Source organism: Rhizobium sp. CFBP 13644, from assembly GCF_014842165.1.
In the GTDB taxonomy this organism is placed as follows: Bacteria; Pseudomonadota; Alphaproteobacteria; order Rhizobiales; family Rhizobiaceae; genus Agrobacterium; species Agrobacterium tumefaciens_C.
Map to the genome: position 1 here is coordinate 743,213 of NZ_JACYVF010000001.1, position 113,031 is coordinate 856,243.

Annotated in this window: 115 protein-coding genes and 2 tRNA genes (2 of these 117 only partly in view); 82 read left to right on the forward strand and 35 right to left on the reverse strand. The window is 57.8% G+C overall.

Going from position 1 to position 113,031, the window contains the following annotated elements:
- Positions 1 to 142, reverse strand: the beginning of a protein-coding gene (locus tag IFT53_RS03510) for an ABC transporter ATP-binding protein (RefSeq protein ID WP_192063326.1). The gene continues 905 nt to the left of window position 1, outside the view; only the first 142 of its 1,047 coding nucleotides appear in the window; the start codon lies at positions 140 to 142; the stop codon falls past the left edge of the window.
- 284 nt (positions 143 to 426) lie between these two features.
- Between IFT53_RS03510 and IFT53_RS03515 the strand changes: the two genes are divergently transcribed.
- The 4 genes from IFT53_RS03515 (at position 427) to IFT53_RS03530 (ending at position 5,866) form a co-directional block, all read left to right on the forward strand.
- Positions 427 to 2,130 (forward strand): long-chain fatty acid--CoA ligase, encoded by a 1,704-nt coding sequence (locus IFT53_RS03515; RefSeq protein ID WP_192063835.1) that lies wholly within the window; start codon positions 427 to 429, stop codon positions 2,128 to 2,130.
- A gap of 107 nt (positions 2,131 to 2,237) precedes the next feature.
- Positions 2,238 to 3,869 carry a glucose-6-phosphate isomerase gene (gene pgi, locus IFT53_RS03520; protein ID WP_042617884.1) on the forward strand — a complete coding sequence of 544 codons (1,632 nt, stop codon included), beginning with the start codon at positions 2,238 to 2,240 and terminating at the stop codon, positions 3,867 to 3,869.
- A 366-nt stretch (positions 3,870 to 4,235) separates the two neighbouring features.
- Complete coding sequence (locus IFT53_RS03525; protein WP_197980145.1) at positions 4,236 to 5,600, forward strand: ATP-binding protein; 1,365 nt, start codon at positions 4,236 to 4,238, stop codon at positions 5,598 to 5,600.
- A gap of 189 nt (positions 5,601 to 5,789) precedes the next feature.
- Positions 5,790 to 5,866, forward strand: a tRNA-Arg gene (locus tag IFT53_RS03530).
- A 100-nt stretch (positions 5,867 to 5,966) separates the two neighbouring features.
- Here IFT53_RS03530 and IFT53_RS03535 read toward each other — a convergent pair.
- Positions 5,967 to 6,212 carry a hypothetical protein gene (locus IFT53_RS03535; RefSeq protein WP_192063325.1) on the reverse strand — a complete coding sequence of 82 codons (246 nt, stop codon included), beginning with the start codon at positions 6,210 to 6,212 and terminating at the stop codon, positions 5,967 to 5,969.
- A gap of 231 nt (positions 6,213 to 6,443) precedes the next feature.
- Here IFT53_RS03535 and IFT53_RS03540 point away from each other — a divergent pair, with 231 nt between their 5' ends.
- From IFT53_RS03540 to IFT53_RS03600, 13 genes are all read left to right on the forward strand, one after another.
- Entirely contained in the window at positions 6,444 to 7,454 is a 1,011-nt protein-coding gene (locus IFT53_RS03540) for a hypothetical protein (protein WP_192063324.1), read from the forward strand.
- Positions 7,455 to 7,475: 21 nt separating this feature from the next.
- Entirely contained in the window at positions 7,476 to 8,258 is a 783-nt protein-coding gene (gene rfbF / locus IFT53_RS03545) for a glucose-1-phosphate cytidylyltransferase (RefSeq protein WP_192063323.1), read from the forward strand.
- Positions 8,259 to 8,317: 59 nt separating this feature from the next.
- Positions 8,318 to 9,427, forward strand: a complete 1,110-nt coding sequence (gene rfbG / locus IFT53_RS03550; protein WP_192063322.1) for a CDP-glucose 4,6-dehydratase — start codon at positions 8,318 to 8,320, stop codon at positions 9,425 to 9,427.
- Between the two features lies 1 nt (position 9,428).
- Entirely contained in the window at positions 9,429 to 9,848 is a 420-nt protein-coding gene (locus tag IFT53_RS03555; RefSeq protein WP_192063321.1) for a dTDP-4-dehydrorhamnose 3,5-epimerase, read from the forward strand.
- Entirely contained in the window at positions 9,845 to 10,720 is an 876-nt protein-coding gene (locus tag IFT53_RS03560; protein ID WP_192063320.1) for an SDR family oxidoreductase, read from the forward strand. Before IFT53_RS03555 ends, IFT53_RS03560 begins: the two co-directional genes overlap by 4 nt.
- Positions 10,717 to 12,033: a protoporphyrinogen/coproporphyrinogen oxidase gene (locus tag IFT53_RS03565; RefSeq protein WP_192063319.1), complete on the forward strand. Its 1,317-nt coding sequence runs from the start codon at positions 10,717 to 10,719 to the stop codon at positions 12,031 to 12,033. The genes IFT53_RS03560 and IFT53_RS03565 overlap by 4 nt, the downstream gene beginning before the upstream one ends.
- Before the next feature lie 193 nt (positions 12,034 to 12,226).
- Positions 12,227 to 13,558, forward strand: a complete 1,332-nt coding sequence (locus IFT53_RS03570) for an alpha/beta hydrolase (protein ID WP_192063318.1) — start codon at positions 12,227 to 12,229, stop codon at positions 13,556 to 13,558.
- A 69-nt stretch (positions 13,559 to 13,627) separates the two neighbouring features.
- Positions 13,628 to 14,665 (forward strand): 4-hydroxyproline epimerase, encoded by a 1,038-nt coding sequence (locus IFT53_RS03575; RefSeq protein WP_192063317.1) that lies wholly within the window; start codon positions 13,628 to 13,630, stop codon positions 14,663 to 14,665.
- A gap of 96 nt (positions 14,666 to 14,761) precedes the next feature.
- Positions 14,762 to 15,799: a dihydroorotase gene (pyrC, locus tag IFT53_RS03580; protein ID WP_192063316.1), complete on the forward strand. Its 1,038-nt coding sequence runs from the start codon at positions 14,762 to 14,764 to the stop codon at positions 15,797 to 15,799.
- A 70-nt stretch (positions 15,800 to 15,869) separates the two neighbouring features.
- Positions 15,870 to 16,568: an orotate phosphoribosyltransferase gene (locus tag IFT53_RS03585; protein WP_192063315.1), complete on the forward strand. Its 699-nt coding sequence runs from the start codon at positions 15,870 to 15,872 to the stop codon at positions 16,566 to 16,568.
- A 111-nt stretch (positions 16,569 to 16,679) separates the two neighbouring features.
- On the forward strand, positions 16,680 to 17,606 hold the full coding sequence (locus tag IFT53_RS03590) for a carbohydrate kinase family protein (protein WP_192063314.1): 927 nt from the start codon (positions 16,680 to 16,682) through the stop codon (positions 17,604 to 17,606).
- 113 nt (positions 17,607 to 17,719) lie between these two features.
- Entirely contained in the window at positions 17,720 to 18,292 is a 573-nt protein-coding gene (locus IFT53_RS03595; protein ID WP_192063313.1) for a hypothetical protein, read from the forward strand.
- Positions 18,293 to 18,421: 129 nt separating this feature from the next.
- On the forward strand, positions 18,422 to 18,682 hold the full coding sequence (locus IFT53_RS03600) for a hypothetical protein (protein WP_192063312.1): 261 nt from the start codon (positions 18,422 to 18,424) through the stop codon (positions 18,680 to 18,682).
- 44 nt (positions 18,683 to 18,726) lie between these two features.
- Here the strand turns inward: IFT53_RS03600 and IFT53_RS03605 are convergent, their stop codons facing one another.
- Both IFT53_RS03605 and IFT53_RS03610 read right to left on the reverse strand, forming a co-directional pair.
- Complete coding sequence (locus tag IFT53_RS03605) at positions 18,727 to 18,888, reverse strand: hypothetical protein (protein ID WP_192063311.1); 162 nt, start codon at positions 18,886 to 18,888, stop codon at positions 18,727 to 18,729.
- Positions 18,889 to 18,991: 103 nt separating this feature from the next.
- On the reverse strand, positions 18,992 to 19,654 hold the full coding sequence (locus IFT53_RS03610) for a CatB-related O-acetyltransferase (protein WP_192063310.1): 663 nt from the start codon (positions 19,652 to 19,654) through the stop codon (positions 18,992 to 18,994).
- A gap of 254 nt (positions 19,655 to 19,908) precedes the next feature.
- On the opposite strand from IFT53_RS03610, the gene IFT53_RS03615 reads away from it, so the two are divergent.
- Positions 19,909 to 21,255: a dicarboxylate/amino acid:cation symporter gene (locus IFT53_RS03615; protein WP_192063309.1), complete on the forward strand. Its 1,347-nt coding sequence runs from the start codon at positions 19,909 to 19,911 to the stop codon at positions 21,253 to 21,255.
- A gap of 70 nt (positions 21,256 to 21,325) precedes the next feature.
- Here IFT53_RS03615 and IFT53_RS03620 read toward each other — a convergent pair whose 3' ends face one another.
- Positions 21,326 to 23,353: a methyl-accepting chemotaxis protein gene (locus IFT53_RS03620; protein WP_192063308.1), complete on the reverse strand. Its 2,028-nt coding sequence runs from the start codon at positions 23,351 to 23,353 to the stop codon at positions 21,326 to 21,328.
- 365 nt (positions 23,354 to 23,718) lie between these two features.
- Between IFT53_RS03620 and rpmH the strand changes: the two genes are divergently transcribed.
- The 4 genes from rpmH to yihA are packed head-to-tail and all read left to right on the forward strand — an operon-like array spanning position 23,719 to position 26,741.
- Positions 23,719 to 23,856, forward strand: coding sequence for a 50S ribosomal protein L34 (rpmH, locus tag IFT53_RS03625; protein WP_042616368.1), 138 nt, complete (start codon positions 23,719 to 23,721; stop codon positions 23,854 to 23,856).
- 31 nt (positions 23,857 to 23,887) lie between these two features.
- A complete protein-coding gene (gene rnpA, locus IFT53_RS03630; protein WP_042616367.1) occupies positions 23,888 to 24,271 on the forward strand; it encodes a ribonuclease P protein component in 384 nt (127 codons plus the stop codon).
- Positions 24,271 to 26,076 carry a membrane protein insertase YidC gene (gene yidC / locus IFT53_RS03635; RefSeq protein WP_192063307.1) on the forward strand — a complete coding sequence of 602 codons (1,806 nt, stop codon included), beginning with the start codon at positions 24,271 to 24,273 and terminating at the stop codon, positions 26,074 to 26,076. Before rnpA ends, yidC begins: the two co-directional genes overlap by 1 nt.
- Entirely contained in the window at positions 26,073 to 26,741 is a 669-nt protein-coding gene (gene yihA, locus IFT53_RS03640; protein WP_192063306.1) for a ribosome biogenesis GTP-binding protein YihA/YsxC, read from the forward strand. Before yidC ends, yihA begins: the two co-directional genes overlap by 4 nt.
- A 72-nt stretch (positions 26,742 to 26,813) precedes the next feature.
- On the opposite strand, the gene IFT53_RS03645 is transcribed toward yihA, so the two are convergent.
- Entirely contained in the window at positions 26,814 to 27,179 is a 366-nt protein-coding gene (locus IFT53_RS03645) for a hypothetical protein (RefSeq protein ID WP_192063305.1), read from the reverse strand.
- 241 nt (positions 27,180 to 27,420) lie between these two features.
- Between IFT53_RS03645 and argB the strand changes: the two genes are divergently transcribed.
- Entirely contained in the window at positions 27,421 to 28,305 is an 885-nt protein-coding gene (argB, locus tag IFT53_RS03650) for an acetylglutamate kinase (protein WP_042616363.1), read from the forward strand.
- A 1-nt stretch (position 28,306) separates the two neighbouring features.
- Here argB and IFT53_RS03655 read toward each other — a convergent pair whose 3' ends face one another.
- A complete protein-coding gene (locus IFT53_RS03655) occupies positions 28,307 to 29,209 on the reverse strand; it encodes a DMT family transporter (RefSeq protein WP_192063833.1) in 903 nt (300 codons plus the stop codon).
- Between the two features lie 103 nt (positions 29,210 to 29,312).
- Between IFT53_RS03655 and IFT53_RS03660 the strand changes: the two genes are divergently transcribed.
- From IFT53_RS03660 to IFT53_RS03680, 5 genes are all read left to right on the forward strand, one after another.
- On the forward strand, positions 29,313 to 30,026 hold the full coding sequence (locus IFT53_RS03660) for a pyrimidine 5'-nucleotidase (protein ID WP_192063304.1): 714 nt from the start codon (positions 29,313 to 29,315) through the stop codon (positions 30,024 to 30,026).
- A gap of 107 nt (positions 30,027 to 30,133) precedes the next feature.
- The gene (locus IFT53_RS03665) at positions 30,134 to 30,733 is read left to right on the forward strand and encodes an EF-hand domain-containing protein (RefSeq protein WP_192063303.1); all 600 of its coding nucleotides are present in this window, start codon (positions 30,134 to 30,136) and stop codon (positions 30,731 to 30,733) included.
- Positions 30,734 to 30,853: 120 nt separating this feature from the next.
- On the forward strand, positions 30,854 to 31,471 hold the full coding sequence (locus IFT53_RS03670) for a LysE family transporter (RefSeq protein ID WP_192063302.1): 618 nt from the start codon (positions 30,854 to 30,856) through the stop codon (positions 31,469 to 31,471).
- Between the two features lie 143 nt (positions 31,472 to 31,614).
- A complete protein-coding gene (gene cysK / locus IFT53_RS03675) occupies positions 31,615 to 32,583 on the forward strand; it encodes a cysteine synthase A (RefSeq protein ID WP_192063301.1) in 969 nt (322 codons plus the stop codon).
- A gap of 185 nt (positions 32,584 to 32,768) precedes the next feature.
- Positions 32,769 to 33,035 carry a hypothetical protein gene (locus IFT53_RS03680; RefSeq protein WP_192063300.1) on the forward strand — a complete coding sequence of 89 codons (267 nt, stop codon included), beginning with the start codon at positions 32,769 to 32,771 and terminating at the stop codon, positions 33,033 to 33,035.
- Between the two features lie 672 nt (positions 33,036 to 33,707).
- Here IFT53_RS03680 and IFT53_RS03685 read toward each other — a convergent pair.
- The gene (locus tag IFT53_RS03685; RefSeq protein WP_192063299.1) at positions 33,708 to 35,240 is read right to left on the reverse strand and encodes a YifB family Mg chelatase-like AAA ATPase; all 1,533 of its coding nucleotides are present in this window, start codon (positions 35,238 to 35,240) and stop codon (positions 33,708 to 33,710) included.
- A 151-nt stretch (positions 35,241 to 35,391) separates the two neighbouring features.
- Positions 35,392 to 35,862 (reverse strand): dUTP diphosphatase, encoded by a 471-nt coding sequence (gene dut / locus IFT53_RS03690; protein WP_192063298.1) that lies wholly within the window; start codon positions 35,860 to 35,862, stop codon positions 35,392 to 35,394.
- A 90-nt stretch (positions 35,863 to 35,952) separates the two neighbouring features.
- Between dut and IFT53_RS03695 the strand changes: the two genes are divergently transcribed.
- Positions 35,953 to 37,536, forward strand: coding sequence for a peptide chain release factor 3 (locus tag IFT53_RS03695; RefSeq protein ID WP_192063297.1), 1,584 nt, complete (start codon positions 35,953 to 35,955; stop codon positions 37,534 to 37,536).
- Between the two features lie 53 nt (positions 37,537 to 37,589).
- Here IFT53_RS03695 and gshB read toward each other — a convergent pair whose 3' ends face one another.
- From gshB to rsmI, 8 genes are all read right to left on the reverse strand, one after another.
- The gene (gene gshB, locus IFT53_RS03700) at positions 37,590 to 38,546 is read right to left on the reverse strand and encodes a glutathione synthase (protein ID WP_192063296.1); all 957 of its coding nucleotides are present in this window, start codon (positions 38,544 to 38,546) and stop codon (positions 37,590 to 37,592) included.
- Between the two features lie 103 nt (positions 38,547 to 38,649).
- Positions 38,650 to 39,156: a cupin domain-containing protein gene (locus tag IFT53_RS03705; protein ID WP_192063295.1), complete on the reverse strand. Its 507-nt coding sequence runs from the start codon at positions 39,154 to 39,156 to the stop codon at positions 38,650 to 38,652.
- 101 nt (positions 39,157 to 39,257) lie between these two features.
- Positions 39,258 to 40,361 (reverse strand): sn-glycerol-3-phosphate import ATP-binding protein UgpC, encoded by a 1,104-nt coding sequence (locus IFT53_RS03710; RefSeq protein ID WP_192063294.1) that lies wholly within the window; start codon positions 40,359 to 40,361, stop codon positions 39,258 to 39,260.
- A gap of 11 nt (positions 40,362 to 40,372) precedes the next feature.
- Entirely contained in the window at positions 40,373 to 41,215 is an 843-nt protein-coding gene (gene ugpE / locus IFT53_RS03715; protein ID WP_042616354.1) for a sn-glycerol-3-phosphate ABC transporter permease UgpE, read from the reverse strand.
- 12 nt (positions 41,216 to 41,227) lie between these two features.
- A complete protein-coding gene (locus tag IFT53_RS03720) occupies positions 41,228 to 42,202 on the reverse strand; it encodes an ABC transporter permease subunit (RefSeq protein ID WP_082249798.1) in 975 nt (324 codons plus the stop codon).
- A 258-nt stretch (positions 42,203 to 42,460) separates the two neighbouring features.
- On the reverse strand, positions 42,461 to 43,759 hold the full coding sequence (locus IFT53_RS03725) for an extracellular solute-binding protein (protein ID WP_042616353.1): 1,299 nt from the start codon (positions 43,757 to 43,759) through the stop codon (positions 42,461 to 42,463).
- 146 nt (positions 43,760 to 43,905) lie between these two features.
- Positions 43,906 to 44,268, reverse strand: a complete 363-nt coding sequence (locus tag IFT53_RS03730; protein ID WP_192063293.1) for a YraN family protein — start codon at positions 44,266 to 44,268, stop codon at positions 43,906 to 43,908.
- Positions 44,258 to 45,115 carry a 16S rRNA (cytidine(1402)-2'-O)-methyltransferase gene (gene rsmI / locus IFT53_RS03735; protein ID WP_342365784.1) on the reverse strand — a complete coding sequence of 286 codons (858 nt, stop codon included), beginning with the start codon at positions 45,113 to 45,115 and terminating at the stop codon, positions 44,258 to 44,260. Before rsmI ends, IFT53_RS03730 begins: the two co-directional genes overlap by 11 nt.
- Before the next feature lie 347 nt (positions 45,116 to 45,462).
- On the opposite strand from rsmI, the gene dnaN reads away from it, so the two are divergent.
- The 19 genes from dnaN to guaA all read left to right on the forward strand — a co-directional run bounded on the left by dnaN (position 45,463) and on the right by guaA (position 64,245).
- Positions 45,463 to 46,581, forward strand: a complete 1,119-nt coding sequence (gene dnaN, locus IFT53_RS03740; RefSeq protein WP_042616351.1) for a DNA polymerase III subunit beta — start codon at positions 45,463 to 45,465, stop codon at positions 46,579 to 46,581.
- A gap of 190 nt (positions 46,582 to 46,771) precedes the next feature.
- Positions 46,772 to 47,365: a phospholipid N-methyltransferase PmtA gene (gene pmtA, locus IFT53_RS03745; RefSeq protein WP_192063292.1), complete on the forward strand. Its 594-nt coding sequence runs from the start codon at positions 46,772 to 46,774 to the stop codon at positions 47,363 to 47,365.
- A gap of 14 nt (positions 47,366 to 47,379) precedes the next feature.
- Positions 47,380 to 47,970, forward strand: coding sequence for a histidine phosphatase family protein (locus IFT53_RS03750; RefSeq protein ID WP_192063291.1), 591 nt, complete (start codon positions 47,380 to 47,382; stop codon positions 47,968 to 47,970).
- Positions 47,967 to 48,659, forward strand: a complete 693-nt coding sequence (gene pyrF / locus IFT53_RS03755) for an orotidine-5'-phosphate decarboxylase (protein ID WP_192063290.1) — start codon at positions 47,967 to 47,969, stop codon at positions 48,657 to 48,659. Before IFT53_RS03750 ends, pyrF begins: the two co-directional genes overlap by 4 nt.
- Before the next feature lie 12 nt (positions 48,660 to 48,671).
- Positions 48,672 to 48,959 (forward strand): DUF1330 domain-containing protein, encoded by a 288-nt coding sequence (locus IFT53_RS03760; RefSeq protein WP_192063289.1) that lies wholly within the window; start codon positions 48,672 to 48,674, stop codon positions 48,957 to 48,959.
- 117 nt (positions 48,960 to 49,076) lie between these two features.
- Positions 49,077 to 50,057 (forward strand): complex I NDUFA9 subunit family protein, encoded by a 981-nt coding sequence (locus tag IFT53_RS03765; protein WP_192063288.1) that lies wholly within the window; start codon positions 49,077 to 49,079, stop codon positions 50,055 to 50,057.
- Between the two features lie 655 nt (positions 50,058 to 50,712).
- Positions 50,713 to 51,405 carry a glutathione S-transferase family protein gene (locus IFT53_RS03770; protein WP_042616345.1) on the forward strand — a complete coding sequence of 231 codons (693 nt, stop codon included), beginning with the start codon at positions 50,713 to 50,715 and terminating at the stop codon, positions 51,403 to 51,405.
- A gap of 103 nt (positions 51,406 to 51,508) precedes the next feature.
- Complete coding sequence (gene queG, locus IFT53_RS03775; protein ID WP_192063831.1) at positions 51,509 to 52,624, forward strand: tRNA epoxyqueuosine(34) reductase QueG; 1,116 nt, start codon at positions 51,509 to 51,511, stop codon at positions 52,622 to 52,624.
- Entirely contained in the window at positions 52,625 to 53,503 is an 879-nt protein-coding gene (locus tag IFT53_RS03780; RefSeq protein WP_244656191.1) for an SDR family oxidoreductase, read from the forward strand. It abuts the gene before it with no gap.
- Between the two features lie 394 nt (positions 53,504 to 53,897).
- Positions 53,898 to 54,266 (forward strand): septal ring lytic transglycosylase RlpA family protein, encoded by a 369-nt coding sequence (locus tag IFT53_RS03785; RefSeq protein ID WP_155398731.1) that lies wholly within the window; start codon positions 53,898 to 53,900, stop codon positions 54,264 to 54,266.
- Between the two features lie 86 nt (positions 54,267 to 54,352).
- On the forward strand, positions 54,353 to 55,642 hold the full coding sequence (locus IFT53_RS03790) for an RsmB/NOP family class I SAM-dependent RNA methyltransferase (RefSeq protein WP_042616342.1): 1,290 nt from the start codon (positions 54,353 to 54,355) through the stop codon (positions 55,640 to 55,642).
- Positions 55,643 to 55,789: 147 nt separating this feature from the next.
- Entirely contained in the window at positions 55,790 to 57,067 is a 1,278-nt protein-coding gene (locus IFT53_RS03795; protein WP_192063287.1) for an imelysin family protein, read from the forward strand.
- Between the two features lie 143 nt (positions 57,068 to 57,210).
- Entirely contained in the window at positions 57,211 to 58,710 is a 1,500-nt protein-coding gene (locus IFT53_RS03800; RefSeq protein WP_192063286.1) for a di-heme oxidoreductase family protein, read from the forward strand.
- Entirely contained in the window at positions 58,710 to 59,831 is a 1,122-nt protein-coding gene (locus IFT53_RS03805) for an imelysin family protein (protein WP_192063285.1), read from the forward strand. Before IFT53_RS03800 ends, IFT53_RS03805 begins: the two co-directional genes overlap by 1 nt.
- 3 nt (positions 59,832 to 59,834) lie before the next feature.
- Positions 59,835 to 60,926: a DUF1513 domain-containing protein gene (locus IFT53_RS03810; RefSeq protein WP_192063284.1), complete on the forward strand. Its 1,092-nt coding sequence runs from the start codon at positions 59,835 to 59,837 to the stop codon at positions 60,924 to 60,926.
- 50 nt (positions 60,927 to 60,976) lie between these two features.
- Positions 60,977 to 61,429 carry a TspO/MBR family protein gene (locus IFT53_RS03815; RefSeq protein ID WP_042616413.1) on the forward strand — a complete coding sequence of 151 codons (453 nt, stop codon included), beginning with the start codon at positions 60,977 to 60,979 and terminating at the stop codon, positions 61,427 to 61,429.
- 69 nt (positions 61,430 to 61,498) lie between these two features.
- Positions 61,499 to 61,948: a PaaI family thioesterase gene (locus IFT53_RS03820; RefSeq protein ID WP_192063283.1), complete on the forward strand. Its 450-nt coding sequence runs from the start codon at positions 61,499 to 61,501 to the stop codon at positions 61,946 to 61,948.
- The gene (locus IFT53_RS03825) at positions 61,945 to 62,583 is read left to right on the forward strand and encodes a 5'-methylthioadenosine/S-adenosylhomocysteine nucleosidase (RefSeq protein ID WP_192063282.1); all 639 of its coding nucleotides are present in this window, start codon (positions 61,945 to 61,947) and stop codon (positions 62,581 to 62,583) included. The genes IFT53_RS03820 and IFT53_RS03825 overlap by 4 nt, the downstream gene beginning before the upstream one ends.
- Positions 62,584 to 62,667: 84 nt before the next feature.
- On the forward strand, positions 62,668 to 64,245 hold the full coding sequence (gene guaA, locus IFT53_RS03830; RefSeq protein WP_042616336.1) for a glutamine-hydrolyzing GMP synthase: 1,578 nt from the start codon (positions 62,668 to 62,670) through the stop codon (positions 64,243 to 64,245).
- A 336-nt stretch (positions 64,246 to 64,581) separates the two neighbouring features.
- Here guaA and IFT53_RS03835 read toward each other — a convergent pair whose 3' ends face one another.
- Complete coding sequence (locus IFT53_RS03835; RefSeq protein ID WP_164470680.1) at positions 64,582 to 64,749, reverse strand: hypothetical protein; 168 nt, start codon at positions 64,747 to 64,749, stop codon at positions 64,582 to 64,584.
- A gap of 191 nt (positions 64,750 to 64,940) precedes the next feature.
- Between IFT53_RS03835 and IFT53_RS03840 the strand changes: the two genes are divergently transcribed.
- The 3 genes from IFT53_RS03840 (at position 64,941) to IFT53_RS03850 (ending at position 67,085) form a co-directional block, all read left to right on the forward strand.
- A complete protein-coding gene (locus IFT53_RS03840) occupies positions 64,941 to 65,288 on the forward strand; it encodes an ArsC family reductase (protein ID WP_192063281.1) in 348 nt (115 codons plus the stop codon).
- Positions 65,289 to 65,296: 8 nt separating this feature from the next.
- Positions 65,297 to 65,773 carry a Cys-tRNA(Pro) deacylase gene (gene ybaK / locus IFT53_RS03845; protein WP_192063280.1) on the forward strand — a complete coding sequence of 159 codons (477 nt, stop codon included), beginning with the start codon at positions 65,297 to 65,299 and terminating at the stop codon, positions 65,771 to 65,773.
- A 73-nt stretch (positions 65,774 to 65,846) separates the two neighbouring features.
- Positions 65,847 to 67,085: an aminopeptidase gene (locus IFT53_RS03850; RefSeq protein WP_192063279.1), complete on the forward strand. Its 1,239-nt coding sequence runs from the start codon at positions 65,847 to 65,849 to the stop codon at positions 67,083 to 67,085.
- Between the two features lie 4 nt (positions 67,086 to 67,089).
- On the opposite strand, the gene IFT53_RS03855 is transcribed toward IFT53_RS03850, so the two are convergent.
- Positions 67,090 to 67,953: an EamA family transporter gene (locus IFT53_RS03855; protein ID WP_192063278.1), complete on the reverse strand. Its 864-nt coding sequence runs from the start codon at positions 67,951 to 67,953 to the stop codon at positions 67,090 to 67,092.
- Positions 67,954 to 68,034: 81 nt separating this feature from the next.
- Here IFT53_RS03855 and IFT53_RS03860 point away from each other — a divergent pair, with 81 nt between their 5' ends.
- Positions 68,035 to 68,535, forward strand: coding sequence for a MarR family winged helix-turn-helix transcriptional regulator (locus tag IFT53_RS03860; protein ID WP_192063277.1), 501 nt, complete (start codon positions 68,035 to 68,037; stop codon positions 68,533 to 68,535).
- 50 nt (positions 68,536 to 68,585) lie between these two features.
- Here IFT53_RS03860 and xseA read toward each other — a convergent pair whose 3' ends face one another.
- Complete coding sequence (xseA, locus tag IFT53_RS03865; protein ID WP_192063276.1) at positions 68,586 to 70,184, reverse strand: exodeoxyribonuclease VII large subunit; 1,599 nt, start codon at positions 70,182 to 70,184, stop codon at positions 68,586 to 68,588.
- A 195-nt stretch (positions 70,185 to 70,379) separates the two neighbouring features.
- Between xseA and IFT53_RS03870 the strand changes: the two genes are divergently transcribed.
- Both IFT53_RS03870 and IFT53_RS03875 read left to right on the forward strand, forming a co-directional pair.
- Positions 70,380 to 70,610, forward strand: a complete 231-nt coding sequence (locus IFT53_RS03870) for a hypothetical protein (RefSeq protein ID WP_192063275.1) — start codon at positions 70,380 to 70,382, stop codon at positions 70,608 to 70,610.
- Between the two features lie 67 nt (positions 70,611 to 70,677).
- A complete protein-coding gene (locus IFT53_RS03875) occupies positions 70,678 to 71,043 on the forward strand; it encodes a hypothetical protein (protein WP_192063274.1) in 366 nt (121 codons plus the stop codon).
- Here IFT53_RS03875 and IFT53_RS03880 read toward each other — a convergent pair.
- A complete protein-coding gene (locus IFT53_RS03880) occupies positions 71,040 to 72,026 on the reverse strand; it encodes a Gfo/Idh/MocA family protein (RefSeq protein WP_192063273.1) in 987 nt (328 codons plus the stop codon). The genes IFT53_RS03875 and IFT53_RS03880 overlap by 4 nt on opposite strands.
- 172 nt (positions 72,027 to 72,198) lie before the next feature.
- Between IFT53_RS03880 and IFT53_RS03885 the strand changes: the two genes are divergently transcribed.
- From IFT53_RS03885 to IFT53_RS03900, 4 genes are all read left to right on the forward strand, one after another.
- The gene (locus tag IFT53_RS03885; RefSeq protein WP_192063272.1) at positions 72,199 to 72,759 is read left to right on the forward strand and encodes an isochorismatase family protein; all 561 of its coding nucleotides are present in this window, start codon (positions 72,199 to 72,201) and stop codon (positions 72,757 to 72,759) included.
- Positions 72,756 to 73,748, forward strand: a complete 993-nt coding sequence (locus IFT53_RS03890; RefSeq protein WP_192063271.1) for a GlxA family transcriptional regulator — start codon at positions 72,756 to 72,758, stop codon at positions 73,746 to 73,748. The genes IFT53_RS03885 and IFT53_RS03890 overlap by 4 nt, the downstream gene beginning before the upstream one ends.
- A gap of 111 nt (positions 73,749 to 73,859) precedes the next feature.
- Positions 73,860 to 74,795 carry an aldo/keto reductase gene (locus IFT53_RS03895; protein ID WP_192063270.1) on the forward strand — a complete coding sequence of 312 codons (936 nt, stop codon included), beginning with the start codon at positions 73,860 to 73,862 and terminating at the stop codon, positions 74,793 to 74,795.
- Positions 74,795 to 75,238: a GNAT family N-acetyltransferase gene (locus IFT53_RS03900; protein ID WP_192063829.1), complete on the forward strand. Its 444-nt coding sequence runs from the start codon at positions 74,795 to 74,797 to the stop codon at positions 75,236 to 75,238. The genes IFT53_RS03895 and IFT53_RS03900 overlap by 1 nt, the downstream gene beginning before the upstream one ends.
- On the opposite strand, the gene IFT53_RS03905 is transcribed toward IFT53_RS03900, so the two are convergent.
- The gene (locus IFT53_RS03905; protein WP_192063269.1) at positions 75,228 to 76,118 is read right to left on the reverse strand and encodes a LysR family transcriptional regulator; all 891 of its coding nucleotides are present in this window, start codon (positions 76,116 to 76,118) and stop codon (positions 75,228 to 75,230) included. The two genes, IFT53_RS03900 and IFT53_RS03905, sit on opposite strands and share 11 nt — an antisense overlap.
- Before the next feature lie 117 nt (positions 76,119 to 76,235).
- Here IFT53_RS03905 and IFT53_RS03910 point away from each other — a divergent pair, with 117 nt between their 5' ends.
- Complete coding sequence (locus tag IFT53_RS03910; RefSeq protein ID WP_192063268.1) at positions 76,236 to 77,237, forward strand: aldo/keto reductase; 1,002 nt, start codon at positions 76,236 to 76,238, stop codon at positions 77,235 to 77,237.
- Between the two features lie 59 nt (positions 77,238 to 77,296).
- On the opposite strand, the gene pheT is transcribed toward IFT53_RS03910, so the two are convergent.
- From pheT to infC, 6 genes are all read right to left on the reverse strand, one after another.
- A complete protein-coding gene (gene pheT / locus IFT53_RS03915; protein ID WP_192063267.1) occupies positions 77,297 to 79,720 on the reverse strand; it encodes a phenylalanine--tRNA ligase subunit beta in 2,424 nt (807 codons plus the stop codon).
- Positions 79,721 to 79,732: 12 nt separating this feature from the next.
- Positions 79,733 to 80,815: a phenylalanine--tRNA ligase subunit alpha gene (pheS, locus tag IFT53_RS03920; RefSeq protein WP_042616321.1), complete on the reverse strand. Its 1,083-nt coding sequence runs from the start codon at positions 80,813 to 80,815 to the stop codon at positions 79,733 to 79,735.
- Positions 80,816 to 80,835: 20 nt separating this feature from the next.
- Complete coding sequence (locus IFT53_RS03925) at positions 80,836 to 81,684, reverse strand: serine/threonine protein phosphatase (protein WP_192063266.1); 849 nt, start codon at positions 81,682 to 81,684, stop codon at positions 80,836 to 80,838.
- A gap of 170 nt (positions 81,685 to 81,854) precedes the next feature.
- Complete coding sequence (gene rplT / locus IFT53_RS03930) at positions 81,855 to 82,259, reverse strand: 50S ribosomal protein L20 (protein ID WP_192063265.1); 405 nt, start codon at positions 82,257 to 82,259, stop codon at positions 81,855 to 81,857.
- A 40-nt stretch (positions 82,260 to 82,299) separates the two neighbouring features.
- Positions 82,300 to 82,503, reverse strand: a complete 204-nt coding sequence (gene rpmI, locus IFT53_RS03935; RefSeq protein WP_042616318.1) for a 50S ribosomal protein L35 — start codon at positions 82,501 to 82,503, stop codon at positions 82,300 to 82,302.
- A 262-nt stretch (positions 82,504 to 82,765) separates the two neighbouring features.
- Entirely contained in the window at positions 82,766 to 83,302 is a 537-nt protein-coding gene (infC, locus tag IFT53_RS03940; RefSeq protein WP_342365783.1) for a translation initiation factor IF-3, read from the reverse strand.
- 186 nt (positions 83,303 to 83,488) lie between these two features.
- On the opposite strand from infC, the gene IFT53_RS03945 reads away from it, so the two are divergent.
- Positions 83,489 to 84,298 (forward strand): alpha/beta hydrolase, encoded by an 810-nt coding sequence (locus IFT53_RS03945; protein WP_192063263.1) that lies wholly within the window; start codon positions 83,489 to 83,491, stop codon positions 84,296 to 84,298.
- Between the two features lie 98 nt (positions 84,299 to 84,396).
- The gene (locus IFT53_RS03950; RefSeq protein ID WP_042616317.1) at positions 84,397 to 85,011 is read left to right on the forward strand and encodes a transglutaminase-like cysteine peptidase; all 615 of its coding nucleotides are present in this window, start codon (positions 84,397 to 84,399) and stop codon (positions 85,009 to 85,011) included.
- A 16-nt stretch (positions 85,012 to 85,027) separates the two neighbouring features.
- Here the strand turns inward: IFT53_RS03950 and IFT53_RS03955 are convergent, their stop codons facing one another.
- Positions 85,028 to 85,621, reverse strand: a complete 594-nt coding sequence (locus IFT53_RS03955; protein ID WP_192063262.1) for a TetR/AcrR family transcriptional regulator — start codon at positions 85,619 to 85,621, stop codon at positions 85,028 to 85,030.
- A gap of 200 nt (positions 85,622 to 85,821) precedes the next feature.
- On the opposite strand from IFT53_RS03955, the gene IFT53_RS03960 reads away from it, so the two are divergent.
- Complete coding sequence (locus IFT53_RS03960) at positions 85,822 to 86,220, forward strand: RidA family protein (RefSeq protein ID WP_192063261.1); 399 nt, start codon at positions 85,822 to 85,824, stop codon at positions 86,218 to 86,220.
- Positions 86,221 to 86,265: 45 nt separating this feature from the next.
- Here IFT53_RS03960 and mbfA read toward each other — a convergent pair whose 3' ends face one another.
- Complete coding sequence (gene mbfA / locus IFT53_RS03965; protein ID WP_192063260.1) at positions 86,266 to 87,249, reverse strand: iron exporter MbfA; 984 nt, start codon at positions 87,247 to 87,249, stop codon at positions 86,266 to 86,268.
- Between the two features lie 342 nt (positions 87,250 to 87,591).
- On the opposite strand from mbfA, the gene IFT53_RS03970 reads away from it, so the two are divergent.
- Positions 87,592 to 88,695 (forward strand): TRAP transporter substrate-binding protein, encoded by a 1,104-nt coding sequence (locus tag IFT53_RS03970; RefSeq protein WP_192063259.1) that lies wholly within the window; start codon positions 87,592 to 87,594, stop codon positions 88,693 to 88,695.
- An 18-nt stretch (positions 88,696 to 88,713) separates the two neighbouring features.
- Here the strand turns inward: IFT53_RS03970 and IFT53_RS03975 are convergent, their stop codons facing one another.
- Positions 88,714 to 89,802, reverse strand: coding sequence for a helix-turn-helix domain-containing protein (locus IFT53_RS03975; RefSeq protein ID WP_192063258.1), 1,089 nt, complete (start codon positions 89,800 to 89,802; stop codon positions 88,714 to 88,716).
- A 143-nt stretch (positions 89,803 to 89,945) separates the two neighbouring features.
- On the opposite strand from IFT53_RS03975, the gene IFT53_RS03980 reads away from it, so the two are divergent.
- From IFT53_RS03980 to IFT53_RS03990, 3 genes are all read left to right on the forward strand, one after another.
- Positions 89,946 to 91,013: an alpha/beta hydrolase family protein gene (locus IFT53_RS03980; RefSeq protein ID WP_192063257.1), complete on the forward strand. Its 1,068-nt coding sequence runs from the start codon at positions 89,946 to 89,948 to the stop codon at positions 91,011 to 91,013.
- 176 nt (positions 91,014 to 91,189) lie between these two features.
- Entirely contained in the window at positions 91,190 to 93,706 is a 2,517-nt protein-coding gene (locus IFT53_RS23685; RefSeq protein ID WP_244656189.1) for a methyl-accepting chemotaxis protein, read from the forward strand.
- 223 nt (positions 93,707 to 93,929) lie between these two features.
- Complete coding sequence (locus tag IFT53_RS03990; protein WP_042616310.1) at positions 93,930 to 95,012, forward strand: glycoside hydrolase family 25 protein; 1,083 nt, start codon at positions 93,930 to 93,932, stop codon at positions 95,010 to 95,012.
- A gap of 9 nt (positions 95,013 to 95,021) precedes the next feature.
- Here IFT53_RS03990 and IFT53_RS03995 read toward each other — a convergent pair whose 3' ends face one another.
- The gene (locus IFT53_RS03995; protein ID WP_192063256.1) at positions 95,022 to 95,885 is read right to left on the reverse strand and encodes a DMT family transporter; all 864 of its coding nucleotides are present in this window, start codon (positions 95,883 to 95,885) and stop codon (positions 95,022 to 95,024) included.
- A 106-nt stretch (positions 95,886 to 95,991) separates the two neighbouring features.
- Between IFT53_RS03995 and IFT53_RS04000 the strand changes: the two genes are divergently transcribed.
- Positions 95,992 to 97,419, forward strand: coding sequence for an aminotransferase-like domain-containing protein (locus IFT53_RS04000; protein WP_192063255.1), 1,428 nt, complete (start codon positions 95,992 to 95,994; stop codon positions 97,417 to 97,419).
- 70 nt (positions 97,420 to 97,489) lie between these two features.
- Positions 97,490 to 97,798, forward strand: coding sequence for a hypothetical protein (locus tag IFT53_RS04005; RefSeq protein ID WP_192063254.1), 309 nt, complete (start codon positions 97,490 to 97,492; stop codon positions 97,796 to 97,798).
- 63 nt (positions 97,799 to 97,861) lie between these two features.
- Here the strand turns inward: IFT53_RS04005 and lepA are convergent, their stop codons facing one another.
- Positions 97,862 to 99,700 (reverse strand): translation elongation factor 4, encoded by a 1,839-nt coding sequence (gene lepA / locus IFT53_RS04010; protein WP_042616306.1) that lies wholly within the window; start codon positions 99,698 to 99,700, stop codon positions 97,862 to 97,864.
- Between the two features lie 148 nt (positions 99,701 to 99,848).
- On the opposite strand from lepA, the gene IFT53_RS04015 reads away from it, so the two are divergent.
- The 4 genes from IFT53_RS04015 to IFT53_RS04030 all read left to right on the forward strand — a co-directional run bounded on the left by IFT53_RS04015 (position 99,849) and on the right by IFT53_RS04030 (position 101,581).
- Positions 99,849 to 100,424: a helix-turn-helix domain-containing protein gene (locus tag IFT53_RS04015; RefSeq protein WP_192063253.1), complete on the forward strand. Its 576-nt coding sequence runs from the start codon at positions 99,849 to 99,851 to the stop codon at positions 100,422 to 100,424.
- Between the two features lie 18 nt (positions 100,425 to 100,442).
- Positions 100,443 to 100,961 carry a GNAT family N-acetyltransferase gene (locus IFT53_RS04020; RefSeq protein WP_192063252.1) on the forward strand — a complete coding sequence of 173 codons (519 nt, stop codon included), beginning with the start codon at positions 100,443 to 100,445 and terminating at the stop codon, positions 100,959 to 100,961.
- A gap of 72 nt (positions 100,962 to 101,033) precedes the next feature.
- A complete protein-coding gene (locus tag IFT53_RS04025; RefSeq protein ID WP_192063251.1) occupies positions 101,034 to 101,345 on the forward strand; it encodes a SelT/SelW/SelH family protein in 312 nt (103 codons plus the stop codon).
- A gap of 149 nt (positions 101,346 to 101,494) precedes the next feature.
- Positions 101,495 to 101,581 (forward strand) — tRNA-Leu (locus IFT53_RS04030).
- Positions 101,582 to 101,751: 170 nt separating this feature from the next.
- Here IFT53_RS04030 and IFT53_RS04035 read toward each other — a convergent pair.
- The gene (locus IFT53_RS04035) at positions 101,752 to 102,120 is read right to left on the reverse strand and encodes a pilus assembly protein N-terminal domain-containing protein (RefSeq protein ID WP_244656214.1); all 369 of its coding nucleotides are present in this window, start codon (positions 102,118 to 102,120) and stop codon (positions 101,752 to 101,754) included.
- Between the two features lie 469 nt (positions 102,121 to 102,589).
- Here IFT53_RS04035 and IFT53_RS04040 point away from each other — a divergent pair, with 469 nt between their 5' ends.
- From IFT53_RS04040 to IFT53_RS04080, 9 genes are all read left to right on the forward strand, one after another.
- A complete protein-coding gene (locus IFT53_RS04040; protein WP_192063249.1) occupies positions 102,590 to 102,769 on the forward strand; it encodes a Flp family type IVb pilin in 180 nt (59 codons plus the stop codon).
- Between the two features lie 93 nt (positions 102,770 to 102,862).
- Positions 102,863 to 103,375: an A24 family peptidase gene (locus IFT53_RS04045; RefSeq protein WP_192063248.1), complete on the forward strand. Its 513-nt coding sequence runs from the start codon at positions 102,863 to 102,865 to the stop codon at positions 103,373 to 103,375.
- Between the two features lie 127 nt (positions 103,376 to 103,502).
- Positions 103,503 to 104,312: a Flp pilus assembly protein CpaB gene (gene cpaB / locus IFT53_RS04050; protein WP_192063247.1), complete on the forward strand. Its 810-nt coding sequence runs from the start codon at positions 103,503 to 103,505 to the stop codon at positions 104,310 to 104,312.
- Positions 104,309 to 105,901: a type II and III secretion system protein family protein gene (locus tag IFT53_RS04055; protein WP_192063246.1), complete on the forward strand. Its 1,593-nt coding sequence runs from the start codon at positions 104,309 to 104,311 to the stop codon at positions 105,899 to 105,901. Before cpaB ends, IFT53_RS04055 begins: the two co-directional genes overlap by 4 nt.
- A 14-nt stretch (positions 105,902 to 105,915) precedes the next feature.
- Complete coding sequence (locus IFT53_RS04060; protein WP_192063245.1) at positions 105,916 to 106,596, forward strand: CpaD family pilus assembly protein; 681 nt, start codon at positions 105,916 to 105,918, stop codon at positions 106,594 to 106,596.
- Positions 106,597 to 106,631: 35 nt separating this feature from the next.
- Entirely contained in the window at positions 106,632 to 107,921 is a 1,290-nt protein-coding gene (locus IFT53_RS04065; RefSeq protein ID WP_192063244.1) for an AAA family ATPase, read from the forward strand.
- A 37-nt stretch (positions 107,922 to 107,958) separates the two neighbouring features.
- Positions 107,959 to 109,428, forward strand: coding sequence for a CpaF family protein (locus IFT53_RS04070; RefSeq protein WP_192063243.1), 1,470 nt, complete (start codon positions 107,959 to 107,961; stop codon positions 109,426 to 109,428).
- Positions 109,429 to 109,554: 126 nt separating this feature from the next.
- Positions 109,555 to 110,559, forward strand: coding sequence for a type II secretion system F family protein (locus IFT53_RS04075; protein WP_192063242.1), 1,005 nt, complete (start codon positions 109,555 to 109,557; stop codon positions 110,557 to 110,559).
- Between the two features lie 12 nt (positions 110,560 to 110,571).
- The gene (locus tag IFT53_RS04080) at positions 110,572 to 111,558 is read left to right on the forward strand and encodes a type II secretion system F family protein (RefSeq protein WP_042616294.1); all 987 of its coding nucleotides are present in this window, start codon (positions 110,572 to 110,574) and stop codon (positions 111,556 to 111,558) included.
- A 68-nt stretch (positions 111,559 to 111,626) separates the two neighbouring features.
- On the opposite strand, the gene IFT53_RS04085 is transcribed toward IFT53_RS04080, so the two are convergent.
- On the reverse strand, positions 111,627 to 112,340 hold the full coding sequence (locus IFT53_RS04085; RefSeq protein WP_192063827.1) for a tetratricopeptide repeat protein: 714 nt from the start codon (positions 112,338 to 112,340) through the stop codon (positions 111,627 to 111,629).
- 252 nt (positions 112,341 to 112,592) lie between these two features.
- Here IFT53_RS04085 and IFT53_RS04090 point away from each other — a divergent pair, with 252 nt between their 5' ends.
- On the forward strand, positions 112,593 to 113,031 hold the start of the coding sequence (locus IFT53_RS04090) for a leucyl aminopeptidase family protein (protein WP_192063241.1). The gene runs 959 nt beyond the window's last position; 439 of the gene's 1,398 nt are visible here — the first part of the coding sequence; the start codon lies at positions 112,593 to 112,595; its stop codon lies off the right edge, out of view.

The window sequence follows — 113,031 nt, forward strand, 5'->3', positions numbered from 1 at the left end:
GGGTAGACTTGCCGCAGCCGGAGCGGCCGACCAGACAGATGATCTCGCCCCGCGTCACAGTCAGGCTGATATCATCGAGCACGTCCACATCACTGAAACGCTTTCCGATGGTGCTCAGTTGGAGCGCGGCAATCTCTGGCATGTCATCTCGCATGTCCGGTTACACAGGTCTTCATTGGGTTTTGTTGATTGCGCAAATCAGCATTAAAGTCAAAAGCCAATCACAAAGCGCGGGGCGGTGGAGATCGCAAGCGCCGATAGTTGACGTTTACGTTAGAGTTAATTACGCTGATGTGAGTGGATGGTATTGGAGGCTTCATCTACGATTGCAATCGCTGGTACCCGGTCAGGCTGAGGAGCAGACAGGAGAGACCGCATAGTATAGGTTGCAAGTGCCAGCATGGGGAGGACGGATATATGAGCGACATGAATTTGAGCCGCCTGGAAACGGGCAATTTGCCGCGACCCTGGCTTGCATCCTACCCGCAGGGTGTGCCTGCCGAGCTTCCAGCGCCCGATTACACGTCGCTTGCGGAACTCCTTGTCAAAAGCTGCGAACGCTTCGCTGATCGCAAGGCGTTTTCCAGCATGGGCAAATCGCTGACCTATCGTCAGCTTGAGGATCAGACCCGCCGCATCGGCGCGTGGCTTCAGCAACTGGGCCTGCAAAAGGGCGACCGCGTTGCGGTAATGATGCCGAATATTCTCCAGAACCCGGTTGCGACCTACGCCATTCTTCGCGCCGGTCTGATCGTCGTCAATGTCAATCCTCTCTACACGCCGCGTGAGCTTGAACACCAGTTGAAGGATTCGGGCGCCAAGGCACTTTTCGTGCTGGAAAACTTCGCCCATGTGGTGCAGCAAGCCCTGCCCAAGACCGACGTGAAGCACGTCATCGTCGCCACGATGGGCGATCTGCTTGGCCTGAAAGGCCACATCGTCAATCTGGTGGTGCGCAAGGTCAAGAAAATGGTGCCGGCCTATGCGTTGCCGCAGGCTGTCAGCTACAAGCAGGTTCTTGCGCAATCGCGCCAGATGGACTTGAAGCCCGTCAATCTCGGCCTCGAAGACATCGCCTTTCTGCAATATACCGGCGGCACGACAGGCGTATCCAAGGGCGCTGTCCTGACCAATCGCAATCTCTTGGCCAATAAGAGCCAGATTGCACTGTGGATGGAGCCAGCCTTCGTCAACCGGGCCCGGCCTGAGGTGCTGAACTTCGTCTGCGCCCTGCCGCTCTATCATATTTTTGCCCTGACCGTGAATTCCCTGATGGGCATTGCGCTGGGCGGCCACAATCTTCTGATAGCCAATCCGCGTGATATTCCAGGCTTCGTCAAGGAGCTTTCCGGCTACACGCCGCATGTCTTCCCCGGCATCAACACGCTGTTCAACGCGCTTTTGAACAATGAGGATTTCCGCAAGCTCGACCTGTCATCGCTGGTTCTGGTGATGGGCGGCGGCATGGCCGTACAGCGCCCGGTTGCCGAACGCTGGGCATCCGTCACCGGCACCCATATTTGCGAAGGCTACGGCCTGTCCGAAACCTCGCCCGTTGCCACGGTCAACCCGCTCGGCACATCAGATTTCAGTGGCACAATCGGCCTTCCCATGCCGTCCACCGATATCGATATTCGCGATGATGACGGTAAAAGCCTGCCACTTGGCGAAGTGGGTGAGATCTGCATTCGTGGTCCGCAGGTCATGGCCGGTTACTGGCAGCGTGCGGATGAGACCGCCAAGGTGATGACGGCAGACGGCTTCTTCCGCTCCGGCGATATGGGCTTTGTGGATAACCGTGGCTACACCAAGATCGTGGACCGCAAGAAGGATATGATCCTCGTCTCCGGCTTCAACGTCTATCCCAACGAGATCGAAGAGGTCGCAGCAGCCCATCCCGGTGTGCAGGAATGCGCGGCTGTTGGCGTGACGGACGAACATTCCGGCGAGGCGGTGAAGCTTTACGTGGTCAAGAAAGACCCTGCGCTGACCGTGGAAGAGCTGAAGGCATTTTGCGCCATTAGCCTCACCAACTACAAACGGCCCAAGCATATCGAGTTCATCGCAGAGCTGCCAAAGACCAATGTGGGCAAGATCCTTCGCCGTGAACTTCGAAAGCTGGCTAACTGATTGGTGCGCTTTATAATATTTCAATCGATTTAGTCGAACGCGCCTTGATTTAGCCTCGTGAAAAAGAATAGTTTCCTCATCCTTCCCCGGAGCATGAGGAGCATTCCATGCAGGACATCGTCAAAAGCCTGAAATCCACAGTCGAAAAGACCGGCGCGACCGATCTTCGCGCCGCCTTCGCCGCAGATGCACAACGCTTCGAGCGGTTCAGCGTGCGTTTCGACGACCTGCTGATGGACTATTCCAAATGCGCCGTGAACGACGAGGTCGTCGCCCTTCTTGAAAAGCTGGCCATTGAAGGCGGCGTTGAGACAAAGCGCGACGAGATGTTCTCCGGCAAGGAGATCAATTTCACCGAAGGCCGCGCCGTGCTGCACACCGCCCTGCGCAACCGTTCCAACACACCCGTTCTTGTCGATGGCAAGGATGTGATGCCCGATGTGAACGGCGTTCTGGCTGCCATGGGCAAATTCGCCCATTCCATTCGCACCGGCGTGCTCAAGGGCGCGACTGGCAAGAAGATCAACGATATCGTCAATATCGGCATTGGCGGTTCCGATCTCGGCCCGGTCATGGCGACGCTGGCACTGGCACCCTTCCATGATGGCCCGCGCGCGCATTTCGTGTCCAACATCGATGGCGCCCATATTGCCGATACGCTGAAGCTTGTTGACCCTGAGACGACGCTGTTCATCATCGCCTCCAAGACCTTCACCACCATCGAAACCATGACGAATGCGGCAACAGCCCGCGCCTTCATTGCCGACAAGCTGGGCGAAGATGCCGTCGCATTCCATTTCTGCGCCGTCTCCACAGCGCTCGACAAGGTGGCAAAGTTCGGCATCGACAGCGAACGCGTCTTCGGTTTCTGGGATTGGGTGGGTGGACGTTACTCCATCTGGTCGGCCATTGGCCTGCCGCTGATGATTGCCATCGGACCGGAGAATTTCGGCAAGTTCCTGGATGGTGCGCATGCCATGGATACCCATTTCCGCACAGCCCCCGTGCGGCAGAACCTGCCCATGCTGCTCGGCCTCATCGGTTTTTACCATCGCAACGTGCTGGATTATTCCACCCGCGCCATTCTGCCTTACGACCAGCGCCTGTCGCGCTTCCCGGCCTATCTGCAACAGCTGGACATGGAATCAAACGGCAAGGGCGTCACCATTGATGGCACGCCGGTGGAAGGCCAGTCCGGCCCTGTCGTGTGGGGCGAACCCGGCACCAACGGCCAGCATGCGTTCTACCAGCTCATTCACCAGGGCACGAGCGTCATTCCGGCGGAATTCATGATTGCCGCCAATGGCTTTGAGCCGAAGCTGCGCCATCAGCACCAGTTGCTCATCGCCAACTGCCTTGCCCAGTCGGAAGCCCTGATGAAGGGTCGCACGCTGGCGGAAGCGAAGGAACAGCTGACATCGAAGGGCATGGATGACAGCCACGCCGATTTCATCGCCCCTCACCGCGTCTTCACCGGCAACCGCCCATCCATCACCTTCGTCTACGATACGCTGACACCGTTTGCGCTGGGTCGCCTCATCGCGCTTTATGAGCACCGCGTCTTCGTGGAAGGCGTGCTGTTCCGCATCAACTCGTTTGACCAGTGGGGCGTGGAGCTTGGCAAGGAACTGGCAACCGGCCTCCTGCCCGTGGTCGAGGGCAAGGAAAGTGCCGCCGATCATGACAGCTCGACACAGGGACTGGTGAAAGCCCTGTCAGGTCTGGCAAAAACCGCCTGAGTTTCCACTTGCGAGATGCGCCGCGCCCTTACCGGGCGTGGTTGACAATTGAAACAGCCTGCCGAGATGATCGGCGGGCTGTTTTTCCAGAAGGGCTGTTTTAGCATCATTGCAACACCCACCTCTCTTAGCTGCCTTCCAAACGTGCCATCTGTTTGTAAATCGTGCGGAAAACCCTAATATCGCTTGGAATTGCGGCCGTGCGCCGATAAGTAACCATAGGCCCATACAACAACAGGAACAGGCCTGGTGTTTTCGAACCTCATAAACAGGACCGACCATCTGGACGCGCAGGCGCAAAGCGAAGTGCCCGCCTTGACGCAAGGCCTGTCCGGTCGCCTGCTGTTGCTAACTGTCATCTTCGTGATGATTGCCGAAGTTCTGATCTTCGTTCCCTCCGTTGCCAATATGCGCCTTTCCTGGCTGCGCGACCGCCTGAACACCGCTGCCGCCGCCGGTGTGGTGATCGATGGCTTGCAGACCGAGCTGCCCAGAAGCGTCCAGAACGACACGCTGCTGGCCACAGGCGCCAAGCTGATCGCTCTGCGCAAGGATGGCACCAACACGCTGCTGGCCGCGACAGAGGTGCCGCCCAGCGTCGATGACCAGTATGACCTTTCCGATGTGTCGCAGCTGACGGCGGTGCGGGATGCCTTTTCGGTGCTGCTGTCCAGCGGCAACCGCGTCATCCGGGTGTTCGACGTGATCGGCGACAGCAACATGATCATCGAGATCGTGATTGGCGAGCACAAGCTTCGCGCTGCGATGATCGCCTATGCTGGCAACGTGCTGATGCTGTCGGTGGCGCTCTCGCTGATTACCGCAAGCCTGATCTTTGTCTCCATCAACCGTATTCTCATCCGGCCCATCCGTCGCCTGACGCTGGGCATGCAGGGTTTTTCCGAACAGCCTGACGACCCCTCCCGTGTGTTCAAGCCGGATGAGGGAACAGACGAGCTGGCCGTGGCGGGGCGGCATCTGGCGGATATGCAGGCGCAGCTGCAAAAAACCCTGAAGCAGCAGAAGAACCTAGCCGATCTCGGCCTTGCCGTCTCCAAGATCAACCATGACATGCGCAACATCCTGTCATCGGCGCAGCTGATGTCGGACAGGCTTGTCGATGTCGATGACCCGATGGTGCGCAGCTTCGCGCCAAAGCTTCTGCGCACCATAGACCGCGCCGTGGGCTATACCAGCGAGGTTCTGGCCTATGGGCAGGCCACCGAAGGTGCACCGAAGCGGCGCCTGATCGATCTTGAGGAGTTGGTGCAGGACGTCAGGGATATTCTGGCGGTTGATCCGGCCAGCGGCATCGAATTGGTGGACAGCGTTCCGCCCGGTCTGCGCATCGATGCCGACAGTGAACAGCTGTTCCGCGTTCTCTACAATCTCTGTCGCAACGCCGTGCAGGCGCTCCAGCAAGCAAGGGGCGAGGAATACCCCGACAAACGCCTGACGATTGCCGCACAGCGCAATGGAGACGTCGTCAGCATCGTCATCGACGACAATGGTCCCGGCATGCCGCAGAAGGCACGGGAGAACCTGTTCTCGGCCTTCCGTGGCTCCGCCCGGTCCGGCGGCACCGGACTTGGCCTCGTTATTGCGCGTGAGCTGGTGCTCTCCCACAAGGGGACCATCGCACTGGTGGAAAAATCGCATCACGGCACCCAATTCCGCATCGAAATCCCCGATCGCGCAGCATCCGATCTGCGCGCCACCAACGGCGCCTGATCAGGAAATGCCGCAGCACCTTTTGCGGCTGTTTTTGCCCTTCGATTTATGCATATCATAAATCCAATGATTTCAATACCTTAGAAAATTCATTACATAAAAATGACAATTTCTCAGCAAAACCGCTTGCATTCAAACTGAGGACGTTTTAGAGGATCGCCACGCCAACGGAACATGTTTCTGCGGCACGCACCCGTAGCTCAGCTGGATAGAGCACCAGACTACGAATCTGGGGGTCAGGAGTTCGAATCTCTTCGGGTGCGCCATTTCTCTTCCTTAAATAATAAGCAGTTACATCGTTTTTCACGCTGCTTTTGCGGCTTTGCTGGAACGTTCCGGATTGCTGCTTTTCAGCTTCGATCCCGCTCAGCCCGCTGCCTGTATATGAGCGACTTCGGCGGCATCTCGATCCCGTTTCGCATCCTCACCTCCATCTGCATTCTCAAGGCGAGCCATTGCTTCATGCTGCAAGCAGTCAGCCACGAGCAAGCTATTCATGGCATACGCTGAAGCCGAGATTGATGGACGGCCTGAAGCTTTTTGTTTGTTATAAATCTCTTCAGCTACGCGCGATGTACTGAAGCTTTTGATGAACCGTATCGTGTTGGCCATGGGTGCTCACCCGGTGGCATCGACAACGACCGTGCAACGGGTTTGACGCGCAACCTCAAAGAGCTTGAGAGGAGGCCGTTGTGTAATGTCGCGCGCGTTCTTCTCATCCGGCTCCAATATATTTTGCAAATACTTTACTGCGTCGCCGCACCGAAGAAAGCTGTCGAGATGAATATTGAAGAAAGCGACCTCGTTTCAAATACATGGAGGTTCTCGAGAGAGAGCGGCAATTTGGTTGCTCCAGTCCTGCGCTTTTTGCCGAACGGATTGGTGGGCGGATATATTCACACGTTCGAGCGGTGCTGGAGCCTTGAAGAAAACAGGCTGAGTTTCCGAACTATCTATGGTCAGACGACAACCGTCTTCGAAGACTATATTCGTGACGAAGACGGCCTCCACATTATGAAAGGTCGTTCGCGGGTCGACCCCAACATTGTCCACGTTCTCGAGCGGGCAAAAATGCCATCTGCTGTGGATTTCGGTCAGGCGGCTTCACCGGACGTACCCCTTTTCAAGATTTCGGACTCTGTGGCGACCAAGCGCCGCCGCAATCTGGTCGTGTTGCGCGCGAATGAACAATCCCTGCACAATCAATGGCCTGTGAATATCAACCCGGATGATCGTAACTGGGACCTGTGCATCAGCTGGTATGGACGTAAGATTCCCGAGGATGTCGGCTTCCACGAATATTTCACGCATCAGGCCGATGACCGGAAATTCTCCGCGATCTACAAGCTGTTTCTCAGCGGCAGCCCGCTTCTCGACTATGACAATGTCTACCTGCCGGATGACGACCTGATGATGGCGTGGAGCGACATCAACAAGCTGTTCAATATTTTCCGCATCAACAAGCTCGATCTCGCCCAGCCTTCGCTTGTGCCGACGTCATACGTCACGCACCCCGTTACGGCGCAGAACGCGGATTATTTCCTGCGCTATACGAGTTTCGTGGAATTGATGTGCCCGATCTTCACCCAGGAATTCCTGCAGCTCTGCCTGCCCACATTCGAGGCGTCCTTCAGCGGCTTTGGTCTCGACCACATCTGGTCGATGATGGCAGGTCGGGCGGCTGGCAGTATCGCGGTTATCGATGATGTTGCAGTGGCCCACACCCGGCCCGCCAACAAAAACTACAATGTCATCAATGCGATCCTGGAAGAGCACGCTATTTCGGGTCTGTATAACTCGACAAAGTCTTACGACACATTTGGCGGCATACAGCGTCCATACACGCTCGGATAACGGAACCGGAGTAACCCAACCATGCATTTCAAGCCGAAAGCCGTTATTCTTGCCGGTGGCCTTGGTACCAGACTGGCCGAGGAAACCGCGACAAAGCCCAAGCCGATGGTCGAAATCGGTGGTCGCCCGATCCTGTGGCACATTATGAAAATCTACAGCGCCCACGGCATCAATGATTTCATCGTGTGCCTTGGCTATAAGGGATATGTGATCAAGGAGTATTTCTCGAATTACTTCCTTCACATGTCGGATGTCACCATCGATCTTGCCCGCAACAGCATCGAGACGCATTCAGCGAAGGCTGAGCCTTGGCGCATCACGCTGGTCGATACTGGTGAGTTGACGATGACCGGCGGGCGCATGAAGCGCATTCTGCCCTATGTCGAAAACGATCCCTATTTCTGCATGACCTATGGTGATGGCGTTGGTGACGTTGACGTTACAAAGCTCATCGCGTTCCACGAAGGCCACGGCTTGCAGGCCACCGTCACCGGCACACAGCCTCCAGGCCGCTTCGGTGCCATCAAGATCGAGGACGACAAGGTTGTTTCCTTCATGGAAAAGCCTGACGGTGATGGCAACTGGATCAATGGCGGTTACTTCGTTCTGGCTCCCGATGTTCTGTCGAGGATCAACGGCGACGAGACCACATGGGAGCAGGAGCCTCTCGAAACTCTTGCGCAGGATGGGCAGCTGGGGATTTACCGGCATGCAGGCTTCTGGCAGCCGATGGACAGTTTGCGCGACAAGACCCAGCTTGAAAAACACTGGGAAAGCGGCAAGGCACCCTGGAAGATCTGGTAGGGCGGACGCCGCTCAACCGGAAAACGATAGCAACGCAACAGCAGCAGGCAGAGATCACCTTGAGCTTCAATAATGTCTATTCCGGCGCACGTGTTCTCATTACCGGCCATACCGGCTTCAAGGGTTCATGGCTCAGCGCCTGGCTAATCAATCTCGGCGCCACCGTCTGCGGATATTCCAAGGATGTTCCAACGACGCCGTCCATGTTCGGTCTTGCAGGCCTTGCCAGTGAGGTAGAACACCATACTGGCGATATCCGCGATCTGACACAGTTGCGGGATGCCGTTCGCAGCTTTCGTCCCGATTTCATCTTTCATCTTGCCGCTCAGGCAATCGTCTCGACATCCTACAAGGATCCGCTCGATACGATTACCAGCAATGTCACCGGCACAGCCAATGTGCTGGAAGTGGCGCGCGAGATCGACTGGCCCTGTACGGCAATCATCATCACCTCGGACAAGTGCTACGATAATGTCGAGTGGGTCTGGGGATATCGTGAAACGGACGCTGTTGGCGGCAAGGACATCTATTCCGGCTCCAAGGGTGCCGCAGAACTCATCTTCCGGTCCTATTATCATTCCTTCTTTCACGGCAAGAACCATCCGGTACGCCTGGCGACCGCAAGAGCCGGCAACGTCATCGGTGGTGGCGACTGGGCAGCAGACCGCATCGTTGCCGATTGCATCAGGGCATGGGGCGAAAAGCGCACCGTCGAAATCCGCTCGCCCTCGGCAACACGCCCCTGGCAACATGTTATGGAACCCTTGAGCGGTTATCTGACACTGGCGGCAAAGCTTGCCGGTTCCGACGCATATGACGGTCAATCCTACAATTTCGGCCCACGTGCAGAGCAGAACCGCACAGTGGTCGATCTGATCGGTGACCTCGGCGATATCTGGGGGCTTCAGTCGCAGAGCGAAGCCTACACCGTGACAGGCAACATACCATTTCACGAAGCCAGCCTGCTCAAGCTCAACTGCGACAAGGCATTGCTGCATCTGAACTGGGAAGCAAACCTGCGATATGACGAGTGCGTCGATATGACGGGTTCATGGTACAGGCGGGTTCTCAAAGACGGCAGCAATGCGCTGGCGGTCACGCTGGAGCAGATTGCCGGTTTCGAGGCAATCGCCAGGGATCGCGGCAGGGGTTGGTCCGTTGCAGGCTGAGATGAGCGACATTATCATCACGCCCCTGAAGCGCATTTCGACGCCCAAGGGCGATGTTATGCACGCTATAAAGGCCAGCGACCCCGGCTATGCCGGTTTCGGCGAAGCCTATTTCTCGATGGTGAACCATGGCGAGATCAAGGGTTGGAAGCGCCATTTTCGCATGACGCTCAATCTCGTCTGCGCGTCGGGTCTGATACGCGTCGTTGTCCGCACTGAAACCGGAGAGCTTGTGGTCGACACGCAGCTTTCTCCGGATCAACCAGAACTTTACAATCGCCTGACCGTGCCTCCGGGATATTTCGTGGCATTTCAGGGGCTTGCTGCTGGTGCATCGACCCTCCTGAATATCGCCTCGATACCGCATGATCCCAATGAGGCCGAAACCCGGCCGGTTGATTTTTTCGAATGGGACGCATGATGGCTGGACCTGTGCTGTTGATCGGTCATTCCGGCATGCTAGGCAGCCGCTTCGCGGGCGATCTCAATGCCGATCAGGTCGTGATTTTGCCGCGTGAGGCGCTGGATGTCACCCGCCCTCGGCATCTCATCGATAGCGTTGTCGGCACATCGGCATCGGTCATCATCAACTGTGCGGCACACACGAATGTGGAAGAAGCGGAAAGCGATCGGCCCGCCGCCTTTTCCACCAATGCCATCCTGCCGGGATTGCTGGGGCAGGCAGCGCGGGAAAGCAATGCGCTTCTGGTCCATTTCTCGTCCACCGGCTGTTACGGGCGAAATGGCGCTGATGGTCTTGCGCCGCATTCTGATTTTGCGGGCCTGAACCCCACGACCGTTCACCACAAAAGCAAGGCGGCTGGCGAAGTCGCGGTGCGGGAGGCTGGATGCAGGTATCTGATCCTTCGCCTGGGCTGGCTTTACGGCGGCAGCGCCGCACACCGAAAGAACTTCGTCTGGGCACGCATTACCGAGGCGCGAAACAAGACAGAAATGGCGTCTGACCCTTATCAGTACGGGTCACCCACAAACGTTGATGATGTGGTGAAACAGACGATGGCGCTGATCGAGGCCGGCATGACCGGGACCTTCAATTGCGTCGCGTCCGGTGCGGTTTCGCGTTTCGATTACGTCCATCATATCCTGAAATCCGCTCAGCTTTTCCCTCGCCTCTTGCCTCAGCGCTTCCAGAGAAAGGCTCCGGTATCGCCCAATGAAGCGGCGATCAACGAGAAGCTTGACTTACTCGGCCTCAATAGGATGCCGTCCTGGGACGTGGCCCTTTCGGCCTATGTGGCGTCGCTGCTGGCCGAAGAGGGGCAAGGTCGATGACCCATGAAACTGTTCTGATTCTTGGCGGCGGCATTGCTGGCCTTTCCGCCGCATACCGTCTTCGCGACCACAACATCCATGTTCCGGTCTATGAGGCCAGCGAGCGGCCCGGTGGGCTTCTGGACAGCTTTACACTCGAGACGACCGAGGGCACCTGGACATTCGACAATGCCGTGCATTTGTCTTTCGCGACGGAGCCGGAAGTGCGCGCGGTTTTTGATCGCACACCCTACCTCAACCATGAGGCCCGGTCTCTGAACCGAGATGGTGAGTATTGGTTACCTCACCCCGTACAGAACAACATGTATCCGCTTCCAGCCGAGGAAAAGACCGATCTCATCATCGATCTTGCCAATCACCTGACTGAGGCATCCTCGGAACTGCTCCCGGCAAATTACCGCGACTGGCTCCTGCAACAATATGGCGAAAAGATCGCCGAGCGTTGGCCACTGCGCTACACGCTAAAATACTGGACCATCGACTCTGCCGAATTGGGCACGCAGTGGATCGGAAATCGCATGCGTCGCGCCGATTTGCGCGAGGTCGTTTTAGGCGCAGTCAGCGATAATCCGCCCAATACCTACTATATCTCAACGATGCGATATCCCGAACGGGGTGGATATCGCGCCTTTCTGCAACCTCTTCTTGATACGGCAGACGTTAAATGCGGTTTTCGGGCCAGCGCCATCGATAACCGCCGCAGACAGGTCTCCTTTGCCAATGGCGAGGTCAGGTCATACGAGCAAATGATCTCCAGCATTCCCCTGCCCGTTTTGATCGAGTTGATGACAGACGTGCCCGATGATATCCGGGGCCTGGCGGCCAGCCTTTTCGCCACCTCCATCGATATTGTTTCTCTGGGCTTCAGAAAAGAAAAGGTATCGCCGAGCCTTTGGTTCTATATCTACGATGAAGATATTCTGGCTGCGCGGGTCTACTCCCCCAGCATCAAGTCTCCCAACAATGCGCCAGAGGGACATTCTTCCCTTCAATTCGAGATCTATTCATCCCGCGCCAAGCCCCAGACACTCCAGCCCTCCGAACTGATCGAAAACTGTATCGGCTCTCTGGAGAAAATGGGTCTGGCATCCCGCGATGATATCGTTCTGACCCATCACAAGCATCTGCCTTTCGGAAACGTCGTGTTTGACCTCGACATGGAAAGCAGACGTAACCGCGTCCGTGATTGGGTCAGCGAGCAAGGAATTGCCCTCGCCGGACGTTTCGGAGAGTGGGATTACCTCTGGTCCAATCAGGCCTTCATGTCAGGAAGAAACGCGGCTGATCGCGTTCAGGCAAATAGAGAACACTAAAAACAATAATCGGGTCTTGGCCCGAGGTGCGATTTGAGGCGTTCGCGACACACCGTCCGCGAATAGCAATCGTCAAGTCCGGCTTGCGGCTGGCCTATGTCGGGCTGTTCTGCAATAAGGGAAACGATAAAGGCCAAGGCTCCAGATCGTCATTGTGGCGAGAGAGCCTTTGCCCTGTTCCTGGAGTATCGGAATGGTCGCAAGGCTTGTCACTTTCGTCACCCTGCTTGCCTTTCTTGCCGGTTGCGGCGGTCGGCCCATTGGCGTCATGACGCCGACGGGTGAGCGGGTGCAGGGCACCTCTGCGGTCAATCTGCTGGTGGCAACAACCCGGGCACCGTCTGATGATAAAGCTATTCTCTTTGGAGGCGAGCGCGGAACGGGGCTGAAGGTCGATGCCATCTCCGTTTCCATTCCGCCCGAAGCCAACCGCACGGTCGGTCAGGTGCAGTGGCCAAAGAAGCTTCCCGCTGATCCGTTGAAGAACTTCACCACTGTTTCGGTTGAACCGGTGAAGAATGATCGGGACACCCAGAGCTGGATCAAGCGCAACAGCCTGAAGAACAAGCGTGTTCTGGTCTTCGTCCATGGCTTCAACAATCGCTATGAGGAATCGGTCTACCGCTTTGCGCAGATCGTCCATGATTCCGGGTCCGACGTGATGCCTGTTGTCTTCACCTGGCCGTCCCGCGCCAGCGTATTCGATTATAATTACGACAAGGAAAGCACCAATTATTCCCGCGATGCGCTGGAAGAAATGCTGACACGGCTGGCGAAAGACAATGCCGTCAGCGACGTGACGATCATGGCCCATTCCATGGGAACGTGGCTTGCGGTGGAGTCCCTGCGGCAGATGGCTATCCGCCATGGCCGTGTCTATCCCAAGATCAACAATGTCATTCTGGCTGCACCGGATCTCGATGTCGATGTGTTTGCCCGCCAATATGCAAGCCTTGGCGCGGACAAGCCGAAGTTCACCCTGTTCGTCTCTCAGGATGACAGGGCGCTCAGCCTGTCGCGCCGCATCTCCGGCAATGTCGACCGCCTCGGCCAGATCGACCCTGCCGCTGAACCCTATCGCAGCCAGCTGGAAAGTGCTGGCATTACCGTTCTCGATCTCACCAAGCTGAAATCCGGCGATCGCCTCAACCATGGCAAATTTGCCGAAAGCCCAGAAGTGGTGCGCCTTATCGGCGGGCGGTTGATCGACGGGCAGACGGTGACGGATTCCGATGTCGGGCTGGGCGAGGCTATCGGCGCTGTCGGCATTGGCGCTGCCCAGACGGTCGGCACGGCGGCCAGCGTCGTCGTCAGCGCGCCCATTGCCGTCTTCGATCCGCGAACCCGCGAGAATTATGGCCGTCAGGTCGAGCGCCTCGGTCGCTCCGTCGGCAACACCGTAGGCTCCGTGGGAGACACCGCAACGAGCGTCATCGATCCGCGAGGGCTGAACACCGGCACGCGCCGGTCTGGTGATTGCAGCCTGCCCGTTAATCGCGGAAATTCGGAATGCCGGGATCGCTGAGCGCATAATATACAAACAGTATTTTATGCGCTATGAGCGTGCATCTCAATTCCTGCCGGAGTGATCGCCATGCGCTTCAAACGTACCCTTCAGCTTCTCGATGTTCATTGTGAAGGTGAAATCGGGCGCGTTGCGACAGGCGGCGTTCCGAAAATTCCCGGCAACACGGTGGCCGAGCAGCTTCATTGGCTCAACACCGATCCGAAGGGCGAAGAACTCCGGCGCTTCCTGACGCTGGAGCCGCGCGGTGCCCCCATCGGCTCCGTCAACCTTCTGCTGCCGCCAAAGCACCCGGATGCGGATGCCGCTTTCGTCATTCTCCAGCCGGATCAGGCGCATGCAAGCTCCGGCTCCAACTCCATCTGCGCCACCACGGCCCTGCTGGAAAGCGGCATGGTGGAGATGAAGGAGCCGGAAACCATCGTCATGCTGGAAACGGCGGCTGGTCTGGTCAAGGCAACCGCCACTTGCCGCGATGGGCGCTGCGAAAAGGTGACGCTGACCATGGTGCCATCCTTCGTGCATGAACTGGATGTTGAGATCGACACGCCGGACTGGGGCCGCATCCGCATGGATATCGCCTATGGCGGCATTTTTTACGCACTCGTTGACGTGGGCCAGATCGGGCTGACCATAGACAAGGCGAATGCGGCAAAGCTCGTGGCCGCAGGCATGGTGCTGAAAGACATCGTCAACCGCGACCTGCCCGTCGTGCACCCGGAAATTCCCGCCATTTCAGGCGTCGCCTATGTGATGTTCCGTGATACCGAGGCCGATGGCACCATCCGTACCTGCACCACCATGTGGCCGGGCCGTGCGGATCGCTCGCCCTGCGGCACCGGCAACTCGGCCAATCTCGCGACGCTGCATGCGCGCGGCATGGTCAAGGTTGGCGATACCTACACCTCGCGCTCCATCATCGGCACGCAGTTCGAGGTGGGCTTGTCAGCCGTTACCGAGGTGGCTGGCAAGCCAGCGGTCATTCCCACCATTGCCGGGCGCGGCTTTACCTTCGGCATGCACCAGGTCTGGCTTGATCCCAATGATCCGCTGGCGGATGGCTTTGCCATGACCGATGTCTGGGGTCCGCAGGCGGGCGCGATTTAAGCCGTTGCGGGTTGGAAAAACTCGTCCTGGACGTTGTTTTCTTCCATGGAATGGTGCTAAACGGGCGTAATTCCAGCATGATCCAGAGGTTTTACGATGAAGTCGATCACCCTTCGCCGCCCTGATGACTGGCACCTGCATTTGCGCGATGGTGCAATGCTGGAAGGCGTGATTGCCGATACCAGCCGCCATTTCGCCCGCGCCATCATCATGCCCAACCTCGTGCCGCCTGTCGTCACGACAGCAGATGCCATCGCCTATAAGGAGCGCATCACCAGGGCCATTCCATCAGGTGACCGCTTCCAGCCGCTGATGACGCTGTACCTGACGGAACACACCAACCCCAACGATGTGGAACAGGGCAAGACGAGCGGCCTCATCCATGCGGTCAAGCTTTACCCCGCCGGTGCCACCACCAATTCCCATGGCGGCGTCAGGGATATGGAAAAGGCCATGCCGGTGCTGGAGCGCATGGCGAAGATCGGCCTGCCCCTCTGCGTTCACGGCGAAGTCACCACTCCAGAAGTTGATATTTTCGACCGCGAGAAGGTCTTCATCGAAACGGTTCTGGAGCCGCTGCGAAAGCGCCTGCCCGAGTTGAAGGTGACGATGGAGCATGTGACGACACAGGACGGCGTTGACTATATCAAGTCATCCAAGGCCAATCTCGCAGGCACCATCACCACCCATCACCTCATCATCAACCGCAACGCCATTCTGGTCGGCGGTATCAAGCCGCATTATTACTGCCTGCCGGTTGCCAAGCGTGAAGAACATCGTCTCGCGCTGCGCGCTGCCGCCACCTCCGGCGACAACCGCTTCTTCCTCGGCACGGATTCCGCCCCCCATGTGGACCCGTTGAAGGAATGCGCCTGTGGCTGTGCGGGCATCTACACCTCCATCAACACAATGAGCTGCCTTGCGCACGTGTTTGAGCAGGACAATGCGCTGGACAAGCTGGAAGCCTTCACCTCGCTCAGCGGCCCCGCCTGGTACGGCCTTGCGCCGAACGAGGAGACCATCACCCTCACCAAGCGCGATGAGCCGGTCAGCTTCCCGGAAAAGATCGAGACGGGCGCTGGCCCGGTGACCGTATTTGACCCCATGTTCCCGTTGCATTGGGATGTCGCCTAAGTTTTTCAATTCACTGCCGGTTCGTCCGGCAGTTTTTCTATGTAGCACCTGATCAAAGAGGAAACGCCCGATGTCCACATTCACATTCACGGATCGCGCCCTGGTGGCAGAACTTGTCGCGAAGATGCTGTGGGAGATCAAGGCGGTTCATTTCAACTCCGAGAACCCGTACACATTCGCATCGGGCATGAAGAGCCCCGTCTATATCGACATGCGCAAGCTGATTTCCTATCCGCGCATTCGCTCCACCGTCATGGATTTTGCCGCCGCAGAAATCGTCGCTGATGCCGGTTTTGAAAAGTTCGATTGCGTGGCCGGTGGCGAAACCGCAGGCATCCCGTTCGCCGCCTTCCTGGCAGAACGCCTTGGCCTGCCAATGATCTATTGCCGCAAGAAGCCCAAGGGCCATGGCCGCAATGCGCAGATCGAAGGCCATATGCCCGAAGGCGCCCGCGTGCTGGTCATCGAGGATCTGACGACCGCTGGCGGCTCCATGTTCACCTTCATCGAAGCCATCCGCGCCGCCGGTGGCATTGTCGATCACGGCATCGCCCTGTTCTATTATGGCATCTTCCAGGAAGCCGAGGCGCGCTTTGCCAACGGAAATGTGAAGCTGCATTACCTCAGCACATGGCGCGATGTTCTGGCTGTCGCGCGCTCTGAGAAGCTCTTCGATGACAAGACCCTGTCGGAAGTCGAAGCCTTCCTCGATAACCCTCTGCCATGGTCAGCCGCCCGTGGTGGCGTCAGCGAATTGCCGCAATCCTGATCATGGTTGGCCTGATCTTGGTTGGGCATAGAAATTTCGATTGGTAGACATCTGGCCAATTCAGGCGAAGTTGTTTAAATCGATTTAGTTTTTGGTACGGAGGAAAACCGGATGATCCTGTGTTGTGGTGAAGCCCTGATCGACATGCTGCCGCGTGAAACCACGAAGGGCGAAGCCGGTTTTGCGCCCTATGCGGGCGGCGCGGTCTTCAACACGGCCATCGCGCTGGGTCGTCTCGGTGTTCCCTCTGCCTTCTTCTGCGGCATCGCCGATGACATGATGGGCGAGATCCTGAAAGACACGCTGAAGGCCAGCAATGTCGATTACAGCCTCTGCGCCTTCTCCAACCGCCCCTCCACCATCGCTTTCGTCAAGCTGGTGGATGGCCACGCGACATACGCCTTTTACGATGAAGGCACGGCGTTGCGGATGCTGTCTGAAAGCGATCTGCCCAATATCGGACCCGATTGCGAAGCCATGCATTTCGGCGCCATCAGCCTCATTCCAGAACCCTGCGGCGGCACCTATGAGGCGCTTCTGATGCGCGAACACGAAAAGCGCGTTATCTCGCTCGACCCCAACATCCGCCCCGGCTTCATCAAGGACAAGCAGAAACACTTAGACCGCATCAACCGGATGGCCGCCAAATCTGACATCGTCAAGTTCTCGGATGAGGATCTGGCATGGTTCGGTCTGGAAGGCGACGAAGACACGCTCGCCCGCCACTGGCTGCACCACGGCGCCAAGCTCGTGGTCGTGACGCGCGGCGCAGAAGGCGCGGTCGGCTATACATCCAACCTTCGCGTGGAAGTGCCAAGCGAGCGCGTCGATGTCGTCGACACCGTCGGCGCAGGTGACACCTTCGACGCCGGCATCCTCGCCTCGCTGAAACTCCAAGGCCTGCTCACCAAGCCACAAGTGGCCTCCTTGACGGAAGACCAGATCACCAAGGCACTCGCACTCGGCGCAAATGCTGCTGCTGTGACGGTATCACGCGCAGGCGCCAACCCACCTTGGGCTGAGGAAATTGGGTTGTGAGCGTTAGAAAGTCGTTCAGGCGATTTATAAGCCTCGGAACAACCTGTGAAGTTCAGTATCAAGTCAGAAGATTGACTGGAGATAAGTCGGAACGATTCAGGAAAATTCCGAGTGTGCGTGATGCCGCGCTGGGTTGCCCTAGTTCTGTTTTTTCATGGCAGATAACACCGGTGGAAGCCCTGCTGGCCTATTTGCAGAATGATTTTAAAGGAATGATGGAAAGAGAGCACCTCGCTCCGCATAAGCGAACCGTCATAAATACGGTTTATCTGACAGAACATCATCACGAATTCGATGTGGATACCACCGAAGAAACTCTGTCTACGCAGTTTCTGGACGCCCGTAAACGTCATGACGCAATGTGCTTTCGAACAAAACGCATGATGACTGATGATGAGCCGACGCTATTCGTCCTAGCCAAATCAAAGGCCTCTGCCGACCAGCAGGCGGAAATCGAATCAAGGTTGCGTCACTTCAACCCTGCCAAAGACTTTCGTGTCCTCACCCTTGAAACACCTGATGTTGAAGGCGATTGGCGTGGAAGTGACGAAAGTTGGAATGCAGCATTTTCTGATGTGACTTTTGACAGGAACTTGAAGCCCGCAGAAAAAGCATGGGCGGTTTATGTCAATGCGAAGTGCCAGGTGGTCCGTTTTGCTGAACACGTTAAGAAAGGCCGTTTCTGACAAAGTCTTTCTCACCCCGGCTGGTCATTTGAAACCAAGGTTGCGACTCCCACGCACCATAGACAAAACGTCGTGACGAAATCCTGGATCTGCCTTTCTTCGGCCAAAACACTCTCCCTATAAGCGACGATGGAAAATCTCGAGGCTTATATCCCTGAAGACGTCGGCTCCATGCTGGTCATGGCTGTTTTTGCGGTCATCGCCATCTGGCTGGTGATGTTTGTCGTGCGCAAGCTCATCGGAATTGCGCTGCTCGCCGCCGTCGTCATCGGCGGCGTGATGGTCTGGCAAAACCCGGCAGTGCTGGGAACCGCGCAAGATACCGCCATGCGCTATTATGACCAGTGGCATGATGGCGGAAGGTCGGATGACGGCCAGCGGCGGTGGTAACGCCCGGAGTGCAAGCGACGGGTCAAACCTAAAGGCGAACGGAGCTACGGCTTATCGATGAGCTTTTGCCCAGCGTAAGTTCCAACAAAAGCCCCAACAAAGGCTGCTATCCCTGTCAGCAAAAAAGAAGCACCTAGGCGCTGCGCGCCCCATACTGCTGCAGCAGCGAAAACACCTCCGAGGAGATTGGCTAGAAGCGCTTTCATCTGGACCTCCACTGTTTGTGCCATGATAATAGGCCGTCTTTCAGACATCGGCAATTGAAGCTCGGGTACCCGGCCTTGCAAAGTCATTTGGGGGGCAGCTCCACTAACCTTTTAACGGGTCTGTCCCGGTTTCCGCCATCGCTCCGAGCTTGGAAACGTCCCCGCTGGTCAAGGCTTCAAGATTGGCTTCGATCTTGTCGAGAGGCCAGTCCCACCAGGCAAGGTGTAGAAGCTCTTCGATCATCTCTTCTGAATACCGCATGCGGATGACCCTTGCCGGGTTTCCACCGACAACGGCATAGGGCGGCACGTTGCGCGTCACCACCGAGGCTGCTGCAACAATGGCGCCGCTGCCAATGTGGACGCCCGGCATGATGGCCGCGTTCTGGCCAATCCACACATCGTGGTCGACAATGGTGTCCTTGATGGGCAAATCCTTGTAGCCGAATGTCTCTGGCTTGAAGATGCGGAATGGGTAGGTCGTGAACCCCGTCATGGGGTGGTTGGCAGAGCTGGTGATGAAATAGCTGCCTCTGGCAATCTGCACGAATTTGCCGATGACAAGCCGTTCACGGACCCCATGACCGAGAAAAGGCGCAAGGATCGCAGCCGTGTCCTCCAGCTTTCCAGAATGCGTGTAGTAGCTGAAATCACCGATTTCCATGCGCGGATGATCGATGACGTTGTTGAGATAGATCGTCTCTGTGAACACGGTGCCATCCGGCAAGGTAATGGGATGAACAGCCTTGGCGTTGAGAAGAGCCATGTGAGCCTCCCTTCTGATTAATGGGGACAGCCTACTGGCCGTGGCCGCGCCTATCCATCCTCAGCGGCATATGGCTTCGATGAATAAATGTGATGGCAGAATTTGGGATGCGGCAGGCATGGAAAACTAAGAATTCCACCTCCCGCGCAATCTCATTCGTTGATATCGTGTCGAATACGCGGAAAATGGGATCATCCCTCCCCTTTATGCGTTAAGCCGCTGCTGCGGTCGTCGCGCTATTATGGAATGCAAACATGTCCTCTTCTTCCTCAACGGCTCAAAGGCCGTTTTATACGTCTTTCGGCTTTCAGGTTTTTGCCGCCATGGTCGTCGGTCTGGTGCTGGGTTATATTGCCCGCCAGATGGGCGCGACCGAGGCAGGGCCGAACTGGCTGGTGCAGACGCTGGCTACTATCGGAACGATTTTCGTGCAGCTTTTGCGGGCCTTGGTGCCGCTATTGATCTTCACTGCGATTGTCGCCTCCATTGCCAATTTGCGTGAGCTGAACAATGCAGCCCGCCTCGTCTGGCAGACGCTGTTGTGGTTTGCGATCACAGCGCTGATTGCGGTTCTGATCGGCATCACGCTGGGTCTCGTCATCCAGCCCGGCATCAATTCGGGCGTAGCGGTCACCGCCGCTGCGGTTCCGTCCAGCACGGGTTCGTGGCTTGATTTCCTCAAAGGGCTTATCCCTGCCAACCTGCTTGGCCTTCAGGCATCCACCAAGATTACACAGGGCGGCGCCACCACCGCACTCAACTTCAACGTCCTGCAAATTCTGGTGATTTCGATCGCGGTCGGTATCGCTGCCTTGCAGGTGGGTGAAAAGGCAGAGCCGTTTCTCGCCTTCAACCGCTCGCTGCTGGCCATCACCCGAAAGATCCTGTGGTGGGTCATCCGCCTCACACCCATCGGCACCATCGGCCTGCTGGGCAACGCGGTTGCGGTCTATGGTTGGGAGGCTCTCGCCTCGCTCGGCTGGTACTCGGCGGCCATCTATATCGGCCTCGCCCTCGTGCTGTTTGTGGTCTACCCGGTGATCCTCACCCTGAATGGCCTCAACCCGGTACGGTTCTTTGCAGGCGCATGGCCAGCCATTCAGCTCGCCTTCGTGTCCCGCTCCTCCATCGGCACGCTGCCTGTGACTGAGCAGGTCACCGAGCGCAATCTCGGTGTGCCGCGTGAATATGCAGCCTTCGCCGTGCCGCTCGGCGCAACCACCAAGATGGATGGATGTGCTGCGATCTATCCGGCGATCTCGGCAATCTTCGTCGCCCAGTTCTACGGCGTCCCACTTGGCATTCAGGAATATGTTCTGATCGCCTTTGTCTCCGTGCTGGGATCGGCAGCAACAGCGGGGCTGACTGGCGCCACCGTCATGTTGACGCTGACACTCTCCACGCTCGGTCTGCCATTGCAGGGTGTCGGCTTGTTGCTGGCAGTCGATCCGATCCTTGATATGGGACGCACCGCCGTCAATGTTGCGGGTCAGGCGTTGATCCCAACCATTGTGGCAAAGCGTCAGGGCATTCTGGATCAGGCAGCCTATGACCGTCAGGAAGGCATTGACGGTCTGGACCCTGCGCAAGCCGCAGCGTAAACCACCTTCAAACACAAAACCCGCCGGTTGCCCGGCGGGTTTTTGAATTTTACGGAGTTGGTAGCCGCTCTTAGAATTCCTGCCATTCGTCGCGGGATTGCGCCACCGCCGTATTGCCGCTGAAGGCGCGGGCAACATTGCCCATCATCTTGCGAACGGGCGATGCAACAGGTGCGGAACGTGGCGTAGCAGCCGCAGGGCGGGAAGGCTGAGCCGAGTAGGATGCCATCTGGCCGCCCTCGTCACCCAGGCGGAAACGTCCGACCAGCGACACAAGGCTTTCCGCCTCGCTGCTGAGCTTATGGGTCGCCGCAGAAGTTTCTTCCACCATCGCAGCATTGCGCTGCGTAACCTGATCCATCTGGTTTATGGCAAGGTTGACTTCGTTGAGGCCAGTCGACTGCTCTTTCGCGGAAGCGGCGATGGAGTGGATGTGGTCGTTGATGCTGAGAACGCGGGTCTCGATTTCGCTAAGCACTTCGCCCGTGCGCTGAACAAGCGTCACGCCCTTGCCCACTTCCTCGCCAGACTTCGTAATCAGAGCCTTGATGTCTTTGGCTGCGTTGGCAGAACGCTGAGCAAGCTCACGCACTTCCTGCGCCACAACCGCAAAGCCCTTGCCCGCTTCGCCTGCACGCGCGGCTTCAACACCGGCATTCAGGGCCAGAAGGTTGGTCTGGAAAGCAATCTCATCGATGACATTGATGATCTGGCTAATTTCTTTCGACGCCTGCTCGATGCGTCCCATCGCAGACACCGCCTCACCCACGACCTTGGCAGACTGCGCTGTCTTTTCCTTGGTCTCGGTCACCATGGAGCTGGCTTCCTGCGCGCGGTCGGTCGAGTTGCGAACAACGGCGGTAATCTGGTCCAGCGCGGCGGAGGTTTCCTCCAGAGCTGCAGCCTGCTGCTCGGTGCGCTTGGACAGATCATTGGCGGCAGAGCGCAATTCATTGGCATTGCCGTTGATGCTGCCCGTGCTGCCGCGAACTTCGGACATCGTGTCCTTCAGCTTGTCAAATGTCTCGTTGACATTGGCCTGGAGCTTCGCAAACACGCCATGGAAGTTGCCGTTCATGGTCTGGGTCAGGTCGCCATTGGCCAGGCTTTCGATCACGCGGCCGGTTTCCGTCACGCCGCGATCGACGCTCTCCATCAGCGCGTTGATGTTCTGCGCGAAGCGGTTGAGAGCCTCGTCGCCATAGTCCTTGTTGATGCGCGACGTGAAGTCTCCAGCCGCTGCGGCGCTGACGATATCAGCCATGCTGGCCTGCAACTCGTCGCTGTTGGCGCGCATGGACATTTCCTGCGAAGACTTGCGGCGCGCTTCTTGCCCGTTGCGCTTGAACACCTCAACCGCAGCCGCCATTTCGCCAATCTCATCCTTGCGGTCGAGATAAGGGACTGCCGTGTTCAGGTCGCCTTCGGCAACGGCGTTCATCACATTGGATACTTTGAGAATAGGGCCGCTGAGTTCCTTGGATGCAATATAGACACCGAAGGCAGCGCCAGCCGCTACTCCGGCCACCGTCACAAAGGCAACGACGAGGAAGATGAACTGGCTGAAGGCCTCGATCTCAGCCTTGACAGCATCCAGAGACTTGAGGTCATCCTTGACCACGGCGTCGATCTCGGCCTGGTAGGCCTTGCGGTTTTCGCGGTTCGCTTCATTGTTGCCCTGGGTATTGGCATCCTGCGGGCTGACTTCGCGGCCAAGTCGCGCCGTTTCCGTGCGGAAGGTGCGGAATTCGGCAAAGCGTTTTTCGAGGTTGGCGAATTGTGCGGCCTGCTCTGCGGGCACCTGTGGCTTCCAGGCGTCGAGCAATTTGCTCATATCATCAAGATTTTTCACGATGCCATCGGCAAACTTTGAAGCGGCGGCAATGTCCTTGGCGCCATAGACGCCGCGAGATTCCATAACAACCGCTGTGACCAGACGGTTCAATTTCTCACCATGAAGTGCGCGGTCAGCAACAGCATCCAATGCGATTGTCTGCGTGTGATATTCTCTAACTGCATAAATCGCCAGGCCGCCGATGGTGCAAGCAACAAGGCTTAACAGCCCGACCAGAAGATTGATCTTACCGCGTATTTTCACTTTCTACTCCCTTTTCAGACCCCACCCCCCAAAAAGCCAAGAAACGCCCCCGCGAAGATAGTTCAGCATGACAACGTTTAATCAGTTTCCATTAAAAAAGGATTTCCAATACTATACGCGAAATCACCCATAGGTTGCCGTTGGTAACGACCGCACCCAAACAAGCGACGCTGGCTCCTCTCCTGACGCCCTACACGCTCCGGGAAGGATGCCGTTCAGCAATTGACTTTATGGCGCTTAAGCCCTTATAAGCCCGCACGTCTGGGCGTTTGCCGCTTGTGCAATCATTCCTGGGCGAAAAACGAAACGCTCTTGTCCCATAAGGGGCAAAGTCAAGAAGGGCCGCACCCCGCGGTATTAAATAAATGTCTAAGCGTACTTTCCAGCCATCCAAGCTTGTTCGCAAGCGTCGTCATGGTTTCCGTTCCCGCATGGCAACTGCCGGCGGTCGCAAGGTTCTGGCCGCTCGCCGCACACGCGGCCGCGCCCGTCTCTCGGCCTAAACCGGCCACAGCCCGATGAAAGTCGTGGCACATGACGCATGAGAAAAAAATACCCGGTCGGTTGAAAAACCGACCGGAGTTTCTTGCTGTTCAGGCAGGGGAAAAGAGGCGAGGCAGCACATTTCTTCTGGAAGTGCTGGATCGCAAACAGCCGGAAACCGAGCCCAGGGTCGGTTTTACGGTCACAAAACGCCAAGGCAATGCGGTTGAACGCAATCGTATGCGCCGTCGCTTGAGAGAAGCCGTCAGGCACTCCGCAGGGTTTGCAATGAAACCCGGACATGACTATGTGATTGTCGCCCGAAGGGACGTACTGAAAACCGAATTCGCCGTACTGGAACACTTGCTCACAGAGCGGATCGAAGGACGAGCGAAATCCGGACGCCCCCGGGAGACCCGCTCCAGGAAAGAATGATGGAAAAAAACCGCAACTACTTTATCGCGATAGGCCTTTCGGTTGTCATCGTGCTTGCCTGGCAGTTCCTCTACATGAACCCGCGCATAGAGCAGCAGCGCCGCGCCGAAGAGGCTCGACAGGCGCAGCAGGCCACGCAGCAGACAACAACGACCAATGCAGCACCCGGCACGGACGCCGCTCCAGCAGGCACATTGCCCGGCGCAACCGGCCAGCAGGCAGCCACGGTTTCTCGCGAGGAATCGCTGACGAAATCGCAGCGCGTCGAAATCGACACCAACGCCGTTCAGGGCTCCATCAGCCTCACTGGCGCGCGTCTGGACGATATCCGCCTCAAGGAATACCATGAGACCGTGGATGACTCGAGCCCGCTGATCACGCTGTTTTCTCCGTCCGACACCCGTGACGGCTATTTCACAGAGCTTGGTTATATCGCGGGTGAAGCCACCGCAGGTTCCGCTCCCGGTCCTTCCACGGTCTGGACTGCACCTCAAGGCGCAAAGCTGACCGAGACGACGCCTGTTACGCTGACCTTCACCAATGATGTCGGCGTTGTCTTTACGCGCACGCTCGCGATTGACGATCACTACATGATCACCGTCACAGACAAGATCGAGAACCCTGGCCAGGCGCCAGTGTCATTCTCGACCTATGGCCGCATCACCCGTAACAACAAGCCGACAACGCCTGCCGTCTTCGTTATTCACGAAGGCTTCCTGGGCGTGGCTGGTACAGAAGCGGGCCTGACGGAAGACACCTACAAGAACATCGAGGAAAAGCCCGTTACGCTGCCTAAGGCTATGGGCGGCTGGCTTGGCATCACCGATAAGTACTGGGCCGCAGCCATCGTCCCCCCGCAGAATGTTGCGGTTGAAACGCGCTACTCGCACTTCACAGACGGTCAGCCGCGCTATCAGGCCGACTACCGCAGCGATGCCATGACTGTGGCACCGGGTCAGTCCATCGAGCTGAAGAACCTCGTCTTTGCAGGCGCCAAGGAAGTTCCGCTGGTTGACCGCTATGAGACGCAGTACAGCATTCCGAAGTTCGACCGCCTTATCGACTGGGGCTGGTTCTACTTCATCACCAAGCCGATGTTCAAACTGATGGATTTCTTCTTCCGTTACTTTGGCAACTTCGGCGTCGCCATTCTCATGACCACCATCGTCGTGAAGCTTCTGTTCTTCCCGCTGGCCAGCAAGCAATACGCTTCCATGGCCAACATGAAGCGCATGCAGCCGAAGATGGAAGAGCTCAAAGCCAAGCATGGCGATGACCGCATGGCCATGCAGCAGGCGATGATGGCGCTCTACAAGGAAGAGAAGATCAACCCGGTGGCCGGTTGCTGGCCGATGCTGTTGCAGATCCCGGTCTTCTTCGCGCTCTACAAGGTCATTTACGTCACCATCGAAATGCGGCATGCGCCGTTCTTCGGCTGGATCCATGACCTGTCTGCGCCGGACCCGACCTCGCTGTTCAACCTGTTCGGCCTCCTGCCTTACGATGTTCCGCACTTCCTCATGATCGGCGTCTGGCCAATCATTATGGGCATCACCATGTTCATGCAGATGCGTATGAACCCGACGCCTCCAGATCCGACACAGGCGATGATCTTCACCTGGATGCCGCTGATCTTCACCTTCATGCTGGCGTCGTTCCCTGCCGGTCTCGTCATCTACTGGGCCTGGAACAACACGCTCTCCATCTCCCAGCAGGCCCTCATCATGAAGCGCCACGGCGCCAAGATTGAGTTGTTTGACAACCTCAAGAGCCTGTTCAAACGAAAGCCGGTGGAAACCAAATGACCAGCGAAATCAAAGGCGGCCAACCGGCAACGGAAAAGCCGCTCTTCGGACGGCCCTGGATTTTCATTCGTGGCGTTCCCGCCATGAAGTTCCTGCCGCCTGAAGGTCCGCCTGAAATCGCCTTTGCCGGACGTTCCAACGTTGGCAAGTCTTCGCTCATCAACGCGCTCGTCGGCCATAAGGGGCTGGCGCGCACGTCCAACACGCCGGGCCGCACGCAGGAACTGAACTACTTCGTTCCTGAGGGCTTTTCCGGCGAGCCGGGCGATATGCCTCCCATGGCGCTTGTCGACATGCCGGGTTACGGTTATGCGCAGGCTCCCAAGGACCATGTGGATGCCTGGACCAAACTGGTGTTCGATTATCTGCGTGGTCGCGCCACATTGAAGCGCGTTTACCTGCTGATCGACTCGCGCCACGGCATCAAGGCCAATGACGAGGACGTTCTGAAGATCCTCGACAAGGCCGCGATCTCCTACCAGATCGTGTTGACCAAGACCGACAAGATCAAGGATGTAGGCGTTCCACGCGTCATCAATGAAACGTTGGAAAAAATCCGCAAGCGTCCAGCGGCTTATCCGGAAGTTCTGGCGACATCGTCGGAGAAAACCTCCGGGCTAGATGACGTCCGTGCAGAAATCTGCAAGACCGTCGGCATCAAGTAAGATCGCAAGCAATTAAGATCCAAAAGAGGTGCGCCAGTCGCACCTCTTTTTTTATGTTTGCTTAGGCTGCGTTCAAGCCAGTAAATATGACACCCACACGAGTGACGCCACCGCCAGCAGCCGCCAGAAGCTGACTGAGCCCCAAAGGCCTGCGAATAGCCTTAGGATGCCCGACAGGCCGTTATGCCGCCGCTGTGTTCGCCTTACCCCATCGCGCCCGGCAATGGCGCCATAGGCCGAATAAGCGCGCTGGTCATTATGCTGGGTCTGGGAAAGATTGTCCTGCCAGCGGCGCACGGTCGCGGCAAACTGGCGGTCTGTCTTTATGCGTTTGGCAAGTTCGGCATTCGCGGCCTCACTCAATGCGCCGAGCACATATTCGCCCGCCAGCACCTCGTCATTCAAACCGCTTTGTTTCTCCCGATCTGGCAAGGTCATTCGCCAAACAACTCCCGGCTGTCATGCAAAATCGATATCATGGCAATGCATCGGCTCTCTCCACCCGACGCATCCATGGCCTCCATCTGTTAAGCTGTGCCGATTGGTGGTTGTTGTCAATCGGATTGGCTTGCCTTGATGTGACAGGGTTTGAATTTTCTGCAAGCGATGGGCTCTGCGTTGTTTCATCTGTCAAAAACTTGGGCTAAAAGCGCGACAATCAACGACGAGGATCTTTCCCATGGCGTCTTCCGAAAGCGAAATGCAGGCCCGGCTTCTGGCGCAGGCCCTGCCCTTCATGCAGAAATACGAAAACAAGACCATCGTGGTGAAATATGGCGGGCATGCCATGGGCGATTCAAGCCTGGGCAAGGCCTTTGCCGAGGATATCGCCCTTCTCAAGCAGTCCGGCATCAACCCCATCGTCGTCCATGGCGGCGGACCGCAGATCGGCGCGATGCTGAGCAAGATGGGCATCGAATCAAAGTTCGAAGGCGGCTTGCGCGTCACCGATGCCAAGACCGTCGAAATCGTTGAAATGGTTCTGGCAGGCTCGATCAACAAGGAGATCGTCGCCCTCATCAACCAGACTGGCGAATGGGCCATCGGCCTGTGCGGCAAGGATGGCAACATGGTCTTTGCCGAAAAGGCGAAGAAGACCGTCATCGATCCCGACAGCAATATCGAGCGCGTTCTCGATCTTGGCTTCGTGGGTGAAGTGGTTGAAGTCGACCGCACGTTGCTCGACCTTCTGGCAAAGTCCGAAATGATCCCCGTGATTGCGCCGGTTGCTCCGGGCCGCGATGGCGCGACCTACAACATCAACGCCGATACGTTTGCTGGTGCCATTGCCGGTGCGCTGCATGCCACCCGCCTGCTGTTCCTGACGGATGTTGAGGGCGTTCTCGACAAGAACAAGGAACTCATCAAGGAACTTACGGTTTCGCAGGCGCGGGCGCTCATCAAGGACGGCACGATTTCCGGTGGCATGATCCCCAAGGTCGAGACCTGCATCGAGGCCATCAAGGCGGGTGTTCAGGGCGTTGTCATTCTCAATGGCAAGACCGCCCACTCGGTTCTGTTGGAAATCTTCACCGAAGGTGCCGGCACCCTCATCGTTCCCTGATTCAAGAGAACAGCAATCCCAGGATGCCGCTGACAATCAGCAGGCATCCTGCAAGCTCCATGGCGTTGACCCGTTCCCGAAACAGGAACCACGACGCCATGAAGGTAAAGATCAGTTCGATCTGGCCAAGCGCGCGGACATAGGCCACCTGTTGCAGCGTCATGGCGGTGAACCAGCAGGCAGAGCCGATCACCCCGGCAATACCAACCAGCGCCGAAGACCGCCACGTCACCAGCACCTGCACGATCTCAGACCTGTCCTTCCACGCCATCCACACCAGCATGTATACGGTCTGAAACATGGTGACGCATGCGAGCGTCACGGCCGCAGACATGATCGGCCCGGCCCCTTCAAGAGACAGCGATGCGCTGCGGTAAGCCACGGCTGAAACGCCGAACATGCCGCCTGATGCAATTCCGATCAACGCCGTGCGGCTGGTCATCGCCGTCAAAGTGTTTCGCCAGGATAATGGCATCCGCGCCACGGAAATCGTCATCACACCAAGGACGCCGACCAAAATGGCGCCGATGGCACCGGCATTGAGCTTTTCGCCCAAAATGACAAAGCCGAACAAGGCTGCCTGCACCGGCTCCGTTTTGGAATAGGCCGTGCCGACTGCGAAATTACGCAGCGAAAACAGGTGCACCAGCATCATCGTCGCATAGATTTGTGCCAAGCCACCGACGACAGCCCACAGGAAAAAGCCTGTCGTGAAGCTCGGCAAGACCTCGCCCATTCCCAGATGCAGAAAGAGCACATAGGCAACCGCAATCGGAAAGCCGTATCCGAACCGAACGAAGCTTGCGCCGCGGGTGCCGAGCGACCCCTGCAATTGCTTTTGCAATGCGGAGCGCAGGTTCTGCATGAAGGCGGCGGCGATGGTGATGGGTATCCAGAGTTCCATGCCTTTGGTTATCACGCCCGCACTGACGCTCCAAAGCCCGGAAAATGGCGTAAGTGTCGCCTTTTCGATTTTCTTTGGGCTGGCGACAGGGCATAACAGGCCCATGAGCACGAAACCGAAGAACGCACCGAACCCCGCCGAATTTTCCCATGTGACCGAGTGGGTCTTCGATCTCGACAACACGCTTTATCCGCATGAGATAAACCTGTTTTCGCAGATCGACAAAAACATGACGGCTTACGTGGCCGAGCTTTTGCAGCTGGAGCCCGACGAGGCGCGCAAGCTTCAAAAGCAGTATTATCATGAGCATGGCACTACGCTTCAGGGCCTGATGATCCATTATGGCATCGATCCGGATGCGTTTCTGGAGCGCGCCCACGCGATCGACTATTCCGCCCTGCTGCCAAACCCGGAACTGGGCGAAGCGATCAAAGCCTTGCCGGGGCGCAAGTTCATTCTGACCAATGGCAGCGTGCCGCATGCGCAGGCGGCTGCCGGGGCGCTGGGCATTCTCGACCATTTCGAGGACATCTTCGACATTGTTGCCGCCGATTACCTGCCAAAGCCAGCCAGCGCGACCTATGAGAAATTCGCCGCCCTTGCCAAGCTTGACACGACCAAGGCTGCCATGTTCGAGGACCTGCCGCGCAATCTGACGGCGCCCAAAGCTCTGGGCATGAAGACGGTGCTTCTGGTGCCGCGCAATCTCGAAGGCATTGTCATGGAGCGCTGGGAAATTCCTGCGACCAGCGACGACCACATTGATTTCGTGACCGATGATCTGACCGGCTTTCTGAAAGCGCTGCCCGGCACGTGACATCAGGAGGTTACCGATTTGTCATGCACATTACTGATGTTTAAGTAGCGAAAGTGGCATGAGATGACTACCTTTCAACCAGGGACAGCATTTGAAAGGTATAGACCATGACAATCAGAAAATTCGCTTTTACGGCGCTTGGCGCGGCTTTGGTCCTGAGCACCACAGCCCCGATGTCCATGGCAGCACCGCGTGGCCCTGGCAAGGATGGCCCGCCCATGCGCCCTGAACTGGCCTATGTCTATCTGCTGAAAACAGCCGATACGAACAAGGACGGCAAGATTTCCAAAGAGGAGTTTGCCGCACGTCAGGACGCGTTGTTCACACAGATCGACGCGGACAAGGACGGCACGGTGACGCCGAAGGAAATGCGGGACTTCCGCAAAGCCCGGATGGATGAGTTCCGTGCCGCCAACCCACGCCCGGAGCGTGCGAAGATGGAAGGCAGTGAAGGCAAGAAGGCTGGACCTGAGCATGCCGAGCGCGACGGCAAGGGCCATGAAGGCCGCAAGCACGAGGGCCGCGAAGGTGGCAAGCGTCCCGGTGGCCGGATGAATGCGATGTTCGCCATGGTCGATACTGATGGCAACGGCCAGATCAGCAAGGCTGAATATACAGCGGCCGGTGAAAAGATGTTTACCCGTCTGGACAAGAACACCGACGGCGTCATCAGCATCGACGACATGCCGGACCGTCCGTTCATGTAATTTTCTAAACATCTGAGAAGCAAAGCCCGCCTCGTGCGGGCTTTGTGCATTCTGGTATTTGCGCTTCTCACAAGCGGGCTTCGTGCTATATCAGGACATGATTATCTGAAGGATATGTTCGTGAGCGCCGCCACCCTCCTTGCCTATGCCACCGCCCTCTTCATCGCCGCCGCCATACCGGGGCCGGGCATGACGGCGATTGTGGCGCGGGCGCTGGGCTCCGGCTTTCGCGAAACCTTCTTCATGGGGCTTGGGCTGGTGCTGGGCGACATGGTCTATCTGACCGCCGTTATTCTCGGCCTCGCCTTCGTTGCGCAGACCTTTCAGGAAGCCTTCATGGTTCTGAAAATCGCAGGTGCTGCCTACCTTCTTTACATTGCTTGGAAGCTCTGGACGGCGGGCCTTCTGCCGCAGGATCTTCAGGCAAAGAAAAGCACCAGCATCGGCATGTCCTTCCTGTCAGGCCTGCTGATCACACTTGGCAACCCCAAGACCATGCTGTTTTACGTGGCGCTGGTGCCGACGCTGATCGACATCCGCATGATCGGCAGCACAGAGTATGTCACCCTGCTGGCGGTGACGTTTGTTGTGCTGATGGCGGTGCTCATTCCCTATATTCTGCTGGCTTCCAAAGCCCGGGCGCTGTTGAAGCGACCCAGTGCACTTCAAATCCTCAACCGCACGGCTGCCGGAATTCTGGCTGCGACAGCCGCCATGATCGCAACCCGGGCGACTTGAGGCAATCATTCTACAAGTACCAGAAATTGTAGAATGCCATGCTGGACACAAGCCAATATAAGCACTCCCATTCTCTAGCGTCGCCAGATCAATTTCCCTATTCTGTGCTAAATTCTTGACCATTTGCACTTTGGGAGCATGCCATGTCTGAAGCCAGAAAACCCGGACGCGGACGGATCTATTCCTCGATTACCGAAACCGTCGGCGATACGCCGCTGGTGCGGCTCGACAAGCTGGCGCGGGACAAGGGCGTCAAGGCGACCATTCTGGCCAAGCTTGAATTCTTCAACCCGATTGCCTCCGTCAAGGACCGTATCGGCGTTGCCATGATTGATGCGCTGGAAGGCGAGGGCAAGATCACGCCCGGCAAGACAACGCTGGTGGAACCCACATCCGGCAATACAGGCATTGCACTGGCCTTTGCCGCAGCCGCCAAGGGTTACAAGCTGATCCTGACCATGCCCGAAACCATGTCCATCGAGCGCCGCAAGATGCTGGCGCTCTTGGGTGCCGAACTGGTGCTGACCGAGGGACCCAAGGGCATGAAGGGTGCGATTGCCAGAGCGCATGAGCTGGCCGCGACCATTCCCGACGCGGTCATTCCGCAACAGTTCGAAAACCCCGCCAACCCCGATATTCACCGCAAGACGACGGCAGAAGAAATCTGGAACGACACCGATGGTGGCGTGGACATCTTCATTTCCGGCATCGGCACGGGCGGCACGATTACCGGCGTGGGACAGGTCTTGAAGCAGCGCAAGCCTGAGGTGAAGGTGGTGGCCGTCGAGCCTGCCGACAGCCCGGTTCTGTCGGGCGGCACGCCCGGTCCGCACAAGATTCAAGGCATCGGTGCCGGTTTTGCGCCAGCGGTTCTCGACACAAAGATCTATGATGAAATCGTGACGATCAGCAATGAAGAGGCCTTCGAGACGGCCCGCCTCGTCGCCCGCCTGGAAGGCGTGCCTGTCGGAATCTCCTCCGGCGCTTCTCTTGCTGCTGCCATCAAGGTTGGCGCCCGCGACGAAAATGCGGGCAAGACCATTGTTGTCATCATTCCATCCTTTGCCGAGCGGTATCTCTCGACAGCATTGTTCGAGGGCCTTGGCCTTTAAGATCGCTTAGGCTTCACGCCCCGCTGGCATTGCTTGTGGGGCGTGAAGCAGGACATACAGTGACGCCTCTCCGCAACCCTGTGCTATCAAAAATCGCGGCGAGCTTTTAGCCAAGCTTCGCCGTTCACGCGGCATGTTCTGCCCGTGGTTTGATCTTTTCTTTCTGACCATCGCCGTGTGAGGCCATGGGTATTTCGGACGGGGCGCTGGAAGTTGCCTCGTTGGGTAGTTTTAGTATTGGCACCTTTCAGCGCCCCGTTCAGCGGTTTGTGTCCGCCCACGATCTCTTGCCACGGCTGGCTATTCCCGGATGGCGAGGGCAGGCCTTGCCGGAAAACCGGTCGGACATGACCAAGGTCCAACCCTTCCCCATTCCGGGCGGCGGCACCCCTTTGGGATACCGCCTGCCAGTTCGGCTACACCTGCCTTCGCCTGACATCCGCGCCGATTGATCAAAGCGCGGACCCGGGCGATCCGTTTTTCGCAAGGTAGGCATCCGCCGATCAGCCGATGCCCGCCCTCACGATCCGTCCGCATCCTTTGCGATGCGGGGCAGATGCAGCGTGTTCCTGTGTACCGCCTGACTTTCGCCGTTCCGCCATCCGGTCGCGTTCGAGCATGGGCGAAGGGCTGTCGGTACGCCCGGTGGCTGACGAGCCGGACTGATGCAGACGCGAAACGAACCCGTAAGGCATTCGCAACGCACAAGCATCAGGCCGGATCGAACATGGAGGAGATTGCGCCAGCCGGTCCGAAACCGGCGCTATCCCCTCACCCGTTGCCCCCGGGGAGATCGCTGCCAGACCCCGGTGATGAAAGGTTGCGTAGCCTCATCACCACCAGCGCCGGTTCCGCCTCGCCGCAACGCCTTGCGGTGTATCCGAGGGCGGAACGGGGACATTTTGCTGGTGATTCGCCCGTCATTGAGAAACTGCAGATCGATTTTTTGAGGATTTTCGGAGATTTTTATTAAAGCATTGATTCAGATGAAGAATATCTTGCGATATAGTAGCGCTAGTGGCTGGGGCACAACCCCTCTACCCAAGAAAATCTACGACTTAGCTGCGCTAAGATCGTGATTTTCTGTCCTCTCCCATAAGGGGAGAGGTAGCCGCGCGCCTTGATCACGCCGCCGCCGTCAGCCGCTCCCCGGCGATGCGGTAGGAGATGGCTTCGGCCAGATGAATGCGGGTGACGGTTGGCCTGTCATCCAGATCAGCGAGCGTGCGGGCAACTTTCAGGATGCGGTGATAGCCACGGGCGGAGAATTTCAGTTTCTCGGCGGCATCACGCAGCAATTGCAGGCCGGGCGCGTCCGGTTCTGCGAATTTTTCGATCAGCGCTGTGGAGCAGCGGGCATTGGTGCGAATGCCGTTAAAGCCTGCAGCAGCGAAGCGATCCTGTTGCAGATCGCGGGCGCGGGCAACGCGGATGGCGACATCGGCGCTGGCTTCTGCGGCCATGGGGCGAATGAGGTCGGCAGCGGAAACGGCGGGAACCTCGATGCGGATATCGATGCGGTCCATCAAGGGGCCAGAAATGCGCTGCTGATAATCCGTAACGCAGCGCGGACCACGGGCGCAGGTGAAGCCCGGCTCGCCCGCCATGCCGCATTTGCACGGGTTCATGGCGGCAACCAGCTGGATTTCTGCGGGATAGCTGACGCGATGATTGGCGCGGGCAATGATGCACTCGCCCGTTTCCAGCGGCTGACGCAGGGCATCCAGCGCCTGCGGTGAAAACTCCGGGAACTCATCGAGAAACAGCACGCCGTGATGGGCAAGCGATGCCTCCCCCGGCTTTGCCCGCATGCCACCGCCCACAAGTGCTGCCATGGTGGCGGAATGGTGCGGGGTGCGGAAGGGACGCCGATCCGACAGCTTGCCGCCGGAGAGTTGCCCGGCAATGGAATGGACCATGGAAACTTCCAGAAGTTCCGACGCCAAGAGCGGTGGCAGGATGGAGGGAAGGCGCGAGGCCAGCATAGATTTGCCCGAGCCGGGTGGACCGACCATCAGCAAATTGTGGCCTCCGGCAGCAGCGACCTCCAGAGCGCGCTTGGCGCTTTCCTGGCCTTTGATATCGGCCAAGTCCGGCAGGTTGGCGGGGTTGGCGCGGATGGCAGCGACCGGGCGTGCCAGCTGTTGCGTCCCGCGAAAATGATTGACGAGGGCAATGAGGCTGCGCGGTGCGAGAATATCAAACTGAGCCCCTGCCCATGCGGCTTCTCCACCGCTATCTGCCGGGCAGATAAGGCCCTTGCCCTGCGCATTGGCGCCGATGGCAGCAGGCAGCGCACCGGATACGGCCCCAATGGTGCCATCCAGATTAAGCTCACCCAGAACGACATAAGCATTGAGCGCTTCCGCCGGGATGGCGCCCAGCGCGGCCATGAGGCCAAGCGCAATGGGCAAATCGAAATGCGAGCCTTCCTTGGGCAGATCAGCGGGTGCCAGATTGACGGTGACCTTCTTGGCGGGAAGTGCCAAGCCGGACGCATGGAGGGCGGCCTGCACCCGCTCCCGGCTCTCTGCGACGGCCTTATCCGGCAGGCCGACGATCTGCATGCCGACCTTGCCCGGCGCGACCATGACCTGAACCTCGACAGGCACACCCTCTATGCCCTGAAATGCCACCGTATTGACGCGCGCAACCATGAAAGCCCCCATATGCGGACTTTCGAAAACTCGCATAAAGCGAGTAGTTGTCCGTCTCTGCAACCTTGCACAGACGCCAACGCAAAACAAGAACAGGAAGTGAACAATTCCACTTATACCGGGCAGAAAAAATGTGGCCGGTTGCAGGCTATCAAACGCCGGTGGAGCCGAAGCCGCCCGCGCCGCGTGTTGTCTGCGAGGTTTCGCTGACCTCGACAACATCAACCTGCGTGACCGGCGCGATGACCATCTGGGCGATGCGCATGCCGCGCTCAACCACGAAATCCTCCTGCCCCAGATTGGCGAGGATGACCTTGACCTCACCGCGATAATCGCTGTCCACGGTGCCGGGCGTGTTGAGGCAGGTGATACCGCTCTTGATGGCAAGGCCGGAGCGCGGGCGGATCTGTGCCTCATAGTCTTCAGGCACTTCGAAGATGAAGCCAGTGGGCACCAGAGCGCGGGTGCCGGGTGCTAGCACCAGCGGTGCGCCTTCCTCCACCGCTGCGCGTAGATCCATGCCTGCGGCCCCTGATGTCTCATAGGAGGGCAGTTCAATGCCTCCCGCGTGGGGCAAGCGGACAAGATTAAGGGCGGGGCGTTTCTGCTTTTCTTGGGTCATGGCGCATTAGTTTTCCTTGTGCGGGCCAAGGTCAATTGCAAAAGCGGCCCCGAAACGCTAGATACCCCGCAATTCCACAGGATTTGTCAGATGACCGAAACACTCGCAGAGGCGGTTTCCCGCCGCCGCACCTTCGCTATTATCGCGCACCCGGACGCCGGTAAGACGACGCTGACCGAAAAGCTGCTGCTGTTCGGCGGTGCCATTCAGCTGGCCGGTGAAGTGAAGGCGAAGAAGGACCGCATCCAGACGCGGTCTGACTGGATGAAGATCGAGCGCGAACGCGGCATCTCCGTCGTGACCTCGGTCATGACCTTTGAATATGACGACAAGGTCTTCAATATTCTCGATACGCCGGGTCACGAAGACTTTGCCGATGACACCTATCGCACGCTGACGGCGGTGGATGCTGCGATCATGGTGATCGATGCCGCCAAGGGTATCGAGCCGCGCACGCTGAAGCTTTTCGAAGTGTGCCGCATGCGCGATATTCCCATCATCACCTTCGTCAACAAGATGGACCGTGAAAGTCGGGATATCTTCGAAATCCTTGATGAAATCGAAGAGAAGCTGGCGCTGGACACGGCGCCGATCACCTGGCCGATCGGTCGCTCCAAGAGCTTCTGCGGCTCTTATTATCTGGCCAGCAACAAGGTTCGCGGCTCTGATAAGGAAGTTGAGGCAACGCAGGTGAATGGCCCGCAGGATGTGGCCAGCCGCTTGCCGGAAAACGAGCGTAAAGCCTTTGTCGAGGAAACGGAACTGGCGCTGGAAGCCTGTCGCCCGTTTGATCGCGATGCGTTTCTGGAGGGACATCTGACGCCGGTGTTCTTTGGTTCGGCGCTGCGCAATTTCGGCGTGCGCGACCTGATCAACGCGCTGGGCGAGATTGCGCCACCACCCCGCAACCAAGTGGCCGATACGCGCACTGTGCATGCCGATGAAAACAAGATGACGGCTTTCGTCTTCAAGATTCAGGCGAATATGGACCCCAACCACCGCGACCGTATTGCGTTCGCGCGCATCTGCTCCGGCAAGCTGGAGCGCGGCATGAAGGCGCGGCTGGCGCGCACTGGCAAGCAGATGGGTCTGACGGCCCCGCAATTCTTCTTCGCCTCGCAGCGCCATATTGCCGACACGGCCTTTGCGGGCGATGTGGTGGGCATTCCCAACCACGGCACCTTGCGCATTGGCGACACACTGACCGAGGGTGAAAACCTCGTTTTCCAGGGCGTTCCCAACTTCTCGCCGGAAATTCTGCGCCGCGTGCGGCTGGAAGATGCGATGAAGGCGAAGAAGCTGAAGGAAGCCCTGCACCAGATGGCTGAAGAGGGCGTCGTGCAGCTGTTTTCACCCGAGGACGGTTCTCCTGCCATCGTGGGCGTTGTCGGCGCGTTGCAGCTGGACGTGCTGAAGGAACGGCTGATGGGCGAATATGGCCTGCCGGTTTCGTTTGAAATGTCGCGCTTTTCGATCTGCCGCTGGATTTCTGCCGAGCAGTCTGCCGATATGGAGAAATTCCTGACGGTGAAGCGCGGCGATATTGCCCGCGATCTTGACGGCGACCCGGTGTTTCTGGCGCAGGATGCCTTTTCGCTGCGCTACGAGGCCGAGCGTTATCCCGGCATCAAGATGGTGGCGATCAAGGAATACCACGTCGCCAAGGCGGCGTGATAACAGTCAAATGAAAACCCCGGCTGCAAGGCCGGGGTTACATTCAGAAATCATCAGCCCTGCGCTTCGCGCTTGCGCTCGATGGCATCCCACAACAGGCTTGCGACATCGGCACCGCCGAACTTCTTGACTTCGCGGATGCCCGTTGGTGACGTGACGTTGATTTCCGTCATGTAATCCCCGATCACATCGATGCCGACGAAGAGGAAGCCGCGCTCGCGCAGCGCAGGACCGATGCGTTCGCAGATTTCCTTTTCACGGGCCGTGAGCTCGGTCGGCTCAGGGCGGCCACCGGCGTGCATGTTGGAGCGGGCATCGTTTTCCGCAGGGACACGGTTGATGGCACCGACGGGCTCTCCATCCACCAGCAGGATGCGCTTGTCGCCCTTGCGGACATCAGGCAGATATTGCTGGGCGATATAGGGCTCGCGGAACATCTGGCCGAACATTTCCAGAAGCGAGGAGAAATTGCGGTCATCGCGGGTGGAGTGGAACACGCCAGCGCCGCCATTGCCGTAAAGCGGCTTCAGGATAATATCGCCCATCTCTTCGCGGAAGCGGGCAATCTCGGCCACATCCTTGGTGATGAGTGTTGTCGGCATCAGATCAGCAAATTCGGTAACGAAGATCTTTTCCGGCGAATTGCGCACCCATGCCGGATCATTTACGACCAGCGTCTTGGGGTGGATGCGTTCCAGGAGATGCGTTGAGGTGATGTAGGCCATATCGAATGGCGGGTCCTGGCGCAGATGGATGACATCCATGGTGGCGAGGTCGACGCGCTCGGGTTCGGACAGGGAGAAATGATCGCCCTTGATATCGCGCAGCTGCATCTGCTCCACGGTGGCGTAGATCTTGCCATCGCGCATCGACAGGCGATCCGGCGTATAGTGGAACAGGCGATAGCCACGGGCCTGCGCCTCAAGACTGATCGCGAAGGTGCTATCGCCCGCAATGTTGATGCCGGAGACATGATCCATCTGGATCGCGACGTTCTTGATTTTGGCCATGCGCAGTTTCCTTTTGAAAGCCCGAAAGGTTTAGGGCAGGCAAGCTTCAAAGGCAACTGTTACGCCGTGGGGTATCTATGAGTTTTATTGACCTGTACGAGGCCTATAGCGATGGCGCTTTCGCGGGCATCAGCTTGTTCTTGACGCGGTAGGCGAAGGCAATGGGTGCCGGGAACGGGCGGCGCAGAAAGGCGACCTTGCGGACGTATGCGTCCACCCGCCACGTGGCCCAGGTGCCCGCCTTGAAATAGGCGACATCGCCGGCGCGCAGCATATGGATAGTGCCATCTTCCGCCGTGACATGCACATCGCCTTCCAGAATATGGACGGTTTCATCCCAGCCGAAATACCAGCGGAAGGTACCGGCGGTGCAATCCCAAAGGGCGGTGTGGGCGGCGCGGTCATCGCTTCTGGAGTGGTCGGCCATGCGGGCGACGGGCTGGCCATCGATGATCCAGTCGGGATTGATCGGGGCGGGCTTCATCTCCATGGCGTGCGAGGACTGCGAGACAACGGGCTCTGCCCGGCGGCTTCGGCTTGTCAAAGGTATGGATGGCACGGAACGCGCCGCCATTGCCGCAACACTTGCTATCAGTACATGCAAAGCCATATTGCGCCCCCATTTTGCAATGGGAACGCCATAGCACAAACCGCGTAAGCATGAACTTCCATAAATAGATTCAAATTTAACGGAAGATCACTTTTGGGCGATCAATGGGCGCTAGCAAACTCCGGTGCCTGATGGTGTGCGCTATGTGCGGCACCTTCGATACGCTTGCCAGTTTCCCTATCGAAGAAATGCAGCTTTTCCAATGCAACGGAAAGCGACAATTCCTGAGGGATTTCGGTTTCCGATGCGCAGGCAACGGTCAGCGCCTGATCGCCCAGCATTCCGTGGATGAGGCGCTGCGAGCCGAGCTCTTCGATATATTCGACACGGAACGGCATGCCCTGCTCCGGGCCATGCACGAAACGCAGGTCTTCGGCGCGGATGCCGACCGTGACAGGGCCTGAGGCCGGGGCATAGCCGTTGAGCGACAGGACCGTTGGGCCGATGGCCAGGCGATCTCCATGCAGTTCGGCGGACAGAAGGTTCATGGCGGGAGAGCCGATGAAGCTCGCGACGAAGGTGGAGGCCGGCTTGTGGTAGACCTCCAGCGGCGCGCCGATCTGCTCGATACGACCGGCATTCAGCACCACGAGGCGGTCTGCCAGCGTCATGGCTTCCAGCTGGTCATGGGTGACATAGATGGAAGTGGTGCCAAGGCGGCGTTGCAGGCGTTTGATCTCACCGCGCATGGACACGCGCAGCTTCGCATCGAGGTTGGACAGCGGCTCATCGAACAGGAAGGCGGCGGGCTTGCGCACAATGGCGCGGCCCATGGCCACGCGCTGGCGCTGACCACCCGACAGTGCCCGTGGCTTGCGATCCAGATAGGGCTGAAGCTCCAGCATGCGGGCGGCTTCTGCCACGCGCGCATCGATTTCTGCCTTCGGCGTCTTGCGGTTCTTCAGGCCATATTCCAGGTTCTGGCGCACCGACATATGCGGATAAAGCGCATAGTTCTGGAACACCATGGCGATGTCGCGATCGGCGGGCTCCACATCATTGACGACGCGGTTTCCGATGCTGACGGTGCCATCGGAAATTTCTTCCAGACCCGCGACCATGCGCAACAGGGTGGACTTGCCACAGCCCGACGGGCCAACGAGCACGATGAACTCGCCATCCCTGATGGAGATATCCACATCATGCACGGCGCGCATGCCGTTGGCGTAATCCTTGCAGACCTGAGTGATTTCGATCTCGGCCATATCAGTATCCTTTATTTGTCGCTTTCGGTGAGGCCCTTGATGAACCAGCTCTGGAAGATGACGACGATCAGCACGGGCGGCAGCAGGGCCAGAATGGCAAGCGCGAAAGCTTCGTTGTAATCGGGGATTTGCGAACCGACCCAGACCTGGAGGATCGATTTGATGCCGCGCATGATGGTGAAGAAGCTTTCATCATTGGTCATGAGCATGGGCCAGAGGTACTGGTTCCATCCATAGACGAACATGATGATGAAGATGGCGGCCATCATGGTGCGCGACAGGGGCAGGAGAATATCGATGAAGAACTTGACGGGGCCCGCGCCATCAATGCGCGCCGCCTCCAGAATTTCATCCGGCACCGCCTTGAAGAACTGGCGGAAGTAGAACGTGCCTGTGGCCGATGCCAGAAGGGGCACGATGAGGCCGGTATAGGAGTTCAAAAGGCCCAGTTTGCTCATGACCTCATAGGACGGCATGATGCGCACTTCGAGCGGCAGGAGCAGCGTGGTGAAGATGATCCAGAAGGCGAAGGTCGCGAAACGCAGCCGGAAATAGACGATGGCATAGGCGGCGAACATCGACAGCGCGATCTTGCCGACGGCAAAGCCGACGCCGAGGATCAGCGAGTTGATGACCATGTTGAGGCCGGTAACCTGACCGGTGAAGCCGCCCTTCTGGGTCAGAACCTTCTCATAGGTGCCGACGAAATTATCGCCCGGCAGAAGGGTCAGACCATTCATGTGGATCTCTGCCGCCGTGTGGGTCGACGTCATGAAGGCGACGACGACCGGCAACATCAAGAGCAGCGAACCGATGATGAGGATCAGATGGTCGAGGGGTTTGGTCTTGTACATAGTGTGTAATCCTCAACCGTAATGGATGCGTTTTTCGAGGAAGCGGAATTGCAGCACCGTCAGCACAAAAACCACGATCATGAGAATGACCGATTGCGCCGATGAGCCGCCAATATCGTTGCCGCGGAAGCCATCCAGAAACACCTTGTAGACAAGGGTAATGGGGTTGTTTGCCGCCTTGTCCTTCACCATCACGTCGATGACGGCGAAGGTATCAAACAGCGCGTAGGTGATGTTGATGATGAGCAGGAAGAAGGCCGTGGGGGCCAGCAACGGCATGATGACGGTCCAGAACCGGCGAAAACCGGAGCGGCAATCGATGAAGGCGGCTTCGCGCACCGAAACGGGAACGCTTTGCAGGCCAGACAGGAAGAAGATGAAATTATAGGGGATCTGCTTCCAGACCGACACGAAGACCATGGCAAAAGCGGTATCGAAATAATTGACGCCCACCTGCATGTGCCAGCCAAGCGTGGCGGCAATCTTGACGAAGGGGCCGATATGCTGATCGAAAAACATCATGCCGATGAGGCCCGCAACCGGCGGGGCGATGGCATAGACCGAAATCAGCATGGTCTTGTAGGCCGAAGCACCCCGGATGACCGCATCTGCCTTGACCGCCAGCAACAGGCCGAGCGCGAGAGAAAAGACCGTGACAAGCACTGTGAACACGACGGTGAACTTGGCGATGTTGAAGTATTCGGTGCTCAGCAAAGCATCGGAATAATTTGAAAAGCCGACAAAGGTCGAGCCGAAGCCGAAAGGGTCTTCAATATAAAACGAGGACTGAACGGCTTGCACCGATGGCCAGTAGAAGAACACGAAAATGACGATCAGCTGCGGCGCGATCAACAGATAGGGCAAATAGGATGACGAGAACTGCACCCGCTTTTCTGTCGATTGAGCGGCTTTCGCAGGTTTTTTTGCCTTGGCAAGGATGCCCGGCAGGGTCCGCACGGGACGCGGTTGTGAAGTCGTATAGGCCACGCGCGTAAACCTTTATGTGTGTTTTGGATCGACGCTTCTGGAATGAAGGAAGAACCAGGGATTAAGGACAGGCTTTGCACTCTCCTCCACGTCATCCTCGGGCTTGTCCCGAGGATCTGACCACGTTCGATGTTGTGGTTCGTTAGATCCTCGGGACAAGCCCGAGGATGACGTGGAGGGTTGAGCGAAGTTTGGAGACAGCCAACAGACCTCCCCTTTTGAAAAAGGGAGGCCCATTTGGTTTAAGGCTAAAGCTGATCAGCCAGCGGTCTTGGCGAAACGGGCCAGAAGCTCGTTGCCTTCCTTTTCGATGATCTGCATGGCTTCCTTTGGCTGAACTTCGCCAGAGAAGATGCGGCCATATTCGCGCTCCATGATCGAGCGGATCTGTGGGTAGAAGCCGAGGCGGTAGCCCTTGGACCATTCGCCGCCTGGGAGAGAAAGCTGCTTGATGCCAACTTCGGCAACAGGCTGCTTCTCGTAGTAGCCTTCCTTCTTGGTCAGCTCGTAAGCTGCCTTGGTGATGGCGACATAACCGGTTGCCTGGTGGTAGAACTTCTGGAGTTCTGGCGATGTCAGGAATTGGAAGAAGTCAGCAACGCACTTGTTTTCTGCTTCCGACTTGCCGGACATGGCAAACAGGGCAGCGCCGCCGATGAAGGAGTTGGTGCCAGCACCCTTGATGGAGCCCCAGTATGGCAGGAAGGTTGCAGAGAAGGGCATCTGTGCTGTCTTCTGCAGGCCGCCGAAGGAGCCTGAAGAACCGATCCACAGAGCAACCTTGTTTTCTTCGAATGGCTTCTGGTTATCGTTCCAGCCAGCGCCGTAATAGGCGAAGTAACCCTGATCCTTCCAGGACTTCAGCTTATCGAACATCATGACGAGGTTCGGGTCTGTGACCTTCAGCTTGGTATCGACAACGCTGTCATAACCATTGTTGTTGGTGGCGAACTGAAGATTGTTGCGCGAGAAGAAGTTCTCGGTGAATTCCCATGTGAGCTGAGTCTGAACGAGCGGAATGAAGCCGGCTTCCTTCAGCTTTGGTGCTGCTGCTTCAAATTCTTCCCAGGTCTTTGGTGCTTCAACGCCAGCCTTTTTCAGGGCTTCGGTGTTGAAATACATGATAGGAGCGGACGAGTTGAACGGCATGCCGACGAACTTGCCATCGGCAGCGGCGAAGAAGCTGCGAACGCCGGGGATGAAGGCTTCACGGTCAAACTTGTAACCGGCCTTGGTGATGATGTCTTCGGCAGGGATAACAGCGCCCTTGGCATTGATGATGGTGGCGGCACCGGCATCAAAAACCTGAAGGATGTTTGGCTGTTCGCCGGAGCGGAAAGCCGCGATGCCGCTGGCCAGGGCTTCTTCATAGGTGCCCTTGGACACTGGCGTCAGCGCGCAGGCGCTCTGGGCAGCGTTGAACTTCTGGGAAACTTCGTTGATGACTTCGCCATTGCGGCCACCCATGCCATGCCACCAGGTGATGTTGGTTGCCGCCATGGAAGACGTTGCCGAAAACGTGATGGCCATTGCGGCCATGGAAAATTTCTTGATCATAGTTTCGTCCTCTACCGCCCTTGTTGGGTTGAGGATGCGAATAGGCCCGTTCCGTGACGGGGTTTTTACAGTTTCATGGCAGATTTATTACAGCGCAACCTAATCAAGCGGACGACTTTTCGCGCTTCACCCGCTGCGTGTGCCTATCAAAAGGCATGGATGAAATGTTTTGGTATGCGGCGCGGCATGACCGCCACGATATCAAACCGCATGGACAGGTGCGCGGCATCCTTTCGGCGCGAAAGCCAGATATCGGCAGCGGCACGGATGCGCTGTTGTGCCGTGTAGCTCACGGCATCGACAGCGCCGGATTCGGTCGCGCGGGCCTTGACCTCGATGAAGGCGATGACATCCTTCCTGCGGACAATGAGATCGATTTCGCCAGATGCCGTGCGATAGCGCAGCGCCAGAATGCGATAGCCTTTCAGCATGAGATAGAGTGCCGCCCAATATTCGGCGATATGGCCGCGCCTGTAGGCGCGACGCTTGGCAATTGCCTCACGCGCCATTGCTGTCCTTCAGATCCAGAATGCGCTGGTAAAGCTCCTTGCGTGGCAGGCCGGTGAGTTTCGAGGCTTCGGCGGCGGCCTTTGCGGCGGGCATGGTGGAGACGAGGTCTTTCAGCAGCTTTTCCACATCTTCCATATCGGGAATTTCATTGTAGGACGGCGGCTCGATGAGCAGCACGATCTCGCCCTTGACGATGCGGTCATCATTGTAGAATTCCGCTAATTCACCCAGCGTGCCGCGACGGAATTCCTCGAACGTCTTTGTCAGCTCCCGACACACGACAGCGCGGCGGTTCGGACCCAGCACTTCGGAGGCAACCTTGATGGTGGCGCAGATGCGATGCGGGGATTCGAAGAACATCATGGTCGCTGGTATCTTCGACAGTTCCGAGAAGCGGTCGCGCTTGCCCTTGTCCTTGACCGGCAGGAAGCCCGCAAACATGAAGGCATCGCTGGGCAGACCGGAGCCGACGAGCGCGGCGAGAGGCGCAGACGCACCGGGAATGGGCACGACGCGGTGACCCGCCTCGATGGCCATCTGGCCCAGCCGATAGCCGGGATCCGACACCAGCGGCGTTCCGGCATCCGAGACAAGGGCAACCGATTTTCCGGCATCCAGCGCTGCAATCAGCTTCGGGCCAGCCTCTTCGGCATTGTGCTCATGATAGGAATAGGGACGGTTGCGAATGCCGTAGCGATCCAGGAGCACGCGGGTGACGCGGGTATCTTCGCAGGCCAGAACATCCGCAGAGGCCAGTGTTTCCAGCGCCCGCACCGTGATATCGCCCAGATTGCCGATGGGGGTTGCGACGAGGTAAAGGGCTGCCTCGATGGGACGCGCGGGCACGGTGAAGCCGCCGAGTTTAAAACCGCGTCCATTACCGTCTGGGCCGTCTGCTTCATCGGTGGTCTGGTCGCTCAATGGTTCATCTGTCACTACGTCATTCCCGTCATGTCTCAATTCCCTGCCTTTATGGGCAAGACGAGGCCCATGAACAAGGCCGTTCTGGAGGCTCAAGCCACCCAAGGGAATGTATAGCGTGGAAAAGGCAGCAATGACTGAGCTTGGCCCCTTGCATTTTCCTCGATAACTCTGCCATTTTGCCCGTCCACATTATCCGGCCACAATGCCGGAGACACTATCTTGGCGATCCCTCCCCTTCAGGATCGCATCGGTTGAAAGCGGAAGTCTTCATGCGTATTACCCTCGAGCGGTCGAACCTTCTGAAATCGCTGAACCACGTGCACCGCGTGGTGGAACGGCGTAACACGATCCCGATCCTGTCCAACGTGCTGCTACGCGCCTCCGACGCCAAGCTGGACATGAAGGCGACCGACCTTGATCTGGAAATCACCGAGGCGACACCTGCCATGGTGGAACAGGCCGGCTCGACCACGGTGCCTGCTCATCTTCTCTATGAAATCGTGCGCAAGTTGCCGGACGGTTCCGAGGTGCTTCTGGCGACCAACCCTGATGGCTCGACCATGACGGTGGCATCAGGCCGCTCGAAGTTCTCTCTGCAGTGCCTGCCGGAGACCGATTTCCCGGATCTGACCGCCGGAACCTTCAGCCATGTCTTCAAGCTTAAGGCATCGGACCTGAAAATGCTGATCGACCGCACGCAATTTGCGATCTCGACCGAAGAGACACGCTATTATCTGAACGGCATTTTCTTCCACACGATTGAAAGCGGCAATGACCTGAAGCTGCGCGCCGTGGCAACCGATGGCCACCGTCTGGCGCGGGCCGATGTGAACGCGCCTTCCGGTTCCGAAGGCATGCCGGGCATCATCATTCCGCGCAAGACGGTTGGCGAGTTGCAGAAGCTGGTGGACAACCCCGAGCTGGAAGTGACGGTTGAGGTTTCCGACGCCAAGATCCGCATTGCGATTGGCGATATCGTTCTGACATCCAAACTGATCGACGGCACCTTCCCCGATTATCAGCGCGTGATCCCGACCGGCAACGACAAGGAAATGCGCGTCGATTGCCAGTCCTTCGCCAAGGCCGTGGACCGCGTGTCGACGATTTCATCCGAGCGTGGCCGCGCCGTGAAGCTGGCGATTACCGAGGGACAGCTAACGCTGACCGTCAACAACCCGGATTCTGGCAGTGCTACGGAAGAAGTGGCTGTTGGCTACGAGCATGAAGGCATGGAAATTGGCTTCAACGCCAAATATCTGCTGGATATTACCGCCCAGCTTTCCGGCGAAGACGCGATCTTCCTTCTGGCCGATGCCGGATCGCCAACGCTGGTGCGCGATACCGCAGGTGATGACGCGCTTTACGTGCTGATGCCGATGCGCGTCTAGCATCTTCACCGATTAACAGGACTTTGGAAACGCCGGCGAATCCCATTCGCCGGCGTTTTTGTTTGCAGAATTTTCATCTTTCGTTAAGATTTTCCTATTGCGACATTTTTCATTGTCTTTACGACAGGGAGACAACATATCGCCACAGTTTCCACAAATGTTGGCACACAATAATCCTAAGGGGGACCGGATGGGACTGAGCCTTAAGCAGCGCTTCGGCAGAAAATTCGAAGAGGAAATTCGTTTCTTCAAGGGTATGGTCAATCAGCCAAAGAAGGTTGGCGCCATCGTGCCGACCTCTGGCGTGACGGCACGGCGCATGGCCAGCGTCATCACCCCGCAATCCGGCCTGCCCGTGCTGGAGCTTGGTCCGGGAACCGGCTGCATCACCAAGGCCATTCTGGGCCGGGGCGTGAAGCCGGAAAACGTGACGGCCATCGAATATTCCACGGATTTCTACCAGCAACTGCTGCGCAGCTATCCGGGCGTGAACTTCATCAATGGCGACGCCTTCGATCTGGATACGACCTTGGCAGCGCAAAAAGACCAGATGTTTGACTGCGTGATTTCAGCCGTGCCGATGCTGAACTTCCCCATGGCCGAGCGCATCCGCCTTCTGGATGACCTGCTGAACCGTGTGCCGCATGGCCGCCCGGTGATCCAGATTTCCTACGGTCCGGTATCGCCCATCGTCGCCCAGCCGCACCTCTACCACATCCGCCATTTCGACTTCGTGGTGCGCAACATTCCACCTGCCCAGCTGTGGACCTATACCCGCGCCTGAGTTAGCGTCTGGGCATGTACGCGCTTTATATTACCCACCCGCAGGTCAGGATCGATGCGAACGTGCCAGTGCCTGATTGGGGACTGTCCGACATCGGTGCGCAGCGCGTTCGCAGGGCTGCCGCCTCTCCCTGGGCAAAGGCGTTGCGGCGCATCGTTTCGAGCAGCGAGAAAAAGGCCATTGAAACGGCACGGATTTTTGCACGCGCCGCCGGAGTCGAGGTCGAGACAGCAGCCAACATGCATGAGAACGACCGAAGCGCCACCGGATTTCTTCCGCCCGATGCGTTCGAACTCGCAGCAGACTGGTTCTTTGCCCACCCGCAGGCAAGCTACAAGGGCTGGGAGACGGCAGCCGACGCACAGGTGCGGATCGTCGGCACCATTGAGGCCGTTCTCGCCAGCCACGATCCCGCAGCTCCCATTGCCTTCATCGGCCACGGCGCGGTCGGGACGCTGCTGAAATCGCACCTTGCGCATGACAGCATCAGCCGTCGCGGCGACCAGCCACCCGGTGGTGGCAATATCTTCTGTTTTAGTCTTGCAGACCGCAGTCTCACATGCGACTGGACGCCGATGGAACAGTGGAAGGAGATGACATTATGACCGCACGCGAGCGCCTGATTGTCGGGCTTGATCTTCCAACCGTGGCCGAAGCCGAAAAAATCGTCAACGCATTGGGCGACGACGTAGTGTTCTACAAGATCGGTCATCAACTGGCCTTTGCGGGCGGGCTTGAGTTCGCCAAGGAACTGGCCGCAAGCGGCAAGAAAATCTTCCTCGACATGAAGCTTCTCGACATCGACAACACGGTGGCATCGGGCGTGGAAAACATTGCCAAGATGGGCATGTCGATGCTGACGCTGCATGCCTATCCCAAGGCGATGCGGGCTGCGGTGAGGGCGGCGCAGGGCTCTGACCTGACGCTGCTGGGCGTGACCGTTCTCACCTCCATGGACGATGCCGATCTGATCGAAGCGGGATATCAGGGCGATGCGCGGTCGCTGGTGATGAAACGGGCAGCGCAGGCGCGGGATGCGGGCATGGGCGGCATTGTCTGCTCAGCCGAGGAATCTGCTGCCGTGCGCGAGATCGTGGGCGCCGATATGGCTGTTGTGACACCCGGCATTCGCCCTGCGGGTTCTGACGCTGGCGACCAGAAGCGGGTTGTGACACCGTTTGATGCGATCGAGGCAGGGTCCAGCCATCTCGTGGTTGCCCGCCCTATCGTCAAGGCCGCCGATCCGAAAGCTGCGGCACGCGCTATTTTGGATGAAATGTCCAAGGCAATCTGAAAGGAAGACATCATGGCCAAGGGTTACTGGATTGCACAGGTGGATGTGCGCGATGCTGAACGCTACAAGGACTACATCTCGAAAGCCAAGCCCGCCTTCGAGCGTTTCGGCGCGAATTTTCTGGCGCGTGGCGGCGTGGTCAACCAGCTTGAGGGCAAGGGCCGGGCGCGCAATGTCGTCATCGAATTTCCATCGATGCAGCACGCGCTGGATTGCTACAATAGCGACGAATACCAGCAGGCGCTCAAGATCCGCCAGGAAGTCGCCGATGCAGAGTTGATGATCCTCGACGGCGCCTGATCATTATCAAGCATCCGTTCACTCTCATCATCTGTGTTGCTGTTCTCTCTTCCCGTTGCATCGGCTTTAAGCTAAGAGACGGAAACGCCTAGATTCAACGCTTCGCAGGAGCTTCCCATGCCTTTGGCCAACCTTCCCCCTCTCGTCACCGTTTTCGGCGGTTCGGGCTTTGTCGGACGGCATGTGGTGCGCACTCTGGCGAAGCGCGGATACCGCATTCGCGTCGCCGTGCGCCGCCCCGACCTGGCGGGCTTTTTGCAGCCGCAGGGCAATGTCGGACAGATCTCCTTTGCGCAGGCAAACCTGCGCTACAAGGAGTCCATCAACAAGGCCGTCGAGGGTGCAGACCATGTGGTCAACTGCGTCGGCATTCTGTTTGAGAGCGGACGCAACACATTCGATGCAGTACAGGAATTCGGTGCACGCGCTGTGGCGGAAGCTGCCAGAAATGCCGGTGCGACGCTGACCCATATTTCTGCGATTGGCGCAGATGCCAATTCGTCCGTCGGTTACGCCCGCACCAAGGGCCGCGCAGAAGCCGCGATCCGTGCCGCTATGCCAGACGCCATCATTCTTCGCCCATCCATCGTGTTTGGCCCCGAAGACGATTTCTTCAACAAGTTTGCGGGCATGGCCCAGAGCATGCCGTTCCTGCCGCTGATCGGCGGTGGCCACACCAAGTTCCAGCCCGTCTATGTGGAAGATGTTGCCGAAGTCGTCGCCCGCAGCGTTGACGGCGCGCTGAAGCCAGGTGCGACCTACGAGCTTGGCGGACAGGATGTGATGACATTCCGTGCCTGTCTTGAGGCGGTTCTGGCCGCGACCTACCGCCAGCGCCCGCTTGTGAACCTGCCATTCGGCATCGCGACGCTGATCGGCAAGATCGCTTCCATGGTGCCGCTGATCACGCCGCCATTGACGGCAGATCAGGTCACGATGCTGAGAGATGACAACGTCGTTTCTGCAGAGGCCGAAAAGGCCGGTCTGACGCTGGAAGGTATCGGCATGACGCCCGTGCGCGTGTCTTCGATCCTGCCCACCTATATGGTGAGCTACCGCACCAACGGACAGTTCAGCAATGCAGGAAAAGCTGCCTGAAGCAGTGCAACCAAACGCACATCCGTGCGTTCTCACGATAACGGGCAGCGGCTAGTTCGCTGTCCTTTTGTATGTGGGGGCACATCATGATCAGAGTTTCAGCGGCACAAGCGTGGCACAAGGGCAACTGTGGACAAGAGTTCGCATTAACCCCGTATTCAGTAAGCTCCTTTATTGCTACACGCCACATCCTACACACATCCAGAACATAACAATCACCGTGCAACGCTTCGCGTCCTCACGTTCATCGTCTGAAAGGCTAAATAAAAATGGGCAAGTCTATCGCACTCTTTTTTGCGTGTGCGGCTTTGGTTGTTCTGGCAGGTTCGTTTATGGCTCCAGGTACTGTCGCAGCCAACAAGTCAGGCTGTTCACCAGCTTACGGCGTCGACCCATGCACGACGAGCTCCATCTCGGCGAACTGATCAATCGCAAGCAGAGCGCCTTGCTCTGATTTTTCAAAAAGCGCCATCGGCTCAATCGACGGCGCTTTTTTCATGAAAAACGCCCTTTTAAGCCGTTATGCGCCAGGACAATCGTCATCTCGTTAAACTTGTCTTAAAAAAGCTGAACTTATAGTTTCTGCACAGGCGATCACGTCCGCTGTCTGGCGATAAAAGACACACCCCTCCTTTCACCAAATGTTTGAGTACCGATGCCAACCCTTTTTCATTCTCCCATGTCGACTGCGTCCCGTTTCGTCCGGCTGATCCTGACCGAATACGGATTTCAGGTCGATCTGGTCGAAGAACAGCCCTGGGAAAAGCGGCGGGAGTTTCTGGCGCTCAACCCGGCGGGCACATTGCCCGTCTATCTGGATGACAATATGCGCTCGCTTTGCGGGCCCTATGTGCTGGCGGAGTTTCTGGACGAAACCCATGGTGTCTTGAAACGGGACAAGCGACTGCTGGCCGAAGACCCGTTTCAGCGCGCAGAAATTCGACGGTTGACCGAGTGGTTTCTGCAGAAGATGGAAACGGATGTCACCCGCCCGCTGGTGCGCGAGCGTGCCTACAAGCTGCAAATGTCGACAGCACAAGGCGGCGGCCCACCAGACAGCAAGCTGTTGCGCACCGCACGTGCCAACGTGCATCAGCACATGAAGTATCTGGAATGGCTGGCGGGTTCGCGCACATGGCTTGCGGGCGACCGGTTGAGCTACGCGGATCTTGCCGCGGGCGCCTCGATCTCGATTCTCGACTACCTCGGCGAGATCAACTGGCTGGAGGCGCCGATTGCCAAGGAATGGTATCAGCGCGTCAAATCCCGCCCGTCCTTCCGCCCGCTTCTGGGTGAGCGCGTGCCGCGTCTTGCGCCATCATCCCATTATGCGGATCTGGATTTTTAAGCGCGCCGACAGCTTATGATAGTATGCTGTGACAGGCGGGATGTCTGCCACCAGCATCGGGAGAACAGCCATCGACACGGCATTGCAGAAGCATCAAGCGCGGATGGCGAAGCTGACGGATTTCATCCGCGCTGAAGCGGCCTCGCTTGGCTTCGATCTCTGTCGCGTCACCTCTGCCGACAGCATTCCGCTAGCACCTGAGCGGCTACGCGAATTCATCGACAATGGCTTCCACGGCACGATGGGCTGGATGGAGGAAACTGAGGCGAGGCGCGCCCGCCCGAAAACGCTGTGGAGCGAGGTGCGGTCCGTTGTCATGTTCGGCATGAATTACGGCCCGGATGAAGACCCACGTGGCATTCTGTCAAAACCGGACAAGGCGGCCATATCGGTCTATGCCCGCAACCGCGATTATCATGACCTAATCAAAGGACGGCTGAAAGAGATTGCCACACGCTTTGCCGCAAGGGCGGGAGAGGACGTGAAGGTCTTTGTCGATACCGCGCCCGTGATGGAAAAACCGCTGGCTGCGGCAGCGGGGCTCGGCTGGCAGGGTAAGCACACCAACCTCGTTAGCCGCAGCCATGGTTCCTGGCTGTTTCTGGGCAGCATGTTCACAACGGCCGAACTCTGTCTGGATGAGGCGGAGCGCGACCATTGCGGATCGTGCCGGGCCTGTCTGGACGCCTGCCCGACGGATGCCTTTCCAGCGCCCTACAAGCTGGATGCACGGCGCTGCATTTCCTACCTGACCATTGAGCACAAGGGGACTATTCCCCATGCGTTGAGACCCTTGATCGGTAACCGTATCTATGGTTGCGATGATTGCCTTGCGGCCTGCCCGTGGAACAAATTTGCCGCCAGCGCATCCGAGATGAAATTGCAGGCCCGTGACGATCTGAAAGAGCCGGAAATTGCCTTTTTGCTGACGCTGGATGATGCGCAGTTTCGCGCCTTTTTCAGCGGATCTCCGGTCAAGCGCATCGGCCGCAATCGCTTCATTCGCAACGTTCTGATTGCCGCAGGTAATTCTGGAGACGCTTCATTTATTGAACAGTGCCAGATACTTAGTCTGGACGAGTCGCCCGATGTGCGCGGCATGGCGGTGTGGGCGCTTTCAAGATTGATGGACAGGGCGAGCTTCAATGCCTACGCTTGCGCCCGTGCACGCGAGGACGATTCGGACGTGCTGGATGAGTGGATGACAGCAGGAGTGTAAATGTCGCATCTGATGATTTTCGGGGCCGGATATTCCGGCAAGGCTATCGCCAGAGCACTTCAAAATGACATGGACCGCATTTCCGGCACCACGCGCAGTGAGGATAAAATCTCCACGCTTCAATGCCAGGCCATCGCTCCCTTCATCTTTAGCGGAGACGCGATCAGTGACGACGTGCGCGCCGAGCTTCAATCGGTAACGCATCTGGTTCAGTCCATTGCGCCCAGCGCATCCGGCGACCCCTTGCTGCGGCTTTGCGAAGGTGACCTGAAAAGCCTGATGCCAAAGCTTGAATGGTGTGCATACCTCTCGACAGTCGGCGTTTATGGCAACCATGATGGTGCCTGGGTGGATGAGGACACGCTGTGTCAGCCCGTTTCAGCGCGCTCCAAAGAGCGGGTGGATGCCGAGAATGCCTGGGGCGAGGCCTGCAAGCAGGCTGACGTCAAGCTCTGCGTGCTGCGTCTCTCCGGCATTTACGGGCCGGGACGCAACGGGCTTATCAATCTCGAAAAAGGCACAGCGCGACGGCTGGTGAAGAAGGATCAGGTCTTCAACCGTATTCGCGTTGAAGATATCAGCGCGGCCACGGCGTTTCTGATCGAGCAGAAGGCCAACGGCATTTTCAACGTGACAGACGACGAACCTGCGCCGCCGCAGGATGTTGTCACGTTCGCCGCCGGACTGATGGGCGTGGAGCCGCCGGAAGAACAGTCGTTCGAGACCGCGCAGCTGACCGAGATGGCCCGCTCCTTTTACGGCGAGAACAAACGGGTCTCCAACCGCAAGCTCAAGGCGCTCGGTTTTGATTTTTCCCATCCTGACTATCGTCAATCCCTGCGTGAGATGTGGAATGCGGGCATCTGGCGAGATGAATAAATGTTCATACTGGATGCGGTGAAAAATCCATCCAAAGGCCCTTTTGGGGAATGTTTTAATCGCAATTGCGCCTAATTAACCATTTGTTAAAGTGCAATTTGGCTTAATTTTTCATGCATTGGAAAATTATTTCACAGGGATTTCGTGATCCGACTCCTGTTCGGCGTGTCACGCAATGGATTTTCGTTGCTCTTTGATTCCAAATGAATTTTTTGCGGAATCATCGAAAGCTATCCAAATTGCAGGTGAGTTGTATGATCACGAATGTTACAGACTGTAATACTTCGTGATTAGACCTCGGCCATTTTTCGCCATTTTTCCCACGCTCTACACTCCATCAATTGAATGAGCCTTAAGTTCATCGGCGCGGGGCCGAGTGTCAGGGAAGCACAGTTTGACGAATATTCGACGCATGACTATCGCGGCTGCAACTATAGCCGTCTGTTCCATCATGACTCCACTACAAGCCAATGCCGGTACCGGTTGCGGGGGCGCATCCTGGTATGCCTTGACCTCGAAGACTGCTTCGGGCGAACGGATGAACCCTTCCAACCTGACGGCTGCCCATCGCTCGCTGCGCTTCGGCACCAAGGTCAAGGTCACCAATGCCCGCAACGGCAAGGCTGTTGTGGTGCGCATCAATGATCGCGGCCCATTCATCAAGGGACGTGTGCTTGATCTTTCCAAGGCAGCGGCCAAGGACATCGGCATGGTCAGCTCCGGCACGGCCAAGGTTTGCTACGAGATCATCGCGGCCAAGTAAGGTTCTTTAGTGAAATCTGCGCGAAGGCTTGCCCTCGCCACTATTCACGTCTACCTACCCGGACGAATTTGTGTGTGAGGTAGATTATGCGTTTGGGCGGGCGTTTGGCCGGGGCGATCGAAGTGTTGGCGGATATCGAAGCGCGCAGGCGCCCGGTGGCCGATGCACTGAAGGACTGGGGACTGGCGCACCGTTTCGCTGGTTCCGGCGACAGGGCAGCGATTGGCAACATCGTCTATGATGCCTTGCGCATGAAACTTTCCCACGCATGGGTGATGGACGACGATAGCGCAAATGCGCTGGGTTACGCCGTGATGCTGCGCCAATGGGGACAATCCGTCGAGCAACTGGCCGCCGAATTCGACGGCGACAAGTTTGCACCGGAGCCCCTGTCGGATGCCGCGGCATCTGCTTTTGCATCCCGCTCTCTGACCGATGCACCTGCCCACGTGCAGGGCGATATTCCCGACTGGGTGCAGGCTTCCTTCGAGGCGACCTTTGGCGAGAACTGGCTGCGCGAGGCGCAGGCACTGAACCTGCGTCCGACACTTGACCTTCGCGCCAATACGCTCAAGGCATCCCGCACCAAGGTTATCAAGGCGCTGGAAGATGCCAAGGCACAGGCCACGCGCATTGCCCGCCACGGCGTGCGTATTGCCGCCGGTGAAGGCCCATCGCGGCTACCCAACGTGACCGCCGAGCTATCCTTCCAGAAGGGCTGGTTCGAGGTTCAGGATGAGGGTTCGCAGATCGTTGCCGATCTTGCCGGTGCTCAGGAAGGCGAACAGATCCTCGATTATTGCGCAGGCGGTGGTGGCAAGACGCTGGCCATGGCTGCAACCATGAACAATAAGGGCCAGGTTCACGCTTTCGATGCGGACCGCAAACGGCTGGCACCCATCATCGAGCGCCTGAAACGCGCTGGCACCCGCAATGTGCAGGTGCATGACCGGGCCGAAAATCTTGAACGTTACCAGGGCAAATTCGACCGTGTGCTGGTTGATGCTCCCTGCACCGGCACCGGCACATGGCGCCGCCGCCCCGACACCAAATGGCGGCTGACGCAGCGCAATCTGGAAGAGCGCGTTGAACAGCAGGTTCAGGCGCTGGATCAGGCCAAGATGTTCGTGCGTCCCGGTGGCGAGCTGGTTTATGTGACGTGTTCTGTTCTACCGGAAGAAAATGAGCGCCAGGTGCGCCGTTTCTGCGCGGAAAACCCCGAATTCTCTATCCGGTCCGGGCTTGACCGCTGGACCAGCATTTTCGGTGCAGATACCATCAAGCCGCATTCTTCCGACGGAGAGACTGTGACGCTGACCCCGGCCACCACTGATACGGACGGCTTTTTCTTCTGCGCGATGAAGCGCACGGCCTGATATTCATCCGAATTGGCCTGACATGCTGGCGGAAGCTGGCATGTCGGCTTGGAATATTTCTAAACTAGAATATTTGACACAAGTTTGTGATTCGTTCAGAACTCGCCCTCACAGCCTCGTTACGAGTGGGCTGGATGAGGAGAGATGATGTTCCGCAAATCCATTTTGGGTGCCAGCCTGGCACTTCTGGCCGCTTCCGCGACATTCAGTGCAATTCCAGCCCGGGCCGCGACCGACACGGCCGCCGTGGTCAAGCATTATGCGGAACTGGGCTACGCCAAATATCAGGACTCGCTGCTGACAGCGCAGACGCTGGACAAAGCCATCGACGCGCTGATCGCAAGCCCCAGCGAAGCCAATCTGAAGGCTGCCCGCGAGGCATGGATCAAGTCCCGCGTGCCTTACCAGCAGACGGAAGTCTACCGCTTCGGCAACCCGATCGTTGACGAGTGGGAAGGCAAGGTCAACGCCTGGCCGCTGGACGAAGGCCTGATCGACTATGTCGACGGCTCCTACGGCACTGAAAGCGACGAGAACGAGCTCTACACCGCCAACATCATTGCCAATACCAAGCTCAAGGTTGGTGGCGAAGAGGTGGATGCCTCCAAGATCACGCCTGAGCTGATCCGCAGCCTTGCGGAGGCGGGTGAAGTGGAAGCCAATGTGACCACCGGTTACCACGCCATCGAGTTTCTGCTCTGGGGTCAGGATCTGAACGGCACCGGCGCAGGTGCTGGCAACCGCCCCTATACCGATTATGACGTGAAGAACTGCACCGGCGGCCATTGCGACCGCCGCGCCGAATACCTCAAGGCAGCATCCACGTTGCTGGTTGCCGACCTCAAGGAAATGGCTGACAACTGGGCACCGGGCGGCGAGGCGGCGAAAGCCGTCGAGGCCGACCCGAAACAGGGCCTCACAGCCATCCTCACCGGCATGGGCTCGCTCTCTTACGGCGAACTGGCGGGTGAGCGCATGAAGCTTGGTCTTCTGCTGCACGATCCTGAAGAAGAGCATGATTGCTTTTCCGACAACACCTACAACTCGCATCTGAACGACGCGATCGGCATCGCCTCGGCCTATACGGGTGAGTATACCCGCGTTGATGGCACAAAGCTCACCGGCCCTTCGCTCTCGCAGCTGGTTGCCGCAAGCGACAAGACGCTGGACGCCGAAATGCAGGCGAAGCTCAACAAGACGCTGGATGCCATGCACGCCATGGAAAAGCGCGGCCAGACCGTTGAAGCCTACGACCAGATGATCGGCGAAGGCAACAAGGATGGCAACGCCGTGGTGCAGGCTGCCATTGACGGGCTTCTGGACCAGACCAAGACCATCGAGCGCGTCATTGCTGCGCTTGATCTCGGCAAGATCCAGCTGGAAGGCTCCGACAGCCTTGACAGCCCGAACGCCGTCTTCAAATAGACCCGATCATGAGGCCGCGTGGATGACACGCGGCCTCCTATTCAAAAGCGTTGCAGGCGGACCATTTTGCGAAGAGTGCAATCTCTCACATGTCGGTATCACAGAGCTGATACGGCTCAGGCGCGGCCTGCCGGTTGCCTGTCATGAGATCGGCGCGTTGGCTTTGCCGCTCCGGCGTGCTGCTTGCTTTGACCGCGGGCGGCATCGCCTTTGCCGAAGACGTGCCACGCGCCGACATTTCCTCTGAAGACTTGCAGCGCGTGCGACAGGTCACGCAGCCTACTAGCGATTTTTCCAAAGCAGAACCCTTCGAGGCTATGTCTGCCGGGGCTGCGACGACGACGGCAACGACAGACCCGTTCTCGCAACCTTCAGCCAATATGGGCTTTGAGCGTGGGCAGGATTTCAAGCTGGGCAATGCGCTGTTTCAGAAGCTTTGGGTCTCCTCGCCATCCTCCACACAGGCCTCTGACGGGCTGGGGCCGCTTTACAATGCGCGCTCCTGCCAGACCTGCCACATCAAGGATGGTCGCGGGCGTCCGCCTGTGGGCGGCGAAGATGCCGTTTCGATGTTTCTGCGGCTTGCACGCCCGGCCCGCACAGCTCAAGAGATGGCCGCAATTCGCAGCCATGAGGTTTTGAACTTTCCTGATGCGACCTATGGCGGTCAGCTTCAGAACCAGGCTGTTCCTGGCTTGAAGGCTGAAGGAAAACTGTCCGTGACTTACGCCGAGCAAAGCGTGACCTTACCGGGTGGCGAGGTCGTTTCGCTGCGCAAACCCTCCTACGGCATATCAGGGTTGAATTACGGGCCGCTTGGCGATGACACGACGCTTTCGCCCCGCATTGCCCAACCGACCCTTGGTCTGGGGTTGATCGAAGCCATTGCGGATGAGGATATTCTGGCGGGCGCCAGACCTAATGGCGATGTGTCCGGCAGACCGGCATGGGTGCGCGACCACCGCAGCGGGGCGGTGAAGCTCGGGCGTTTCGGCTGGAAAGCGCAGAATGCCAGCGTGCGCGATCAGGCCGCCAATGCGCTATCGCATGATATCGGCATATCCTCTCCGGATGTGCCCAATGCCTTTGGTGATTGCACGCAAAGGCAGACGGACTGTCTGGCCCTGCCGACGGGTGTGCAGAAACGGCTGGGCGATGTGGAAGCGCCCTCACCCGTGCTCGACCTGATGACGTTCTATACGGAAAATCTGGCCGTGCCTGCGCGCCGCGACGTGGATGATCCCACTGTACTGCACGGCAAGCAGCAGTTTTACCAGGCCGGATGCGCCGCCTGTCACACGCCGAAATTCGTGACGAAGCGCGATGCCGCTGACCCGCTGCATTCTTTCCAGCTGATCTGGCCCTATTCGGATTTTCTGTTGCACGATATGGGCGAAGGGCTCTCTGACGGGCAGCAGGTGGGTGAGGCAAGCGGAAGCGAATGGCGCACCCAGCCGCTCTGGGGCATCGGCTTGACGCAAGCCGTGAATGGTAATGGCTTTTATCTGCATGACGGGCGGGCGCGCAGCCTGACCGAAGCGATTTTATGGCATGGTGGCGAGGCGCAAAAGGCGCGTGACGCCTTTGCTGCCTTGCAAAAGCCTGACCGGCAGGCTTTGCTGAGTTTTCTGGAGTCCCTTTGATGACAATAGCGATGCGACCATCCCACATGCTTCTGCCGCTTGCCTTTCTGCTGAGCTTCGGCACGGCATTGGCGCAGGATGTGGAGCTGATGCCACCGCCGCCGCTTGACCCGGTCAAGATACGCTCCGTGATGGCTAGGGCGGTCGATGGCTTCATCCGCCCCGGCTATGACGATTTCCGCGATCGTGCCAAGGCGCTGGAAGGCAAGATGCAGGCGCTGTGCGCGACACCTTCGGCAGACACGGTGACCGCTGCGAAAGCGGGCTTTGCAGAGGCGGCGGGCGCATGGTCTGCCATCGAGATCGTGCGGGTTGGTCCCGTGATCGAACAGAACCGCTTTGAGCGTGTGCTGTATTATCCCGACAAGAAGGGCCTTGGCCTCAAGCAAGTCCAGAAATATCTGTCGGGTAAGGACGAGAGCGTGACCACGCCGCAAGGCTTGCGGGGCAAGAGCGTTGCCGCCCAAGGCTTCGGTGCGCTGGAATATGTTCTCTACGGCACCGGAGCAGATGACGCGCTAAAGCAGAAGAACAGCTTTCGCTGCCGTTATGGCGCAGCCATTGCTGGTAACATTGCCAATATTGGCGTTGAGCTTTCCGACCTGTGGAATGCACCTGACGGTACGGCGAAACACTGGAAGGAACCGGGGCCGGACAATCCGGTATTTCGCGATGAGCGCGAAGCGCTGGTGGCTCTGCTCGGCATTCTGGTGCACGCCTCCGAAGACATTCGCGACAAGCGCATCGAGACCTTTTACAAGGGGCCTGACAATGCGAAATTTCCGCGCACCGCGATCTATTTGCGCTCTGGCCTGACATGGATGAGCATCGGCACCAATATTTCTGCCGTGCAGCGCCTGATGCACACGGCGCAGATGAGCGATCTGCTGCCGGCGGATCAGCGTTCCATCATCGGCTCCATCGATTTCATCGCCAAGTCCATGGTCCGCGTTGCGGGCACAATTGAGCCCGATGTGGAAAAGGCGCTTGAGGACGACAAGGAGCGCGCAAAGGTCGATTATCTGCTGCTGAATGGCAAGGATATGATCTACCGCATCAACGACCAGTATGGTGGCGCCATCGGGCTCAGCTCCGGCTTTTCCTTTTCGGACGGAGACTGAACAGTGGCTCGCGACAAACGGCTGCTGATTGACCGGCGCAGCTTCATCAAGGCGGCAGGCGTGCCCTTTCTGGCTGGCCTTGCGCCGCGGTCCCTCTATGCGCTTGAGCGAGCGGATGCGGTTTTTGCCTCGGCTTTCCGTGCCCGCGATGGCTCCTACGGGGTTGCGACGGTAACCGAAGCGGGAGAGATCGTCGAGCGTATGCCATTGCCAGCCCGCGCGCACGGCATGGCAACCAGCCACGTAACCGGGATGACGGTTGCCTTTGCGCGCAGACCCGGTACGTTCTTCATGGCGTTTGATCCGGCCCGAAAGCGCGAGCCCATCGTCATGCACACGCCTGAGAACCGGCATTTCTATGGCCACGGACAGTTCTCGCCTGACGGCTCCATTCTTTACGCCAGCGAGAATGATTTCGATCAGAACCGTGGCGTGATCGGTCTTTACGATGCGCGGGACGGCTTTCGACGCATCGGCGAATACAGTGCGCGGGGCATCGGCACCCATGACATGACCGTCAGCGACGATGGCAAGATGATCATCATCGCCAATGGTGGCATCGAGACCCATCCGGATTTCGGTCGCACCAAACTCAATATCGACACGATGGAGCCCTCGCTAGTGCTGCTGGATGCGGCAACGGGGCGACTGATACAGAAACATGGCCTTGCCAAGAACCTGAGCCAGCTTTCGACCCGCCATGTGGATCTTGGCCGTGACGGGCGCATCTGGTTTGCCTGCCAGTACGAAGGCCCGCGCAACACGCTGCCACCATTGATCGGGCATTTCTCCAAGGGCGACGACCTCAATTTCATCGACCTGCCGGATGAGACGACGGCCCGGCTGGCGAATTATGTCGGCGCCATCGCAGTCAACAGACGAGATGGCGTCATCGGCGTGACATCGCCCAACGGCAATGTGGCGGTGACGTTGGATGAGAAGACCGGCAAGGTTTTGCGCGAAACCACGTTGAGTGAAGCGGCGGGCGTGGCGGCGGCGCCACATGGCGTTGTAACATCGTCCTATAACGGACATTTCGGCACCGAGACAAGCGCTGTGGCCTGGGACCAGCATATCGTGAGGCTTGCCGGGTAAATTGCCTGATGGCACTGGAACCAAAGCATTTTCTGTGCATTTCATGGTCCATGAAGAAGCCCCTCGTCTACATCGCTTTCATCGTTGCCGTCGTTGCCATTGGTGCGCTCATTGGCATGAACAATGTTCCGGGCGCGTGGTATCAAACCCTGAACAAGCCCTTCTTCAACCCGCCGAACTGGATTTTCGGACCGGTGTGGACCGCTCTCTACGTGATGATCGGCATTGCCGGTGCACGCACATGGCTGAAAAGCCGCATGGGCGGGCGGATGCAGCTGTGGGGCAGCCAGATGCTGCTCAACTTCATGTGGTCGCCAATCTTCTTCACCATGGAAAGCCCCGTTGGCGCGCTCATCCTCATCGTACCCATGCTGATCTGCGTCATCGCCTTCATCATCATGACGGCGACGCGGGACCGGCTTTCCATGTGGCTTTTCGTGCCCTATGCCGCGTGGGTGGCCTTTGCCACGCTGTTGAACGCCAGCATCGTTTATCTGAATTAACCGTCTCACGCCCTTGCCTTGCGGTCTGTCACACGCCATGTTTTGACAAAGACAAGGAGAGGCAGGGGAATGGATTTCATCGATCCCGGCGATTATCGCCAGCGGATAGAAAAGAGCTTTGCGCGCCAGGGCGTCGTTCAGGCCATCAAAGCCGAGATTTCGCGCATTGAGCATCGTCTCGTGGAAATCGAGCTACCATTTCACCCAAAGCTGACGCAGCAGCACGGCATTCTGCATGCAGGTGTGATTGCCGCAGCCCTCGATACGGCCTGCACCTATGCGGCCTACACTATCATCGCGCCCGCCGCCTCCCTGCTGACAATCGAATTCAAGGTCAACCTCATGTCGCCGGGCCGGGGCGAGCGGTTTCTGTTTCGTGGTGAAATCACCAAGCCCGGCAGCAACATCATCGTGGCCGATGGCCGCGCCTATGCGCTCTCAGATGGCCCCGCCAAGCTGATCGCCTCCATGACCGGCACGATGATGGTGATGAAGGGACGGGAAGGTTTTGAAGAATGAGTTTTGAGATGATCGAAGTGGCGGGCAAGTGGCTGCTTTTCGTCATGGCAGCGGATGCCGAATATGGACCTCACCTGCAGGCCCGCTTCAAGCCGTTGATGACGGGTGTTGGCCCGGTGGAAGCGGCTGTAACGCTGGCTTCGACCCTCGCAAGGCTGGATGCAGAAAACGCGCTGCCTCACCTTGTCGTGTCCCTTGGTTCGGCGGGATCTCGCACACTGGAGCAGGCCGAGGTCTATCAGGCCACTTCCGTGTCCTACCGGGATATGGATGCGTCTGCCTTCGGCTTTGAGAAAGGCCGCACGCCTTTTCTTGATCTGCCTGCTGAAATCTCACTGCCCTTGCAAATCCCAGGCATCGCTGGTGCCCGGCTCTCCACCGGCGCGAAAGTCGTCTCGGGTGCCGCCTATGACACTGTCGATGCCGACATGGTGGAGATGGAGACATTTGCGCTGCTGAGGGCCTGCCAGCGTTTCGATGTTGAGCTGATCGGTCTGCGCGGCATATCGGATGGCAAGGCGGATGTGCACCATATTTCCGACTGGACCGCCTATCTGCATGTGATCGATGAGAAGCTGGCGCAAGCGGTGGACAGGCTCTGCCGTGCCGTGGAAGATGGCACCATTTCGCTCTGAACCACTTGCCTGATGGCGCAATTTCTGGCTTTTCAGGCCACATCACGGGTTGCCTAAAGCACCGTATTTCTTTAAAGGCTCGCCATGACCCAGATAGCCCATCCCGACAGCATCCTCATCATCGATTTCGGCAGCCAGGTGACGCAGCTTATTGCGCGCCGTGTTCGCGAGGCCGGAGTTTATTGTGAAATCCATCCGTTCCAGAACGCAAGCGATGCGTTTGAGACGCTGAAGCCGAAGGGCGTGATTTTCTCCGGCGGCCCGGCATCTGTCACGGCAGAGGGAAGCCCGCGCGCACCGCAGGCGGTGTTCGATTCCGGCATTCCGATCCTCGGCATCTGCTATGGCCAGCAAACGCTTTGCACGCAGCTGGGCGGCACGGTTGAAGGCGGACATGCGGCAGAATTTGGCCGCGCCGATATCGAGATCAAGAAGGCAAGCCCGCTGTTTGATGGCTTCTGGGATGTGGGCAATCGTTACCCCGTGTGGATGAGCCATGGCGACCGCGTGACGCAGCTGCCGCACGGTTTCGAAGTGGCCGCGACATCCGAAAACGCGCCATTTGCCATCGCCGTCAATGAAGAGCGCCGCTACTACACCACCATGTTCCACCCGGAGGTGATGCACACGCCTGATGGCGCAAAGCTTCTGTCCAACTTCGTACACAAGATCGTCGGCCTGAAATCCGACTGGACCATGGCCGCCTACCGCGCCGAGATGATCCGCAAGATCCGTGAACAGGTTGGCAGCGAGCGGGTGATCTGCGGCCTTTCCGGCGGCGTGGATTCCTCTGTCGCAGCCGTTCTCATTCATGAGGCTATTGGCGACCAACTGACCTGCATCTATGTCGACCACGGCATGATGCGCATGGGCGAGAGCGATCAGGTTGTGGGCATGTTCCGCGACCATTACAACATTCCGCTGGTGCATGTGGACGCCTCCGACCTGTTCCTGACGGAACTGGCTGGCGTTTCCGACCCGGAAGTGAAGCGCAAGACCATCGGCCGCCTTTTCATCGAGACATTCGAAGCCGAAGCCGCCAAGATCGCCTCCGACGGCAAGGGCGCACCGGCGTTTCTGGCGCAGGGCACGCTCTATCCAGACGTGATCGAAAGCGTGTCCTTCTCCGGCGGCCCATCGGTCACCATCAAGAGCCACCACAATGTCGGCGGTCTTCCAGAGCGCATGAACATGAAGCTGGTGGAGCCGCTTCGTGAACTGTTCAAGGATGAAGTGCGTGCGCTTGGCCGTGAACTGGGCTTGCCCGAAAGCTTCATCGGTCGCCACCCCTTCCCCGGCCCGGGTCTTGCCATCCGCTGCCCCGGCGTCGTGACCCGCGAAAAGCTCGACATTCTGCGCAAGGCAGACGCCGTCTATCTCGACGAAATCCGCAAGGCTGGTCTCTACGACACCATCTGGCAGGCTTTTGCCGTGCTGTTGCCGGTCCAGACCGTTGGCGTCATGGGCGACTACCGCACCTATGATTTCGTCTGCGCGCTGCGCGCCGTAACCTCGGTGGACGGTATGACGGCCGATTTCTACCCCTATGACATGAACTTCCTGGGACGTGCGGCAACCCGCATCATCAATGAAGTCAAGGGTATCAACCGCGTGGTCTATGACGTAACGAGCAAGCCACCGGGCACGATCGAGTGGGAATAATCCACTCCTGATGCCAGATATTACCGGGTTTCGTCTGAAGACGGAGCCCGGTTTTTTTTGACGTGATAACAGACGTGTCAGTCGCGCCGGACGAGCATCGATATTTGCTGTGGCGGTCGAAAGCGGAAAATTGTGGGAATTGGTTGATGCTGGGCATCTGAAAGGAACTGCGATGCGACGGAGTGGTCGCGTGTGTCGCATGTTCATCGTCGGGCGATTGCGCATCATGCGCGATGCAGCCTCAACGAATGCGGTGAAATACACCTCGCGTGGATGACGGCATAAGAGCCTCATACCAAGGCGAGGCAATGGCGCCTCGCCAGCAGTCTTCAAAGATTAGAGCTGTACCTTGTCGAAAGCCTTGCGGTCGATGCCGAGTGCGTCGAGATCAGCGCCAGCAGGCTTGCGGTGGGAGCGAACAGCTGCAGAAACGGCCAAAGCTGCGCCGAAAACTGCAAATGTTTCGCCAAAAAACTTACGGGATGTCTTAGCAACGTTACGCATGTGCGTCTCTCCTTGTGATGCCGATAATATGAGCATTTAAGCGATTTCGCACAACTCATGATTTAGCAGCCGAGCCATGCAGCTTAGCTCGAACTCGTTTGAATGACTGACCCACTAAATATGCATAGCTAGGAGCCATTTGATCGCGGCGGATTTCTTGATATGTCCATTTCAGCAATGCGGAGGACGGCGTGATGGTCACGATTTACGGCATCAAGAACTGCGACACGATGAAGAAGGCGCGCACCTGGCTTGAGGCTCAAGGTATCGCCTACACATTCCATGATTACAAAACTGCAGGCATTGATGCTGTTCACCTGAACGCCTGGTGCGATGCTGCCGGTTGGGAAACAGTGCTGAACCGCGCTGGCACGACGTTCAAGAAGCTGGATGAGGCTGATAAGGCCGATCTGACCCGCGAAAAGGCGATTGCGCTGATGCAGGCCCAGCCTTCCATGATCAAGCGTCCGGTGCTGGAAGCAAAAGGCAAGGTTACCGTTGGCTTCAAGCCTGAGGTCTACTCGGCGCTGTTCGGTTAGGCTGCCCCATGTCAAAAACCACCCGCGCAACCCAGCTCCTGACCAAGGCCGGTATTTCCTTCACCACCGTTGCCTATGACTATGATCCGAATGCCGAGCGGATCGGGCTGCAAGCGGCGGAAGCCATTGGGGCCGAGCCGCATCTGGTGCTGAAAACGCTGATGGCGGAGGTGGATGGCAGGGCTGTCTGCGTGGTCGTGCCCTCCGACCGGGAGGTCAGCATGAAAAGGCTGGCGGCGGCGTTTGGCGGCAAATCCGCCCATATGATGAAGCCCGCGGATGCCGAGCGGGCAACGGGATATCATGTCGGCGGGATCAGCCCCTTCGGCCAGAAAAAGCAGGTACCGACAGCCATCGAGATACAGTCCATGGACCATGATCTGGTTTACATGAATGGCGGCCAACGCGGGTTGCAGGTGCGTCTTTCACCCGTCGATGCGCAGTCAGTTTTGAAGGCGCTTGCCGTGCCGCTTGTGACGGATTAGCACAAAGACGGTTGGCTTTCGCGGCGAATGGGCTATGTTTTGCGCCTCGCAATAAAGACATTGAAGGCGTACCATGACAGTCTCCCCCATCGATCCCGTCAAACTGGAAAAGCTGGCCGAAGTGGCTATCAAGGTCGGGCTGCAATTGCAGAAGGATCAGGATCTGGTCATCACCGCACCGCTGGCCGCGCTGCCGCTGGTGCGATTTTTGACCAAGCATGCCTATATGGCTGGCGGTGGTCTGGTGACGGCTTTTTACTCCGATGAGGAAACGACGCTCGCCCGTTACAACCATGCCAGCGACGCCAATTTCGACCGGGCGTCCGGCTGGCTCTATGAAGGCATGGCGAAAGCCTATACCAATGGCGCTGCCCGCCTTGCGATTTCAGGCGACAACCCGATGCTGCTGGCGGATGCGGACCCGGCCAAGGTGGCGCGGGCCAACAAGGCCAACTCCACCGCCTACAAGCCAGCTCTTGAGAAGATTTCCAACTTCGACATCAACTGGAACATCATTTCCTATCCGAACCCTTCTTGGGCAAAACAGGTGTTCCCCGGCATTCCCGAAGACGAAGCTGTGAAAAAGCTGGCGGATGCGATTTTCGCGGCATCGCGTGTGGATCTTGCCGATCCGGTTGCGGCCTGGGCTGAGCACAACGCCAATCTCGCCAAGCGCTCCTCGTGGTTGAACGGCGAGCGCTTTGCCTCGCTGCATTTTACCGGCCCCGGCACGGATGTGACGATTGGTCTTGCGGACAATCACGAATGGCATGGCGGCGCGTCCATGGCAAAGAATGGCGTGACCTGCAACCCCAACATTCCAACCGAAGAAGTCTTCACCACGCCGCATGCGCTGCGGGTGAACGGATATGTGTCCAGCACCAAGCCGCTGTCGCATCAGGGCACGTTGATTGACGATATCAGGGTGACATTTGAGGAAGGTCGCATTGTGGAAGCCAAGGCTTCCAAGGGTGAGGCCGTGCTGAATAAGGTTCTGGACACGGATGAAGGTGCGCGACGCCTGGGCGAAGTGGCGCTGGTGCCGCATTCCTCGCCGATCTCGGCCAGCGGCATTCTGTTCTACAACACGCTGTTTGACGAAAATGCGTCCTGCCATATCGCGCTTGGCCAATGCTATTCCAAATGCTTTATCGATGGCGCGACGCTGACGCAGGATCAGATCAAGGCACAGGGCGGCAATTCCAGCCTGATCCACATCGACTGGATGATCGGCTCCGACAAGGTCGATATTGACGGTGTCAGAGCCGATGGCTTGAAGGTGCCAGTCATGCGCAAGGGCGAATGGGCCTGAGCATTCAGCGCGGTGCCTGACTTTTCTGGCTGAGCCAGACGCTCGATAGCACCATGATGAAGCCAGCGATCTGCGCTGGCGCGAGGTTTTGACCCAGCGCCAGCCAGCCCAGAAGCGTTGCCGTGACCGGGCTGAGGAAGCCCAACGATGCCGCCGCCGATGGCTCGATGCGCGGCAGACCTCTGAACCACAGAAGGTATGTGAAGGCAGCTCCGATCAAACCGAGATAGGCCAGACCCAGCACGTTCTCCGCGCTCAGTTCGGGCAAGGCCGGCTCGAAAAACAACGCCACCGGCACGAGCAAAAGACCACCTGCTGCCAGTTGCCAGGCGGTGAAGGTGAGGTTTGAGACCGGCGGCTGCCATTTGCGCGTCAAAACCGTGCCGAAGGCCATCGACACGGCACCTGCAAAAGCTGCCGCGACGCCTAAGGGATCCAGCGCCGCCTGAGGCGTCAAAACCAGACATGCGACACCAGCGATGCCGATGATACCGGCCAATACGGTCAGCGTGCGAATGGGGCGCGCCAGATAGATCCGTGAAAGCGCGATGACGATCAATGGCTGCACGGCACCAACGGTGGCCGCCACACCGCCCGGCAGGCGGTAAGCTGCCATGAAGAGCATGACCCAGAAAAACGCGAAGTTCAGCGCGCCGAGAACAAACACCCGGCCCCACCAGATGCCATCCGGCAGCCTGCGCACAAGAAGCAGCATGAGCAACCCGGCGGGCAGCGCACGCAGCATGGCCACGTGCATGGGATATCCCTGCGGAAGAAATTGCGTCGTGACGTAATAGGTACTGCCCCAGATGGCTGGAGCAATTGCGGTCATGGCGATATCAATGGTGTGGCTAAATTTTTTCTTCATTTCAAGATTCTCGACTTCAAGATAAATCGACACTATGCCATTTTATCTTGACGTCAAGATATCCAATGATATTTCTAATCCATGAGTGAAGCGCCCCCACCTGACCATGTCGACAAGATTCTCGCCCAATGGAAAAGGGAGCGACCTGACCTTGATGTTGCACCGATGGGTCTTATCGGCCGACTGCACAGGCTGACGACCCATTTTGGCCGCGAGATCGAGGTCGTGCTGATGCAACATGGATTATCGATATCCGCGTTCGATGTGATGGCCACCTTGCGGCGGGCGGGCGCGCCCTACCAGCTCTCGCCCGGCGAGTTGCTGGCCATGACCATGGTCAGTTCCGGCACCATGACAAACCGTATCGACCAGTTGGAAAAGGCAGGGCTTGTGCAGCGGATCAACAATCCGCAGGACCGCCGTAGCGTGCTGATTGCCTTGACCGACAAGGGATTTGCCATTGTCGATGAGGCCGTGACGGCACATGTTGCAAACCAGCATGCACTGCTTGCGGAAGTGAGCGAGAACGACCGGGTCGAATTTGACCGGCTGCTCAGGTTGTTTTTAGCAAGGATCGAGTGAGAGGCGATGGGTTTCAACCCAAAGAGCTGAACCAACCTTCGCTCTCACACTTAAAACAGAGTCCCCTGATCGACAGGACCTGATGAACCTGGTTTGGCAGGCTTCTTCTTCGGCGCTGGAGGAGTGCCTTCTGCGGGTGGGGTATCGGAACCACCGGCTACGGCAGATACGCGACCATCGGCAAACTCCATCGATACCACAGCGCCTGAAACAACGGAGGCGGCGCGGGTGAGCGGGCGGTTGTCCTCATCGAGGATGACGGCATAGCCGCGTTTCAGCACATTCTTGTATGACAGGGATTGCAGAATGCGATCATGGGCGGCGATGCCGGCGCGGTTTTGCGACATGCGATTGAGCACGGCGGTATCGGCCCGGCGGGTGGCACCGGCCACCTTTTCTTTCTGGCGATCCAGTTGGCCCAGAAGGCGCGCGGGAAGAGCGCGCAAGGAGGAGTCCGACGACGACACGCGTGATTGCGCCTGCAGCAGGCGGCGTTCGACCAAAGCTTCGGCGCGCTGCATCCGCTCCTGAATGCGCTGACGCTGCTGCTGGATGCCATGCCCCAGCACGTCTGGTCGCAGACCGGAGGCGGTCCGCTCAAAACTGCGGCGCTTGTTGAGCGTGTTCAGTTCCAGCCCGCGACCAAGACCGGAGGCTGCCTCATCAAACCGGCGACGGGGCAAAGCGAGCAATTGATCCAGCGAGGGAATGGCGCGCACCAGCGCTCTTACGCCCTGACGACGATTGTCCATCTGGCGCGACATGGAGCCGGAAAGACGGGCAGACAGACCCGCCAGTTGCGCCTCCAGATCTGCCCGCACCGGCACGGCCATTTCGGCAGCGCCGGTTGGCGTGGGCGCGCGCACATCGGCAGCGTGGTCGATCAGCGTCGTGTCGGTCTCATGCCCGACAGCCGAGATGAGCGGTATCTCGCTTTCGGCGGCTGCACGCACGACGATCTCATCGTTGAAACTCCAGAGATCTTCCAGACTGCCGCCGCCACGGGCCACGATCAACACATCAGGGCGGGGAATAGAGCCGCCGACCTCTAGCGCGTTAAAACCTCTGATGGCGTTGGCCACCTCTTCGCCCGACCCCTCGCCCTGCACCTTGACCGGCCAGACCAGCACATGCACGGGGAAACGGTCGGAGATACGGTGGAGAATATCGCGGATGACGGCACCTGTCGGCGAGGTGACGACGCCGATAACCCTTGGCATGTAAGGCAGGCGGCGTTTGCGGGCCTGATCGAACAGGCCCTCCGCTGCCAGCTTGCGGCGGCGCTCTTCCAGCAGCGCCATGAGTGCACCAGCACCCGCAGGCTCCAGGCTTTCAATGACGATCTGGTATTTGGAGGAGCCGGGGAAGGTGGTGATCTTGCCGGTGGCGATGACCTCCATGCCCTCTTCCGGGCGGAATTTGAGCTTGGAGAAGCTGCCTTTCCAGATGACGGCATCAATGCGCGCCCGGTCATCCTTCAGGGAGAAATAGGCATGGCCGGACGTGTGCTGGCCGCGATAACCGGAGATTTCACCGCGCACCCGCACCTGATCAAAGGCGGTTTCCACCGTTCGCTTGATGGAGCCGGAAAGCTCCGAAACAGAAAATTCTGCGAGATTGGTGAGAGGCTGGCTGAAAATATCGCTCATGCCCGTTTCTAACCCATGAGCCGCGATTCGCAAATCGACTTGATGACGCCGATTTGACAATTTCACGACGAATAAATTTCACAAATTTGTAACAATCTGGTATTTTAGCAATTGGACGTGCATGAATGGAGGAGAATAAGGGTTTTTGAGGATGACGGTGCCTTTCCTCAAGCCCTCTGGAGGAGGAGCGGCATCATGGTATTTATTCTTGGAATCTGTCTCGGCGTAGCTGCGCTTGCTCTGCGCTCGATGACTGTAATTGCAGCGACTGGCACGTTGATTGCCATCGCATTTGGTGTCGCCGCACTTGTTTCTGCGTCAGGCGTGCACATCATAACGCTGCTCATTGCGCTTGCTGGTTACAACGTTGGCATTGGAGGTGCCATCGGCGTATTCATGGCTTTGCGTGGATTGCGTACAGCTTAAAAGGCTTCTGCGCGTCGCCCTGCTCCTATAGTGTCTGTTTCAACGATTTGAGACGGGGCCATGACGCATGAGCATGCTGACATTCATTCTGATGAACGCTGCGTTCATGGCGATTGACGGCGCCATGACGTTTGTGATCTCGAATGCCACGGAGCTTTCTATCGCAAAGGCTCGTCTCATGAGCGGTACGATCACGCTTGTTGTGATTGGCTTATCGGTGGCCAAGCTTGTGCGAGTGAGCGCCTCAAGCGATAGCCCGAGCCGCACGCTGGCTGCCATCATCAGCGGGCTGGCCAGCGGTCTGAGTTGCGGGCTTTTCATCCTCATCCTCAGCCGAAACCCAATGTTGCAATGGCCGGCTGCCTTCGCCGCCAGCGCATTTGCGAGCCTGATCTTCGCTTCCCTTGCCTACAGGCGAGCGCAGAGGCGTTAGACCGTTTCCCATCCATCCTTTTCAGCGGCGCGGTAGATGGCATCGATGAAGAGCTGGCTGTTTTTGGAGCTTTCGAGCGACACGACCTCAGCATCTGCGCCACTTGCGGCGGCGGCGAAGGCTTCAATTTCGCGGCGATACTGGCGGCTGTCCTGAAAACGGAAAATCTGGGACTGGCCATGGCTCTGGTTGGTAAGTTCAACCTCCTCGGCACCCCAACGATCTGCGTTGAAGGGCGATTTTACCTCGATATAGCCTTCCGTGCCGTGCAGAACCATGAGCTGACGGGCGGCGAGCTGGGTCGAGATATAGAAGCTGAGTTCGAAATCACCAAAATCCGCCTTCACGCTGGAATAGATATCCGTGCCGAAGACCGGGTCGCGCTCGACCACCGCCTGTACACGCTTCGGCTCCTTGCCGGTGACAAAGCGTGTGGTAATGGTTGGGTAAACGCCGATATCCGGCAATGCGCCGCCGCCGAGTTCCGGAATGTTGCGCATATTGGCCGGATCACGGTTGAAATAGGTGAAGGACCCCTGGACGTGCTTGAGCGTGCCGATGGCACCGGAAGCGAGCAGTTCCCGCACCTTCAGCCACACGGGCGTGTAGGTCACCATGTAGGCTTCCGAGATCAGCACCTTGTTGCGGTCCCGGGCGGCAATCAGGCTGTCGATTTCGTCTGCCTTCAGCGCTATCGGCTTTTCGCACAGCACATGCTTGCCTGCATCTGCCGCCTTGATGGACCACTCCACATGCTGCGCGGTTGGCAGCGGAATATAGACGGCATCGATAAGGTCGGATGCCAGCATGTCCTCATAGGAACCGAAGGCGTGAGGCACGGAGAAACGGTCTGCCAATGCCCGCGCCTTAGTGATATCGCGGCTGGCGATGGCGGTAACAACGGCATTTTCCGCATCCTGAATAGCGGGAATGACCAACTCCCGACCAATCTTCGCCGTCGACAAAATTCCAAAACGCAGCATACAAACCTCCACAATGTTGGGCGGCACCTTATCACGCTCTGATCCGCGTGCAACATGTCCACGCGCCATGAACCATCATGGCTGAATATGTCCGTTCTTCGGCGCTGTCGTTTCTTTCGGCTTTCTATTGGAGGCTCAATACTGTAATTCCAAAAAATCGGAGATACATGAAATGTCCCATGCAAAGACAGCGCTTCTGGTGATCGATGTGCAGCAGTCCTTTCGGCACGCCCCTTATTTCGATGAAAGCGGCCTGCCCGCCTTTCTCGCTGCCCAGCAAAAGCTGATCGATGGCGCGCAGGCCGCAGGCATTCCCATCATCCAGATTTTCCACGTCGATGGTGACCGCGCCTTTGCTGAGGAGAGCGGCTTCATCCGCGCGCTTGATGGCATCACGATCAACCCGACAGCGACGTTTCGCAAGAACCGGCATTCGGCCTTTGTTGGCACGGAGCTTGATGCATGGCTGACGAGCCACGGCATCAAGCGGTTGATCGTGTCAGGCATTCGCACCGAGCAATGTTGCGAAACCACCACGCGCCACGGCTCCGATATGGGCTATGCGGTTGATTTCGTGACCGAGGCGACGCTGACATTTCCGATGACGCATGCGTCTGGCACGGTGTTTTCGGCAGCGGATATCGCCAAGCGCACGGAACTGGTTCTCGCTGGCCGTTTCGCCCGCATCACCACTGTCGACGGTGCCTTGCTGGCGCAACAAGACGCCGCATGATGACCGGCAACACCACGCAGACAAAGGTCATACCGGTTTTCGTGGTGCTGCCCGCACAGACGCTGTTGCTGGATGTCGCGGGACCGCTGGAGGTTCTGCGATATGCCAATGACCAACAGAGTGCTGTCCGGTTCGATTTCACCTATGTGGCAGCAAACCCGACCCAGACAACGACCATCGGGCTGCTGCTGTCAGGGCTCCAACCCTTGCCGGAAAGCCTGCCTGAAGAGGCCATGGTCATCATCGCAGGCGGATCGCTACTGGAAACCGTGCAGGGCAGTCCACGGCCGGAGCGGCGTTCTCTGGCGGACTGGCTGCGGCGATGCGTGCGAAGCGATACCACAGTCGTTTCCATCTGCTCGGGCGCGCTGATTGCCGCCGAAGCAGGGCTTTTCGATCATCGCCACTGCACCACCCATGCCGACTGCATGGATGAATTGCGGCGGATTGCGCCGCTGGCCTATGCGGTGAGCAACCGATTGTTCGTGGAGGACGGGCGCTGCTTTTCCAGTGCTGGCATAACCACCGGCATCGACCTTCTGCTGCACATCGTCTCGGGGCTAACCAGCCCGGCCATCGCCTCCCGCGTTGCCCAGATCATGGTTATCTATATCAGACGGACCGCCAATGATCCGCAAATCTCTCCTTGGCTGTCAGGCCGAAACCACATCCACCCTTCCGTTCACCGGGCGCAGGATGCCATCGTTGCCAACCCCGCCGCCGAGTGGTCGCTGGGGAAACTTGCCGATGTGGCCCATTTGAGCGAGCGCCATCTCTCCCGGCTTTTTCGCGAGCATACAGGGCTGAGTGTGGTGGACTATATCAACCTGATGCGCGTCAATCTCGCGGCTGATATCCTGACGCATTCCCGGCTGGACATGGAGGCTGTGGCGGAACGATCCGGCTTTGCATCTGCCCGCCATCTTCGTCGTGTCTGGCAGCAGCACCATGCGCAACCGCCCAGTTCTTTCCGAACGCTTTCGTCCTGATCGTCCTTTTCATCACAGGCGCGAGGGACAGGCATCAACGAAATTCAATGGTTATGCCGTGGGCCGCTTGATAGTGTCGAGCCGATTATAAAAGCAAAGGGAGTATTGTCCGTGGAGAAACGTGCGCTTGGCCGAACCGGCCTTTCCATCGCCCCCATCGTGTTTGGCGGAAACGTGTTTGGCTGGACTGCGGATGAAAAGACCTCGTTTCAGTTGCTGGACGCCTTCTTCGACGCAGGCTTCAACACCGTCGACACAGCGGATGTCTACTCCGCATGGGTGCCGGGGCATGAGGGTGGCGAATCCGAGACCATTATCGGCAAATGGCTGAAAACAGGCAGCGTTGCTCGCGACAAGGCGATCATTGTTTCCAAGGTCGGCTATGACAAGGGCCTCAAGCCGCAATGGATTGAGCAAGCCGTCGAGGCATCGCTGCGCCGTCTGCAGACTGACTACATCGACCTTTATCTGGCGCATAAGCCGGATGCCGAGACACCGATTGAAGACACGCTGGCCGCTTTCACAAAGCTGAAAGAGCAAGGCAAGGTGCGCGCCATCGGCTGCTCCAATTATGATGCACCGGAGTTGCAGCAAGCACTGGATGTTTCGGCCAAAACGGGGCTTGCCTGCTTTGATGTCGTGCAGCCGGAATACAATCTCTACACCCGCGAGAGATTCGAGGGACCGCTGGCGGACCTTTCGCTGAAGGAAGATATCGGCGTCATCAATTATTACAGCCTTGCGGCTGGCTTTCTGACCGGCAAATACCGCAGCAAAGCCGACACGGAAGGTGTCGCGCGATCCTATCGCGTGGGTGATTACGTCAATGCGCGTGGCCTTGAGATTTTGGGTGCCATGGACACCATCGCGGCGCAAACAGGGGCAAAGCTTGCCGATATTGCGCTGGCCTGGCTGTTGCGCAAACAGGCCGTCACTGCGCCCATCGCAAGCGCCACCAGCCTTTCGCAACTGGAGAGCTTCAAGCGCGCCACGGAATTGAAACTGACCGACGACATGGTCGCCCTTCTCGACAAGGCAGGTGCATGATGAAGCCAGAGATTCGTAACGCACGCCCAGAAGACAAGGCGGATTGGCTGAAACTGTGGAAGGACTATCTTGCCTTCTATAGTGTCGATCTTGCCGATGACGTGACAGACCACACATGGGCGCGCATTGTTGACCCCGCTTCGCGCGTGTCTGCGCGCCTTGCCATTGTGGATGGGCAAGTGGCCGGTTTTGCCATCCATCACTTCCATGATTCCACCTGGGTCAAGACACCGGACTGCTATCTGGAAGACCTGTTCATCGACAGCAGCATACGCGGCAAAGGCATAGGCCGGGCGCTGCTCGACGATCTCATTGCCATCTGCCGGGACAAGGGCTGGTCACGCCTCTATTGGCACACCAATGAAGACAATGAGCGCGCGCGCAAGCTCTATGACAGCTATGTCGAAAGCGATGGCCACATTCGCTACCGCATCAAGTTCTGACGCGGAAGAAATCCACGAAAGCCCTCAACGCCGGTCGCATTTGCTGGCGTGAGGGATAATAGATGTAAAAGCCGTCAAAGGGCGCGCACCAGTCTTCCAGCACCGGGATCAGACGGCGCTCTCTGATATCGTCTTCGATGCGCTGCTCGAACACGAAGGCCAGCCCCGCACCATCAATGGCTGCCGAGCGGATGAGGCTTTGATCGGAGAGGATCAACGGACCCTGAACATCCACCACCAGCGGCTTGCGATCCTTCTCCGGCTCCCAGCGATAGATGAGCCCGCTTGAAAAGCGGCGGCGAATGCAGCGATGCTGCATGAGATCGCGCGGATGCTGCGGTATCGGGTGATGTTCAAAATAGGATGGTGAGCCGACAATGGCACCGCATAACGGGCCGCTGGCGCGGACCGCAATCATATCCGCTTCCAGATTCTCACCCAGCCGCAAACCGGCATCGAAGCCTTTTGCCACAATATCCTCGAAGCGATCATCGGTGGAGATTTCCAGCGCAATATCCGGATAGCGGCTGAGAAATTCCCCAAGCCTTGGCACAATGATATCTTCCGCCGCCAGCCGTGGCATGGTGATGCGCAACGGCCCGGCGGCGCGTCCGCCCTGTTCAGCCAGTGCGCCAATGACGGCATCGATATTGGCAAGCGCAGGCGCCAGCGTTTCAAGCAGCCTGCGGCCCTCTTCGGTGGGCGAAACGCTGCGTGTGGTGCGGTGAAGCAGGCGCAAGCCGAGGCTGAGCTCCAGCGATGACACGGCATGGCTGACAGCGGACGGCGCAATGCCCAGCTCTGCCGCAGCCTTGCGGAAGCTCAGACCTTCGGCCACGGCGGCAAGAACTGCCAGTTGTGAGAGTTGAACGCGGTTCATTGGTCGAAATGATAGAACAAGCTGGGGTGAATTACAGCAGTTATTTTGGCCTTCATGAGACGCTATCTTACAGCATGCCCTTGATGACAAGGTGGCTCCCTAGGGAAGGACATTCCAATGCAAAACAGAATTCTCGGCAAAGATCTCACCGTTTCCGCCCTCGGGCTTGGCTGCATGGGCATGAGCCATGCCTATAGCCCATCTGCGGATGAGAGCGCATCGATTGCGACGCTTCACCGGGCGGTGGAACTGGGCGTCACATTCTTCGATACGGCGGAGGTTTATGGCCCCCACACCAATGAGGTGCTGGTTGGCAAGGGCCTGAAGCCGCTGCGTGACAAGGTGACCATAGCCACCAAATTCGGTTTCAAGATCGATACCAGCAAGTCTGGCAGGCAGATGATGGAGGGAACCGACAGCACGCCGAAAAATGTGCACGCGGTTGCCGACGCCTCGCTCAAGCGACTGGGCGTCGATGTGATCGATCTGTTCTACCAGCACCGGGTTGACCCCAATGTGCCCATCGAAGACACGGTCGGCGCAATGGCGGAACTCGTTCAGGCTGGCAAGGTGCGATATCTGGGGCTTTCTGAAGCCAATGCCGGAACGATCCGCAAGGCGCATGCCACCCACCCCATCACCGCACTTCAGAGCGAATATTCACTGTGGACGCGCGACGTCGAGACCAATGGCGTGCTGGATACCTGCCGCGAACTGGGGATTGGCTTTGTGCCGTTCAGCCCGCTCGGTCGCGGGGCGCTCACCGGCGCGTTGAAGAAGCTCGATGGCCTTTCCGACACCGACTTCCGCCGCTCCCTGCCCCGCTTTCAGGCGGAAAATTTCGATGCCAATCTGGCGCTCGTCACACTGCTGGAAGACATGGCGGCAGAGAAGAGCGTGACGGCAGCCCAACTGGCGCTCGCCTGGGTGTTGGCGCAGGGTGATTTCATCGTGCCTATTCCCGGCACCACAAAAATTGCCAATCTGGAAACGAATGTCGCGGCTGCGAATATTGTTCTGAGTGCCGATGACGCCGCGAAGCTGGGCGACCTGCTGTCTCCCACCAAGGTGGCGGGCAGGCGCTACCCCGAGCAGATGGCGGCGATGGCGAACCGTTAAAACACAAAGGCCGGGGAAGCATTTTCCCCGGCCTTTTGAGTTCAAGCACTATCCGTCAATCAGGCGCGCAAAACACCGCCTGTCGATTTTTCGACATTGCCGACGATCTTGGCCGTCAGCGCTTCAAAATCCTCATCGGTCAGGGTCTTATCGACCGGCTGGATCTGCACTTCGATGGCGATGGACTTCTTGTTTTCGCCAACGGACGCGCCTTCGAACACGTCGAACACATTGACGCCGGTGACGAGTTTGCGGTCAGCACTGGTCGCGGCCTTGATGATGGCACCGGCTTCGACCGAGCGATCCACCACGAATGCGAAATCGCGCTTTACGGTCTGGAAGGGTGAGAGGTCCAGAGCAGGCTTGGTGCGGGTGGCCTTCTTCTTCGGTTCCGGCATGGCGTCGAGATAGATCTCGAAACCGCAGTAAACGCCTGACACATCCAGCTCCGAGAGCGTCTTCGGATGGAATTCGCCGAATGTGCCGAGGATGACCTTTGGTCCCATCTTGATCGTACCGGAGCGACCGGGGTGATACCAGCCGGGTGCGCCCGCTTCGATCTGCACATTGCTCATGGGCAGGCCACAGGCTTCGATGACCGCCAGCGCATCGGCCTTGGCATCGTAGACATCGACAGGCTTGCCACCGCCCTTGGCGGCGTTGGACCACATGCGACCGGAACCGGCAAGCGTTGCGGTGCCCCGGCGAATGCCGCCAGCCACGCGACGCTGGCCTTCCGGCGTGTCGCTTTCATAGGTGCCGGAAACCTCAAAGATTGCCACATCCGCATGGCCCTTGTCGGCATTGCGCTGTGCGGCGGTCAACAGTCCGGGCAGAAGTGATGGCCGCATATCCGACATGTCGGCAGCAATGGGGTTGGCCAGCTTGAGTGCTGCCGAACCACCACCGAAGAGCTTGGCCTGGGCTTCCGGAATGAACGACCATGTGACGGCTTCCAGCATGCCACGGCTGGCCAGCGCCCGGCGTGCCGTGCGCGTGCGGATCTGCAGCGTCGTCAGAATACGACCATTGACCGCGCCGAAGCTTTCCAGCGGTTCAGGCTTGATCTTATCGACGCCATGAATGCGCATGACCTCTTCCACCAGATCGGCCTTGCCATCCACATCGGGACGCCAAGAAGGAACAGACACGCTGACGCGCTCGCCCGATCCTTCGATGCCAAAACCCAGACCCTTGAGAATATGGAGGCTTTCTTCGCTCGAGATTTCAAGACCCGTCAGGCGCTTGACGTCCGACAATGGGAAATCCACGAACTTTGGTTCAAAGCCCTTATAGCCGACGATCTTGGCTTCTGCTGCGGTACCGCCGCACAGCTCCAGAACCAGTTCCGTCGTGCGCTCAAGGCCCGGCACCATATATTCAGGGTCAATGCCGCGCTCAAAGCGGTAACGCGCATCAGTAATGATACCCAGCGCACGGCCTGATTTGGCGATGTTGATCGGGTCCCAGAGAGCGGACTCGATCAGGACATCCGTGGTGTTTTCATCGCAGCCGGAATGCTCGCCGCCCATGATGCCGCCGATGGATTCGATACCGTTATCATCGGCAATGACGACGTTGTTGGGCCCAAGCTTATATTCGCGCTGGTCCAGCGCAAGGATGGTTTCACCGTCCTTGGCGCGACGTACGACGAGGTTGCCCTTGACCTTGGCCGCATCGAAGACGTGCATCGGACGACCCTGATCGAAGGTCATGTAATTGGTGATATCGACCAGTGAGTTGATCGGGCGAAGGCCAATCGCGAGAAGACGCTGCTGCATCCATTTCGGGCTTGGGCCGTTCTTCACGCCGCGCACGAGGCGCAGGCTGAAGCCGGGGCAAAGTGCGGCGTCATCTAGATCGAGCATCACATCAACGGAGGTCTGACCTTCGACCTTGAAGCCAGGTGCAGGCTTTGTCTTCAGCGTGCCGAGACCGGAAGCCGCGAGATCGCGCGCAATGCCGTAGATCGACGTGCAATCCGGCCGGTTTGGCGTGAGGTTGATCTCGATCATGGGATCATCAAGACCGGCATAGGTCGCGAAAGACGTGCCAACAGGCGCATCATCCGGCAGATCGATAATGCCATCGTGGCTATCGGACATATTGAGCTCTTTTTCCGAGCACATCATGCCATGGCTTTCAACACCGCGGATCTTGCCGATTGCGAGCGTCACATCGATGCCCGGAACATAGTCACCCGGGCGCGCAAGCGCACCGACAAGACCAGCACGCGCATTCGGCGCACCGCAGACGATCTGCACCGGCTTGCCGTCGCCCGCATCTACGCTCAGCACCTTGAGGCGATCAGCTTCCGGGTGCTTTTCAGCGCTCAAGATTTTGGCAATGACGAAGGGCTTGTAAGCTGCCTTGTCATCGACATCCTCGACCTCAAGACCGATGGCCGTCAGGCGTTCGCAGATCTGTTCAAGAGACGCATCGGTTTCGAGATGCTCTTTCAGCCAGGAGAGTGTGAATTTCATCGTCTTTTCTCCTTAACTGCTCAAACCGCCGAACAATGTGGGCATGTCGAGCGGGCGGAAGCCATAGTGGTTCATCCAGCGAACGTCGGCGTTGAAGAAATCGCGCAGGTCCGGCATGCCGTATTTCAGCATGGCGATGCGGTCCAGCCCCATGCCCCAGGCAAAGCCCTGATACTCATCCGGGTCCAGGCCAACGGCGCGCAGAACATTCGGGTGGACCATGCCGCAGCCGAGGATTTCCATCCAGTCCTTGCCTTCGCCGAATTTGACGATGGGCCCGGAGCGGTCGCACTGAATATCCACTTCGAAGCTTGGCTCCGTGAAGGGGAAGAAGGACGGGCGGAAGCGCATGACGACGCTGTCGACTTCGAAAAAGGTCTTGCAGAATTCTTCGAGAACCCAGCGCAGATTGCCGACATGCGCCTTCTTGTCGATGACCAGACCCTCGACCTGATGGAACATGGGCGAATGGGTGGCGTCACTGTCCTGGCGATAGGTCTTGCCGGGAATGACGATGCGGATCGGCGGTTTCTGGGTTTCCATTGTGCGGATCTGCACTGGCGATGTGTGCGTGCGCAGCACCTTGCGCTCACCCTTCTCATCCGGCGGGAAGAAGAAGGTGTCGTGCATCTCGCGCGCCGGATGTCCCTCAGGGAAATTCAGAGCCGTGAAGTTATAATAGTCGGTTTCGATATCCGGGCCTTCGGCAATGGAGAAGCCCATATCGGCGAAGATGGCGGTGATCTCATCAACGATCTGGCTGATCGGATGAATGCGGCCACGCTCGGCGGGCGACTGGCGAACCGGCAGGCTGATATCCAGCGTTTCCGCCTGAAGGCGTGCCGTGATGGCGGCGTCTTTCAGCTCCGTTTTACGAGCTGAAATCAGATCCGTCACTTCGGTCTTGAGCTGGTTGATGGCCGCGCCACGGGTCTGGCGCTCTTCGGGCGTCATGGCGCCCAGCGTCTTCAAAAGCTCCGAGACCGAGCCCTTCTTGCCCAGAGCGGAAACCCGCACGGCTTCGATGGAAGCCTCATCTGCGGCGCCCGCGATTTCCGACATCAATTGCGATTTCAACGTATCAAGTTCGGTCATATTTTCCTGCCTCGCCGGGCTTATGCCTGCGGCTTCGGGTTCACAGCATTCTTCAGATAATCGGTCGCCACGATAAAGCGTCGGAGATCACTACCCATCTGCACGCTCCCAATCAACCGTGCCAGCGGCAAAAAACGGCTGAGAACGCCCACCAGTCGCTGCAATTCGGCGATTGCGGCCTTTGGTGCACGCGATGCCCATGCCTGATAGGCAGCATCGAGCGTGATTTCGCCGTTCTGGGCAAGGTCTGTCAGCGGCAGAAACAGCAGCCAGAGATCGCGGGCCTGCGCGGTTTCAAGCGGCATGACCGCTTGCGGCTCTTCCTCGAAATCCATGAAGCCGATACGGCCATGGCTCAGAAAGAAATCGCGCACGTGCGGGCGACCATGACACAATCCGGCGGCATGGAGTTCGCCGATTGCGGCAGCGCATTGGATAACCAGTTCATCATGACCGGGTTCGCCATTCCGGCGCTTCGCACTGAGGGTTCGCTGAACAGTTGGCCCGACGTCCGAGAGGACTATAGCTGTGTCGGACTGATAGATGATTTCGGGCACAGGAAAACCCCTACTGCCAAATTCGCCCATCCGGCGCTTTTCACGCGCCATCATTAAATCCGGCGTCAGCGTGGGGGACGGCCTGAGGAACTTGTATGGCAAGGCGGATGCAAGAACAGCTTGAAGCTGGAGCAACCATCTGGGCAGTTCTGCACCTTGGCGCTTGATCCATACAGACCCGATAGAGAGTTCCAGCTTTTGAACCCGCCCTTCGCTGGCCACAAGAGCCTGCATCAGGGCAGCAATATCCGCATCCTCAAGATGGATGTGAAATCCTTTTGCTCTCTCATCAGGGTCAGCGGTTTGGTGCATTCAAAACTCGTGCACGGGAACATTGCCCGTTTTACGGCTTGGAGCATTTCCGGTGAAACACCGGCTCCCAATTTTTGCTGGAGTTGCTCTCAAAAATCGCCAGAAACAGAAAAACCCGCACCGGTTCCCGGCGCGGGTTTCAAATAAACAACAATTTGTCCGCGCCGTAATTACTTTACAGCGGTTTCAAACTCGTTGGCGGTACCTGCGTCCTTGAGGTACTCAAGAGCCTTCTTTGCGCTTTCGACGAGAACGCCGAATGCTGCTGGCTCATGAATTGCCATGTCGGACAGAACCTTACGGTCAACTTCAATGCCAGCCTTGTTGAGGCCGTCGATGAAGCGGCCGTATGTCAGGCCGAATTCGCGAACTGCCGCGTTGATACGCTGGATCCACAGAGCGCGGAAGTTGCGCTTGTTGACCTTACGGTCGCGGTAAGCGTACTGCTTGGAACGATCCACAGCAGCCTTGGCTGCGCGGATGGTGTTCTTGCGGCGGCCGTAGAAGCCCTTGGCTGCCTTGAGTGTCTTAGTGTGCTTGGCGCGGGAAGTTACGCCACGTTTTACGCGTGCCATGTCATGATCTCCTTAAAATGTCCAAAAGTGCGGAAAAGTCTTAGAGACCGTTCGGCAGATAGTTCTTGACGACCTTCTTGGCGTCTGGCTCGGCCAGAACCATCGTTCCGCGTGCGTCGCGAATGAACTTGTTGGACCGCTTGATCATGCCGTGGCGCTTACCGGCGGCGGCTGCGAGAACCTTGCCGGTGCCTGTGATCTTGAACCGCTTTTTCGCGGCGGACTTCGTCTTCATCTTGGGCATTTTGCTACTCCATTCTTGTATCGAAAACAGGCAGACGAAGCCTGCTTTCAAGCTATTCTGGAACGGACACGGCATGCCCTGCCGGACCGTTCGGACGCGCTCCTATAACCGCAGTTATAGAAAAGAGCAACGGGGAATCATAAATTCCCTGCAGTTTGAGCGCCAGGCGCCCGGATGGACGCCAATAGCACGCTCTGGATCGAATGTTTGCGCATCTGAAACGATACGCTTTGCCAAACGCCTGAAACCAGACGTCAGCGAGTTACTTCGGCGCCAGCACCATCATCATCTGACGGCCTTCCAGCTTTGGTTCGGCTTCAACCTTGGCAATGAGCACAGTGTCTTCCTTGACCTGCAGCAGAAGCTTCATGCCGAGTTCCTGGTGGGCCATTTCGCGGCCACGGAACTTCAGCGTCACTTTTACCTTGTCGCCTTCTTCAAAGAAACGGTTCATAGCCTTCATCTTCACCTCATAGTCATGGGTGTCGATGTTGGGCCGCATCTTGATTTCTTTGACCTCAACGATCTTCTGCTTCTTGCGCGCTTCGGCCGCTTTTTTCTGGGTCGAGTACTTCAGCTTGCCAAGATCAAGAATCTTACATACGGGCGGTTCGGCGTTCGGCGAAATCTCAACGAGATCGAGACCGGCGTCTTCCGCCATCTTCAGAGCCTGGTCCGTCGGCATGACGCCAAGGTTCTGGCCTTCTTCATCAATCAGCTGAATCTTGGGAATTCGAATTTCCCTGTTGGAGCGCGGGCCCTCTTTGACGGGGGCATCGGCTTTGAACGGTCTGCGAATGGTCGTATTCTCCTGATCTGTTTCGGGATCGCGTCGGCAAAAACCAGCTTGTCGGTGCAAATGGCGGAAATGTCGTGAATGCCGCCGCGAAGTCAATAGCATGTCTGCGCAAAAAAATCACCTCCTGTCGTGCTTTTTACGAATCTGCACTACATAACCATCAAATTGCAGGAGAATAACGCCAAGATGACTGAGCAACCCATCGAATACATCACCGTCGGCGCGGGCGGCGACACACGCGAGATCGCTATACTCTCACGCCCTGCGGCAACACAGGATGACACTCCGGCACTTGTTTGGCTGGGCGGCTACCGGTCCGACATGACCGGCACCAAGGCAGTGGAACTGGACCGTTTCGCGCAGGAGAACGGGCTTGCCTGTATACGCTTGGATTACTCGGGCCACGGCGCCTCCAAGGGTGACTTCAACAAGGGCACGATTTCGCGCTGGCTTGAAGAAACGATGGCCGTGCTGCGCCACACGGCGCCCAAGCGCATTGTGGCAGTCGGCTCTTCCATGGGCGGCTGGATTGCCCTGCGATTGGTCGAGGAACTGCGCAAGCAGACAGGCGGTCCCGCGGTCGACGGCCTGCTCCTGATTGCGCCAGCACCTGATTTCACAGCCGAGCTGATAGAACCCAACCTGTCGGATGCGGAAAAAGCGTCTCTGGTTGAACGCGGTTATTTCGAGGAACCGTCCGAATACAGCAGCGAACCCAACATCTTTACCCGCGACCTGATCGAGGATGGGCGCAACAATCTGGTGCTGAAAGGCATCATAGAAACGGGATGCCCTGTTCACATTCTACAAGGGATGAAAGATGAGGACGTGCCCTATTCTCACGCGCTCAAACTGCTCGAGCACCTACCTGCCGATGATGTCGTGCTCAGCCTTATCCGCGATGGCGACCACCGCCTGTCGCGTCCACAGGATATAGAACGGATGCTAGCGGCGGCTAAAAGCCTCGCTCTGCATGGGCAGCAGCCCCGATCTTAACCATATTATTCATCTAGCGTTCACGAATGGTGAGTTCCGATTGACACATGCCCCTGTAGCCTCTTAACTTTTCATTAAGATTTTAAGGGACGGGTTTCATGAAGAACGCACCTCGGGCGCTTGCTCTGCTGTTCGCAGTCGCGGCAGGACTAATGTCTGCGGCCTCTGCGCAGGCTGAAAACAAGGGCAGCCCCGCCATGGTCACCGGAGGCATCACGTCCCAGCCCATCGGTCATTACGAGTTCTGCCAGAAGTACCAGTCCGAGTGCGACATTCGCAGCAAGCTGACCCCGCCACCACGGGTAACGGAATATGGCTGGAACGTCATTCGCGAGGTCAACAAGGACATCAATTCCCGCATCATCGCCATGACGGACCAGGAAGTCTACGGCAAGGATGAAGTCTGGGAATATCCAAAGACCGCCGGTGACTGCGAAGATTTCGTACTGTTGAAGCGCAAGACTCTGATTGAACGGGGGTTTGCCGTGTCCGATCTCTTGATCACCGTCGTTCGCAAGCCTGATGGAGAGGGTCACGCCGTGCTGACCCTTCGCACCAACAATGGCGACTTCATTCTCGACAACCTGTCGGATGACGTCAAACTGTGGACCGATACCAACTACACCTATCTGAAGCGTCAGGCCTCGTTCAACACAGGCCGCTGGGTTTCCATCGAGGATGGCCGCGACGTGCTGGTGGGCGCCCTTCGGTAATCTGCCAGAACTGCCTTTAGCTTTCGGCCAAAAGCCCCGAAGCCAGATGGCGAAAGGCGTCCACCGCCTTGGGAAAGGCTTCGCGGGGTTCATCCGAAGCGGCAATCCACAGGGCCGCATTCAGCACCGCGCCATTCAGCAGCCAAGTCGCCGCCCTGGCATCCACGGATTTTAACGTTCCATCACCAATCAGGGCCTGAACTGTATTTTCGATACGCTTCAGGCAAGCCGTCTGGTTTGGCCATTTGGCGGGATCGCCGAGAACCGCAGGTCCATCCAGCAACATCACCCGCTGAATCTCGGGCTCAAGCGCCATTTCGATATAGGCCGTGCTCTCAGACAGCAAGCCCAGCCACGGCGTCTCCGCACCCTCTTGCACAACGCGCAATCGCGCCAGCATTTCCGCGTCGATCTGGTCGATCACGGCGTGCAGCAGGCCCTTCTTGTCACCGAAATTGTGATAGAGCGCGCCGCGCGTAAGCCCGGCCTCTGCCGTGATGTCGTCCATGGATGAGGCGGCATAGCCCTTGGTCGCAAAGGCTTTCCGGGCCGCACTGATGAGCCTTTCGCGGGTTTCCTCAACCATCTGCGCTCTCGTTCTCGGTGCCATGTCCGTGCCTCTCATTAACATACACGACGTATGTCTATTGACATACATCGCGTATGTGAATTATTTAAACATACGGAGCGTATATCAAGTTTCGTTCCGCCGAGTAAAGCCAATCAATCGCCAGCCCGCACACTCCGCGCCTGTCGCATCCAGCGATGCGCGGGCATGGATGCGGCTGCCTTGCGCAAGGGAACACGACAATGGGTAAACGAGACGCTATTTTTCCACCGCGCCGGCATGCGCTTTATGAAAAGCATGGCTATTCCGCCGCCGTGCGCTCCGGCGAGCTGCTGTTTGTTTCAGGCCAGGTTGGCAGCCGTAAAGATGGGTCAACAGAGCCTGATTTCGCAAAGCAGGTGCAACTGGCCTTTGACAATCTGAAAGCGGTGCTCGCTGCTGCCGGTGCAACATTTGATGACATCATCGATGTCACCACCTTCCACACCGACCCTGAAAGCCAAATGGCGACGATCATGGCGGTGAAGGAGGCCGTCTTTAGTGAAGAGCCCTACCCTACTTGGACGGCGGTCGGCGTGAACTGGCTGGCCGGGTTCGATTTCGAAATCAAGGTTATTGCGCGCGTTCCCTTGGCGGCTTGACCATGACGACCGGGGTTGAGGGGTTTCACAACCCCTCTCCCTTGGTCAACCGTTGCCAATCAGGATGCCAGCGGCAAGCACGAGGGAGCCGCCGAGCACCACCTGAAACACCGCCCGCATGAACGGGGTTTCCATATAGCGGTTCTGGATGAAGGCGATGGCCCACAGCTCCACGAAGACGATGATGGCGGCCACAGCGGTGGCAGTCCAGAAATGCGAGATCAGATAGGGCAGCGTGTGGCCAAGGCCACCAATGGTGGTCATGATGCCCGAGGCAAGGCCACGCTTGAACGGGGATCCACGACCGGACAGCTTGCCATCATCATGGGCCGCTTCCGTAAAGCCCATGGAAATACCAGCGCCCACGGATGCCGAAAGGCCGATGAGGAAGGTCTGCCAGGTATCCTGCGTGGCAAAGGCGGCGGCGAAAATCGGGGCGAGCGTGGAGACGGAACCATCCATCAGGCCCGCCAGACCTGGCTGGATATAGGTCAGCAGAAACTGCCGCTTGGCGGTCTGTTCTTCCTCAGATTTCGCATCGTCAGGCAAATGCTTGCCATCCAGCATGGTGGCGATGTCTTCATGCGCACGCTCGGCCTCCGCCAGATCGCCCAGCAGCTTGCGAGTGGAGGCGTCTGTAACGTGCTTGATGGCTTCCTCGTAAAACCGGATGGCCTGCTGTTCCATCTCTTCCGCCTGCGCACGGATTTTTTCCAAGGGCAGGTTTTTCACAAGCCAATCGGGTTTGCGCTCATAAAAGCCGCTGACATGTTCCCGGCGAATGAGGGGAATGAACTCGCCGAAGCGATCCTGATGCATGCCGATCAGCATGTTGCGGTGCGCCTGCTCCACCTCTGCCATATCCGCAAAGACCTTGGCTGATTGAGGAAACTGCGCCCGCAGGTGATCGGCATAGGACCGATAAATCCGCGCATCGTCTTCCTCAGACGATATCGCTAGGGCAAGAATTTCCTGCTCGGTTAGGGATGCAAATGGACGCTTTGAGCGGGGAAACAGGCTGCGCAACATGATAAGGCTCTCCTTAGAATGATTCTAAATATACCCGTAGCGAGGGACGCGCAAGCGAAATTAGAATTATTCTAATTTGATCGTCGCAGCGTGATCGCCCACTTAGAACCTTCGCTGACCACCCAGACGGTTTGACCGGCAATTGCGCGCAACGTTGTTTCGACATCCGGAGAGACTGACTTCGGAGGCAAGCAAGCTCGGCTGACGTGCATTAGAAAAGCCGACAGGATGCCGCATTTGCTACAACAATGTCTTGAAGGCTGCTTGCGGACATGGTTATTAGTTGACGGGAGGCGTACCATGCGGTTCGCCTATAGTGCTACATTCAAGGCTTGAATCACAATGGATCGCAGATCATTTATCCGCCGGGCTGGTGCCGTTGGCGCTGGCGTTACCGCAACCGCTCTCGCAGCCCCTGCTATCGCGCAGGAAAATCCCAAGATCAACTGGCGCATGACCTCGTCCTTCACCAAGGGACTGGACATTCTGTTCGGCGCTGGCCAGATCGTTGCGGATCATGTGAAGGAAGCATCCGGCGGCAACTTCGTCATTCAGCATTTTGCTGGCGGCGAAATCGTGCCTGCACTTCAGGCAGCAGATGCGGTCACATCAGGCACGGTCGAAATGGCCCACACCTGCTCCTATTATTATGTCGGCAAGGACCCGACCTTTGCACTCGGCACATCCATTCCTTTCGGCCTCAATGCCCGCCAGACCAATGCCTGGTTCAACCAGGCCGGTGGCAACGAGCTGATGAACGAGTTCCTGGCCAAGCATAACATCTATTCCATTCTGCTCGGCAACACCGGCGCGCAGATGGGCGGTTGGTTCCGCAAGGAAATCAACACGATCGATGATCTGAAGGGCCTGAAGATGCGCATTGCTGGCCTGACGGGCCAGGTCATGAAGAAGGTCGGCGTTACCCCGCAGCAGATTGCTGCCGGCGATGTCTATGCGGCGCTGGAAAAAGGCACGATCGACGCGACGGAATTTGTCGGTCCTTACGACGACCAGAAGCTCGGCTTCTACAAGGTTGCGAAATACTACTACTATCCAGCATGGTGGGAAGGTGGCCCCGCCTGCCACGCCTTCGTGAACCTCGAGAAATTCAACAGCCTGCCTGAAAACTACAAGCGCATTCTCAAAGATGCCTGCGCGGCTGGCAGCGCCTCGATGCTGGAGCGTTATGACGCCCGCAACCCAAAGGCTCTGAAGGAACTGGTCGCGCAAGGCGCTATCCTGCGTCCATTCAGCCAGGAAATTCTGGATGTCTGCCACAAGGCGGCGCTGGAAACCTACGCCGAGCTTTCTTCGGTCAATGAGAACTTCAAGAAGATCTACGAGAGCCAGCAGGCGTTCAAGAAGGACGCTTACCTCTGGGCTCAGATCTCCGAATACACCTATGACACCTATATGATGATCCAGCAGCGTAACGGCACGCTTTAATCATCCGTCAGCCAAGATCTAAGAGGCCACGCGCTCCGGCGCGTGGCCTTTTTTATTGGACGCAACAAGCTTCCAAACCTGACGCTCCCGCCAAGCCAGCGGGCTCATGCCGGTGATGCGGCGAAATTCCCGGTTGAAATTGGATTTGGTCTGGAAACCGCAGTCCAGCATGATAGCGGTCACGGATTGCTCTGTCTCCTCCAGCAGGCGGCAGGCATCGCTGATCCGTAGCTGGTTGATATATTGCGAGACATTGCCACCCGTGGCGCGGTTGATGGCCTGGGAAATCTGGCGGCTGGGCAAGGCCAGCTTGCGGGCCAGACGCGACAGATTGAGGTTCTCGTCGCGGTAAACTTTCTGCCGCACCATCAAGGCCTCCAGCCGTGCCATGATCTCGTGATCTTCGGTCGTCGCACTGACGGACGCGGCATCCGCCTGTACGCCGCCTTCCGGCGCACCACCTGCCAGCTTCTCGGGTTTGCTGTTGCCCGCAACCCATGCGGTGAGGCCGATCATGAGGAGGACCAGTAGGTTGCCATTGCCGACGATGACGCCAATATTTTGGCCGCGTGCCCACTGGAAATCGAGCAGGACGAGAACATCGAAGGTCGCTGACATGCAAAGAGCGGCAGCGGCGAGAAGGAGCGCGCGGTGCACCGATGCAACGCTTGCAAACTGCGCCTCCTCCAGCCCGTCGGGGCCACGTCTGCCAAGCAGCACGATGGCAACAGCGTAGCCGACAAAAAGGGCAATGAGAACGTAATCGATAGCAACCGGGTAAAGCAACATCACCAGAAAAATGACGAGAGATGGCGTGACGAGACTGGCGATATTTGCCGCGCTTTTCAGCCGCCATTCATTCATCAGGCTTCGAAAACTGGCATAGGCCAAGGGTGGCAAGAGCGATGCCATGACCGGCAAGACAAATCTCAGCCACTCCACTTGATAACCCCAACGCAGCCCAAGCAGACCCGATTGCACCGCACTGAGCGCGATGAGCGCCAGAAACGGGCGGTTGGCCTTGCCCCCTCCACTGCCGCGAACAATTGAGAACAACATCAGGAACAACAAAAGCGAAACGACAAAAGGCAAGGGAATGAAAAGCACGATGGGTGATCCGGATTATGAACCTATAATGCGTCCTACATGAACTGAATCGTGTTTACGGACGACCTCAAACGTGTTTCAGGGCGTGAAAAAAGTGGGATGGGTCGAGACCAGCCTCGTCGATCCAACCCATGAGGCTTTTTATGCGCTCCCTGCTCTCTTCACTCTTGCTATCCACTCTTTTCCTATCCTCCGCTTACGCAAGCGAAGATGTCGGCGTCCGCGACATCGCCATCCCCTCACCGCTTCGCGGCAAGGATATTGCGGTGACGGTCTGGTACCCATCTGACGGAAAGGGCGAGGCCGTCCGTGTTGGCGAAAACAGGCTTTTCGATGGGGCGATGGCTCTGAAAGATGCTGCCATTCAGCCGGGACACCTTCCATTGGTGCTTCTTTCGCATGGCTCCGGTGCACGCGGCACCACCATGGCCTGGATTGCCACCGCGCTTGCGAAAGCGGGCTTTATCGTCGCAGCGCCTGACCATCCCGGCACCACAAGCGGCGATTCCACACCTGAACATACGCCGAAGATCTGGGAGCGCACGGATGATCTCTCCACCATCATCACATCACTGACCACCAATCCCGAATGGTCACCTTCCACCGATGCCAATCGCATCGGGGTCATGGGCTTTTCACTGGGTGGCAGTGCCGCGCTGGAACTGGCCGGAGCTCGCGCCAATCTCGACGCCTATGTGCAATATTGTGTCGATTATGCCCAGTCCATGGATTGCACATGGTTTTCAGGTGGCCGTGGCTATAAAAACGGCGAGGCTATCACTGTGCCGCCATTGGATTTGCGCAGCGTCGATAAAGTCCGGTTCGAGCAATCGAACCACGATCGACGCATCCGCACCGCCGTTCTGGTCGATCCTGGCCTTGAGGTCGCCTTCACGAAAGAGAGCCTTCACGACATCAAGATACCGCTGACCTTCATCAATCTGGGCAGCGTCGGCACTGTCCCCGTGTCGGTCCTATCAGATCAACTGGCCAAGGATGTGCCAGATGGCACCTATGCGCAGGTGAACGGTTCCGACCACTTCAGCTTCTTGCCGATCTGCAAGCCGGGCGCTCAAGAGTTTCTCAAATCGGTTGGCGAGATTGATCCGATCTGCACGCCATCCGGTCCGCGAGAGCGTGGCGATATTCACGGCGAACTGGTCAAGATGATCGTCGGAGCCTTCAAGACATCTCTGAGCAGCCAGCCTTAAGAGCAGCAAAAATATTGCCCGTCATTAAGACCGGTACATTCCACCGGCCTTAATGACGCAAAGCTAAACCCATAGATATTAATGGTTTTTTCAAACCTCGCCTGCAAAAGTTGTGGCACGGCGATCTCACCGAAAGAAAGAGACGCTGGTTCAAAAACGGGCCTTGGGGAAAGTTAATGATCATCGATAATATGTTGGCGCGGTTTAAGATACAAACCAAAGTCATCGTCTTCATCGCACCATTTGTGGCAAGTATTCTTGCAGTTGGCCTTTCGGGTTTATACGCATCAAACCTGCTTCAAAGCCGCATGGATGTTTCGAACACGATTCTGCAATCCTTGACAGGATTCAAGGAAGTCTATGGCGGCATGACTTCGTTTCTCAGCAATACCAATGAGGAAACACGGTCTGCCCTGCACCGCCAGCTGGCTGAACAGGCCAATTTTCTGCGCGCGGCCGAAGATGGCAGCTCCGCAGAGATAAAAGATGCCGTCGAGCGCACAAGAATTATCGACAAGCAGGTCGATGAATTATGGACCAGCCACGGCCAGGAACAGGCCCTGCGGGCAAGCATGAACGCTGACCTCGCGACTATGACGCGGGAGTTGAACGGTGTTCTGGCCAATGCCACAAACATCAGAAGCACGTTGCAGTCGGATGAGGCGAAAGCCAAGCAGATGTTGCGCGAAGCCGACAAGCTGAACCGCGGCGCCAATGTCATCGCGACTGTCGTTACCGATTTCAACAAGACGACCGTGCCAGAGGAAAAGACCGCCGCCATCAAGGCCGCGATCGGAACGCTGGAAGGCACCGTCAAGGAACTCGTCGGCATGGCGACCGCCGATCAGAAAATGATCATGGAGCAGTTGGCCGACGGCGTGAAGCAAATCCGCGCGCAGCTGGATATTGGTGTCGTCAATGAGACCACCGTTGGTGCCATCGAGCGCGTGGTCAACCTCATGCGGCCAGCCACCATTCGTCTTCAGGGCTTTGCGAGCCTCCGATCACGTCAAGCGACAGAGGTGTTTGGCAAGCTGGACCAGCCGCTCGAGCAGGCATCAGGCTTCCTGGCCAATGCTCGCCAGATCGCCGAGGACGCAAAGAACCTCGAATTGGAGATGGCCGGCTATGTGGCGGCACCCAGCAAGAAAAAGCTCGAGACATTCCGTGATGCAGCTTTCCGTCTGAATGTGTCCACCGGCTCCATGTCCGGCGACGACAAGATGTCAGACGCCACGCGCAAGAGCGCCAAAACCATCGACGGCCTGGCAACGAAGCTGGACGGCTCCGCGACCCAGCTTCTTGCGATCTCGCAGCAGCGCAAGGTCGCTTTCAGCATGGCGGAAGAAGAAATTGGCCGCGTCTGGACCAGCCTGACGACATTTGCTGAAAAGCAGCGCAGTGCCGCCGATACAGAGCGTAGCAAGGCGGATGGCATTTCGCTTTCTGCCATGGTCATCGGCGTTCTCGTCGCGATTTTTGCGGGCATCGGCCTAGTCATGACCTTCAAGGGCCCAATCCTTGGCATTGTTGGCGCCATGAAGCGTCTGGCCAAGGGTGACATGGACATTCCGCTGGAGGCCAAGAACCGCTACGACGAAATCGGCGACATGGCACGGGCACTGGAAGTGTTCAAGGAAAATGCTGAGGAGCGTATCCGGCTTGAGGCTTCCACGCAGGAGCAGCGTGCCTCTGCCGAAGCTCAGCGCCATGCCAACGAAACCGAGCGCAGGGAACTCGACCGCCAGATTCAGTTTGCCGTCAGCGCGCTGGCCGGCGGCCTCGAGCGGCTGTCTGCAGGAGATATCTCCACCACGATCGATACGCCTTTCAACGATCGTCTGGAGCAATTGCGTGTTGACTTCAACCGCTCCATGCTGCGCCTGCGCGACACGATTGGCGGTATTGCTGAAAACGTTGCTGCCATTCGCGGCAACGCCCAGCAGATGTCGGAATCCGCAGTTGACCTTGCGCGCCGCACGGAACGTCAGGCCGCATCGCTTGAAGAGACGGCAGCGTCTGTAGACGAGGTCAACTCCAACATGCGCAATGCGGTTGAACGCGCCCGCGAAGCCAATGGCATTGTCGACAAGACCCGTCGCAACACCGAGGAATCGCTTGTTATCGTGCGCAATGCGGTTGACGCCATGCAGCGGATCGAAAATGCATCGCAGACCATCGGCAATATCACCGAAGTCATCGATTCCATCTCGTTCCAGACCAACCTGCTGGCGCTCAACGCCGGTGTGGAAGCCGCGCGCGCCGGGGAAGCCGGAAAGGGCTTTGCCGTGGTTGCCCATGAGGTGCGGGAACTGGCGCAACGGTCCGCCGCTGCGGCCAAGGAAATCCGTGAACTGATTGCCGTTTCATCCAGCGAAGTCGCCGCAGGCTCCAGCCTCGTCGCCAAGACAGGTGAAGCACTGGCCCATATCGGCACGCAGATTGCCAATGTCAGCGATCAGGTCGGACAGATCACGCAGGCGACGCAGGATCAGTCTGTGGCCATGCAGCAGATCAACAGCTCCGTCGGCGAAGTGGATCTCTTGACCCAGCAGAACGCGGCGATGGTGGAAGAAACCAGCGCAGCGAGCGAGCAGTTGAACGAAGAAACCGATCAGTTGCTCACGCTGCTGGCGCAGTTCCGCCTGGAGTCCAACCAGAGCGGCAGCCAGGGCAAACGCTTCGCAGCTTAAGCCAATATTGTTTGACACCAGAACGCGCGGGCGAAATCGTCCGCGCGTTTTGCGTTCTGGCAGACCCGGTCAAAGTGGCAAAAACGGATAGCGCCTCAAGACATTTCCCGATCGTAAAGATTGGATTCAGCCTTTTTTGATAATTTGTCGTTAGTGATAATTTTTTGATGGTCCCGGGCATGCGCGCTTTGCGTTTTGCCCCTTGTTTTGCGTACGGGTTCTCATGCATCGATCGACAGTGCCAGCTTTTGTTCTAGCCTGCCTATCCCTCACAGCCTGTACATCCAGTACCGGGCCAGAAGGCCTAATGGCGGGTATTCCTTCCCGGGAAACTACAAGTTCCGTGACGCCTTCGGCGCCCGTGCCTCAGGCAAGCGTTGGCCAGACGCAGGCTCCCCTTCGTGCGGAACCATCCCAGAAGGTTCTGGCCTGGGGTGGGCCCGTGCCGTCTGGCTCGCCGGCCTTTGCGGCTGTCGATCACCAGACTCCTATGCCGGAAATGAACCGACCCATGGCGCCGCAAGCCGGGGTCGCCCTACCCAATGAGCGCCCGGTGCAGATGGCCATGGCGGCAGCGCCCGCCATCAGTTCGGGACCTGCGGTGCGTTCGCGCCTCTTCCGTTCCAATTTCAGTGATGCGAAGCCGATCAATTTCGGCAGCGTCACCCCACGGCACTATCCTGTGCACGGCGTGGATGTGTCCCGTTGGCAGGCCAATATTGACTGGGAACGGTTGAGATCCCGCGGTGGCAACTTCGCCTTCATCAAGGCGACCGATGGCGGCGACCATCTGGACCCAATGTTCAAGACCAACTGGAACCGTGCCAAGGCGGCAGGGGTCAAACGGGGTGCTTACCACTTCTTCTACTGGTGCCGCGCCGCAAGCCACCAGGCGGAATGGTTCATTCGCAACGTACCACGCGACCCGGATGCGCTGCCTCCGGTCATCGATGTGGAATATAACGGCGAATCCAGCTGCAAGATGCGGCTGCCCCGCGCCAAGGTGCTGGAAAAGATGCAGGTCTTCATGGACATGCTGGAGCGCCACTATGGCAAGCGCCCGATCATTTACACCGCACCTGATTTCTACAAGGACCACCTGTCCGGCGAGTTCCTGGATTACCCCTTCTGGCTGCGGGCGGTGGCCCAGCATCCTTCTAAGGTCTATCCGGGTCGCAAGTGGCTGTTCTGGCAATATTCCGGCTCGGGCCTGTCCCAGGGCGTTGATGGCAAGATCGACCTGAACGTCTTCAGCGGCAACGAGAAGTCTTGGGAACGCTGGTCATCGCAAGGCGGCAACGGCTAGGGTCAGGACCTATCTCGAAAATCGCTTCGCGCCCGCCACACAGGCAACGACACCGAGTGTGACGGCCAGCATCGCCACACTCACAGGCTCGCCCAGAAGTGTCGCGGCCAGCGTGAGGCCGAAGAACGGTTGCAGCAACTGCAATTGCCCCACGGCGGCGATGCCACCTAGCGCCAGACCGCGATACCAGAAGATGAAACCAATCAGCATGCTGAACAGCGACACATAAAACAGGCCGCCCCACGCATCAGCTGCGATATCACCCCAGTGCGTTGGCATGGTGAGCACTGCCAAGGGCAGCATGAGGGGCAGCGACAGAACGAGCGCCCAGGAAATGACCTGCCAACCGCCCAGCCTTCGCGACAGCGCGGCCCCTTCCGCATAACCCAGCCCGCAAACGACGATGGCGCTCAACATCAAGAGATCGCCTCTCCACGACATGGCCGCATCCTGACCAAGCGCAAACCCGGCGACCAGACTGCTGCCGAGGCCGGAAAACAGCCAGAAGGCCAGACGGGGCCGCTCCCCGCCACGCAGCACGGCAAAGATGGCTGTGGCAAGCGGCAGAAGGCCGACGAAGATGATGGAGTGGGCAGAGGTGATGTGCTTCAGCGCAAGCGCCGTCAACAGCGGAAACCCGACGATGACGCCCAGCGCAACAATTGCCAGAGGCATGATATCGCGGCGTGCCGGGCGCTTCTCTTGAAAGACCGTCAGTAAGGCCAAAGCCAGAAGCCCCGCGATGCTGGCCCGGGCGAGCGTGAGAAAGGCTGGATCGAAACCCGTCACCGCCATGCGCGTGGCCGGCAGAGAACCGCTAAAAATGACCACGCCGATAAACCCGCTCCACCAGCCGCTTGATGTCTTGTTCATTGCATCACTCCGTTTCAGGTCAACGCTATGCGTGAACATGGCTAGCGACACCAGCAACAGTGCGGTACAGTTGAAACAAACCGTTATGGTAGGTGGAGCAATACGGATGGACGGATCAGCCTTGAAAGCCGATGGCTCCGCGCCGCGCATCGAAGCGGTGATGCGTGAGATCAGACGCCGCATTGCGGCACGCAGCCTGCCGACCGGTGCAAAGTTGCCATCGGTGCGCAGCTTTGCAAAGCTCATGCAGGTTTCCACCTCAACCGTGGTCGAGGCGTATGAACGCCTGGTGGCGGAAGGTGCGATCCGTTCCCGCCCCGGCTCGGGCTTTTATGTCGCAAGCGCCCTTGCGCCTCTGTCTCTTGCTGAAATCGGTCCCAAACTCGACCGGGCGGTTGATCCTTTCTGGGTGTCTCGATTGGCGCTGGATGGCGGGGCTGATGTGGCGAAACCCGGTTGCGGCTGGATGCCCGCCGACTGGATGCCGCAGGATGTGCTGCGTCGCGCCATGCGCACTCTTTCGCGCGGTGAGCTGCAGCATCTTACGGATTACGCCACCCCGCTCGGGCTTTTGCCCATGCGCCAGTTTCTTTCGCGGCGTTTTGCCGAGCAGGGCCTGCATGCAAGCACGGGGCAGATCATTCTCGTCGATTCCGGCACGCAAGCGATTGATCTCCTGTGCCGCTTTCTGCTTGAGCCCGGACAGACCGTGCTGGTCGATGACCCCTGTTATTTCAATTTCCATGCGTTGCTGCGCGCCCACCGGGTCAAGGTCATCGGCGTTCCCTACACGCCCACCGGGCCGGACGTGGCGCTGTTCGAGCAGGCTTTGAGTGAACACAAACCCCGGCTTTACATCACAACGTCTGGCATTCACAATCCAACCGGCGCATGCCTATCGCCCGTAACGGCCCATCGCGTGTTGATGCTGGCCGAACGGGCCAACCTCACCATCATCGAAGATGACATTTTTGCCGATTTCGAGGAGCAGAGAGCGCCGCGCCTTGCCACCTTCGACGGCTTGAACCGCGTGGTCCAAATCGGCAGCTTTTCCAAGACCCTGTCTGCATCCGTGCGCTGCGGCTATATCGCAGCGCCCAAGGACTGGATTGAGCCGCTGACGGATCTGAAAATTGCAGCCAACTTTTCCGGCAGCCAGCTTTCGGAAGCCCTTGTCTACGCTGCCTTGAAGGATGTGCAATACCGCCGCCACATGGATGGGCTGAAACTACAGCTTTCGCGCGCGAGGATCGCGACGATCCACACCCTTGGCGAACTTGGCATCACCCCCTGGATGCTGCCGCAGGCCGGTATCTTTGTGTGGTGCACGTTACCAACAGGTGTCGATGCGGCGCAGGTTGCCCGCCATGCGCTGACCCACAATATGGTTCTGGCACCGGGGCAAATCTTTACCCAATCACCCGGCGCAGCAGGCTTTATGCGCTTCAATGTCTCGCAATGCGCCAGCCCTGATCTCGCCAATATTCTGCGTCGATCCCTGACCGCAGGGAAATCGTCCGCGTCAGAATATTAAGCTTTTCTCATGTTTCGGGAACAAAATACGAGACTGCTTGTTTTCTCGGCATAGTAGAGGAGAAACGAGCATGTCAATCGATCCAAACCTGCCACGCGATCCGAACCTTCGTCCAGATCGCCCTGAACTGCGCACCACGCCAGAAGCCGCACGCAAATCGCCCGGCTTTATGCCGTGGATTGCCATTATCGCCGTGCTGCTGATCGGTGGCTTCATATGGATGCAGATGAGCGCGCCGGCGACGACAGACGCAACGACGACCTCATCGACAACAGCGCCAGCGGCCAACGAGCCAGCACCGGCACCGATGACACCGGCTGCGCCAAACACCACAGCGCCAGCATCGCCAAACACTGGCGGCACGCAGACGCAGCCATAAGCTGACACCATATTGGTGAAAAAGAAAAACCGCTTGGCCTTGGCTCAAGCGGTTTTTTCGTGATCAATCGTCGCTCATCTTCAGCGCGGCAATGAAGGCTTCCTGTGGAATGTCCACCTTGCCGAACTGGCGCATGCGCTTCTTGCCTTCCTTCTGCTTGTCCAGAAGTTTGCGCTTACGGGTGGCATCGCCGCCGTAGCACTTGGCCGTCACGTCCTTGCGCATGGCCGAGATCGTTTCACGCGCAATGACGTTACCGCCGATGGCTGCCTGAATGGGGATCTTGAACATGTGGCGTGGGATCAGGTCTTTCAGCTTCTCGCACATGTCACGGCCGCGCTTGTCAGCTGCGGTGCGGTGCACGAGCATAGAGAGAGCGTCCACCGGCTCGCCATTGACCATGATCGACATCTTGACGAGGTTGCCTTCGCGATAACCATCCAGATGGTAATCGAACGAGGCATAACCCTTGGAAATGGACTTCAGGCGGTCGTAGAAATCGAACACGACTTCGTTGAGCGGCAGCTCATAGGTGAGCATGGCGCGCTTGCCGACATAGGTCAGTTCCGTCTGAATGCCGCGACGATCCTGACAGAGTTTCAGGATACCACCGAGATAATCGTCCGGCGTCAGAATGGTCGCCTTGATCCAGGGTTCGCGGATTTCCGAAATCTTGACGACATCAGGCATGTCAGCCGGATTGTGCAACTCGCGCTCAGAGCCATCGGTCATGGTCAGCTGGTAGACCACAGACGGCGCTGTTGCGATGAGGTCGAGATCGAACTCGCGCTCCAGACGTTCCTGAATGATTTCCAGATGCAGAAGGCCCAAGAAGCCGCAGCGGAAACCAAAGCCGAGCGCCGCAGAGGATTCCATCTCAAACGAGAAAGAAGCGTCGTTGAGGCGAAGCTTGCCCATGGCAGCGCGCAGATCTTCGAAGTCCGCAGCATCAACCGGGAAGAGGCCACAGAACACCACAGGCTGGGCAGGCTTGAAGCCCGGCAGTGCCTGCGCCGTCGGGCGCTTGTCTTCGGTAATGGTATCGCCAACGCGGGTATCGGCCACTTCCTTGATGGAACCGGTGATGAAACCGATTTCACCCGGGCCGAGGCTATCGACCGCCACCATTTTTGGGGTGAGAACGCCAACGCGCTCCACCTGATACTTGGCATCGGTGCCCATCATGCGGATGGTCTGGCCCTTGGTCAGCACGCCATCGAGAACGCGAACCAGAACCATGACGCCGAGATAGGTGTCGTACCAGCTATCTACCAGCAGAGCCTTCAACGGGCCCTTTTCGCCAAGCTCGCTCTTCGGCGGCGGCAACTGGTGAACGATGGCTTCCAGAACATCGGGAATGCCGAGGCCGGTCTTGGCCGAAATCAAAACGGCCTGGGATGCGTCGATGCCGATGACTTCTTCGATCTGTTCACGAATGCGGTCTGGCTCTGCCGCAGGCAAATCGATCTTGTTCAGAACGGTGACGATCTCGTGATCATTATCGATGGCCTGATAGACGTTGGCCAATGTCTGCGCTTCAACGCCCTGGGACGCATCCACCACCAGAAGCGAACCTTCACAGGCAGAGAGCGAGCGCGAGACTTCATAGGCAAAGTCAACGTGGCCGGGGGTGTCGATGAGGTTCAGGACATAGGTTTCGCCGTTATTCGCCTTGTAATGCAGGCGCACGGTCTGTGCCTTGATGGTGATGCCGCGCTCGCGCTCGATATCCATGTTGTCGAGCACCTGCTCGGACATATCGCGTTCGGCAAGGCCGCCCGTGGACTGGATCAACCGGTCTGCAAGCGTGGATTTGCCATGATCGATATGGGCAACGATGGAAAAGTTGCGGATATGGTCAAGCGGGGTGCGGGTCGAATTTGTGCTCATGCCCCGCGCTATAGCAGGGGCTCTTGCGCTGGAAAAGCGGGAATTTGGCGAAACGCCTTTAAAGTTCGGCTTTTTAACGATCGCAACGCCAGAAGACTTTTGAGTGTCCATTCTCCGGGGGCGCCTTGACTCCACCTTGAGAGAATTATATTCTTATATAATGGAAAATCACAATGACATAGAGCGGTCCATTGCGGAGCGCATCAAGCATTTGCGCCAACAGCGCAATCTGACGCTTGACCAGCTCGCCTCCACATCTGGCGTCAGCCGGGCGATGATTTCTCGGATAGAGAGGGCGGAAGCCAGCCCGACGGCTGCGCTTCTTGCGCGCATCTGCGCGGCCTTCGGGCTTTCGCTATCCGGCTTCTTTGCGCAGGATGAAGGCGCCGCGTCACCACTCGTCAAACGGCAGGACCAGCCGACATGGCAAGATCCTGATACCGGCTATATCAGACGCGCCATCTCCCCTCCCCTTAATGGTTCCGATGTCGATATCGTTGAAGTGGAGTTTCCGCCGCATGCCAAAGTAACCTTCCCGCCGCACACGGCAAGCCGGGGCATGGTGCAATATGTCTGGCTGCTGGAAGGCGCCCTGGAGATGACGACCGGCGGCGAGGTGCACCAGATGGGGCCGGGCGATTGCCTGTTCATGCCCGTCGGCGAAGGACACATGTTCCACAATCCATCCGATACAGTTGCGCGCTATGCCGTGGTGCTGGACCAGCGCAAGCGCTGACATCTTCAGGAGTTACGAATGACCCTCATCCGCACATTGACCAAGCAGGAAACACTGGCCGTGTTGCCAGAGCTCTGCGAAATTCTCTCCGATTGCGTCAATGGCGGCGCGTCCGTTGGCTTCATGCTGCCCTTCTCGCCCCATGATGCGGAGGCCTATTGGCGCGGCGTGGCTGACGCCGTGGACCGAGGTGAGATCATCCACGTTACCGCGCAGGTGGATGGCAAAATCGTCGGCACCGTTCAGGTCGGGCTCGCATCAAAGCCCAACCAACCGCACCGGGGCGATCTGATGAAGCTTCTCGTGCATCGTTCAGCAAGAGGCCTCGGTCTTTCCCGCAAGCTGATGGACCATGTGGAAGCCGAAGCGGCCAGGCGTGGCCGAACCCTTCTGGTTCTGGACACCGCCACCGGCAGCGATGCGGAAGCCATCTATCCAAGGTTCGGCTGGCAGCGCGTTGGCGTCATTCCCGATTATGCGCTGTTTCCCGATGGTCGCTACTGCGGCACAACCCTGTTTTTCAAGCGGATCGGCTAGCCCACACACTTGCAAATCTGCACCGGCTGGCGAAACATGCTTTTCACGCCTTTCCGCAGATATGAGGATACGATGCAAGACGCCGCCCCAAAACCACGCATTGCCATCATCTACTGCACCCAGTGCAACTGGCTCCTGCGCTCCGCGTGGATGGCGCAGGAACTGCTGCACACATTCGCAGACAGCCTTTCAGAGGTAGCGCTGGTTCCGGCAACCGGTGGCCGCTTCGAAATTCTGGTTGGCGAAGATGTTATATGGGAGCGCAAGCGCGATGGCGGTTTTCCCGGCCCTAAGGATCTCAAACAGCGCGTTCGCGATATGATCGACCCGAACCGGGACCTCGGTCATTTCGACAGAGCCCCGAATGAAGGGATTGATAGCTGATTCTCAAGCCGGCTTCAGAGATGAAGGCGGCTTGGCGTTGAACTCCCACACGCTGATGTCGTTTTTTTCGCTTAAAAATCAATGATCGTCACAAAACTTGAAAATGTCTGTTGACACCAGACGGCTGCCCCCGTACATGGCTCCTCGTCGCCCAGATGGCGGAATTGGTAGACGCGCCAGCTTCAGGTGCTGGTACTCGAAAGGGTGTGGAGGTTCGAGTCCTCTTCTGGGCACCATTCCATTTTTGATCTTAGCCAGATCAACAACTTAGCAAAAATTCGCAGTGAAAATCACGCCTTCGGGCGCAGGCGGATTTGCGCGTTTTCGGGTTTCGAAAGCACGGACATGCGCTGGCGAGGCTGACGTTTTCAGCTATGCCCGTAGCGCATTGATATCTTCAGAAGTGTTATTGGCCGCTGGCCGTGCCGCCTTCAGTGGGCGAATGCTCTTCGCAGTTCGGTGTGCAGGACAAGACCGTGCGTGCCGTCTGGCGGAAGACGCGGACAGTGTTTCCTTCATCGATGGAAACGAGCACGCGCTCATCGACAATAGCATTTCCGTCACTATCCAGCAGGACCAGGTTGGTGGTGCCGAAGCTGCGGCCGGTCAGCACGATGGTCGTTGCGTCCGCAACCGTGGCATCCGCGACTTTGGAGTTGCCGATAATGACTTTGCTCACGGGCCTATCCAGCTTCAGCACGCGGGCGTGATTCATGGAAACACGCAGCATATCGCCATCGGCTGAGAGGACTGCCGTCGAGGATGTGATGACCATAGCCAAGGTTACAGCGATTCGTGCCGTGGAAATGGACAGCATGGGTCGGGACAGCCTTGATTGGAGCGGGCGCGCTATAGTCATGAAATCACCATGCGCGGGATTGGTGAATGAAGCGTTAAATCGCAATCCCATTATGGCATAGGCGCAAAGCTTCGCGCGTCCAGTTTCTTGCACCACTATGGGGCATGCCCCATTTTGAAACCCGGTATGCGTCACATTGAAACGCTATTTGAGAGGCAATTGAAGCGTGTTTTCCGCAAGAATAAAGGCTTTCAGCGATGTATAAATATTGAGATTCTACTTTGATCTATTGTTTACTATGCTCCACGTGACCCTCGCTTAATCTTTTCTTAAGCAGTTTTTTTAAGTGGTTAGAAATGTACCCTCGCTAGTTTGGCTGGAACCGAACAACGGAAAACAGTTGTCGGCGTGCTGAACAATAATTGAAGAGTTTAGGAGAACCCGCATGACAAAGATTTTCGCTCGCTTCATGAAAGACGAGTCCGGCGCGACCGCCATCGAATACGGCCTGATCGCAGCGTTGATTTCCGTCGCTATTATCGCTGGCGCAGGTGCAGTCGGAACACAGCTTGGCGCCATGTTCGAGAGCATAAGTGATCGCCTCGAAGAAAATATCCCGACCTGATCATTCACCTAGGATGTAATTTGCGCTGCGCCGATTGGGCGTAGCGTATATCTTTGAGAACATTGCCGCGCTATCCATTCGGAGCGAAGTTTCATGGTTGTCGCGTCAATATTTCTGATACTTCCGCTGTGCCTTGCGTTCGCGGCGCTTAATGACCTGATTACAATGACGATACCGAATCGCGTTTCGGCGATTCTCATCGGGTCCTTTTGCATCGCTGCGCCGCTATCGGGCATGGACTTACAAACCTTCGGAATGAGCTTGCTGGCGGGCCTCGTCGTCTTCCTCGTGTGTTTTGCGCTTTTCGCCTTGAACACCATGGGTGGTGGAGATGCCAAATTGCTCACGGCGTCTTCAATCTGGTTCGGCTTCAATACCTCCCTCGCAGCCTACTTGCTGTCTGTTGCAGTCATCGGGGGCCTGCTGACAATCGGCATCTTGCTGTTACGTTCACGTTCTCAGGAAATCATGGTGATCGGTCTGCGAGTTCCAGACTCTCTTCTTGTCGCCAAAAAAGTCCCATACGGCATCGCGATTGCAGCGGCTGGTCTTTTGACCTACCCAGAAGCGCCAATCGTGCAACTTGCCATGCAGGCGATGATGTAGTCTTACGACTTCCAGCAGTGCTAGCGTTTAAATCTCATTAACCACAGCACGACACATTTTATTAACTATAATTACACCAATGGCGGGCCATGGTGGGGAGAGATTCTGACTCCTTCAAGGCCCAAGCATGAAACCCTCTCGCATCGTCATTCTTTCAGTCGCCGTGGTCGCCGCCGGTCTGGCCGGTTTGCTGGCCATGCAGCTTGGCGGCCCGCAGCAGGTTGTCGAGCACGCGGAAGCCATCATTCAGAAAGAACCGACGGTCAATATTCTGGTGTCTTCCGTCAATCTGCCTGTCGGAAGCCGTCTGAGCTCGGATTCCGTGCGGTGGGCGGCATGGCCGCAGGGCAGCATCAATGAGAATTTCGTGACCGAGGCCAAACGGCCAGACGCCATAACCGAGCTGACCGGCTCTGTGGTGCGCCTGCCCTTGTTTGAAGGTGAGCCGCTGCGCCCCGAAAAGGTGGTGGATTCCAGCACGCGCATCATGTCTGCCCTGTTGCCAGCCGGCAAAAGAGCTGTCGCTACAGAAATCTCTGTTGCCACTGGCGCGGGCGGTTTCGTGCTTCCCAACGACCGTGTCGACGTGATCATGGTTCGAAAGGGTGATGCGGGGGCTTTTCTGACTGAAAACGTTCTCAACAATGTCCGCGTTTTGGCAATCGACCAGCAGATCAAGGAAGGCGAAGACGGCACCACCGCAGTCGTCGGTGCAACCGCCACGCTTGAACTAACGCCGGAACAGGCAAAGATCATGACGGTGGCGCAGCAGATGGCCGATCGCCTCACACTTTCTCTGCGCTCGGTTGCTGACGCGCAAGACAGCGACACAACATCTGCCGATTATCTCCTGAGTGGGGGCTCCGGAAAACCGGCTATCCAGATCATCAAATCCGGCTCAATCGTCCGGGACGGACAGGGAGGGTCGGCACAATGACCAGACACCGCGCAATTTCCTGCCTGATAAAAGCCATGCGCTCGTCCGTTACGGGCGGACTGGCGTTTTGCATCGCATTCTCGGGCTTTCCCGGTTTGAACGCGCCTTCAGGCCTAGCGACAAGCGAAGCACTGGCACAGAGCGCCAGCATCGTACGGATCAATGAAAGCGGCCAGGGTGTTCGCAAGCGGTTGAAACTTGGGCTTAACAAGGCGCTGGTCATCGACCTGCCGCAGGACGCCCATGATATTCTGGTGGCAGACCCCAGCATGGCAGATGCCGTGACACGCAGCTCGCGCCGGATCTACCTGTTCGGCAAGGCGGTCGGCCAGACCAATATTTTCATATTTGGAGATCAGGGGCAGGAAATTGTCAGCCTCGATCTGGAGGTCGAGCGGGATATTACCGGCCTGCAAGCCAATCTTCGCCGCTTCATTCCTGAATCCGACATTCGTGTTGAAATCGTATCGGACAATATCGTCTTGTCTGGAAGCGTGCGCACGCCACAGGATTCCGCCCGCGCCGTTCAGCTTGCATCTGCCTTCCTAAAGGGTGGTGAAGCAACCACGCGCAACATTACCGAGACCAGCCAGAGCAATGGCGATGGTGCGGTGGCCATCTTTGCGGAAGACCGCCAGGCATCATCCATCGTCAATATGCTGACCATCGAGGGTGAAGATCAGGTCACATTGAAGGTGACGGTTGCGGAAGTCAGCCGGCAGGTTCTGAAGCAACTGGGCTTCAACGGCTCCATCAGCGGTTCCGGCAGTGACGCCAGCGGCCGCATCTCCTTTTCCAACCCAGCGAACCTTGGCAACGCAATCGGCGTTGCTGGGACAGGTAATATTGCCGGAACCATCGGCAAGGTCACTCTGGGCAGCTATTTCAACGCCATGGAACAGGCCGGTGTGATGCGCACGCTGGCAGAACCAAGCCTGACGGCCATCTCTGGCGAACAAGCGAAATTCTATGTTGGCGGCGAGTTCCGCCTGCCTGCGGAACAGGAAGTGGCTGTCGATGGCACGACGGGTCGGCCCACTGTGACGCGCACCACAGATAAGGTCGACTACGGCATCGAACTGAATTTCCGTCCCGTCGTGCTGTCGCCCGGCCGTATCAGCCTCAAAATCGAGACCAATGTCTCAGAGCCCACCTATGAGGGCAGTGCCGTCACCGGCAACGGAAGCAGCGTCAGCATTCCCGGCAGCACCTATCTGTCCATCCGCAAGCGTGAGGCTTCCACAAGCGTGGAGCTGCCATCCGGCGGTTCCATCGTGATTGCCGGTCTTGTGCAGGACAATGTTCGCCAGGCCATGTCCGGCCTGCCCGGAGCTTCCAAGGTGCCCATCCTCGGTACATTGTTCCGCAGCAAGGACTTTATCCGCAACGAGACGGAGCTTGTCATCATCGCGACGCCCTATCTGGTGCGACCGGTGGCGCGAAACGAAATCGCCCGCCCGGATGACAACTTCAACCCGGACAATGATGCCGGCATGTATTTCATGAACCGCGTCAACAAAGTCTATGGCAACCGGCAGCAGGCTCACACACAGCCCTATCAGGGCTCGGTAGGGTTTATTTACAAATGATGAAAATGCACCCAATGACCCCGTCCAGAAATGCTTCCCGCCTTCACAGAGCCGGGATTACCCTCTCATTGCTGACCGCAACCCTGCTGCTTCAGGGATGCGCGCGCGACCCGATGTCGACTGGCGCCATTCCCGATGACTACAGAACGCGTCATCCGATCACCCTTTCGGAAGCGCAGCACTCGCTGGATATTCCGGTTTCTGCTGGCGACAACCGTCTGACCATCGGCATGGCTGATACCATCAAGGGGTTTGCGCAGAGCTATACTGCGGTCTCATCCGGGCTGGTGCAGATCCAGGTGCCGACGGGATCGGCCAATTCTGCCGCGGCGTCCATTCTCAAGCGCCAAATCCGATCCGTGCTGAGCAATTCTGGCATAGCGTCGAGCAAGATCGTGGAAACCCATTACCGCGCAGCGCCAACGGGCGATGCCGCACCCATTCGCCTGAGCTACATTGCCATGACGGCCATGACTGGGCAGTGTGGACAATGGCCAGAAGATCTTTCCGACAACACCTATTCCAACAAGAACTGGTACAATTTCGGCTGCGCATCGCAAAACAATCTCGCCGCGCAGGTGGCAAACCCGATGGACCTCGTCGGTCCGCGTGGCATGAGCGCAATCGATGCGGAGCGCCGCTCGGTGGTGATCGGTAACTATCGCGCAGGCAAGAACACCTCCACCGCGGACTGACATCGACGAGAACGCATGCGGCAACAGGAAAAACAATGAGCCCGGTCAATTACGATATTCAACAGGCCAATCCGCAAGAGTCCTATTCCGATGAACCCTTGCGCATGGGCGATCTGGACGGCTTGAGACCCCTGCCCCGCATCTCCATCCATGCCTTTTGCGAAAGCGAAGGCATCCAGCGGCTGATGGAGCGCCTTTCGGGCGACCGCCGCATGAACAAGGTTAGCCTGCGCGTCACCAATGGTGAAATCGAAGCGGCAGCGACGATGTTTTCATCCAGCCCGACGCCGAACCTGATCGTGCTGGAAACAGCGCGTGAACCGTCTAACCTGCTGAGTGACCTTGCCCCTCTGGCTGAGGTCTGCGACCCCACGACACGCGTTATCATCATTGGTCGCCACAACGATATTGCGCTCTACCGGGACCTCATCCGCAACGGCATTTCGGAGTATCTCGTCGCGCCGGTGACGATGCCGGACCTGCTGGCGTCGATTTCTGCCATTTTCGTTGACCCGGAAGCAGAGCCGCTTGGCCGCAACATCGCCTTCATCGGGGCTAAAGGCGGCGTCGGATCCTCCACCATCGCCCATAATTGTGCGTTTGGCATTTCCAACCTGTTTTCGACCGAAACCATTCTTGCCGATCTGGATCTGCCTTTCGGCACAGCCAATATCGACTTTGATCAGGACCCGGCTCAAGGCATTGCCGAGGCGGTCTATGCCCCGGAACGTCTGGACGAAGTGTTTCTCGACCGGTTGCTGACCAAGTGCTCCGAGCATCTTTCGCTGCTGGCCGCGCCATCGCTTCTGGACCGGCCTTATGATTTCGAACGCCTGGCCTTCCAGCCGCTGCTGGAGCTTTTGCAGCGCAGCGCGCCTGTTGCCGTTCTGGACGTTCCCCACATCTGGTCCGACTGGACGCAGACGGTGCTGGCAGACGCTGACGAGGTGGTGATTACGGCTGTGCCTGACCTCGCCAACCTCCGAAACACCAAGAACCTGCTGGATGCCCTGAAAAAACTGCGACCGAACGACAAGGTGCCGCATCTTGTGCTCAATCAGGTCGGCATGCTCAAGCGCCCGGAAATCGCCCCTGCCGATTTCTTCGAACCGTTGGAAATCGAGCCGATCGCCATCATTCCGTTTGATGTGCAGCTTTTTGGAAATGCCGCCAATAGCGGACGGATGATCAGCGAAATCGACGCGAAATCATCGATTGCCGAAACATTCTCGCAGATTTCACACATCGTTACGGGCCGTTCTGCCGCGCGCAAAGCGAAGCGAGCCGGACTTGGCAAGTTCATGGATCTTATAAAACGCAAGTGATGCACGGCTTGGCCGTGAAACATACCGGAAGACACAAATGTTCGGAAAACGTGGCAACGAAGGTCCCGCAAGGGGCGCATATAGCGGGCAGGCAGCACCATCTGCACCTGTGCCGCCTCCTGTTGCAACGGCACCACGCGCCGAGCAGGCGGACATGCTTGTCATGGCCCCACCCGCGCCACCAACCCATGCAACTCCACCCCAGGTGCGCAAGCGTGTTCGCACGGATGAATATTACCAGACAAAAGCGCAGGTGTTCTCGGCCCTGATCGACACGATCGATCTGTCGCAACTGGCAAAGCTGGACACGGAAAGCGCCCGTGAAGAAATTCGTGATATCGTCAACGACATCATCACCATCAAGAATTTTGCGATGTCGATTTCCGAGCAGGAAGAGCTGCTGGAAGACATTTGCAACGATGTACTGGGTTATGGCCCGCTGGAGCCGCTGCTGGCACGCGACGATATTGCCGACATCATGGTCAACGGGTCGGGCCAGACCTTCATCGAAGTCAACGGTAAGACCATCGAATCCGACATCCGGTTTCGCGACAATGCGCAGCTCCTGTCGATCTGCCAGCGCATCGTCAGCCAGGTTGGCCGCCGTGTGGACGAATCAAGCCCGATCTGCGACGCCCGCTTGCCCGACGGATCGCGCGTCAACGTCATTGCGCCGCCGCTCGCCATTGATGGTCCGGCACTGACGATCCGCAAATTCAAGAAGGACAAGCTGACTCTCGACCAGCTGGTACGCTTTGGTGCGATCACGCCAGAGGGTGCGGTTCTCCTGCAGATCATCGGGCGCGTGCGGTGCAACGTCGTCATTTCCGGCGGAACGGGTTCGGGGAAGACCACGCTTTTGAACTGCCTGACGAGTTATATCGACAAGACTGAGCGCGTCATTACCTGCGAAGACACAGCCGAGCTTCAGCTTCAGCAGCCGCATGTCGTGCGGCTTGAAACCCGCCCGCCCAACATTGAAGGCGAAGGCGAGATCACCATGCGTGATCTCGTCAAGAACTGCCTGCGTATGCGGCCCGAACGCATCATCGTCGGCGAAGTCCGTGGCCCTGAAGTGTTTGACCTTCTGCAGGCGATGAACACCGGCCATGATGGGTCCATGGGCACAATCCACGCCAACACGCCGCGTGAGTGCCTGAGCCGCATGGAATCCATGATTGCCATGGGTGGCTTCAGCCTTCCGGCCAAGACCGTCCGGGAAATCATCTCCTCATCCGTCGATGTCATCATTCAGGCTGCCCGTCTTCGCGATGGTTCGCGCCGCATAACGCAGGTCACCGAGGTGCTCGGCATGGAGGGTGACGTCATCATCACCCAGGATCTGATGCGCTATGAAATGGACGGCGAGGACGCCAACGGCCGTCTGATCGGTCGCCATGTTTCGACGGGAATCAGCAAGCCATATTTCTGGGATCGTGCACGCTATTTCAACGAGGAAAAGCGCCTTGCCGCCGCTCTCGACGAGATGGAAAAACAGTCTCAATAGCCAAGACCTAGAGCATTTCCGGCGAAAACGGGATCACCTGAAATGCTCTATCTATTTGTTTTCACGCAGTCCGGACGCAAAACCGCTCACGCACTTTTGCTGGACGCGCTCTAGGCGGAATGCACAATGAACATGACGGTGCTGTTGCTCGTGATCCTCGTCGCCGTTTCGGCAGGAGCGATGGCCTATGTCTTCCTGTTCCCGCAGATCGAGGTCGAAAAGAAGACGGCAAGCCGTGTGAGCCGGGTGAAGGCGGCTGAAACCGACCGCATCAAGATCAAGGCTGCGCGAGACCGCGTGCAGGAGATGAGCAAGCGCCGAAAATCGGTGCAGGACACGCTCAAGGATCTCGAAAAAAAGCAGAACGAGAAATCCAAGCACCGGCGGGATAACAGCGTCCGCGGCAAGCTCGTTCAGGCCGGTCTGTCCATATCCATCCAGAAATTCTACCTCATGGGCGGCGGGCTTGGGCTTGCCGTCTTTTTGGTATCACTTCTCTATGGCGCACCGCTGCTTCTTGCCGTTGGTGGAGGTATGGTGGGCGCGCTTGGTCTGCCGCGCTGGATCCTCGGCTTTCTGGTCAAACGCCGGCAGAACAAGTTTCTGGAAGAATTTCCCAACGCGCTTGATGTCATGTACCGCTCAATCAAGTCGGGCCTGCCGCTTAATGATTCCGTCCGGCTGATCGCGTCAGACGGGCAAGAGCCTGTGAAGACCGAGTTTCAGCGGGTTGTCGAGGCCCAGCAGGTGGGCATGACCATTCCTGAAGGCATCAACCGCATGATGTTGACCATGCCTCTGTCTGAGGTGAACTTCTTCGGTACCGTCATCACCATTCAGGCACAGGCCGGTGGCAATCTCTCGGAGGCGCTTGCCAACCTGTCCAAGGTGCTGCGTGAACGCCGTAAAATGCGGGCCAAGGTCAGCGCACTTTCCATGGAGGCCAAGGCATCGGCCGTCATCATCGGCGCGCTTCCCTTCATTGTGGGGCTCCTCGTCTACCTGACATCGCCGGACTATATCGCGGTGCTTTTCAGCGATCCGCGCGGGCACCTTATTCTCGGCGTATCCGGGTTCTGGATGCTCATCGGCGTGGTCGTCATGCGCCAAATGATCAACTTCGATATTTGAGGCGCAAGAGCAATGTCACAGGAACTGATCGCCAGCCTCGTCAACCCGCACCTCATCATCGCCCTCCTCGTCGGCGTGGCCGTCTTTGCAACATTTTATACGCTGGCACTCCCCTATTTTGAAAAAGGCGACCTGAGCAAGCGCATGAAGGCGGTTTCCACCGAGCGGGACCAGATCCGAATTCGTGAACGGGACCGCATGGCCGAGGCGGCAAAGGGTGGAAAAACGACGCTGCGCGCCAGCAACAACAAATCAGCAACGCGGATCGTCGAGCGTTTCAATCTGCGCGAAGCCTTGGTGGATGCCAATACCGTCAACAAGCTACGGGCCGCGGGCTACCGTTCCCAGAACGCATTGAACACGTTTCTAGCTGCGCGTTTCATTCTTCCCTTCATCTTTCTGCTGCTGGCTTTTCTCTGGGTCTTCGTCATGGGCAATCTGGCGACACGGCCCTTCGGCCTGCGGCTGATGGCCGTTCTTGGCTTTGGTTATCTCGGCTTCTACGCGCCCAACATTTTCGTTTCCAACCAGATGTCCAAGCGGCAGAAATCCATCAAGCGGGCCTGGCCGGATGCGCTGGATCTGATGCTGATCTGCGTGGAATCCGGTGTCTCGATGGAAGCGGCGATGCGGCGGGTTGCCGAGGAAATGGCCGACCAGTCTCCCGAACTTGCCGAAGAAATGGTGCTGACAACCGCGGAGCTTTCGTTCTTGCAGGACAGGCGCACCGCCCTTGAAAATCTCGGCATTCGCACGCAGCTGGATGGCGTGAAAAGCGTGGTGCAGGCGCTGATCCAGGCAGAGCGTTACGGCACACCGCTCGCACAGGCGTTGCGTGTGCTGGCGCAGGAAGGCCGTGACGAGCGCATGAATGAAGCGGAGAAGAAGGCGGCCGCACTGCCCCCGAAGCTAACCGTCCCGATGATTATTTTCTTTCTGCCGGTACTGATCGCCGTCATTCTCGGGCCAGCTGGCATTCGTGTCTCTGACACGTTCTAAAGAGCTATCGATAACAAAAAAGGCGGCCCACAGGCCGCCGTTTGCAATCATTAAGATGAGCTCGGCAATCAGTTCGTCGCCGTCTTCTTGTTCTTGTCGGAAAGTTGCGACCATGCGTTCTGCTGGGACAGCATGCCCCGCAGATAGGTCAGGTTTGCCTGCGCCTGCTGTGCAGAAAGCTCCTGCATGGCAATGCGTTCGGCCTCTTCGAAGCGTCCCTGAAGTCCGACGACAAGCGCAAGATTCTGCCGGATGCGGCTATCGGCACCGGGCTGGGAGGCCGCAGAGCGCATATAGGTTTCCGCCGTGCGCGGATCATTCTGAAGAACGTATGACATTCCAAGATTGGACAGAATGCTCGGATCATTGGGTTTGAGATCAAGCGCCTGACGGTATTTCGCACGCGCTTCTCCCGAACGGCCCAGTTGATCGAGAACCGCACCTTCAGCGGAGTAGAGACGCCAGTCGGGCCTGTCAGGCGTTTGCGCGCGGGTGATCGTCGAGAGTGCCTGTTCCAGCTGTCCGGCAGCCGCCTGCGCCTTACCATAGGATGCCAGAACCTCACGGTCGGATGGGTAGGCAATGGCCACCTGCTGCATGACGGCGAGAGCCTGCGTGTTCTTGCCGGTCATCATCAGCACATTGGCGTAGTTCAAGCCCGTATTGCGGTCCTTGGGGTTACGCTCATAGGACTTGCCGACGGAAGCCTCCGCCTGCCGCAGCTGGTCCATGTTCATCTGGTCATAGGAATGGGACACCGCCGGAATGGAGCCGGTGGACATGCGGTCGGGCTTGTTGGTAGCGCATCCGGCCAGCGCCAAGGCAAGGACTGCGGCGCAAACGCCGCGTACCAACAATGAATGGCGCGCTGAAAGGGAAGAAACAGCAATCACAACATTGCCCCCGGCTCTGGTTTTGATCGAAACGGGCAACGCAGCGCGATTTCTCTCGACGCAACCCTCGCTCCAGCAATAATCTGTTAACCCTAACAGAGTGTTAATTCGACGATTCCACCCCCCTTTCGAAAGCATCCTATGCCCCATTATCAATATATCGAACGCGCCACGCCTTTCACGTCCAAGGGGGGAAAAACACTGCCGGTCTTCGCGGTCACACCTGCCCATATCGAACAGGCTGCGATTGACCCGATTGCGCTGGATTGGGCACGCAAAGCAGGCTTCAAGGGCGATGCAGGCGCTATCCTTCTGGTACCATCGGCAGAGGGTGCGCTGGGTGGCGCATTGCTGGGGTTAGGAACCAACCCCTCGGAATTTCCCTTCATTACCGGCAAACTGGCGCGTGAGCTGCCGGAAGGCGAGTGGCATATTGAAACGGCACCGCTCACCGTCAACCGCCTGATGCTGGGCTTTGGTCTGGGCGCTTATCGTTTTGACAAGTACCGCACCTTGAAAAGCAGTGGCGCAAAGCTGCTCATGCCCCGCGACGCGGCAGACGCAGAGATCAAGCGCATTC

Excerpts from the sequence above, each read along its gene's own strand:
- queG (WP_192063831.1), top strand. The coding sequence starts at position 51,509 with ATGGCGAAGCTGACGGATTTCATCCGCGCTGAAGCGGCCTCGCTTGGC.
- IFT53_RS03795 (WP_192063287.1), top strand. The coding sequence starts at position 55,790 with ATGTTCCGCAAATCCATTTTGGGTGCCAGCCTGGCACTTCTGGCCGCT.
- ugpE (WP_042616354.1), bottom strand. The coding sequence starts at position 41,215 with ATGTACAAGACCAAACCCCTCGACCATCTGATCCTCATCATCGGTTCG.
- yidC (WP_192063307.1), top strand. The coding sequence starts at position 24,271 with ATGGAAAAAAACCGCAACTACTTTATCGCGATAGGCCTTTCGGTTGTC.
- IFT53_RS04035 (WP_244656214.1), bottom strand. The coding sequence starts at position 102,120 with ATGGTCATCACATCCTCGACGGCAGTCCTCTCAGCCGATGGCGATATG.
- IFT53_RS03730 (WP_192063293.1), bottom strand. The coding sequence starts at position 44,268 with ATGGCGCGTGAGGCAATTGCCAAGCGTCGCGCCTACAGGCGCGGCCAT.
- IFT53_RS03910 (WP_192063268.1), top strand. The coding sequence starts at position 76,236 with ATGCAAAACAGAATTCTCGGCAAAGATCTCACCGTTTCCGCCCTCGGG.
- IFT53_RS03960 (WP_192063261.1), top strand. The coding sequence starts at position 85,822 with ATGGGTAAACGAGACGCTATTTTTCCACCGCGCCGGCATGCGCTTTAT.
- IFT53_RS03990 (WP_042616310.1), top strand. The coding sequence starts at position 93,930 with ATGCATCGATCGACAGTGCCAGCTTTTGTTCTAGCCTGCCTATCCCTC.
- IFT53_RS03565 (WP_192063319.1), top strand. The coding sequence starts at position 10,717 with ATGACCCATGAAACTGTTCTGATTCTTGGCGGCGGCATTGCTGGCCTT.
- cysK (WP_192063301.1), top strand. The coding sequence starts at position 31,615 with ATGTCTGAAGCCAGAAAACCCGGACGCGGACGGATCTATTCCTCGATT.
- IFT53_RS03880 (WP_192063273.1), bottom strand. The coding sequence starts at position 72,026 with ATGCTGCGTTTTGGAATTTTGTCGACGGCGAAGATTGGTCGGGAGTTG.
- IFT53_RS03905 (WP_192063269.1), bottom strand. The coding sequence starts at position 76,118 with ATGAACCGCGTTCAACTCTCACAACTGGCAGTTCTTGCCGCCGTGGCC.
- IFT53_RS23685 (WP_244656189.1), top strand. The coding sequence starts at position 91,190 with ATGATCATCGATAATATGTTGGCGCGGTTTAAGATACAAACCAAAGTC.
- IFT53_RS03805 (WP_192063285.1), top strand. The coding sequence starts at position 58,710 with ATGACAATAGCGATGCGACCATCCCACATGCTTCTGCCGCTTGCCTTT.
- IFT53_RS03950 (WP_042616317.1), top strand. The coding sequence starts at position 84,397 with ATGAAGAACGCACCTCGGGCGCTTGCTCTGCTGTTCGCAGTCGCGGCA.
- IFT53_RS04075 (WP_192063242.1), top strand. The coding sequence starts at position 109,555 with ATGAACATGACGGTGCTGTTGCTCGTGATCCTCGTCGCCGTTTCGGCA.
- ybaK (WP_192063280.1), top strand. The coding sequence starts at position 65,297 with ATGTCAAAAACCACCCGCGCAACCCAGCTCCTGACCAAGGCCGGTATT.
- IFT53_RS03885 (WP_192063272.1), top strand. The coding sequence starts at position 72,199 with ATGTCCCATGCAAAGACAGCGCTTCTGGTGATCGATGTGCAGCAGTCC.
- rpmI (WP_042616318.1), bottom strand. The coding sequence starts at position 82,503 with ATGCCCAAGATGAAGACGAAGTCCGCCGCGAAAAAGCGGTTCAAGATC.
- IFT53_RS03925 (WP_192063266.1), bottom strand. The coding sequence starts at position 81,684 with ATGCACCAAACCGCTGACCCTGATGAGAGAGCAAAAGGATTTCACATC.
- IFT53_RS03655 (WP_192063833.1), bottom strand. The coding sequence starts at position 29,209 with ATGGAACTCTGGATACCCATCACCATCGCCGCCGCCTTCATGCAGAAC.
- dut (WP_192063298.1), bottom strand. The coding sequence starts at position 35,862 with ATGACCCAAGAAAAGCAGAAACGCCCCGCCCTTAATCTTGTCCGCTTG.
- pyrC (WP_192063316.1), top strand. The coding sequence starts at position 14,762 with ATGAAGTCGATCACCCTTCGCCGCCCTGATGACTGGCACCTGCATTTG.
- IFT53_RS03790 (WP_042616342.1), top strand. The coding sequence starts at position 54,353 with ATGCGTTTGGGCGGGCGTTTGGCCGGGGCGATCGAAGTGTTGGCGGAT.
- IFT53_RS03850 (WP_192063279.1), top strand. The coding sequence starts at position 65,847 with ATGACAGTCTCCCCCATCGATCCCGTCAAACTGGAAAAGCTGGCCGAA.
- IFT53_RS03710 (WP_192063294.1), bottom strand. The coding sequence starts at position 40,361 with ATGGCCGAGATCGAAATCACTCAGGTCTGCAAGGATTACGCCAACGGC.
- IFT53_RS03995 (WP_192063256.1), bottom strand. The coding sequence starts at position 95,885 with ATGAACAAGACATCAAGCGGCTGGTGGAGCGGGTTTATCGGCGTGGTC.
- IFT53_RS03875 (WP_192063274.1), top strand. The coding sequence starts at position 70,678 with ATGAGCATGCTGACATTCATTCTGATGAACGCTGCGTTCATGGCGATT.
- IFT53_RS03705 (WP_192063295.1), bottom strand. The coding sequence starts at position 39,156 with ATGGCTTTGCATGTACTGATAGCAAGTGTTGCGGCAATGGCGGCGCGT.
- IFT53_RS03860 (WP_192063277.1), top strand. The coding sequence starts at position 68,035 with ATGAGTGAAGCGCCCCCACCTGACCATGTCGACAAGATTCTCGCCCAA.
- IFT53_RS03900 (WP_192063829.1), top strand. The coding sequence starts at position 74,795 with ATGAAGCCAGAGATTCGTAACGCACGCCCAGAAGACAAGGCGGATTGG.
- IFT53_RS03825 (WP_192063282.1), top strand. The coding sequence starts at position 61,945 with ATGAGTTTTGAGATGATCGAAGTGGCGGGCAAGTGGCTGCTTTTCGTC.
- IFT53_RS03575 (WP_192063317.1), top strand. The coding sequence starts at position 13,628 with ATGCGCTTCAAACGTACCCTTCAGCTTCTCGATGTTCATTGTGAAGGT.
- IFT53_RS04020 (WP_192063252.1), top strand. The coding sequence starts at position 100,443 with ATGACCCTCATCCGCACATTGACCAAGCAGGAAACACTGGCCGTGTTG.
- IFT53_RS03645 (WP_192063305.1), bottom strand. The coding sequence starts at position 27,179 with ATGACCTTGCCAGATCGGGAGAAACAAAGCGGTTTGAATGACGAGGTG.
- IFT53_RS03665 (WP_192063303.1), top strand. The coding sequence starts at position 30,134 with ATGACAATCAGAAAATTCGCTTTTACGGCGCTTGGCGCGGCTTTGGTC.
- mbfA (WP_192063260.1), bottom strand. The coding sequence starts at position 87,249 with ATGTTGCGCAGCCTGTTTCCCCGCTCAAAGCGTCCATTTGCATCCCTA.
- IFT53_RS04080 (WP_042616294.1), top strand. The coding sequence starts at position 110,572 with ATGTCACAGGAACTGATCGCCAGCCTCGTCAACCCGCACCTCATCATC.
- gshB (WP_192063296.1), bottom strand. The coding sequence starts at position 38,546 with ATGGCCAAAATCAAGAACGTCGCGATCCAGATGGATCATGTCTCCGGC.
- IFT53_RS03615 (WP_192063309.1), top strand. The coding sequence starts at position 19,909 with ATGTCCTCTTCTTCCTCAACGGCTCAAAGGCCGTTTTATACGTCTTTC.
- pheS (WP_042616321.1), bottom strand. The coding sequence starts at position 80,815 with ATGACCGAACTTGATACGTTGAAATCGCAATTGATGTCGGAAATCGCG.
- rplT (WP_192063265.1), bottom strand. The coding sequence starts at position 82,259 with ATGGCACGCGTAAAACGTGGCGTAACTTCCCGCGCCAAGCACACTAAG.
- IFT53_RS04060 (WP_192063245.1), top strand. The coding sequence starts at position 105,916 with ATGACCCCGTCCAGAAATGCTTCCCGCCTTCACAGAGCCGGGATTACC.
- yihA (WP_192063306.1), top strand. The coding sequence starts at position 26,073 with ATGACCAGCGAAATCAAAGGCGGCCAACCGGCAACGGAAAAGCCGCTC.
- IFT53_RS04005 (WP_192063254.1), top strand. The coding sequence starts at position 97,490 with ATGTCAATCGATCCAAACCTGCCACGCGATCCGAACCTTCGTCCAGAT.
- argB (WP_042616363.1), top strand. The coding sequence starts at position 27,421 with ATGGCGTCTTCCGAAAGCGAAATGCAGGCCCGGCTTCTGGCGCAGGCC.
- IFT53_RS03980 (WP_192063257.1), top strand. The coding sequence starts at position 89,946 with ATGCGCTCCCTGCTCTCTTCACTCTTGCTATCCACTCTTTTCCTATCC.
- IFT53_RS03780 (WP_244656191.1), top strand. The coding sequence starts at position 52,625 with ATGTCGCATCTGATGATTTTCGGGGCCGGATATTCCGGCAAGGCTATC.
- rfbF (WP_192063323.1), top strand. The coding sequence starts at position 7,476 with ATGCATTTCAAGCCGAAAGCCGTTATTCTTGCCGGTGGCCTTGGTACC.
- IFT53_RS04025 (WP_192063251.1), top strand. The coding sequence starts at position 101,034 with ATGCAAGACGCCGCCCCAAAACCACGCATTGCCATCATCTACTGCACC.
- rnpA (WP_042616367.1), top strand. The coding sequence starts at position 23,888 with ATGACGCATGAGAAAAAAATACCCGGTCGGTTGAAAAACCGACCGGAG.
- IFT53_RS03870 (WP_192063275.1), top strand. The coding sequence starts at position 70,380 with ATGGTATTTATTCTTGGAATCTGTCTCGGCGTAGCTGCGCTTGCTCTG.
- IFT53_RS04065 (WP_192063244.1), top strand. The coding sequence starts at position 106,632 with ATGAGCCCGGTCAATTACGATATTCAACAGGCCAATCCGCAAGAGTCC.
- IFT53_RS04000 (WP_192063255.1), top strand. The coding sequence starts at position 95,992 with ATGGACGGATCAGCCTTGAAAGCCGATGGCTCCGCGCCGCGCATCGAA.
- IFT53_RS03590 (WP_192063314.1), top strand. The coding sequence starts at position 16,680 with ATGATCCTGTGTTGTGGTGAAGCCCTGATCGACATGCTGCCGCGTGAA.
- IFT53_RS03525 (WP_197980145.1), top strand. The coding sequence starts at position 4,236 with ATGATTGCCGAAGTTCTGATCTTCGTTCCCTCCGTTGCCAATATGCGC.
- rpmH (WP_042616368.1), top strand. The coding sequence starts at position 23,719 with ATGTCTAAGCGTACTTTCCAGCCATCCAAGCTTGTTCGCAAGCGTCGT.
- xseA (WP_192063276.1), bottom strand. The coding sequence starts at position 70,184 with ATGAGCGATATTTTCAGCCAGCCTCTCACCAATCTCGCAGAATTTTCT.
- pmtA (WP_192063292.1), top strand. The coding sequence starts at position 46,772 with ATGGGACTGAGCCTTAAGCAGCGCTTCGGCAGAAAATTCGAAGAGGAA.
- IFT53_RS03695 (WP_192063297.1), top strand. The coding sequence starts at position 35,953 with ATGACCGAAACACTCGCAGAGGCGGTTTCCCGCCGCCGCACCTTCGCT.
- IFT53_RS03800 (WP_192063286.1), top strand. The coding sequence starts at position 57,211 with ATGAGATCGGCGCGTTGGCTTTGCCGCTCCGGCGTGCTGCTTGCTTTG.
- IFT53_RS03750 (WP_192063291.1), top strand. The coding sequence starts at position 47,380 with ATGTACGCGCTTTATATTACCCACCCGCAGGTCAGGATCGATGCGAAC.
- IFT53_RS03890 (WP_192063271.1), top strand. The coding sequence starts at position 72,756 with ATGATGACCGGCAACACCACGCAGACAAAGGTCATACCGGTTTTCGTG.
- dnaN (WP_042616351.1), top strand. The coding sequence starts at position 45,463 with ATGCGTATTACCCTCGAGCGGTCGAACCTTCTGAAATCGCTGAACCAC.
- IFT53_RS03820 (WP_192063283.1), top strand. The coding sequence starts at position 61,499 with ATGGATTTCATCGATCCCGGCGATTATCGCCAGCGGATAGAAAAGAGC.
- pgi (WP_042617884.1), top strand. The coding sequence starts at position 2,238 with ATGCAGGACATCGTCAAAAGCCTGAAATCCACAGTCGAAAAGACCGGC.
- IFT53_RS03685 (WP_192063299.1), bottom strand. The coding sequence starts at position 35,240 with ATGGTTGCGCGCGTCAATACGGTGGCATTTCAGGGCATAGAGGGTGTG.
- IFT53_RS03555 (WP_192063321.1), top strand. The coding sequence starts at position 9,429 with ATGAGCGACATTATCATCACGCCCCTGAAGCGCATTTCGACGCCCAAG.
- IFT53_RS03770 (WP_042616345.1), top strand. The coding sequence starts at position 50,713 with ATGCCAACCCTTTTTCATTCTCCCATGTCGACTGCGTCCCGTTTCGTC.
- IFT53_RS03570 (WP_192063318.1), top strand. The coding sequence starts at position 12,227 with ATGGTCGCAAGGCTTGTCACTTTCGTCACCCTGCTTGCCTTTCTTGCC.
- IFT53_RS04040 (WP_192063249.1), top strand. The coding sequence starts at position 102,590 with ATGACAAAGATTTTCGCTCGCTTCATGAAAGACGAGTCCGGCGCGACC.
- pyrF (WP_192063290.1), top strand. The coding sequence starts at position 47,967 with ATGACCGCACGCGAGCGCCTGATTGTCGGGCTTGATCTTCCAACCGTG.
- IFT53_RS03605 (WP_192063311.1), bottom strand. The coding sequence starts at position 18,888 with ATGAAAGCGCTTCTAGCCAATCTCCTCGGAGGTGTTTTCGCTGCTGCA.
- IFT53_RS03815 (WP_042616413.1), top strand. The coding sequence starts at position 60,977 with ATGAAGAAGCCCCTCGTCTACATCGCTTTCATCGTTGCCGTCGTTGCC.
- IFT53_RS03610 (WP_192063310.1), bottom strand. The coding sequence starts at position 19,654 with ATGGCTCTTCTCAACGCCAAGGCTGTTCATCCCATTACCTTGCCGGAT.
- IFT53_RS03945 (WP_192063263.1), top strand. The coding sequence starts at position 83,489 with ATGACTGAGCAACCCATCGAATACATCACCGTCGGCGCGGGCGGCGAC.
- IFT53_RS03660 (WP_192063304.1), top strand. The coding sequence starts at position 29,313 with ATGAGCACGAAACCGAAGAACGCACCGAACCCCGCCGAATTTTCCCAT.
- IFT53_RS04055 (WP_192063246.1), top strand. The coding sequence starts at position 104,309 with ATGACCAGACACCGCGCAATTTCCTGCCTGATAAAAGCCATGCGCTCG.
- pheT (WP_192063267.1), bottom strand. The coding sequence starts at position 79,720 with ATGAAATTCACACTCTCCTGGCTGAAAGAGCATCTCGAAACCGATGCG.
- IFT53_RS03725 (WP_042616353.1), bottom strand. The coding sequence starts at position 43,759 with ATGATCAAGAAATTTTCCATGGCCGCAATGGCCATCACGTTTTCGGCA.
- IFT53_RS04015 (WP_192063253.1), top strand. The coding sequence starts at position 99,849 with ATGGAAAATCACAATGACATAGAGCGGTCCATTGCGGAGCGCATCAAG.
- IFT53_RS03765 (WP_192063288.1), top strand. The coding sequence starts at position 49,077 with ATGCCTTTGGCCAACCTTCCCCCTCTCGTCACCGTTTTCGGCGGTTCG.
- IFT53_RS03855 (WP_192063278.1), bottom strand. The coding sequence starts at position 67,953 with ATGAAGAAAAAATTTAGCCACACCATTGATATCGCCATGACCGCAATT.
- IFT53_RS04045 (WP_192063248.1), top strand. The coding sequence starts at position 102,863 with ATGGTTGTCGCGTCAATATTTCTGATACTTCCGCTGTGCCTTGCGTTC.
- IFT53_RS03600 (WP_192063312.1), top strand. The coding sequence starts at position 18,422 with ATGGAAAATCTCGAGGCTTATATCCCTGAAGACGTCGGCTCCATGCTG.
- IFT53_RS03560 (WP_192063320.1), top strand. The coding sequence starts at position 9,845 with ATGATGGCTGGACCTGTGCTGTTGATCGGTCATTCCGGCATGCTAGGC.
- IFT53_RS03515 (WP_192063835.1), top strand. The coding sequence starts at position 427 with ATGAATTTGAGCCGCCTGGAAACGGGCAATTTGCCGCGACCCTGGCTT.
- IFT53_RS03970 (WP_192063259.1), top strand. The coding sequence starts at position 87,592 with ATGGATCGCAGATCATTTATCCGCCGGGCTGGTGCCGTTGGCGCTGGC.
- IFT53_RS03585 (WP_192063315.1), top strand. The coding sequence starts at position 15,870 with ATGTCCACATTCACATTCACGGATCGCGCCCTGGTGGCAGAACTTGTC.
- IFT53_RS03955 (WP_192063262.1), bottom strand. The coding sequence starts at position 85,621 with ATGGCACCGAGAACGAGAGCGCAGATGGTTGAGGAAACCCGCGAAAGG.
- guaA (WP_042616336.1), top strand. The coding sequence starts at position 62,668 with ATGACCCAGATAGCCCATCCCGACAGCATCCTCATCATCGATTTCGGC.
- cpaB (WP_192063247.1), top strand. The coding sequence starts at position 103,503 with ATGAAACCCTCTCGCATCGTCATTCTTTCAGTCGCCGTGGTCGCCGCC.
- IFT53_RS03760 (WP_192063289.1), top strand. The coding sequence starts at position 48,672 with ATGGCCAAGGGTTACTGGATTGCACAGGTGGATGTGCGCGATGCTGAA.
- IFT53_RS04070 (WP_192063243.1), top strand. The coding sequence starts at position 107,959 with ATGTTCGGAAAACGTGGCAACGAAGGTCCCGCAAGGGGCGCATATAGC.
- IFT53_RS04085 (WP_192063827.1), bottom strand. The coding sequence starts at position 112,340 with ATGTCCACCGGCTCCATTCCGGCGGTGTCCCATTCCTATGACCAGATG.
- IFT53_RS03680 (WP_192063300.1), top strand. The coding sequence starts at position 32,769 with ATGGGTATTTCGGACGGGGCGCTGGAAGTTGCCTCGTTGGGTAGTTTT.
- IFT53_RS03835 (WP_164470680.1), bottom strand. The coding sequence starts at position 64,749 with ATGCGTAACGTTGCTAAGACATCCCGTAAGTTTTTTGGCGAAACATTT.
- IFT53_RS03535 (WP_192063325.1), bottom strand. The coding sequence starts at position 6,212 with ATGGCCAACACGATACGGTTCATCAAAAGCTTCAGTACATCGCGCGTA.